Annotated in this window: 96 protein-coding genes and 1 pseudogene; 41 read left to right on the top strand and 56 right to left on the bottom strand. The window is 62.8% G+C overall.

Annotated elements, in window-relative coordinates:
* Positions 1 to 136 precede the first annotated feature (136 nt).
* From C100_RS36055 to C100_RS36020, 8 genes are all read right to left on the bottom strand, one after another.
* On the bottom strand, positions 137 to 1,126 hold the full coding sequence (locus C100_RS36055; RefSeq protein ID WP_235219066.1) for an MBL fold metallo-hydrolase: 990 nt from the start codon (positions 1,124 to 1,126) through the stop codon (positions 137 to 139).
* An 86-nt stretch (positions 1,127 to 1,212) separates the two neighbouring features.
* Entirely contained in the window at positions 1,213 to 3,537 is a 2,325-nt protein-coding gene (locus tag C100_RS36050) for a TonB-dependent receptor (RefSeq protein WP_024019927.1), read from the bottom strand.
* Between the two features lie 37 nt (positions 3,538 to 3,574).
* Complete coding sequence (locus C100_RS36045; protein ID WP_024019926.1) at positions 3,575 to 4,405, bottom strand: fumarylacetoacetate hydrolase family protein; 831 nt, start codon at positions 4,403 to 4,405, stop codon at positions 3,575 to 3,577.
* Positions 4,405 to 5,325: a VOC family protein gene (locus C100_RS36040; RefSeq protein ID WP_024019925.1), complete on the bottom strand. Its 921-nt coding sequence runs from the start codon at positions 5,323 to 5,325 to the stop codon at positions 4,405 to 4,407. The genes C100_RS36045 and C100_RS36040 overlap by 1 nt, the downstream gene beginning before the upstream one ends.
* Entirely contained in the window at positions 5,322 to 5,753 is a 432-nt protein-coding gene (locus tag C100_RS36035; protein WP_024019924.1) for a GlcG/HbpS family heme-binding protein, read from the bottom strand. Before C100_RS36035 ends, C100_RS36040 begins: the two co-directional genes overlap by 4 nt.
* Positions 5,750 to 7,249, bottom strand: coding sequence for a bifunctional 3-(3-hydroxy-phenyl)propionate/3-hydroxycinnamic acid hydroxylase (locus C100_RS36030; RefSeq protein ID WP_024019923.1), 1,500 nt, complete (start codon positions 7,247 to 7,249; stop codon positions 5,750 to 5,752). Before C100_RS36030 ends, C100_RS36035 begins: the two co-directional genes overlap by 4 nt.
* Before the next feature lie 16 nt (positions 7,250 to 7,265).
* On the bottom strand, positions 7,266 to 8,501 hold the full coding sequence (locus C100_RS36025; protein ID WP_031309449.1) for an amidohydrolase family protein: 1,236 nt from the start codon (positions 8,499 to 8,501) through the stop codon (positions 7,266 to 7,268).
* A gap of 82 nt (positions 8,502 to 8,583) precedes the next feature.
* A complete protein-coding gene (locus tag C100_RS36020; RefSeq protein WP_031309447.1) occupies positions 8,584 to 9,480 on the bottom strand; it encodes a LysR family transcriptional regulator in 897 nt (298 codons plus the stop codon).
* Between the two features lie 269 nt (positions 9,481 to 9,749).
* Between C100_RS36020 and C100_RS36015 the strand changes: the two genes are divergently transcribed.
* The 7 genes from C100_RS36015 (at position 9,750) to C100_RS35985 (ending at position 16,034) form a co-directional block, all read left to right on the top strand.
* A complete protein-coding gene (locus C100_RS36015; protein WP_024019920.1) occupies positions 9,750 to 10,409 on the top strand; it encodes a hydrolase in 660 nt (219 codons plus the stop codon).
* 80 nt (positions 10,410 to 10,489) lie between these two features.
* Positions 10,490 to 11,329 carry an alpha/beta fold hydrolase gene (locus tag C100_RS36010; protein ID WP_024019919.1) on the top strand — a complete coding sequence of 280 codons (840 nt, stop codon included), beginning with the start codon at positions 10,490 to 10,492 and terminating at the stop codon, positions 11,327 to 11,329.
* Positions 11,330 to 11,354: 25 nt separating this feature from the next.
* Positions 11,355 to 11,606 carry a DUF1427 family protein gene (locus C100_RS36005; RefSeq protein ID WP_024019918.1) on the top strand — a complete coding sequence of 84 codons (252 nt, stop codon included), beginning with the start codon at positions 11,355 to 11,357 and terminating at the stop codon, positions 11,604 to 11,606.
* On the top strand, positions 11,603 to 13,528 hold the full coding sequence (locus C100_RS36000) for an amidohydrolase (RefSeq protein ID WP_024019917.1): 1,926 nt from the start codon (positions 11,603 to 11,605) through the stop codon (positions 13,526 to 13,528). Before C100_RS36005 ends, C100_RS36000 begins: the two co-directional genes overlap by 4 nt.
* A gap of 24 nt (positions 13,529 to 13,552) precedes the next feature.
* On the top strand, positions 13,553 to 13,978 hold the full coding sequence (locus C100_RS35995; protein WP_024019916.1) for a DoxX family protein: 426 nt from the start codon (positions 13,553 to 13,555) through the stop codon (positions 13,976 to 13,978).
* Positions 13,971 to 15,323, top strand: coding sequence for an alginate export family protein (locus tag C100_RS35990; RefSeq protein ID WP_024019915.1), 1,353 nt, complete (start codon positions 13,971 to 13,973; stop codon positions 15,321 to 15,323). The genes C100_RS35995 and C100_RS35990 overlap by 8 nt, the downstream gene beginning before the upstream one ends.
* Positions 15,324 to 15,332: 9 nt before the next feature.
* Positions 15,333 to 16,034 (top strand): YoaK family protein, encoded by a 702-nt coding sequence (locus tag C100_RS35985; protein ID WP_024019914.1) that lies wholly within the window; start codon positions 15,333 to 15,335, stop codon positions 16,032 to 16,034.
* Positions 16,035 to 16,120: 86 nt separating this feature from the next.
* On the opposite strand, the gene hutH is transcribed toward C100_RS35985, so the two are convergent.
* Positions 16,121 to 17,650, bottom strand: a complete 1,530-nt coding sequence (gene hutH / locus C100_RS35980; protein WP_024019913.1) for a histidine ammonia-lyase — start codon at positions 17,648 to 17,650, stop codon at positions 16,121 to 16,123.
* Between the two features lie 311 nt (positions 17,651 to 17,961).
* On the opposite strand from hutH, the gene C100_RS35975 reads away from it, so the two are divergent.
* The 4 genes from C100_RS35975 (at position 17,962) to C100_RS35960 (ending at position 20,697) form a co-directional block, all read left to right on the top strand.
* Positions 17,962 to 18,462, top strand: a complete 501-nt coding sequence (locus tag C100_RS35975) for a flavin reductase family protein (RefSeq protein WP_024019911.1) — start codon at positions 17,962 to 17,964, stop codon at positions 18,460 to 18,462.
* Between the two features lie 78 nt (positions 18,463 to 18,540).
* Positions 18,541 to 19,227: a 3-oxoacid CoA-transferase subunit A gene (locus tag C100_RS35970; protein ID WP_024019910.1), complete on the top strand. Its 687-nt coding sequence runs from the start codon at positions 18,541 to 18,543 to the stop codon at positions 19,225 to 19,227.
* Between the two features lie 14 nt (positions 19,228 to 19,241).
* Positions 19,242 to 19,892 (top strand): 3-oxoacid CoA-transferase subunit B, encoded by a 651-nt coding sequence (locus C100_RS35965; RefSeq protein ID WP_024019909.1) that lies wholly within the window; start codon positions 19,242 to 19,244, stop codon positions 19,890 to 19,892.
* Positions 19,893 to 19,905: 13 nt separating this feature from the next.
* On the top strand, positions 19,906 to 20,697 hold the full coding sequence (locus C100_RS35960) for an enoyl-CoA hydratase/isomerase family protein (RefSeq protein WP_024019908.1): 792 nt from the start codon (positions 19,906 to 19,908) through the stop codon (positions 20,695 to 20,697).
* 143 nt (positions 20,698 to 20,840) lie between these two features.
* Here C100_RS35960 and C100_RS35955 read toward each other — a convergent pair whose 3' ends face one another.
* The 11 genes from C100_RS35955 to C100_RS35905 all read right to left on the bottom strand — a co-directional run bounded on the left by C100_RS35955 (position 20,841) and on the right by C100_RS35905 (position 32,202).
* Positions 20,841 to 21,824, bottom strand: coding sequence for an NAD(P)H-dependent flavin oxidoreductase (locus C100_RS35955; RefSeq protein ID WP_024019907.1), 984 nt, complete (start codon positions 21,822 to 21,824; stop codon positions 20,841 to 20,843).
* Between the two features lie 6 nt (positions 21,825 to 21,830).
* Positions 21,831 to 22,826: a biotin synthase BioB gene (gene bioB, locus C100_RS35950; RefSeq protein ID WP_235219065.1), complete on the bottom strand. Its 996-nt coding sequence runs from the start codon at positions 22,824 to 22,826 to the stop codon at positions 21,831 to 21,833.
* Complete coding sequence (locus tag C100_RS35945) at positions 22,823 to 23,605, bottom strand: enoyl-CoA hydratase-related protein (protein ID WP_024019905.1); 783 nt, start codon at positions 23,603 to 23,605, stop codon at positions 22,823 to 22,825. Before C100_RS35945 ends, bioB begins: the two co-directional genes overlap by 4 nt.
* Positions 23,602 to 25,023 (bottom strand): 3-hydroxyacyl-CoA dehydrogenase NAD-binding domain-containing protein, encoded by a 1,422-nt coding sequence (locus tag C100_RS35940; RefSeq protein ID WP_031309443.1) that lies wholly within the window; start codon positions 25,021 to 25,023, stop codon positions 23,602 to 23,604. Before C100_RS35940 ends, C100_RS35945 begins: the two co-directional genes overlap by 4 nt.
* Positions 25,023 to 25,451: a biotin/lipoyl-containing protein gene (locus tag C100_RS47515; RefSeq protein WP_024019903.1), complete on the bottom strand. Its 429-nt coding sequence runs from the start codon at positions 25,449 to 25,451 to the stop codon at positions 25,023 to 25,025. Before C100_RS47515 ends, C100_RS35940 begins: the two co-directional genes overlap by 1 nt.
* Entirely contained in the window at positions 25,448 to 26,815 is a 1,368-nt protein-coding gene (locus C100_RS35930; RefSeq protein WP_024019902.1) for an acetyl-CoA carboxylase biotin carboxylase subunit, read from the bottom strand. The genes C100_RS47515 and C100_RS35930 overlap by 4 nt, the downstream gene beginning before the upstream one ends.
* On the bottom strand, positions 26,815 to 27,300 hold the full coding sequence (accB, locus tag C100_RS35925) for an acetyl-CoA carboxylase biotin carboxyl carrier protein (protein ID WP_024019901.1): 486 nt from the start codon (positions 27,298 to 27,300) through the stop codon (positions 26,815 to 26,817). Before accB ends, C100_RS35930 begins: the two co-directional genes overlap by 1 nt.
* A gap of 62 nt (positions 27,301 to 27,362) precedes the next feature.
* A complete protein-coding gene (locus C100_RS35920; protein ID WP_084625384.1) occupies positions 27,363 to 29,828 on the bottom strand; it encodes a TonB-dependent receptor in 2,466 nt (821 codons plus the stop codon).
* Between the two features lie 111 nt (positions 29,829 to 29,939).
* Complete coding sequence (locus C100_RS35915; protein ID WP_024019899.1) at positions 29,940 to 30,686, bottom strand: glucose 1-dehydrogenase; 747 nt, start codon at positions 30,684 to 30,686, stop codon at positions 29,940 to 29,942.
* A gap of 3 nt (positions 30,687 to 30,689) precedes the next feature.
* Positions 30,690 to 31,778: an LLM class flavin-dependent oxidoreductase gene (locus tag C100_RS35910; protein ID WP_024019898.1), complete on the bottom strand. Its 1,089-nt coding sequence runs from the start codon at positions 31,776 to 31,778 to the stop codon at positions 30,690 to 30,692.
* A gap of 46 nt (positions 31,779 to 31,824) precedes the next feature.
* Complete coding sequence (locus C100_RS35905; RefSeq protein WP_024019897.1) at positions 31,825 to 32,202, bottom strand: nuclear transport factor 2 family protein; 378 nt, start codon at positions 32,200 to 32,202, stop codon at positions 31,825 to 31,827.
* 404 nt (positions 32,203 to 32,606) lie between these two features.
* On the opposite strand from C100_RS35905, the gene C100_RS35900 reads away from it, so the two are divergent.
* Positions 32,607 to 33,317, top strand: coding sequence for a TetR/AcrR family transcriptional regulator (locus tag C100_RS35900; RefSeq protein WP_052028281.1), 711 nt, complete (start codon positions 32,607 to 32,609; stop codon positions 33,315 to 33,317).
* 19 nt (positions 33,318 to 33,336) lie between these two features.
* On the opposite strand, the gene C100_RS35895 is transcribed toward C100_RS35900, so the two are convergent.
* Positions 33,337 to 34,146 carry an enoyl-CoA hydratase/isomerase family protein gene (locus tag C100_RS35895; protein WP_024019895.1) on the bottom strand — a complete coding sequence of 270 codons (810 nt, stop codon included), beginning with the start codon at positions 34,144 to 34,146 and terminating at the stop codon, positions 33,337 to 33,339.
* Positions 34,147 to 34,180: 34 nt separating this feature from the next.
* Positions 34,181 to 35,413: a cytochrome P450 gene (locus tag C100_RS35890; RefSeq protein WP_052028277.1), complete on the bottom strand. Its 1,233-nt coding sequence runs from the start codon at positions 35,411 to 35,413 to the stop codon at positions 34,181 to 34,183.
* A 174-nt stretch (positions 35,414 to 35,587) separates the two neighbouring features.
* On the opposite strand from C100_RS35890, the gene C100_RS35885 reads away from it, so the two are divergent.
* The 3 genes from C100_RS35885 (at position 35,588) to C100_RS35875 (ending at position 38,445) form a co-directional block, all read left to right on the top strand.
* Positions 35,588 to 36,337, top strand: coding sequence for an SDR family NAD(P)-dependent oxidoreductase (locus C100_RS35885; protein ID WP_024019893.1), 750 nt, complete (start codon positions 35,588 to 35,590; stop codon positions 36,335 to 36,337).
* On the top strand, positions 36,334 to 37,596 hold the full coding sequence (locus C100_RS35880) for an MFS transporter (RefSeq protein WP_024019892.1): 1,263 nt from the start codon (positions 36,334 to 36,336) through the stop codon (positions 37,594 to 37,596). Before C100_RS35885 ends, C100_RS35880 begins: the two co-directional genes overlap by 4 nt.
* Positions 37,597 to 37,728: 132 nt before the next feature.
* Entirely contained in the window at positions 37,729 to 38,445 is a 717-nt protein-coding gene (locus tag C100_RS35875; protein WP_235219063.1) for a TetR/AcrR family transcriptional regulator, read from the top strand.
* A 53-nt stretch (positions 38,446 to 38,498) separates the two neighbouring features.
* Here the strand turns inward: C100_RS35875 and C100_RS35870 are convergent, their stop codons facing one another.
* The 3 genes from C100_RS35870 to C100_RS35860 form a co-directional block, all read right to left on the bottom strand.
* Entirely contained in the window at positions 38,499 to 39,440 is a 942-nt protein-coding gene (locus C100_RS35870; protein ID WP_024019890.1) for an alpha/beta hydrolase, read from the bottom strand.
* The gene (locus tag C100_RS35865) at positions 39,419 to 40,516 is read right to left on the bottom strand and encodes an LLM class flavin-dependent oxidoreductase (protein WP_024019889.1); all 1,098 of its coding nucleotides are present in this window, start codon (positions 40,514 to 40,516) and stop codon (positions 39,419 to 39,421) included. Before C100_RS35865 ends, C100_RS35870 begins: the two co-directional genes overlap by 22 nt.
* Positions 40,517 to 40,688: 172 nt before the next feature.
* Positions 40,689 to 43,118 carry a TonB-dependent receptor gene (locus tag C100_RS35860; RefSeq protein ID WP_024019888.1) on the bottom strand — a complete coding sequence of 810 codons (2,430 nt, stop codon included), beginning with the start codon at positions 43,116 to 43,118 and terminating at the stop codon, positions 40,689 to 40,691.
* 165 nt (positions 43,119 to 43,283) lie between these two features.
* Between C100_RS35860 and C100_RS48605 the strand changes: the two genes are divergently transcribed.
* Together C100_RS48605 and C100_RS35855 are read left to right on the top strand one after the other, a co-directional pair.
* Entirely contained in the window at positions 43,284 to 43,502 is a 219-nt protein-coding gene (locus tag C100_RS48605) for a hypothetical protein (RefSeq protein ID WP_161633913.1), read from the top strand.
* 142 nt (positions 43,503 to 43,644) lie between these two features.
* Positions 43,645 to 46,047, top strand: coding sequence for a pyrroloquinoline quinone-dependent dehydrogenase (locus tag C100_RS35855; RefSeq protein ID WP_052028276.1), 2,403 nt, complete (start codon positions 43,645 to 43,647; stop codon positions 46,045 to 46,047).
* 18 nt (positions 46,048 to 46,065) lie between these two features.
* Here the strand turns inward: C100_RS35855 and C100_RS35850 are convergent, their stop codons facing one another.
* A complete protein-coding gene (locus tag C100_RS35850) occupies positions 46,066 to 46,827 on the bottom strand; it encodes an SDR family NAD(P)-dependent oxidoreductase (RefSeq protein WP_024019886.1) in 762 nt (253 codons plus the stop codon).
* Between the two features lie 395 nt (positions 46,828 to 47,222).
* On the opposite strand from C100_RS35850, the gene C100_RS35845 reads away from it, so the two are divergent.
* The 4 genes from C100_RS35845 to C100_RS35835 all read left to right on the top strand — a co-directional run bounded on the left by C100_RS35845 (position 47,223) and on the right by C100_RS35835 (position 49,800).
* On the top strand, positions 47,223 to 48,380 hold the full coding sequence (locus C100_RS35845; RefSeq protein ID WP_024019885.1) for an LLM class flavin-dependent oxidoreductase: 1,158 nt from the start codon (positions 47,223 to 47,225) through the stop codon (positions 48,378 to 48,380).
* Positions 48,381 to 48,427: 47 nt separating this feature from the next.
* Positions 48,428 to 48,844: a hypothetical protein gene (locus C100_RS35840; protein WP_024019884.1), complete on the top strand. Its 417-nt coding sequence runs from the start codon at positions 48,428 to 48,430 to the stop codon at positions 48,842 to 48,844.
* 168 nt (positions 48,845 to 49,012) lie between these two features.
* Positions 49,013 to 49,471 carry a nuclear transport factor 2 family protein gene (locus tag C100_RS0124650; RefSeq protein ID WP_024019883.1) on the top strand — a complete coding sequence of 153 codons (459 nt, stop codon included), beginning with the start codon at positions 49,013 to 49,015 and terminating at the stop codon, positions 49,469 to 49,471.
* The gene (locus tag C100_RS35835) at positions 49,468 to 49,800 is read left to right on the top strand and encodes a hypothetical protein (protein ID WP_024019882.1); all 333 of its coding nucleotides are present in this window, start codon (positions 49,468 to 49,470) and stop codon (positions 49,798 to 49,800) included. The genes C100_RS0124650 and C100_RS35835 overlap by 4 nt, the downstream gene beginning before the upstream one ends.
* Here C100_RS35835 and C100_RS35830 read toward each other — a convergent pair.
* Positions 49,797 to 50,783: an alpha/beta hydrolase gene (locus C100_RS35830; protein WP_031309434.1), complete on the bottom strand. Its 987-nt coding sequence runs from the start codon at positions 50,781 to 50,783 to the stop codon at positions 49,797 to 49,799. The genes C100_RS35835 and C100_RS35830 overlap by 4 nt on opposite strands.
* 245 nt (positions 50,784 to 51,028) lie before the next feature.
* Between C100_RS35830 and C100_RS35825 the strand changes: the two genes are divergently transcribed.
* From C100_RS35825 to C100_RS35795, 7 genes are read left to right on the top strand one after another with little or no spacing between them, the layout of a single operon-like run.
* Entirely contained in the window at positions 51,029 to 51,838 is an 810-nt protein-coding gene (locus C100_RS35825) for an SDR family NAD(P)-dependent oxidoreductase (RefSeq protein WP_024019880.1), read from the top strand.
* 31 nt (positions 51,839 to 51,869) lie between these two features.
* The gene (locus tag C100_RS35820; protein WP_024019879.1) at positions 51,870 to 54,215 is read left to right on the top strand and encodes a membrane-bound PQQ-dependent dehydrogenase, glucose/quinate/shikimate family; all 2,346 of its coding nucleotides are present in this window, start codon (positions 51,870 to 51,872) and stop codon (positions 54,213 to 54,215) included.
* Positions 54,212 to 54,700, top strand: coding sequence for a 2,4'-dihydroxyacetophenone dioxygenase family protein (locus tag C100_RS35815; protein WP_024019878.1), 489 nt, complete (start codon positions 54,212 to 54,214; stop codon positions 54,698 to 54,700). The genes C100_RS35820 and C100_RS35815 overlap by 4 nt, the downstream gene beginning before the upstream one ends.
* Positions 54,701 to 54,713: 13 nt before the next feature.
* On the top strand, positions 54,714 to 55,937 hold the full coding sequence (locus C100_RS35810) for an NADH:flavin oxidoreductase/NADH oxidase family protein (protein WP_024019877.1): 1,224 nt from the start codon (positions 54,714 to 54,716) through the stop codon (positions 55,935 to 55,937).
* Positions 55,934 to 56,692, top strand: a complete 759-nt coding sequence (locus C100_RS35805; RefSeq protein WP_024019876.1) for an SDR family NAD(P)-dependent oxidoreductase — start codon at positions 55,934 to 55,936, stop codon at positions 56,690 to 56,692. Before C100_RS35810 ends, C100_RS35805 begins: the two co-directional genes overlap by 4 nt.
* 20 nt (positions 56,693 to 56,712) lie before the next feature.
* Entirely contained in the window at positions 56,713 to 57,528 is an 816-nt protein-coding gene (locus C100_RS35800) for an alpha/beta fold hydrolase (protein ID WP_161633912.1), read from the top strand.
* Positions 57,525 to 58,271 carry an SDR family NAD(P)-dependent oxidoreductase gene (locus C100_RS35795; protein WP_024019874.1) on the top strand — a complete coding sequence of 249 codons (747 nt, stop codon included), beginning with the start codon at positions 57,525 to 57,527 and terminating at the stop codon, positions 58,269 to 58,271. Before C100_RS35800 ends, C100_RS35795 begins: the two co-directional genes overlap by 4 nt.
* 6 nt (positions 58,272 to 58,277) lie before the next feature.
* Here C100_RS35795 and C100_RS35790 read toward each other — a convergent pair whose 3' ends face one another.
* From C100_RS35790 to C100_RS35745, 10 genes are read right to left on the bottom strand one after another with little or no spacing between them, the layout of a single operon-like run.
* A complete protein-coding gene (locus C100_RS35790) occupies positions 58,278 to 59,288 on the bottom strand; it encodes a zinc-dependent alcohol dehydrogenase family protein (RefSeq protein ID WP_024019873.1) in 1,011 nt (336 codons plus the stop codon).
* Complete coding sequence (locus tag C100_RS35785; protein ID WP_024019872.1) at positions 59,288 to 60,748, bottom strand: pyruvate carboxylase; 1,461 nt, start codon at positions 60,746 to 60,748, stop codon at positions 59,288 to 59,290. Before C100_RS35785 ends, C100_RS35790 begins: the two co-directional genes overlap by 1 nt.
* Positions 60,749 to 60,793: 45 nt before the next feature.
* Positions 60,794 to 61,282, bottom strand: a complete 489-nt coding sequence (locus C100_RS35780; protein WP_031309431.1) for an acetyl-CoA carboxylase biotin carboxyl carrier protein — start codon at positions 61,280 to 61,282, stop codon at positions 60,794 to 60,796.
* 33 nt (positions 61,283 to 61,315) lie between these two features.
* On the bottom strand, positions 61,316 to 62,440 hold the full coding sequence (locus C100_RS35775) for an acyl-CoA dehydrogenase family protein (RefSeq protein WP_024019870.1): 1,125 nt from the start codon (positions 62,438 to 62,440) through the stop codon (positions 61,316 to 61,318).
* Between the two features lie 12 nt (positions 62,441 to 62,452).
* Positions 62,453 to 63,643: an acyl-CoA dehydrogenase gene (locus C100_RS35770; RefSeq protein WP_024019869.1), complete on the bottom strand. Its 1,191-nt coding sequence runs from the start codon at positions 63,641 to 63,643 to the stop codon at positions 62,453 to 62,455.
* 3 nt (positions 63,644 to 63,646) lie between these two features.
* Positions 63,647 to 64,444, bottom strand: coding sequence for an enoyl-CoA hydratase/isomerase family protein (locus tag C100_RS35765; protein WP_024019868.1), 798 nt, complete (start codon positions 64,442 to 64,444; stop codon positions 63,647 to 63,649).
* 9 nt (positions 64,445 to 64,453) lie between these two features.
* A complete protein-coding gene (locus C100_RS35760) occupies positions 64,454 to 65,284 on the bottom strand; it encodes an N-acyl homoserine lactonase family protein (protein WP_024019867.1) in 831 nt (276 codons plus the stop codon).
* Complete coding sequence (locus C100_RS35755; RefSeq protein WP_024019866.1) at positions 65,281 to 66,207, bottom strand: OB-fold nucleic acid binding domain-containing protein; 927 nt, start codon at positions 66,205 to 66,207, stop codon at positions 65,281 to 65,283. Before C100_RS35755 ends, C100_RS35760 begins: the two co-directional genes overlap by 4 nt.
* An 11-nt stretch (positions 66,208 to 66,218) precedes the next feature.
* Positions 66,219 to 67,370, bottom strand: a complete 1,152-nt coding sequence (locus tag C100_RS35750) for a thiolase C-terminal domain-containing protein (RefSeq protein ID WP_031309430.1) — start codon at positions 67,368 to 67,370, stop codon at positions 66,219 to 66,221.
* Positions 67,371 to 67,372: 2 nt separating this feature from the next.
* Positions 67,373 to 68,491, bottom strand: a complete 1,119-nt coding sequence (locus tag C100_RS35745; protein WP_024019864.1) for a thiolase C-terminal domain-containing protein — start codon at positions 68,489 to 68,491, stop codon at positions 67,373 to 67,375.
* Positions 68,492 to 68,732: 241 nt separating this feature from the next.
* Here C100_RS35745 and C100_RS35740 point away from each other — a divergent pair, with 241 nt between their 5' ends.
* From C100_RS35740 to C100_RS35720, 5 genes are read left to right on the top strand one after another with little or no spacing between them, the layout of a single operon-like run.
* A complete protein-coding gene (locus C100_RS35740) occupies positions 68,733 to 69,797 on the top strand; it encodes an amidohydrolase family protein (RefSeq protein WP_024019863.1) in 1,065 nt (354 codons plus the stop codon).
* Positions 69,790 to 71,316: a class I adenylate-forming enzyme family protein gene (locus C100_RS35735; protein WP_024019862.1), complete on the top strand. Its 1,527-nt coding sequence runs from the start codon at positions 69,790 to 69,792 to the stop codon at positions 71,314 to 71,316. Before C100_RS35740 ends, C100_RS35735 begins: the two co-directional genes overlap by 8 nt.
* Before the next feature lie 3 nt (positions 71,317 to 71,319).
* The gene (locus C100_RS35730) at positions 71,320 to 72,192 is read left to right on the top strand and encodes an alpha/beta fold hydrolase (protein ID WP_024019861.1); all 873 of its coding nucleotides are present in this window, start codon (positions 71,320 to 71,322) and stop codon (positions 72,190 to 72,192) included.
* Positions 72,193 to 72,203: 11 nt separating this feature from the next.
* Positions 72,204 to 73,406: an acetyl-CoA C-acyltransferase gene (locus C100_RS35725; RefSeq protein WP_024019860.1), complete on the top strand. Its 1,203-nt coding sequence runs from the start codon at positions 72,204 to 72,206 to the stop codon at positions 73,404 to 73,406.
* 8 nt (positions 73,407 to 73,414) lie between these two features.
* Positions 73,415 to 74,371 (top strand): SDR family NAD(P)-dependent oxidoreductase, encoded by a 957-nt coding sequence (locus C100_RS35720; protein ID WP_024019859.1) that lies wholly within the window; start codon positions 73,415 to 73,417, stop codon positions 74,369 to 74,371.
* 65 nt (positions 74,372 to 74,436) lie between these two features.
* Here the strand turns inward: C100_RS35720 and C100_RS35715 are convergent, their stop codons facing one another.
* The 15 genes and pseudogenes from C100_RS35715 to C100_RS35645 form a co-directional block, all read right to left on the bottom strand.
* Positions 74,437 to 75,531 carry a Zn-dependent alcohol dehydrogenase gene (locus C100_RS35715; RefSeq protein ID WP_024019858.1) on the bottom strand — a complete coding sequence of 365 codons (1,095 nt, stop codon included), beginning with the start codon at positions 75,529 to 75,531 and terminating at the stop codon, positions 74,437 to 74,439.
* Positions 75,532 to 75,564: 33 nt separating this feature from the next.
* Positions 75,565 to 76,980 (bottom strand): MmgE/PrpD family protein, encoded by a 1,416-nt coding sequence (locus tag C100_RS35710; RefSeq protein WP_024019857.1) that lies wholly within the window; start codon positions 76,978 to 76,980, stop codon positions 75,565 to 75,567.
* Complete coding sequence (locus tag C100_RS35705; protein WP_024019856.1) at positions 76,977 to 77,483, bottom strand: hypothetical protein; 507 nt, start codon at positions 77,481 to 77,483, stop codon at positions 76,977 to 76,979. The genes C100_RS35710 and C100_RS35705 overlap by 4 nt, the downstream gene beginning before the upstream one ends.
* Positions 77,484 to 77,485: 2 nt before the next feature.
* The gene (locus C100_RS35700) at positions 77,486 to 78,658 is read right to left on the bottom strand and encodes a phosphotransferase family protein (protein WP_052028279.1); all 1,173 of its coding nucleotides are present in this window, start codon (positions 78,656 to 78,658) and stop codon (positions 77,486 to 77,488) included.
* Between the two features lie 14 nt (positions 78,659 to 78,672).
* Positions 78,673 to 79,602 (bottom strand): DUF7064 domain-containing protein, encoded by a 930-nt coding sequence (locus C100_RS35695; RefSeq protein ID WP_024019854.1) that lies wholly within the window; start codon positions 79,600 to 79,602, stop codon positions 78,673 to 78,675.
* Positions 79,603 to 79,643: 41 nt separating this feature from the next.
* A complete protein-coding gene (locus C100_RS49315; RefSeq protein WP_024019853.1) occupies positions 79,644 to 80,156 on the bottom strand; it encodes a hypothetical protein in 513 nt (170 codons plus the stop codon).
* A 3-nt stretch (positions 80,157 to 80,159) separates the two neighbouring features.
* Positions 80,160 to 81,341: a phosphotransferase family protein gene (locus C100_RS35685; RefSeq protein WP_031309425.1), complete on the bottom strand. Its 1,182-nt coding sequence runs from the start codon at positions 81,339 to 81,341 to the stop codon at positions 80,160 to 80,162.
* 1 nt (position 81,342) lies between these two features.
* Positions 81,343 to 82,269: a DUF7065 domain-containing protein gene (locus tag C100_RS35680; protein ID WP_152536459.1), complete on the bottom strand. Its 927-nt coding sequence runs from the start codon at positions 82,267 to 82,269 to the stop codon at positions 81,343 to 81,345.
* Positions 82,270 to 82,310: 41 nt separating this feature from the next.
* Positions 82,311 to 83,744, bottom strand: coding sequence for an aldehyde dehydrogenase family protein (locus C100_RS35675; RefSeq protein WP_031309422.1), 1,434 nt, complete (start codon positions 83,742 to 83,744; stop codon positions 82,311 to 82,313).
* 144 nt (positions 83,745 to 83,888) lie between these two features.
* Positions 83,889 to 86,252 carry a TonB-dependent receptor gene (locus tag C100_RS35670; RefSeq protein WP_031309420.1) on the bottom strand — a complete coding sequence of 788 codons (2,364 nt, stop codon included), beginning with the start codon at positions 86,250 to 86,252 and terminating at the stop codon, positions 83,889 to 83,891.
* Positions 86,253 to 86,338: 86 nt separating this feature from the next.
* Positions 86,339 to 87,640, bottom strand: coding sequence for a cytochrome P450 (locus tag C100_RS35665; RefSeq protein WP_024019848.1), 1,302 nt, complete (start codon positions 87,638 to 87,640; stop codon positions 86,339 to 86,341).
* A gap of 853 nt (positions 87,641 to 88,493) precedes the next feature.
* Positions 88,494 to 88,682 (bottom strand): annotated as a pseudogene (locus C100_RS49535) (MerR family transcriptional regulator); the annotation flags it as partial.
* A 112-nt stretch (positions 88,683 to 88,794) separates the two neighbouring features.
* Positions 88,795 to 89,838 (bottom strand): aromatic ring-hydroxylating dioxygenase subunit alpha, encoded by a 1,044-nt coding sequence (locus C100_RS35655; RefSeq protein ID WP_052028278.1) that lies wholly within the window; start codon positions 89,836 to 89,838, stop codon positions 88,795 to 88,797.
* A 145-nt stretch (positions 89,839 to 89,983) separates the two neighbouring features.
* Positions 89,984 to 90,763, bottom strand: coding sequence for an SDR family NAD(P)-dependent oxidoreductase (locus C100_RS35650; protein WP_024019845.1), 780 nt, complete (start codon positions 90,761 to 90,763; stop codon positions 89,984 to 89,986).
* A gap of 56 nt (positions 90,764 to 90,819) precedes the next feature.
* On the bottom strand, positions 90,820 to 93,027 hold the full coding sequence (locus C100_RS35645) for a TonB-dependent receptor (protein ID WP_235219061.1): 2,208 nt from the start codon (positions 93,025 to 93,027) through the stop codon (positions 90,820 to 90,822).
* 291 nt (positions 93,028 to 93,318) lie between these two features.
* On the opposite strand from C100_RS35645, the gene C100_RS35640 reads away from it, so the two are divergent.
* The 6 genes from C100_RS35640 (at position 93,319) to C100_RS35615 (ending at position 101,449) form a co-directional block, all read left to right on the top strand.
* Entirely contained in the window at positions 93,319 to 94,608 is a 1,290-nt protein-coding gene (locus tag C100_RS35640) for a Rieske 2Fe-2S domain-containing protein (RefSeq protein WP_235219060.1), read from the top strand.
* A 147-nt stretch (positions 94,609 to 94,755) separates the two neighbouring features.
* Positions 94,756 to 95,688, top strand: coding sequence for a PDR/VanB family oxidoreductase (locus C100_RS35635; RefSeq protein ID WP_031309416.1), 933 nt, complete (start codon positions 94,756 to 94,758; stop codon positions 95,686 to 95,688).
* Between the two features lie 80 nt (positions 95,689 to 95,768).
* Complete coding sequence (locus tag C100_RS35630) at positions 95,769 to 97,124, top strand: MFS transporter (protein WP_031309415.1); 1,356 nt, start codon at positions 95,769 to 95,771, stop codon at positions 97,122 to 97,124.
* Positions 97,121 to 98,764: a GMC family oxidoreductase gene (locus C100_RS35625; RefSeq protein WP_024019840.1), complete on the top strand. Its 1,644-nt coding sequence runs from the start codon at positions 97,121 to 97,123 to the stop codon at positions 98,762 to 98,764. The genes C100_RS35630 and C100_RS35625 overlap by 4 nt, the downstream gene beginning before the upstream one ends.
* A 21-nt stretch (positions 98,765 to 98,785) precedes the next feature.
* A complete protein-coding gene (locus C100_RS35620; protein ID WP_024019839.1) occupies positions 98,786 to 100,273 on the top strand; it encodes an aldehyde dehydrogenase family protein in 1,488 nt (495 codons plus the stop codon).
* A 36-nt stretch (positions 100,274 to 100,309) separates the two neighbouring features.
* Positions 100,310 to 101,449, top strand: a complete 1,140-nt coding sequence (locus C100_RS35615) for an epoxide hydrolase family protein (RefSeq protein WP_024019838.1) — start codon at positions 100,310 to 100,312, stop codon at positions 101,447 to 101,449.
* Between the two features lie 29 nt (positions 101,450 to 101,478).
* Here the strand turns inward: C100_RS35615 and C100_RS35610 are convergent, their stop codons facing one another.
* Positions 101,479 to 102,723: a LysR family transcriptional regulator gene (locus tag C100_RS35610; protein WP_024019837.1), complete on the bottom strand. Its 1,245-nt coding sequence runs from the start codon at positions 102,721 to 102,723 to the stop codon at positions 101,479 to 101,481.
* A gap of 189 nt (positions 102,724 to 102,912) precedes the next feature.
* Here C100_RS35610 and C100_RS35605 point away from each other — a divergent pair, with 189 nt between their 5' ends.
* Positions 102,913 to 104,052 (top strand): acyl-CoA dehydrogenase family protein, encoded by a 1,140-nt coding sequence (locus C100_RS35605; RefSeq protein WP_024019836.1) that lies wholly within the window; start codon positions 102,913 to 102,915, stop codon positions 104,050 to 104,052.
* A gap of 182 nt (positions 104,053 to 104,234) precedes the next feature.
* On the opposite strand, the gene C100_RS47510 is transcribed toward C100_RS35605, so the two are convergent.
* Positions 104,235 to 105,275, bottom strand: coding sequence for an aromatic ring-hydroxylating dioxygenase subunit alpha (locus tag C100_RS47510; protein WP_024019835.1), 1,041 nt, complete (start codon positions 105,273 to 105,275; stop codon positions 104,235 to 104,237).
* Between the two features lie 95 nt (positions 105,276 to 105,370).
* Between C100_RS47510 and C100_RS47505 the strand changes: the two genes are divergently transcribed.
* Positions 105,371 to 106,039, top strand: a complete 669-nt coding sequence (locus C100_RS47505) for a TetR/AcrR family transcriptional regulator (protein WP_152536458.1) — start codon at positions 105,371 to 105,373, stop codon at positions 106,037 to 106,039.
* 397 nt (positions 106,040 to 106,436) lie between these two features.
* Here C100_RS47505 and C100_RS35595 read toward each other — a convergent pair whose 3' ends face one another.
* Together C100_RS35595 and C100_RS35590 are read right to left on the bottom strand one after the other, a co-directional pair.
* Positions 106,437 to 107,624 carry a CaiB/BaiF CoA transferase family protein gene (locus tag C100_RS35595; protein ID WP_024019833.1) on the bottom strand — a complete coding sequence of 396 codons (1,188 nt, stop codon included), beginning with the start codon at positions 107,622 to 107,624 and terminating at the stop codon, positions 106,437 to 106,439.
* Positions 107,625 to 107,711: 87 nt separating this feature from the next.
* Positions 107,712 to 108,446 carry a FadR/GntR family transcriptional regulator gene (locus tag C100_RS35590; RefSeq protein WP_037530354.1) on the bottom strand — a complete coding sequence of 245 codons (735 nt, stop codon included), beginning with the start codon at positions 108,444 to 108,446 and terminating at the stop codon, positions 107,712 to 107,714.
* Positions 108,447 to 108,596 lie beyond the last annotated feature (150 nt).

Here is a 108,596-nt window from a genome sequence, read left to right as displayed (position 1 = left end):
GGGCCATAGGCGATGTGGGCGGCGCTGGCGGGCGTAGCCGCTGCGAACGCCGCCTGCTCACCATCGAAGAGGGCGCGGCATTGCGCAAGGATGTCGGGGCCAAGGTCCGTCCCCATGGCGGCGATCGCGGCGCGGGTCATCGGCATCCCACATCGAAGCTCGATAGATCCCGTGCGAGGTCGAGCGGACCGGCATAGTTTTTACCGATGTCCCCGCGCAGCGTCGGCTCGGATTCGCTCAACAAGCCAGGGACCGCGAAATGCGTCAGGACCACGCGACCAACCTTTGCCTGCGACGCCATGAGACCGATGTCGGCGGCAAGCAGGTGATGAGTCGAAAGATGCTGCTTCATCGACGCCAGCATTTCGGGCGAAGCATCGACGCGTCGTTGACGGATTTCTGCCAGCAGGCGATCAAGATCGATCACTTCGCTCACCAGCATGTCGGACCCGCTGGCAAGCTTCGTGACCGCCGCGCTGGGACCGGTATCGCCGGTATAGGTGATTGACCGGTCGCCCAGCGTGAATCGATAGCTGAGCGAGACGGTGTCAGGATCGGGCGCGCCGTCATGGTCGAAATGACTGTTTGCGACAGCGCGAACGGCAACGCCTTCGCCCAGGTCGATCGCCTGCCCATCGCGCAGCTCGATGACGCGCACCGAGCCGGCGGGCGTGGGCGGCAGCGCGCCAAGGCCAAAGCCGATACGGGCGGGCGGCGCCATGGAAGCGACGATCCCGTCCACGACCTGCTGGGTTCCCGGCGGGCCATATATGGTCATTTGCCCCGGAAACTGGTTCATCCAACGCAGCCCGATCACAGCGCCAAGCCCACCGCTATGGTCCAGATGCAAATGGCTGATGAACACCGTGCGGATGCGGCGCATATCCTGGCCGAGGCGTGCGAGCTGGTTCACCGTGCCGTCGCCGGCATCGACCAGGATATGCTGATCGCCCGCCACCAGCAGGTTGGACGGTTCAGCGCGGTCCGCCGTCGGCACAGGCCCGCCCGCCGTACCGAGTGTCGTCCAGCGCAGCGCAGGACAGTTCGGCGCCGCATGGGCCAGGTCCGCGCCCAGAGCCGTCAGGCCCAATATGACCGCCATGGAGATCAATTGTCTTGCCGTCACATCCTTACTCCATCCGTCCCGGCTTATCGCTGCACGCCGGTCACAACATCATGGGAGCAGCCCTGGCGGGCCGCTCCCCACCTTCATCAGAAGCGCATTTCGGCGGAGACGCCAACCGTGCGACGCCCCTCCCGCGTCATCCAGTTCACATAGCCGCCCGGATCACTGAACGGGAGGGTGATGACGGCGGAATGGAAACGCTGGTCAAGCAGGTTGCGGGCGAAGACACCGATCCGCCAGTTCCCGTCGGGATGACCGATGCCCGCGTTGAGGCCGATCGTGCCATATCCCGGCTGCGAGGCATAAGCGGTCGCGGCCGCATATTGCACCCGGCTACGATAATAGAAGTTCGCCGATGTATCGAAGCTCAGGCTGTCATTGATCGGCAGCCGCACGTCGGCACCCGCCGTCGCGCTATATTTGGGCGCGCCCGAAAGAGGCTCGCCGGCCGCCTGCACTAGGCTGGTCGTACCATCCAGGTAGCAGGTATATCCGGTCTTCACGATGCCTGGGCAAGCCGTCACATAATCGGTGAATTTGGTATCCGAATAGGTGAAGGAGGCATTGAGCGAAAATACCGGGGTGACGCGCCAAGAGCCTTCGACCTCAAACCCGTTGGCTTCGAAACCACCGGCATTTTCGGTCAGGAATTCAAGCCCGTTGAACACGGATGTCTGAAGATTATTATATTTGTCGAAGAAAATATTGGCGTTGAGCGTCACGGCACGATCGAACAGTTGGGACTTCACACCCAATGTGATGTCGCGCACCGTCTGCGGCCCGACCTCCACCTTTTGCCCGGTAAGGCCGGAGAAAGTGACCGTCGGCCCGAGATAACCGCGTGCAATGGTGCCATAGACCATCAGGTCGCGGTCAGGTTTGAACTGGAAGCCGAAGCGGCCGGACCAGTCGCCCTTTTTCGTCGATCCTTCCGCAAGAGCGCGCGGCGCGTAGAAGTTGACCTGCCCCGCCACCGGCGGTCCGGGCGGGCTGGGCGGATAGGCGGGGTCGATGATGGAATAGCTGGCGGATTTCACCCAGTCATATTGGTAGCGCAGGCCGCCGATAACCGCGAACTGCTCGCTCACATTGAATTTGCCGTCAAAGAAGGCCGCCAAGGAGTCCGATCGGGTTTGCGTGTTGCTCTGTCCGCCCGAAATATTGACGATGAAGGGGTTGAAGGGCGCGGCGGGACGCAGTTGCGACTTATTGAAGTCATTATCGTCGCCGACCTTCCGGCGGGACGCATAGACGCCAGAGGTGAATTCCAGCGCATTGCCGGCCGGCGACGTGATGCGCAGTTCCTGCGACAGGAAGCTCTGGTCCACACCGGTCTGCTGAGACGTGAACACGGGCACGCTGCTGCCGTCGATGGCGAAACGCTGCGGGCCTTCGTCCAGGCGCCGCCAGGCGGTGATCGACGTCAGGTCATAGTCGCCAAGTCCAAGGTTGATTTCGAGCGAAGCGCCATAATTTTGTTCGCTGGTGTAGCTCTCATAATCTTCCGCCGACTTGGTATTATCGAAGCCGGGAACGATGCCGAGCGCGGCCAGATTACCGAAACGCGCCGCCATCAGCGGATTGGCGAAGCTGGGCAGGCGAGCGATCGACCAGAGCTGGCCGGGGCCGGTCCGGTCGATCTTGGAATAGTCGCCGATCAGGTAGAAGCTCAGATTGTCGCTGGGCTCGAACAGCAGCTTGGCGCGTGCGCCGTAACTTTCCTCACCACCCCAATCCTTGTCGAGGGTGACATTGTGCAGGAAGCCGTCATTGCGGCGATAGAAGCCGAAGACGCCAAGCGCCATGTTCGCGCTGAGCGGCAGGTTGATGTTGCCGTTTACATTGACCTCATTGAGTTCGGCGTAGGACGCGAAGACCTTGCCACCGACCTTGTCGAAGCTCGGCTTTTTCGTGGTGATGTTGACGACGCCCGATGAGGCGTTCTTCCCGAATTGGGTGCCCTGCGGCCCTTTGAGCACCTCGACCCGTTCCAAGTCGCCCAGGCTGTTGATCGGATTGCCGAAGGGGACGACCACATTGTCGACCACCGTGCCGACATTCTGTTCTGACGAGCTTGAAAAGCCGCCTGCGGTGCCGACGCCGCGCAGGCGGAAGCCGCTGTCATTAGGCGAGGTGCCGAACTGAACGCCGGAAAATTGATATTGGATGTCGGTCAGGCGCTGGAACCCGCTTTCGGCCAGCTGGTCGCCACCGATTGCCGACACGGCGATCGGCACGTCCTGCAAGCGTTCGGCGCGACGGGTGGCGGTGACGACAATGTCCGCGCCGGCAGTCGAGGCAGGTGTGTCGACCGCTTCTTGCGGCGCGGCATCCTGGGCATGGGCCGGCGCGGACAGGGCAATGATGCTCGCGCCAGCAAGCGCTGCAACAGTCTGGTTTAACTTGTGCATGGTTACTCCTCCCCTTCTTATATTTGGGTTGCTCGGGTTATTGTTCGTCGATGATGCGATTGGTGAGCGTGCCAATGACGCCGATGGTAATTTCGACCTTATCGCCCGCATTCATATAGAGCGGCGGCGTGCGCTTATCGCCGACGCCGCCGGGCGTGCCGGTGGCGATCACGTCGCCGGGAGCAAGCGGGGTGAAGGCGCTGACATATTCGATGACCGCGGGAATATCCCAGATCATGTCGCTGACCGGCTGATCCTGCACCAGTTGCCCGTTGAGGCGGGTCTGCACGCGCAGGGCGGAGAGGTTCTCAATCTCGTCCGGCGTGACGAGCGCCGGGCCGAAGCCGCCCGTGCCGGGGAAGGTCTTGCCCGGCGTGAACTGGATATTATGCCGCTGCCAATCGCGCGCGCTGCCGTCGTTGAAGGCGGCATAGCCCGCGACATGGCCCCAGGCGTCGGCGGCGGCGACCTTGTGGCAAGGCTTGCCGATCACCAGCGCCAGTTCGCCCTCATAGTCAAAGCGCGTCGTCACGCCGGGCTTCACCATCGGCTGCCCATCGGCGATCAGGCTGTCGGCATAGCGCACGAAAATGGCGGGATGCGCCTTTTGCTCGCGCCCGGTCTCCTTGACATGCTCGGCATAGTTGAGGCCGACGCACAATATCTTGGCGGGGTCGGGGATCACCGGCAGCAATACGACATCGACGGTCGCAAAGGACGCGCCATCGGCCAGGGTCGCGAGGCTGCCGTCGGTCAGGGCCGCCTTCAGGCTGGGTGTCGTGTCGGTGGCCAGTTCGACGATCATCTCGCCATCAAGGCGGCCAAAGCTGGGCGTGCCGTCGGGGCGACGGAAGCTGACATAGCGCATTAGTGATTTTCCTCTGTCAGGACGTCGAGCGACTGACCCAGGGATTGGGCTTCCCAGTCGCGGCGATGGCGGAATTTTTCTTCAGCGGCGCGCAGGCCGGCAAAATCCTTGTCGGACATGCCCCACTGGTCGATCCGGCCTTCGGGCCAGGTCCAGTCTTCCGGCGCGCCGGGCCGATAATCCTCGGGCACCTTGTTCACGGCGGTCGAAAATTCGATCACCGGACCGAAGGGTGCAACGAAATAGGCGAAGACATTGGCGCCGGGCCCATGGCGGCCCGGCCCCCAGGCCGGCGCCATATCCTGATCGCGCAGGCGGCCGATGCCACGCATCACCGCATCCATGTCCGCCATTTCAAAAGCGATATGGTTGAGGCTGGCAAAACCTGCGCGCGCAAAAGCGGTGCTGTGGTGGGAGTCGTTGCAGCGCACGAAGACCATGCCCTTGGTCCGGTCCGACACGCGAAAGCCCAGCGCCTTTTCGACCAGGTCGCCGGTTGCTTCGGCGTCAGCGCTGTTGAAGACCACATGGGTCAGCTTGACCGGCAGGTCCACGCCCTCGATCGGTTCCACTTCCGCGGCATCGACCAAAAAGCGCAGCAGCTCACCCTCGGCCAGTTCGACGATGATGCCCTGGCCGCCGCCCGGATCCTTGGAGATGGTCGGCGTGGCGGGCAAACCCGCCTCGGTGACGCTGCGCTTGAGCTGTTCAAGCCGTTCGGCCGAGCAGGTAAAGGTGGTCGAACGCACATAGGAATCGGCAGATTCCTCGAGCGCCACGAGATAGGGAAAGCTTCCCGATCCGCGCAGATAATGGATATTGTCCTCCACCGCCGCCGGGGCCATGCCCCAGATGTCGGTCAGGAAGGCGGCGGCCTGGGCCGCGCCCGGCAGCGCCAGTTCGATGCTGCGCAGTTTCATGTCACGTCTCCATGGGAAAGTCCGGCGGCGAGGATGCCGGCAATGGCGCAGGCTTCGTCGCAATCACCTGTGTCGCCGCTGATCCCGACGGCGCCGATCACCGCGCCTTCCATTTCGCGGATCAGGACGCCGCCGGGGGACAGAGCGAGTTGGCCGCCGGTGACGGCCACCACGCTTTGGAAGAAGACAGGGTTGGAGGCGGCACGCCCGGCGATGACCCGTGTGTCCGCCCCCATCCCCAGCGCGCCAGAGGCTTTGGCCTTGGCAATGTCGAAACGGAACAGGCTGGCGCCATCTTCGCGCACGCAGGCGACGGGATGGGCGCCGGCGTCGAGCACCACCACGGCGAGCGGCTGCGCGGCGTCGGCGCGGCCTTTGGCCAACGCGGTGTCGATGATGACGCGGGCCTGGGCAAGGGTGAGGCTCATGCGGCGATCTCCTGATGAACGGGGCCGGCGATCAGGGCATTCCTGCGGGCGATGAGGTCGGCAGGCTTGCCGGTGCCGAAGACATAATGGTCGGGTCGGACGAGGACCGCGTCGGCGTCGCGATCGGCGAGCCAGACCGCGATTGCGCCCTGATCGTCGAGTTGGGCGAGATCGATGACGGTCACATCGCCCCCATCCATCGAAGTTCCGGTGAAGAGGCGCCAGCCGCTGCCCGTTATGTCGTCGAGCAGGCGTTCACCGACCCGCGGCTGGATGAAGCGTTCGCCCGCCCCCGGCGTTCCGGCGGCGATGATGCCGACGGCGATTGCCGGTATCAGGTCGGCGGCGGTGCCATGCTGTGCGTCCTTTGCAGCGTCGCGCATCTGCGCGTCACGCTCGGCGGCGGCTTCAGGATCGAGCATACAGATATAGCGGCCCGCTCCGACGGCCGCCGAAATGACAGCACGGACATGGGGATCACGTTCGGGTTGATAGCTGTCGAGCAGCGCGTCGGGCGCGCGACCCTTGAGCACCAGCTCAAGTTTCCAGGCGAGGTTGGCGGCGTCGCGCATACCGTGACACATGCCCTGGCCAAAAAAGGGCGGCGTCTGGTGCGCGGCGTCGCCGGCCAGAAAGACGCCGCCCTGCCGCCACCGCTCGGCGATCAGACCATGAAAGCGATAGGTCGCCGCGCGCACCACCTGATGCGGAACCCCGGAGAGATAGGGTTCGACAAGGGCGGCGACTGCCTCCGGCTCCATCATCGCCTGGTCGTCTTCGCCCGGCAGCAGCATGAATTCCCAGCGACGATGATTGCCGCGTCCCGGCACGATCGTCGCCGGGCGCTTGGGATCGCACATCATCACCGACAATTTTTGCAGGTCGGCATCCTGTGGCACACCCCAAAGGTCGGGGAAGCGCACGGGGCCATCGACCTCGGCATCGACCACAAGCCAGGGCTCCTCGAAATCGAGATCATCCAGCCTGATACCAAGCGCCTTGCGCACCGCGCTGCGGGCGCCGTCGCAGGCGATGACATAGCGCGCCTGCTCGACGCGATCCCCTGACAGGCGCAGGGTGACGCCCTCGCCGTCCTGATCCAGCCCTGTAAACGCGACACCGAGTTGGACAGTAACATTGGGATAGGCGGCCAGCGCGTCACGGAGATGATCCTCCAGTTCGGGCTGGTAGAAGAAATAGTCGTTCGACCAGCTATAGGGACGCGGACGACCCACAGTGCCCATGTAGCGGATGACGCCATGATCCGCCCCGACATGCAGATGCCCTTCGGTATCGCGCATGTCGGACGCGACCTTATCGATGACCCCGGCCGATTGGAAAAGCCGCATCATTTCATGATCGAGATGCACCGCGCGGGGCAGCGGATAGGGGTTCGCTTCCTGCTCGATCACCAGGACCGACAGGCCGGATTTTCCAAGGAGATTGGCCGCAAAGGCCCCCACCGGCCCGCAGCCGATGATCGCAACGTCAAACATGAAAGCGTCTTTCCGGTCAGGCGGTCACGGGCTGGGCCAGCGGCGATTTATGCATTCGGCCGCCCAGCATGATCATCTTGATGGCACTGGCGTCCTGCATGATGCGGACGTCCTGCGTGGGATCACCGTCGATCAGCAGAAGATCGGCAAGATAACCCGGCTTCACCTGGCCCACATCCAGACCCATCAACTGGCCGCCCAACATCGTGGCGGCGCTCAGCGCTTCAGCCGGAGTGAAGCCGTAATAGGTTACGAAATGCTCCAGATCACGCGCGTTGCGGCCATTGGGATTGAAGGGGAAGCCATAGTCGCCACCGGGCAGGATGCGCACGCCCCTCGCCTTGAGCCGGGGCACTAGCCGTTTCTCCAGCTCCAGTCGCTCCGCCGCGCTCGCTTTCATCGACGACATGTCGATATGGGGGGGCGGAGACGCTTCCAGGGCGGCGACCGATACCCCAGGACCAGGCGCGTAGAAAATCTCGTCCTTCTTTGCGACCATCGCGTCGATCGCAGCGTCGTCGGCGAAGGAGCAATGATAGAGGATGCGGGCGCCGGCTTCGAGCGCCAGCTGGATCGCGCGCGGCGAATAGGCATGGGTGGCGATCCAGAGGCCGGCGTCCCTCGCCGCCTCGCCGGCCGCCGCCATTTCATCGTCGGTGTAGAGAATGTCGCCCGACGAACCAGGCTTCAAGGCGTCCTCGCCCGAGATGACCAGTTTGAGGGACTTCACCCCTTCCGCCGCGCAATAGGCGACGAAGGCGCGCATCGCGTCAGGGCCGCGACCGTTGAACACGTCTCCGGTTTCAACGCCTTCCTCGCCTTCGGGGCTGCGTTCCAGCGTTGATGGGACAAGGCGGGGGCCGGGCGTTTCGCCGGCATCGATGGCGCGAGCCAGCTCCGGTTCGATCTGATCGCCCAGCGCGCCGGCCGAATAGAGGCTGGTGAAACCATGGTCGAGCAGAACGCGGGCGTTACGCCAGGCGGCGACCTTCAACTCGTCGGGCGGGAGGATGAATTGATGATAGATTTTCTCGACCGAGCTGCCCCATGTCAGATGGGTATGCGCATCGACCATGCCGGGCATCACAGTGCCGCCCTGACCGTCGATCACGATGTCGGCGTCGACAGCATCAATGGCGGCGTCATCATGCAGGACCGCAGCGATATGGTCGCCTTCGACAAGGACCGCACCCGAGACCGACGCGCCGCCCGTTCCGTCGAAGATCATGATGTTACGGATCAATTGCCGCACGGCCCGTCTCTCCCCGAAAATTCTTGTGGAACAGCTTATGCGCCGTATTGGCACTAAAGAAAAATAATGATTTTTGAGAACATCATAGGCTGGAACTATGGATCAACATATCCAGCAACGCTTCACCCAGGCGAGACAAGCGACCGCCAGCCATGCGGCGAATGCCGATGCTGCGGGGGAAAGTGGATTCCTTGATGTTGATCGCCCGCAGCACACCGATCGACAATTCGGCTGACGCGACCTGCATCGGCAGGATCGTCACCCGGCTGCTGCCGCGCACGATCGCCTTTGTAGTCAGAAGCGAATCGCACCGTATCGCATCCTGCGGCACGGGCACGCCCGCCGCCATGAACAGCGCGTCGATCTGTCGGCGGAACGCGCCCCGCGCTTCCGGCAGCACCCAGCGCATGGCGCTCATGTCGCTCAGCGAGAGTTCGGCCGGCAGATGATCGTTGCGACGACCGACGATCAGCGCGAACGGGTCTTGCGAAAAGGTGATTTCCTCCAGATCATCCGGCGGCGCCTCGATCCCCGTGGTCACGAAGGCCAGTTCGATTTCGCCAGTGCGCAGCAATGTGGCGAGGTCATGATCGGCCCGCTCCACCACATGGAGGGCAAAGCGGCCCATCCGGTCCTCCAACTGTCGCACGGCGGCCGGTAGCAGGCTGACCAGCGCGCCGGGCGTTCCCCCCACCCGTAGCGGTCCGGTGACGCCGTTGCGGGCGAGCCGCATTTCCGCCTCCGCCTCGCGCAGCACGCTGTCGACCGTTTCCGCGCGGCGCAGCAGCATTTCGCCTTCGGCCGTCAGGCTGATGCCTGTCCGCGAGCGTTCGAACAACAGGGCGCCGACGGCCTGCTCCAGCTGCGCGATCGCGCTGGACACGGAGGGTTGGGAGATGTTGAGCAGGCGCGCGCCGCCGCTGATGGAATTGGCGCGGCACACGGCCAGGAACATCCGCAGGGCGCGGGGATCGATCATCGCCATTTCATCGCAGAGAGCCAGACGGCTGACAATGGCGCTTCTTCACCTCCCCGGTCCAACTGTTGCAAGGAAGGAGAGGCAGACGATGCACGGGATTTCGTGGTAAAGTCGCGGACAAGGTCGCGGGATAATAAGCAAGTTTTCTTTTCTATTTTATCGAACAATCTTGATGATTTTATGCGCCTGTTTCGCATAAATGTTTCGGCATAAACCTCTTCTCGGCCCAGACAATTGGGCGATCAAAGTTTCAGGAAGGAGTTTCACCCATGTCCATCACCGCTACCCCAACCCCCGCAAAGGCCCTGCTCGACCCGAACAATCACGCGCTGGTCCTGATCGACTTCCAGTCACAAATGGCCTTCGCGACCAAATCGATCGCGCCCGAATTGCTGCGCAACAACGCCGCGCTGGTGTCCAATGCCGCCGCCGGGTTCAACGTCCCCACCATCCTCACCACCGTCGCCGAAAAGAGCTTTTCCGGTCCGATGTTCGATGAAATCACCGAAGCCTTTGGCGGCCAGGCGATGCTGGACCGCACGTCCATGAATAGCTGGGAAGACGCCGCCGTCATCGACGAAGTGAACCGAATCGGCAAGGAGCGCGTGGTGTTCGCGGGCCTGTGGACCAGCGTTTGCATCGTCGGCCCCGTCCTTTCCGCGATCGAACAGGGCTTTGAGGCCTATGTCATCACCGACGCCAGCGGCGACATTTCCGAAGAAGCGCATGAACGCGCCGTCGAGCGCATGATCCAGGCCGGCGCCCGCCCGATCACGTCGCTGCAATATCTGCTCGAGTTGCAGCGCGACTGGGCGCGGGCCGAAACCTACGACCTGACCACCGGCATCGCCCGCAAATGGGGCGGCGCCTATGGCCTGGGCATCACCTACGCCAAGTCCATGTTCGGCGCGTCCGAAGGCGGCCACTGAGCCTGCCCCTTTCTTCCCGTCATCCCCGCGCAGGCGGGAATGACGGGAACAGCATGTCTCTCTTAAATAAGGACAATCCCATGAGTCACTTCATCACCACCCAGGACGGCGTCGAAATCTTTTACAAGGACTGGGGCGCAAAGGATGCCCAGCCGATCATGTTCCACCATGGCTGGCCGCTCTCCTCCGATGATTGGGACGCGCAGATGCTGTTCTTCCTGTCGAAGGGCTATCGCGTCATCGCCCATGATCGCCGCGGCCATGGCCGCTCCGCCCAGGTCGATTTCGGCCATGACATGGCCCATTATGCCGCCGACGCCGCAGCGGTCGCCGCGCATCTTGATCTGCACAATGCCATCCATATCGGCCATTCGACCGGCGGTGGCGAAGTGGCGGCCTATGTCGCGCGCCATGGCCTGCCTGAAGATCGCGTCGCCAAGGCGGTGCTGGTGAGCGCGGTGCCGCCGATCATGCTGAAGACCGATCGCTATCCGGGCGGCCTGCCGATGGACGTGTTCGACGGTCTGCGCGCCGGCCTTGTCGCCAATCGCGCCCAGTTTTTCCGCGACGTCGCGGCCGGCCCCTTCTACGGCTACAACCGCGAAGGCGCCGATGTGAAGCCCGCCGTGATCGACAATTGGTGGCGCCAGGGCATGATGGGCAGCGCGCTGGCCCATTATGAAGGGATCAAGGCCTTTTCGGAAACCGACCAGACCGACGACCTGAAGGCGATCACCGTGCCGGCGCTTGTCCTGCATGGCGATGACGACCAGATCGTCCCCTATAAAAATGCCGGGGTATTGCAGGCGGACCTGCTGCCCAACGCCACGCTGAAAATCTATGAGGATTATTCGCACGGGATGCTGACGGTGAATGCCGACAGGCTGAACGCCGACATCCTCGCCTTCATTCAGGGCTGAGCCGGGAAAGGGAGGAGCGAACGTCATGAAGCCCTATCTACTTTCGCTGGGCGCCGGGCTGTTGGCCGGCATTGTCTACAGCCTGCTGGGCGTCCGTTCCCCCGCCCCACCCATTATCGCCCTGGTCGGGCTGGCAGGCATATTGCTGGGCGAGCAGATCATCCCGCTCGCCCGGCGCCTGGCCGACCGGGCCGAACTGTCCCGCTTCGTCGCCACCGACTGCGCCAACCATCTGCTGGGTTCGCTGCCAGCCAACAATCGGAGCGATGACGCATGATCACCCGCCGCCAGGCGCTGAGCAGCGCCGCCACCACCGCCCTTCTGACCGCCACGGAGAGCCTTGCCATGAGCCGCCAAGACCTGATCCTCGTCAACGCCAAGATCACGACCCTGGACCGGGAAAATCCGGTCGCCGACGCGGTCGCCATTCGCGGTGGCAAGTTTCTGGCTGTCGGCACCGAAGGCGAAGTCAGGGCCGCGGCAGCCCCCGATGCGCGGGTCATCGACGCCAAGGGCCGCCGCCTGATCCCCGGCCTGATCGACAGCCACATCCATGTCATTCGGGGCGGGCTCAATTATAATATGGAGCTGCGCTGGGAAGGCGTGCCGACCCTGGCCGACGCCATGACGATGCTCAAGCGGCAGGCCGAAAACACCCCGCCGCCGCAATGGGTGCGCGTAGTCGGCGGCTTTACCGAACATCAGTTCGCCGAAAAGCGTCTGCCCACGATCGATGAGATCAACGCCGCCGCGCCCGACACTCCGGTCTTCATCCTCCACCTCTATGATCGCGCCCTGCTCAATGCCGCCGCGCTGAGGGCGGTGGGCTATACCAAGGATACGCCCAACCCGCCCGGCGGCGAGATCATGCGTGACGCGGCCGGCAATCCGACCGGCCTGCTGCTTGCCCAGCCCAATGCGACCATTCTTTATGCGACGCTCGCCAAAGGGCCGAAGCTGCCGCCCGAATATCAGCTCAACAGCACGAAGCATTTCATGCGGGAGCTGAACAGCCTGGGCGTCACCAGCGTCATCGACGCGGGCGGCGGATCGCAAAATTATCCCGACGATTATGAGATTGTGGAGAAGCTGCACAAGGATGGCGAACTCACCCTGCGCATCGCCTATAATCTCTTCACGCAGAAGCCCAAGGAAGAGTTGAAGGATTTCGCCAGCTGGTCGACCCAGATCAAGCCGGGCGATGGCGACGACAGCTACCGCCATAATGGCGCGGGCGAGATGCTGGTCTATTCGGCGGCCGATTTCGAGGATTTCCGTGTCGCCAGGCCGGACATGCCAGCCAATATGGAAGGCGATCTGGAGCCCGTGATCCGCCTGCTCGCCGAGCGGCGCTGGCCCTGGCGGATGCACGCCACCTATGACCAGACGATCGGCCGTGCACTGGACGTGTTCGAGAAGGTCGATCGCGACATTCCGCTCGACGGCCTCAACTGGTTCTTCGACCATGCCGAAACCATCAGCGAGCGCAATATCGACCGGATCGCGGCGCTGGGCGGCGGCATCGCCGTGCAGCATCGCATGGCGTTCCAGGGCGAATATTTCGTCGAGCGCTATGGCGCAAAAGCCGCCGAAGCCACCCCGCCGATCAAGCGGATGATAGCGGCCGGCGTGCCTGTCGGCGCCGGCACCGACGCAACGCGGGTCGCGAGCTATAATCCCTGGGTGTCGCTGTCCTGGCTGGTCACGTCGAAGACGGTCGGCGGGCTGGCGCTCTATCCGGTGCGCAACCGGCTCGACCGCGAAGCCGCTCTGCGCCTCTGGACCGAGCGCAACACATGGTTTTCGAACGAGGTGGGCAAGAAGGGCCAGATCAAGGCCGGCCAGCTCGCTGACCTCGCCCTCCTCTCGGACGATTATTTCTCCGTGCCCGAGGATGAGATCGCCCATCTCCGTTCGGTCCTGACCGTGTTGGGTGGCAGGATCGTCTATGGCGAAGGCGATTATGGCCCGCTTGCGCCCCAGGCGCCCAAGGCCATGCCCGACTGGTCCCCGGTCGCGACCTTCGGCGGCTATTATCGCAGGCAGGACACCGCGCAGAAACTGGCGTCGGCCTGTGGTTGCCACGCGGCCTGCGGCGTCCATGGCCATGACCATGCCGCAGCGCTGGGCGCCGCTGTTCCCGCCGCCGACGTCCAGAGTTTCTGGGGCGCGCTGGGCTGCGGCTGCTGGGCGGTCTGACCCTTAACTGACGGGAACATCCCCATGTCGCTTGATCATCCCCGCCTCATCACCGCCATCCTTGATCACCCCATCATCTGGTTCCTAGCGCGGCTGGCGCTGGTCGGCGCCTATCTTCTGGGCGGCATGGTAAAGCTGAGCGACTGGCCTGGCGCCATCGCCGAACAGGCTCATTTCGGCCTCCAGCCCGCCGCCCTGTTCGCTGCGCTCACCATCGCGGTAGAGCTTGTCGGCCCGCTCCTGATCCTGCTCGACCGGCTCGCTTGGCTGGGCGCTGGCATGTTGGGGGTTTTTACCCTGATCGCCGCCTTCATCGTCAATGATTTCTGGACGATGGCGGGCCAGGACCGCTTCATGGCGATGAATGGCTTTTTCGAACATATCGGCCTGGTTGGCGGCTTCGTCCTCACGGCCCTCCTCTCGCGCTACAAGGCCGGGCTCGGTGCGTAGCCTGCTCCTCTTGCCCGCGCTGATAGCCGCCGGTCCGGCGCTCGCACAGTCGGGTGAGCCATGGCAGCCGCCAACGTTGACCAACAGCCGCTTTGACGAGGATTGGAGCAAGCTGGCCGATCCCGCCAACCGGTCTGGCCGCTGGACCGAAGACCTTAAATATATCCCGATCGACGATAACGCCTGGCTCTCAACGGGTGTGGAAGTGCGGGCGCGGATGGAGAGTTTCGGCGACAATCTCTGGGGCGGGGCGCAGGCGCCGGACGACGCCTATCTGTGGCTGCGCACAACGCCCTATATCGATCTTCATACTGGCGGCCTGCGCGCCTTCGTCCAGCCGATCGCCGCCTATGCGGCTGGCGTCGCGCCATCCGCCAGTCCCGTCGACCAGAGCCGCGTCGACCTGCTCCAGGGCTTTGTCGAGGTCGAGGTCGGGCCGGTTACGCTGCGCGGGGGGCGGCAGATGCTCTCGCTGGGCACCGAACGACTGGTCGGCACGCGCTACGGCCCCAATGTGCCGCTCGCCTTTGACGGCGTCCGCGCCGACATCCGCAGCGGCGGCGTGACGATCAGCGCTTTTGCCGCAAAGCCGGTGCAGGCCCGGCCGGGCAGTTTCGATGACCGCTCCTCCACCACGCGCAGCCTGTGGGGCGCCTATGCCGCGATGCCGGGACTGGACCTTTATTATCTGGGCTATCGCAATGGCGCCGCGCGCTTCGGTAGCGTCGAGGGGGCGGAGAAGCGTCACAGCCTGGGCGCGCGCAGCCATGGCGCATCGGGCGACTGGCGCTGGAATGTCGAGGGCGTGGTGCAGGTCGGCAGCTTTGCCGGGCAGCGCATTCGCGCATGGACGCTGGCGACAGAAATATCGCGTGGCTTCCCCGAATTGCCCCTGTCGCCCCGCGTCACGATGCGGTTCAACATGGTGAGCGGCGACCGCAAACCGGGCGGCCGGCGGCTGGGCACGTTCAACGCCCTCTTCCCTAAGGGAAAATATTTCGGCGAGCTGTCGCCGATCGGCCCGACCAATATCATCAATATCCACCCCGGCGCCACATTCGTCCTGCGCGACACCCTGTCCCTGTCGGTCGCGGCCATGGCCTATTGGCGATATAGCAAGGGCGATGGCGTCTACGACATTCCCGGCAATATGATCCGCGCGCCCGGCAATGCCACGGCCCGCTTCATCGGCGGGGAAGCGGAAGCGGCGGTCGGTTGGCAGGTCAGTCCCGAACTGGAGCTGTCCACATCGCTGTCCGCCTTTGCCCCCGGCGCCTTCATCCGCCAGACCGGTCCAGCCAGGACGATCACGATGGTCGGTCTTGAAGCCAATTATCGCATCTAGGAACCTGCCATGCTTTCACCCCAATCCGAGACGTCGCCCTTGCCCTGGTTGCTCCTGCTGCTGTCGGTCACCACCGGGATGGTCGATGCGATCAGCGTGCTGGGGCTGGGCAAGGTCTTCACCGCAAACATGACTGGCAATATCGTCTTCCTGGGCTTTGCCGCGGTCGGCACGCCCGGATTTGCGCCCCTGTCCTATGTGGTCGCGATCATCGCCTTCATGGGCGGGGCGCTTGCGGCCGGGCGCATCGGCAAGGGTCATGCCGGATTGCCGCTGCGGCGATGGCTGATGATCGCGGCGCTGGTCGAGGCGGGGCTGCTATGGGCTGCGGCGGCCATAGCCCTGGGGTTTGACGTGACGAGCCAGTCGCCGAGCGGCCGCCTCCATGCCATCATCGCCCTTACCGCAATTGCCATGGGTTTCCGCAATGCGACGATCCGGCAGTTAAAGGTGCCCGACCTGACGACCACCGTGCTGACGCTGACGATCACCGGGATCGCCGCCGATTCCCGTCTGGCGGGGGGCGGCAACCCCAATTGGGGCCGGCGCATCGGCAGCGTCGTCGCCATCTGCCTGGGCGCGGCGATCGGCGCCGTCCTGGTGGCGCGCGGCGGGTTGGTGACGCCGCTGATCCTGGCGGGCGGGCTGGTGCTGGCGGGCACGCTCGCCTGTATGACCCACCCCGCCGCCCGGCAGCCGGTCAGTCCGTAGGGCGGGCAGGGCGATCCCCTGTTCCCGCATATGATCGAGCGTTTGCGGGCATGGCGCATCGCCACGGACGATATCGAGTCAGTCGCTCATGCCACCGCCGGAAGCGGCATCGCCGCCGCCGCCATCAGAGCGCCGGAGCGGACCAGGCTGTTCGCCGCTTCCATGTCGGGATGGAAATGGCGATCATCGCCTAACGGCGGCACGTCCGCCCGCAAGCGGGCGCGGACGCGCTCCAGCGGATCGCTGGAGGCCAGCGGGGCGTGAAAGTCGCAGCCCTGCGCGGCGGCGAGCAGTTCAATGCCAACCACCGCCGTCGCGTTGCGCGCCATGTCGAGCAGGCGGCGCGCACCATGGGCGGCCATCGACACATGATCCTCCTGATTGGCCGAAGTGGGGATCGAATCGATGCTGGCGGGGGTCGCGCGCTGCTTGTTTTCCGAAACCAGCGCGGCAGCGGTAACCTGCGGGATCATGAAGCCGGAATTGAGGCCCGGATGGGGTGTGAGAAAAGCCGGCAGACCCGACAAAGCGGGGTCGATCAGCATGGCGATGCGCCGTTCGGTGATAGACCCGATCTCGCAGATGGCGAGCGCCAGCATGTCAGCAGCGAAGGCCACCGGTTCCGCGTGGAAATTGCCGCCAGACAGCGCCTCATCCGTGTCGGCGAAGATCAACGGATTGTCGGAAACGCCATTGGCCTCGCTCTCCAGCGTGGTCGCAGCCTGACGCAGGAGATCCAGCACGGCGCCCATCACCTGCGGCTGGCAACGCAGGCAATAGGGATCCTGCACGCGGCTATCATCCTCCAAATGGCTAGCGCGGATCGCGGACCCGGCCATCAGTGCGCGCAGCGCGTCGGCGGTCTCGATCTGGCCGGGCTGGCGGCGCAGGGCATGGATGCGCGGATCAAAGGGCGTGTCCGATCCTTTCGCTGCCTCCGTCGCGAGCGCGCCGGTGATGAGCGCGGACTGGAACAGAGTTTCCGTCTCGAACAGGCCGGCAAAAGCGTTTGCGGCGGAAAATTGCGTGCCGTTGAGCAGGGCGAGCCCTTCCTTGGGACCAAGCGTCAGCGGCGCCAGGCCGGCGCCTTCCAGGGCCGCGGCCGCTGGAAGAGCCTGTCCATCCCGCACAATCTGCCCAACGCCGATCATAGCGGCCGCCATATGGGCGAGCGGGGCCAGATCGCCGCTGGCGCCCACCGACCCCTGCGATGGCACGACCGGGGTCAACCCCATGCGCAGCATTGCGTCCAGCAACGCGACCGTCTGCGGCTTCACGCCCGAAGCGCCCTGCGCCAGGCTGGCCAGCTTGAGCGCCATCATCAGCCGCACGACCCGGACCGGTGACGGATCGCCAGTGCCAGCGGCATGGCTGAGGACGATATTGCGCTGAAGAGTCGCCAGATCATCGTCGCCGATCCTGACGCTGGCCAATTTGCCAAAGCCAGTATTCAGGCCGTAGACTGGCGCTTGCCGAGCGATGATGCGCTCCACGGCCGCGGCGCTGGCGGCGATCGCCGGGGCGCTGGCGGAGTCGAGGCCAGGTGTGGCGCCGCGATAGATGGCGCGCCATTGGGCAAGGCCAGTGGCACCGGGGGTCAGGATAATCTCGTTCATAGGCCTTTCCAGAAGCCGCCCGTGATCAGCGCGTCGATGCACGGGAGCATAGAAGCATCACAACTTGCGGCTTCCAAACAGCATTCTCCACATAATGCAAACGCTAGGTTGCCTTGAAGAAAGGGATCTTCACATGGCCGGGTTGCGGTTCAAGGTCGCGAAAAGCCTGCCGATCCGGCGCGTCATGCCGATCATCCACCTACGCCCCAGCTGCAACGCGTATATCCGGCAACTCAAGCAACAGAATTGCCGCTTGCCTCGATCGCTTATCGATCCTATTAATATCCGATGTTTAATCGGGTAATATTTTGATGCAGCCTTCGTCTCATCGCGCTGATTTCATCCAGGCCATGCGCCATGTCCCCGGCGCCGTAGCCATCATCACCTGCGCGTTAGGCGAGGAAAGGACCGGGCTGGCCGCCACCGCCTGGAATTCATTGACGGCCGATCCGCCGATGCTGCTCGCCTGCGTCAACCGGACCGCGAGCGCCCATGCGTTGATCGTGCAGGCCGCCGCCTTCAGCGTGAATGTCGTACCGGCCAGCGATGTCGAAGTCGTAGCCATATTCTCTGCCCAACGAGGCTTGTCCGGCAAAGACCGATTTATCGAAGCGGACTGGACAGTAGGCAGACTGGGGCAGCCGCTGATGAAAAATGCCGCCGCCGCATTTGAATGCGCGCTGGAAGCAGAGCATGTCTACGGCACGCACAGCATCTTCATCGGGCGGATCGATGCCGTCCTGCAAAGCGATCCATCGGACGCTTTGCTTTATGTCGATGGGGGCTATGCGACGGCGCGGATATTGTCATAAACGGACGTAACGAGTTGATGCCGCCAATACCCGAAATATAGTCGGTTATATGGATGGCGCAAAAGGAGAGGATTTCGCATGATAGACAAGATCAGTCCGTCCCTGCGACAAGCGGTCGCCGATCTTCATGATGGCGCGTCCATCATGATCAGTGGGTTCGGCGATGCCGGCGCGCCCCATGAACTGATGGACGCGGTCATCGAGCATGGCGCCACCGACCTGACGATCATCAGCAACAATGCGGGCGCGGGCGAGACAGGCATAGCGGCGCTCATCAAAGCCAACAGGGTGCGTAAGGTGATCTGCTCCTTCCCGCGGCAGGCGGCATCGCATCATTTCGACGCCCGCTATCGCGCGGGGCAGGTCGAACTGGAACTGGTGCCGCAGGGCAATCTGGCCGCGCGCATCCAGGCGGCGGGGTCAGGCCTGGGCGCCATCTACACGCCGACCGGCTATGGTACGCTGCTGGCCGAGGGCAAGGAAACCCGCGAAATCGACGGGCGCAATTATGTGCTGGAATATCCCATCCATGCCGATTTCGCGTTGATCAAGGCGCGCGCAGGGGATCGCTGGGGCAACCTCGTCTATCGCAAGGTGGCACGCAATTTCGGCCCCATCATGGCAATGGCGGCCAAGACCACGATCGCACAAGTGGCGGAAGTGGTGGAACTGGGTGCGCTCGATCCCGAAGCGGTCGTGACGCCCGGCATCTTCGTCAACCGGCTGGTGCAGGTCGCGCCGCTATCCGTCGCGGCTGCGGCCTGAAGGAGACAAGCATAATGCAACGGATGAACCGTGAAGACATGGCGGCGCGGGTCGCGCGGGACATTCCCGAAGGCGCCTATGTCAATCTGGGCATCGGCCTGCCGACAAAGGTGGCGAATTTCCTGCCGCAGGAACGGGAGATCTTCCTGCAAAGCGAGAACGGCCTACTGGGCATGGGCCCCGCACCGGCCGAAGACGATATTGACTGGGAACTCATCAATGCGGGCAAGCAACCGGTGACATTGCTCGCGGGCGGCTCCTTCTTCCATCATGGCGATTCCTTTTCGATGATGCGCGGCGGGCATATCGACATCTGCGTGCTCGGCGCATTCCAGGTGTCGGTGAATGGCGATCTTGCCAACTGGCATACCGGTGCGGCCGACGCGATTCCGGCAGTGGGCGGGGCAATGGACCTTGCGGTGGGGGCCAAGCAGGTGTTCGTCATGATGGACCTGCTGACCAAGGGCGGCGAAAGCAAGTTGGTGGCGCAGTGCAGCTATCCGCTGACCGGCCTGTCCTGCGTGTCGCGCGTCTATACCGATGTCGCGATCTTCGACGTCGGCCCGGCGGGCGCGCATGTTATTGAAATGGTGCCGGGCCTGACAATCGATCAGTTGCGCGACATGACCGGCGTGGACCTGCAACTGGCGCTGGAAATCGCGTGAAGGGGCGTGCGGCATGACCGTCAGTCACAGCTTTGGTGCTTTCACGCTGGAGGTGCGGGACAATGGCGTAGGGTTGCTCACCTTCTCGCGCCCGCCCGTCAACGCCGTGTCGCTCTCCGTCTATGAGGAGATCGGCCGCTTTGCCGACCATGTCGCGACCGACCAGACGATCCGCGTCATCGTCATCACTGCGCCGGACGATGCGCGGGCTTGGTGCGGCGGCGCGGACCTGCACGAATTCAAGGGGATGACGGCCGCGAAGCGCAAGGAACGCTATCAGTTCATCAATGCCCAATTACCACGGTTCCACCATATCGACCGCCCGATGATCGCGGCGATTCGCGGCGCAACGGTTGGTGTGGGCGTGATGCTGGCCGGGATGTGTGACCTGCGCATCGCAGCCGAGGATGCGCGCTTCGCCTGCCCCGAGGTAGATTATGGACTGGTCGGCGGCAGCGCGGGCCTGTTTGCGAGCCTGCGCATGCCAGAGGCCAAGGTGCGCGAGATGCTTTACACCGGGCGCACCTTCACCGCGCGTGAACTCGAGTCAACTGGCTTCTTCAACTATGTCGTCCCCGCCCCAGCCGTGCTGCCGATCGCACTCGACCTCGCCAACCAGATGGCGCGCAAGAGCATGGCGACGCTGCGCGCCCGCAAGCTAGCGTCGCTGACCTGGGAAGGGTCCGAATGGATGGATGCCTATCTGGAGGCGCAGGAGATGTCGTCCGCACTGGTCGAAAATCCGGAGAGCGAGGCGGCCATATTAGCGGCGCTCGAACGGCGAAAGACACGGCCGCGCCCATAGCGGCGGAATAGCATGAAAGGAACGGAGAACCCATTTCGGGCCGGAACGACTTGCTCGCCCGGTGGGGCTAGGCGCTATGCTTGCGCACGAACATGTCGGCAAATGCGTGGTGCTGATCGCTCGGGCGCGCTAAGACGCGCTCGTCAGTCGCTGACCATGGCTGCCAGGCGCTCCGCGACGATCGCGCGTGCATCGACGACCATGCGGTCGATCAGGTCGCCGCAACTGGGTATGTCGTGAATCAACCCCTGCGCCATGCTGGCCCAATAAACGCCGCTGTCGATCTCACCCGATTGCAGCAGCGCCTTGCCGCGCTGCCCGCTCACCAGTTCCGCCACCTCGGCAAAGACCGCATTCGGCTGAGAGGTTCGGCGCAGCACTTCGGTCGAGATGGCGTTGCGGCCGACTCGGGCGGAATTGCGGAACGGCCGAAAGAGGATGTCGGTTTCCCGTTCATCCTTGTCGATATAGGCCTGTTTCACATTGTCGTGGATCGGCGCCTCGCGCGTCGCGCAGAAGCGCGTGCCCATGGTCACTCCGTCGGCGCCGAGCGCCAGCGCCGCCGCCAGACCGCGACCATCTGCAATTCCGCCGCTTGCCAGCACCGGCACGGAAAGGCGATCGACAGCGGCGGGGATCAGAACCAGGCCCGGCACATCATCCTCGCCCGGATGCCCTGCGCATTCGAAGCCGTCGATCGACACGGCATGGACGCCATAGCGTTCCGACGACACAGCATGGCGGACTGAGGTGCATTTGTGGATGACCCGTATGCCGCGGGCGAAGAGCAGATCCCACACCGCCCGCACCTCTGGCGTGCCGGCGGTTTCAACGATGCCCACGCCGCCGTCGGCGATCGCGTCCACGATGGCGTCATAGTCCGGCGGACGCATCGTCGGAAATACGGAGATGTTAACGCCGAAGGGCGCGCGCGTCAGCGCCCTACACGCGGCAATCTCCCGCGCCAGAGCGCCCGGATCGGCGAAGGTCAAGGCGGTTATCACCCCTAGACCGCCAGCATTGGAGACGGCCGCTGCCAATTGGGCATAGCCGACATTCTGCATCCCGCCCTGCACGATCGGATAGCGGATGCCAAGCAGATCCGTGACGCGGGTGCGCAATGTCATCTCACCTTAGATTGATGGCCCCAGACCGAGCTTGGCAAATAATGCCGCGTCGGCATCACCTCCATTATTGCCCGTGGTCAGCAGACGGTCGCCGGTGAAGATCGAATTGGCGCCAGCCATGAAGCAGAGCGCCTGCCCTGCCTCGCTCATGCTTTCGCGGCCGGCCGAAAGGCGGACGACGCTGTGCGGCATGGTGATCCGCGCCGCCGCGACGGTGCGTATAAATTCGATCTCGTCGATCCGCGCCAGTGGCGTGTCGGCCAGCATGTCGCCCAGCACGGTGCCGGAAATCGGAACCAGCGCGTTCAGCGGGACGCTGTCGGGCGGTTCGGGCAAGGTGGCGAGGGCATGGAGGAAGCCGATGCGGTCCTCCCGCGTTTCGCCCATCCCAAGGATGCCGCCGCAGCACACCGCCATGCCCGACCGCCGCACATGGTCGAGCGTATCGAGCCGGTCCTGAAAGCTGCGGGTGGTGATGACGTTGGCATAGTGTTCGGGGCTGGTGTCGATATTATGGTTGTAATAATCAAGTCCTGCCTCCGCCAAGGCGTCGGCCTGCTCGCTGCTAAGCATACCCAGTGTCATGCAGGTTTCCAGGCCCAGTTCCTTCACCCGCCGGACCATGTCGAGCAGCGCGGGCATGTCGCGCGCCTTAGGCTCGCGCCAGGCCGCACCCATGCAGAAACGACCGGACCCCGCGGCCTTCGCTTCCTGCGCGGCGGCTACCACCGTGTCAGCATCGATCAGCTTTTCCGCCTTGACCCCGCTCTTGGCGAAGGCGGACTGGCTGCAATAGCCGCAATCCTCCGCGCAGCCGCCGGTCTTGATGGACAGCAAAGTGGACAGTTGCACGGCGTTGCGAGGATGGTGGCGCAGATGCACGGCATGGGCCTGCGCCACAAGGTCCAGGAAGGGCAGCTCGAAGAGGGCGGCGATGCCATCGCGCGAAATGTCGGGCAGCGGTGCGACAGACGCGGAGTCGATCAGGGACAGATGGTTCATGCGCCGGTCCATTGCGGGTTGCGCTTCTCGAAGAAGGCGGTGGTGCCTTCGCGCTTGTCGGCGGTGCCGAACAGCGCGGAAAAGGCCTGGCGCTCCAGCAGCAGATGCGCGGACTGATGCGTTTCGAAGGTCGCGCGGACCATGGCTTTGCCCTGCTGCATCGCCAGCGGCGCGCGGTCGGCTATGCGGGTCGCTAGCTCCAGCGCGACGGGTAGCGCCTGACCATCCTCGACCACCTCGGCAATAAGACCCGCCTGCAACGCTTCAGCGGCGGACAGGGGATCGCCGAGCAGAACCATACGCATCGCCCGGCTGCGGCCTACCAGTCGTGGTAGAACAGCCGTGCCGCCCGCGCCCGGAATGATACCCAGGTTGGTTTCGGGCTGGCCGAATTTCGCGCTCTCGCCAGCCACGACCAGGTCGCAGCACATGACGAGTTCGTTCCCGGCACCCAGCGACCAGCCCTCGACCGCCGCGATCAACGGTTTGGCAAAGCTGCGGATGCGCGCCCAGATTGCCGGGCGGGGATCGGCCAGTGCGCCGCCCGTGTCGCGCGACGCCAATTCCTTGATGTCCGCCCCGGCGGCAAAGAAACGGTCTGCGCCGGTGATGACGGCCGCACGGATGGCTGGATCAGCGGCGGCGGCGTCCAGCGCGTCTGCAACCCGCCCGAGCAGGTCGGTCGCCAGCGCGTTGCGCTTCTCCGGCCTGTTGAGGCGCAACAGCAGCCCGTGGGCGCCGACCTCCTCGACCAGCAAAATATCCTGCATGTCGCTCATGCGCCGTTCCTCAGATAATGGGATGGCCGGTACAGGGTCTCGCCAGTGCCGTCCGCAATGTTGTCGAGCAGGCTGACAAGCGCGCCCCGTCCGTAGCGGTCGGCCCAGGCGAAGGGGCCATAGGGATAGTTGGCGCCGTAACGAAGCGCCGCGTCGATACCCTGCTCGTCCGCCACTTGTTCGAGCACGGCGTCGGCGGCGGCGTTAGCGAGCTGCGCCAGCGTGCGCGCGACGATCATGCCCGGCCGGTCAGCAATTTCAACGCCCGCGCGTGATTGCGCGGCCAGCAGACCAAGTGCGTCTGGATGTGCGCTTTCTTCAGACAGGGTAAAACCGATCGGGCCGGTGGCGTCGGCCGGGGACCAGTCGAACAGGATGACCGGCGCGCCCAATATGCGACTTTCCTGGCGCGCGGTCAGGCCCCGGGTCATGCCCACGAAAAGCGCGCCACAACGCAAGAAGGTGCCAGGCGCTGCATCCGTCAGCACCGCTACCGCTTGCCGCTGCACGTCTGTGACGGGTGCGTCCGCCGCTTGCGGATCGACAGGCTTGATCGCGCCGTCGCGATAGTCATAGACGCCCCTGCCCGTCTTTCGCCCGAACCAGCCAGCATCGACGAGCGCCGCCTGGCGCAGTTGCGGCACGAAGCGGGCGCGGCCGAAATAGGAATCGAAGACCGAGCGGGCGACCGCGAAATTGACGTCCTGGCCGATCAGATCAGTCAGTTCCAGCGGCCCCATGCGAAAGCCCGCTGCGCGGAACAGGGCGTCGATGGCGGACGCATCCGCCGCGCCTTCATTCAACGCGGTGAAGGCCTCGCCATAGAAGGGCCGCGCGACGCGGTTGACGATGAAACCGGGGACGTCCGCGACGGGAATCGCAACCTTGCCCCAGCTTTCCGCCGCCGCCTTGATCCGCTTGGCCACCGCTGGGTCGGTCGCTGCGCCGGAAATCACCTCGACCAGTTTCATCACCGTCGCCGGATTGAAGAAATGCATCCCGACGAACCGCTCCGGCTGCTTCAAGCCCTGCGCCAGGCGGGATATCGGCAGCGACGATGTGTTGGTGGCGATAAGCGCGTCCGGCGATATGATCGCCTCGATCCGCTCGAACAACTCGCCCTTGATGCCCGCATCCTCGATAATCGCCTCGATCACCAGTTCGCGGTCAGCAAGCGCATCGAGCGCCGAAACCCATTGCATCCGCTCGCCGATCGCGCGCGCCTCATCCTCCGACAGCTTGCCGCGTGCGGCGAGCTTGTCGAGATCCGCCAATATGCGGGTTCGGCTCGTTTCCAGCGCCTGGGCGTTGACATCGAAGATCAGGACCGATGCGCCGGCCTGCGCCGCAACCTGTGCGATGCCAGATCCCATCGCCCCAGCGCCACAAACCGCGACTTTTTCAATTGCCGCACCCATCATGCAGCCACCGCGATCGACAGCAATGTCACGCCATATTCCAGCAGCGCACCCGGCTCCGCATCCACGCGGACGATCATACCGGAAACCGGCGCGGCCACGTCCTCCCTCTCGTCCAGCACCCGCACGGTTGCCACGGTCTGCCCGGCAGTTACATGCGTACCGACGGCCAGAGCATGTTCCAGCGTGGCGACATGGGGGGCGGGCACTGCGGTTTCCGGACCGACCTGCGCCGCGGGCGCGGCAATCGCGGGGGCTGGCCGCTGCGCAACGACCCGCATCGGATTGATCCCGCCGTCCTTGCGCGCCAGGAAAATCTCCGTGTCGCCGGACGCGACATGCAGTTGCTGCCAGCCGCTGGTCAGCAATGTGTCGAGCAACGCGCGGGCATCATCGATTGCCGCGATCGCAGCATTGTTTTCCGTCATGCCGCCTTCTTTCCATAGTCTGGGAGGAGAACCTGTTCGAGCCAGCGTGTGTGGATACGGTTCTCGACGAAATCGGGATGGGCGATGATCGCGCGGTGCAGCGGCAGCGTCGTCGGCACGCCTTCCACCACGAAATTGTCGATCGCGTCGGCCAACCGCGCAATCGCATCCGCCCGGTCGCTGCCATGGACGATCAATTTTCCTACCATGCTGTCGTAGAAAGGTGGGATCATGGCGCCAGCCGACATATGGCTGTCCAGCCGGATACCGGGACCCTGGGGCGGCTCCCAGCGGGTGATGCGACCGGGGCTTGGCATGAAGTCGCGCGCTGCATCTTCAGCATTGATGCGGCATTCGATGGCGTGACCGTTAATCTCTACATCCTGCTGGCTGACAGACAGTCCAGCGCCGCCGGCGATACGGATCTGTTCCTGCACTAGATCGAAACCGGTGATCGCTTCGGATACCGGATGTTCGACCTGGATGCGGGCGTTGACCTCGATGAAGTAGAATTCCTGCCGCTGGACGTCGAACAGGAATTCGGCGGTGCCGGCGTTGCGATATTTCACGCTGGCGGCCAGTGCGACGGCGGATTCATGCAGTTGTCGGCGCAGATGGTCGGGCATGGCGGCGCAGGGCGCCTCTTCGATCAGCTTCTGGTAACGACGCTGGACCGAGCAATCACGTTCTCCAAAATGCAGCACCTGGCCATTTCCGTCGCCCATCAACTGGACTTCGACATGGCGCGCCTCCGGCACGAAGCGTTCCATGAACAAGGTGCCGTCACCAAAGGCGGCGACCGCCTCGGCGCTCGCCTTATGGAAGCCGGCCTCCGCCTCGTCGCCATTATTGGCGATCACCATGCCGCGCCCGCCGCCACCCGCAGAGGCCTTGAGCAAGACGGGATAGCCGATCCGGTCACCCTCCCGCCGCGCGTCGGCGGAGGAGGCAACGCACTCGCTGCCCGGCACCAACGGCACACCCGCCGCTCCTGCCATCGCCCGTGCGCGCAATTTATCGCCCAGCGCGTCTATGACATCAGGCTCCGGCCCGACGAAGGCGATGCCATGCTGTGCGCACAGACGCGGCAGGATCGCACGTTCCGACAGGAAGCCATAGCCCGGATGCAGGCCGTCGCAACCGCTTTCCTTGGCCGCATGGACGATCAGGCGCGGATCGAGATAGGATTTGGCCGCTGCGGCAGGCCCCAGCACGATCGAGCGGTCGGCCAGCCGCGCGGCCGCGCTGTCGCGGTCGGCGTCCGATACGGCCACCACCGTCTCGATATTAAGCGCCTGCGCTGCGCGAACGATGCGAAGGGCGATTTCGCCCCGGTTCGCCACGAAAAGTCGTTTGATCGGCATCAGTCCCTCACCAGCGCAAACAGGGGTTGGCCACCTTCGACCATTGCGCCATCCTCGACCAGGACGGCGTGGACCGTGCCCGACGCGCTGGCGCGCACGGCGGTAAAGAGCTTCATCACCTCGATCAGACACAGTTCGTCGCCGACCTGCACTTGCGATCCGACCTCGACATAGTTGGCCGCGCCGGGCTTGGGCGCGCGGTAGAAGGTGCCAAGGTTCGGCGCCTTGATGATGACGGCGTCGGCCGGCAGGGAGGATGCGGGTGTGAGAGGCGCCGATGCCGGCTTGGCAGCGGGCGCAGATTGAGCAGGCGGGGCCGATACCGGCGCGGCGACAGGCGTTGCAGCCTGCGGACGCGCGGCCGACGCCTCAGTCGATAGATAGAGTTCGAAATCCGGCTTGCGGATATGCAATTCTCTTATTCCCGACCGCGAAAACTCGTCGAGCAGCTGTTTCAGCGCATCAGGAAAATCATGTCCGTTCATCGGCACCTTCCGGTAAAGAAGGGCGCGGCGACCGGATCGGCCACCGCGCCCAGCGGGAGAGTTCAATATTTGTACGAAAGGGAAAGACCATAGACAGTCGGCTTGCCCCGGTAGCGAATAAGCGTGTCAAGATAGGTCGAAATGGCGGTCACATAGGATTTGTTCGTGATGTTGCGGCCATAGATACTCGCACGCCACCGCCCATCGCTGCTGCTCACCCCCGCCCGTACGTCGAGCAAGGCATAGCCCTTGATATAGAAATCATCGGCCGGCAGTCCGTCATTGTGGAAGGTCGTGTTCTGCTTGCTCTGATAGGTGAGCCCGCCGCCCAGAAATGCTTCCAGATTGTCCGATACCGGCACGCTATATTGCGCGTCGATATTGGCGCTGAATTTGGGCGTATAGGGCAGTTCCGACCCCTTGAAATTGCCGGTATAGCCAGCCGCGTTATAGACGGCGAAGCCGTCGGCCGTCGCGGAATAGTCAGACTTGACCTTGCTCTTGAGGTAGGTGGCGCCAGCGCTGATGCGCAGGCCTTGCGCCGGCCGTGCAACCAGTTCGCCCTCCAGACCGAAGACATAGGATTTGGGTACGTTCAGCATCTTTTCCAGCAAGCCGAAAACGACGTCCTGCACGCGGCCACGCACCTGCTTGTCGGAATAATCGTAGTAGAAGGCAGCACCGTTGAATTGCAGCGCCCCATTGGCGAACGGCGCCTTGAAACCGCCTTCATAGGCGATGACCTTTTCCTGCGTCGCCGGGCTATATTGGTTCGCGCGCGACGCCCCGATCGCCGAGAAAATGCCCGCCTTATAACCCTGGCTAACGGTCGCGTAGATCAGCGTGCCACCGTCGAACTTGTAGTTGGCGCCGACACGGAAGGAGACGTTATCCTCCGTCAGCTTCTGGTTAACCGGCGTGAGCGTCGATGCCGCGGTGCCCAGCAGAAGATCGCCGGTCGTCGGGAAGCATTGGCCCGCTGCAATCGTGATCGGCACGCTGTTGAGCGCGGAACCGAACAGCACGGCCGCGCCGGTGCCGGTCGGATCGCTGTAGCAGTAGGTCGCCTCCTGCTTGTTCTTCGTATAGCGGATACCGCCCTGCACCGTTAGTTGCGGCGTCACCTTGAACTCTCCGTTCGCGAACAGACCATAGCTGCGCATCCGTGAGTCGAACTCGTTGAACGTGACCGAAATGAGGTCAGCATTCGCGGAATAATCCCCCAGATAAAAGAAATTATTCTGCGACGTCCGCAGATTGTCGTAGCTTGCGCCGATGATGCCGTTGAACCTGTCAGTGTCCAGCGCCAAACGGAGTTCCTGGTTGAACGATCGGACATCGCCGAACAGCGGCACGTCGGCGACTTGGGCGGTCGTGCCGTCGAGATCCTGATTATAATCAAGCTTCTGTTTTGCCAAAGCGGCGAGATAGGTCAGCTTGAGCGTGTCGCTGAGATCGAGGTCCGCGCGCCCGGCTAGCTGGTAATAGCTGTTGCGCGATCGTCCCAGAAGGCCCTCCGTCCATTCGGCATCGCGGGCGTTGCTGCTGATGGGCGTACCCAGGACGGCGTTCGCACCGGCGGCCTTGACAGGGTCGGCACCGTTCAGCCGACCGACAACAACGGATTGGCGGCCGACGAAAGACGCGTCATAGCCCGGCGACGTTGGCGTCGTGAGGTCCGCATAGCGCTGGGCGTCGACCCGCGCATAGGGGTTGCCCGACGCATCGGCGGCGGCCTGGTCCGGATAGAGGTTGAGCGTCGTTCCTGCATATTGCGGAGCCAACGGATCGGACCGGTCGCGCGACCCGGTCGCCATCAGTTCGATCTTCAGGCTCTCGGTCGGCTGGATGTCCAGGGTGAACCGACCCATGAACTTCCGCTGGTCGCCATTTTCATCGTTCGGCCGCGACAGGCTGTGCTGCCACGCGCCACCCGAAACGCCCTTGAGCGCCAGACGGGCGCGCACGCCATCGGCCAGCGGACCGCTGACGAAACCGGACAGCTCGGCTCGGTTGAACCGTTCATAAGAGGCGTCGAACCCGGCCGCGAAGTCATCGGTCGGTTTGCCGACGATATAGTTGATGGCGCCGCCGGTGGAGCTTTGCCCGAACAACGTGCCTTGGGGGCCCTTGAGCACTTCGACCCGCTCGATATCGAGGTCGAGGCCATCCGACATCACCGGCACGTTGCGCGGGATTTGGTCGGTATAGACCGACACGGAGGGCGCCGCGCCGAAGGTTGCATCATAAAGGCCGATGCCGCGCAGGGTGAAGACCGGCGTCGAATAGATCGACTGGGTGAAGGTAAAGCCGGGAACGAGCTTCGCAAGGTCTGCCGGCCCGGATATCCCCCGGTTCAACAATTCCTCAGAGGACGCCGCAGTGATGGTGAGGCCGACGCTGTTCACCGACTGCTCGCGCTTGTTGGCCGTGACGATGATGTCGGCGCTGTTGGCGGCTGGCGCGTCCGCTGCGGCTGAGGCTGTCTGGGCCAAAGCCGGACCGGCGGTGCCCATTAGAGCCAACACGGAAACTCCGGTCGCAAATATTGTTCTGTTCATGATATCCTCACCTCCCGTCTACGCTTATGCGAGATCCGTTGTTCAGGCCGCTTGGCGGGCCTTATGCTTGTTGCGCCGTCAACCGGCGATCATTGCGCCGTCGACCACATGTTCGGCCCCCGACACGAAACTGGCTTCGTCCGATGCCAGGAAAAGAACGACGTTGGACACTTCCGAGGGCTGGGCCAGGCGACCGAGCGGGATAGCGGCCGCAGCGCCGCCGCCGTTCTCGTCGGTCGCGGCGATCATCATCGGCGTCAAAATATAGCCCGGATGCACCGAATTGACCCGGATGCCGGCATGGCCGAACTGGGCCGCGATCAGCTTGCTCATGCCGCGCACTGCAAATTTGCTGGCACAATAGGCGGCGTTCGATGATTCCTTCGTACCCAGCATGCCGGCAATCGAGGAAATGTTGACGATCGACCCGCCCCCTGCCTCGATCATTCCCGGAACCACCGCTTTCATGCCCAGGAAAACGCTCAATTGGTTGACGGCGCAGACCTGTAGAAACTCGGCCTCTTCGAAATCCAGAAGGCCTTTCACCGCGCCGATGATACCCGCATTGTTGACCAGCACCGTGACCGGACCGAAGCGACTTTCCGCAGCGGCAACGACATGGGTCCAGTCCTGCGCACTGGCGACATCGTGGCGTAGGAAGAGCGCCGCATCTCCCAATTCCGTGGCCAGCGCCGTCCCGCCCGCTTCATTCACATCGGTGAGGACGACCTTTGCGCCCTCCCGCACGAACAGCCGCGCATGCGCCTCGCCCATCCCCTGCGCCGCGCCCGTGATGATGGCGACCTTGCCGGCGAGCCTGCCCATGGCTCAGGCCGTTATCGTCTGCTTGGCGTCCGAGAGTTTCGGCGCGACCTCCTTCACGAGCAGTTCCATCGAACGCTCCCAGGGTTCGGGATTATCGATATAATCGTGGCTATAGACCAGCAACGTGCCGAAGGGCCCGCCCAGTTCGCCGAACCAGGCTTCCATCTTCTGCCGCACGGTTTCAACTGATCCCACAATCCAGACATGCTCGGCCAGATAGGCCGCATCTACGTCCGCAGGATCGACCGAGGGGTCGTGCAGTAGGCCCTTTAGAACGCCGAAACGCTCATAGGTCGGCTTGATATATTCCTTCCACGCAAGGCCGATCCCGCCCTCCGTGGCGAGCTTGCGCGCCTCCTCGTCGGTATCGGCGACGATCACATCGCGTACGACACGATGAGCCGACCGGTCGGATTCTCGCCCAGCTTCCTTCATCTTTTCGCGATAGGTTTCGAAATGGCTGCGCAAGAACGGATTGCCGGCATAAACCGATGCAGGCAAAAAGCCGTGCGTGCCGGCAAAGCCGATCGACGGAGATGGCGCGCTGAGGCCGGTCATCGCCATCTGCATCGTGCCCCCCCAGGGGCGCACGTCGCGCAGCGGCTTATTGGGATTGGCTTCCGGGAAGCCGGCATTCCAAAACTGGCCTTCGAAATGGAATGGTTCGCCCTTCCATACCCGCTCCATGATGTCGATCGCTTCGAGCATCATGGCGTGGTTGCCCGACATATCCTTGATGCCGCGCACGGCCGCGTCGGTCGGATAGGCGCCGGTGGCCACGCCCAGCATGTAGCGCCCTTCCAAAATCTGGCTGAGCCATGCGGTCTGGATCGCGAGTGTCGCCGGATGATGATAGGGCAGGAGATGCGCCAGCGGCCCGAACTTGATCTGGCTGGTTTGCAGCGCAGCAGCAGCAATCACCAGTTCGGGGCTGGGAATGCCTTCCCAATTCAGCGTGCCATGCTCCCCGACCCAATATTCGCTGAAGCCGATCTTGTCCGCATGCACCGCCTGACGCAGCGCCCATTCGAACACCTGCCGCGGCGTGCGCTCTGGGCGCACGAACGGCGTCTGGAACATCCCAACCTGCATCACTCACCTCTTCTGCGAAATATTTTCTTATGGATGAGGCACAGCCTCAGCCATGATCTTTCCACTCAACCAATATGCCGTTCGCATCGAACCGCATCACGCTGCAGAATTTCAATCGAAAGGCTTCGCCCGCCGCACCGAAGCCAGGAAGGTCGACGCTTGCCGTGCCGACATACCAGGCCTCGCGAACCACAATGTCGCCTGCGACCGTGACTCGTTCGGGGGCTTCGAAATGGCGGTCCGGCACATAGCTGCCGGCAAAGTCGCGCAGCACGTCGAGTAATGCATCGCGACTATCCATCACGAACGCCCGGTTGAAATGCGCGAAATCGAGATCGGACGCGATCATGCGCTCCATCGCATCGAAATCCTTGGCATTATAGGCCTGGATCAGAGCCTCAGCCGCTGCGGCAACGTCAACCATTCCCATTCTCCCACCGGGCAGAAACAAGTGGCAACTGACCTGTAATCCTGGATAGGCATACGGAAATCGTGGGAAAATGACCCATCTACCTCTCCTTGATCCGGCGCCATCCGGCCCAGCAATCTCTTTTCTTGTGCCAATCTAGCTACATCCAGCTCCGCTTGGCGTCAATTGTAAAATCGACGATTTATCGGATAATTGCAGCGCGCTCGCGAGCAGACATCCGCAAACGCCCGCTTTCCGCCGTTTTTGCGGCACACTTCCTTTGTTCTCCGCCAGCCTTTTCCCGCACATGTCTGGCTTTGGGGTTGCAGAGGAGGACAAGCCGAGGCAGTAGAGTGTTACAGAAGCATGTATTTGGGTGGCGCTCGCAGGCCGGGCGCCACATGGACCTGGAGGCCTTCGTGGCGACAAAAGAGGTGGTGAGCGATTCGGAGCAGATCGCATCGGACACCGCGAGCGCGTGGGACAGTCTGTTGCAGGAAATTTCCCACCGTCCCAAGCGGGCAACGGAGCGCAAGCAGGACCGCGCCAAACGCACTGAGCAACAGATACTGCACGCAGCGCTCCGGGTGTTCGCGCGTGACGGCATTTCCCGCTCGCGGATCGCCGACATCGCAGCGGAGGCCGGCATCTCCACCTCCACCCTCTACGAATATTACAAGAGCAAGGAGGATCTGGCTTATGACGTGCCATTGTCCCACCTTGCCGAATTTTTTGAAAGCTATCATGCCAATGCGGCCAGCCGCACTTCGGCGCGCGAGCGGCTGCTCCTCTATCTGGTGATGTCGGCGGATTATGCCCGCGAACATGCCGAATGGGCGCGACTGCTCTATCTGGAGATCTGGCCCAGCGTCTTCGTAAGTGACACCGAACTGCGCCACAGCATCGACGATTTTACCCGCGTGATCCTGTTCCTGGTGAAAGAGGGCGTCGCGGAAGGCTGGGTCTCGCCGGAACGCAGCCCTTATGAAACGGTGGCGGTGCTGATCGGTGGCGTCAACCAGCTCATCATCACCTGGCTGCTTTATCGCAAGCCCAAAAATCTTACGCGCGCTGGCACCGAGATGGCCGAGCGACTGATCGCGATGCTGGAGAATGAAGTCAGCCGGTAATGCGGCGCGAACAGATGGTCTAGCGATCCTCGTAGCGCGGCGCACGATGGTCCAGGAAGGCGCGCACGCCTTCCGCCCCGTCACTGCCACTGGTCAGTTGCGCGGTCAGGGATTGCGCGTCCAGATAGGCTTCGGTCCAGCTCATACCCTCCAGCCGGGCGGACGCGACTTTGCGCGCGCGGATCGCAGGCAGGCTCTTCCCCGCAATGCCGCGCGCAAGCGCCATAGCGCGGGGCAGCACCTCGGCGGCCGGCAGCACATAGTTGAAAAAGCCGGTCGATTCGAGTTCGCGTGCGGTGAAGCGCGCGCCGCTGAACAGCATTTCACGAATCTTCGCTTCCGGCATGTTCACATGCGCGAACAGGCCCGCCCCGCCCGCGACCAGGCCGTAATCGATCTCCGGGCAGGCAAAGGTGGCATCCTGCGCCGCGATGCGCATGTCGCACAAAGCCGCCAGGATCATGCCGATGCCGATCGCCGCGCCCGTTATGGCGGCGATCACCGGCCGGTCTAGCCGGTAGAAGCGCGGGAGTTGGGCATTGATGAAGGCGTAGCGCGCTTTTCGCCCTTCGACGTCGATGCCGTCAAAATCATGGAGGTCGGCACCCCCACACCAGGCGCGCGCACCCGGCGGCGCGGCGAGCACGATCGCACGGATGTCGTCGCTCGCCGCGACATGGTCGGTGATGGCGCCGATGGCTTCATAGACGTCGATCGACACCGCATTGACAGGGGGCCGATCGAACAGGATGAGCGCGACGCCATCGTCCATGACATCCATGGTAAAGGCGTCGAACGTCGCGCGACGCAGGACAGATGCGATCATCATCGAATTTCCCGTAGCGAAAGGTACGCGGGCGGGATCAGACGTCCCATTCCAGGGTGAAGGGCTTCACGCTGCCTACGATGCCATTGGAAAAGCGCAGCGGTTCATCCTTGGCCAGGCGGAATTCGGGAATGCGGGCGAACCATTCGCGCAGCACCGTCTTCATCTCCATCCGCGCCAGATGCGCGCCGGGGCAGGTGTGCGACCCCTTGCCGAAGGTGGAATGTTTGCGTGCGGTCCGGCCAAGGCGGAATTCCAGCGGATCTTCGTTCATCGCATCGTCGAGAGCAACGACGACGGTTGGCGCCATCACCATCTCGCCAGCCTTCAGTTCCACCCCCTCGAACGTCACATCCTGCTTCACCTCACGCGAGGAGGAGACGACTGGGAAACGGCGGAAGAATTCGAGCAGCGCATCATCGATCCGTGAAGGATCGGCGGCGATCGCCCGGCGCAGGTCATGATCGCGGGCGAGATAGGAGAAGGTGAAGCCCAGCATGTTGACGACCGTGTCCAGGCCACCCACCAACACCTGGATACAGATATTCTGCGCCTCCAGATCGGTGAGCGGCCGACCGCCAACCTGGCCGTTGATCATGCGGCTGATCATGTCCTGCCCGTCTGCGCCGCGCCGTGCCGCGATGACGGGGGTCAGATAGTCGCGGAACAGTTGCGACACCTCGGGGTAGGTCAGCGAGCCATCGGGACGGGTGAACTGATCGGCCAGATGTTTGAGCTTGGGCAAGTCCTTGATCGGCAGATCGACGATCTGCATGAAGATGCGAACAGGCAACTGCTCGGCGAATTCCTCCACGAAATGACATTGGCCCTTCGCCTGAAATCCCTCGATCAGGCTGACCGTCAGATCGACAATGCTGTCCTCCACGGGCTTGAGCGGCTTTGGCCCCAGATTCTCGTTGAGCAGATTACGGAAGGGACGATGTTCGGGCGGGTCGAGCGACAGGGGGATGAGACGATAGGCTTCCCCGGCTGTATCCTTGGGGACCAGCACTGTGCGATTGGAAAAGCGCTCCGAATCGGACATCACTATGTCAGAGATATCCGCCCGAAACGCGACCCAATGTCCGCCATTATGCGGCGTCCACATCAGCGGATAGGGCACCTCGGCCATCAACGCGTGCCAACTCGCATGGAAGTCGCTACCCTCCGGCACATCCCGATAAATATCGAAGTCCAGAACACGGTCGTCCGGCACATTATCCGGTTGTTGCGCCAGCGTAGCGGCGGTGGCGGTCATCTCCGAAGCCATCTCACTCTCCTTGTGCGCAGGCGCTACCGCCCCTGCTTTGGCGGGCACCTTATCCAGACCAACTGCGAATTAAAAGATTTTTCGTCGGTTTTTATGTGTGATTCCACGATTAAATATGGCACGATCGCGCATAACGGCATTTTTTACGATAAATAGTCGGTTTTGGAGAGGGCGATGAACAGATTAAACGATAAGGTGGCGATCATTACGGGTGCTGCGCAAGGCATGGGCGCGGCACATGCCCGCCGCTTCGTAGCCGAAGGCGCCAGGACGGTATTCACCGACATTAATGAAAGCGCCGGGACGGCGCTGGCTGAGGAGTTGGGCGCCAATGCCCTCTTTATCAAGCATGACGTGGCAAGCGACGCCGATTGGCAGATGGTCGTCGAGAAGGCCGAACGGCACTTTGGCCCAGTCAACGCCTTGGTAAACAATGCCGGCATCATCGGCCCGGTCAACAAGGCCGCAGATTTGTCCGAAGCAGATTTTCTGAAAGTGTGCGCAATCAACCAGACCTCGGTCTTCCTGGGCATTAAACATGTGGTCCCGTCGATGATCCGCGCCGGCGGCGGCGCCATCGTCAATATTTCATCCATATCCGGCATCGTCGCCATCTATGGCACGCCCAATGTCGCCTACGCCGCCAGCAAATTCGCCGTGCGCGGCATCACCAAACAGGCCGCCATCGAATATGGCGAACATCATATCCGGGTGAATTCGGTCCATCCCGGCTATATTCGCACACCGATGATGACCGAAGCACTGGACGACGAGCAGATCAAGGTCGCCAGCGGATCGGTGCCGATCCGGCGTGTGGGAGAAGTGGAGGATGTGTCGAACCTCGTCGTCTTCCTCGCGTCAGACGAGGCTGGCTTCATCACCGGCACCGAATATATCATCGACGGGGGATTGACCGCCCTTTGACGCATCGCGCGTCCCTGGCCGAATGGCGGCACGGGTGGCACCTGGTGCTGCTGACCGTCATTGGCGTTACCTGTGTGCCGACCACGCTGCCGGTCTATACGATCGGCCTGTTCGTCGCGCCGCTGCAAGCCGATTTCGGATGGAGTCGCGGCGCGATCCAGGGCGCCATATTGTGCAGCACCGGCCTGGGCCTCGCCGGCGGGCCGATCGCGGGGTGGCTGGTGCAGAGGATCGGTCTCAAGCGCGCGATCCTGTCCGGGCTCGTCGGCATGGGTTGCGCGCTTGCGTCGGCAGCGACGATCCAAGGCGCGCTGTGGCAGCTCTACCTCGCCTATGCGCTGATCGCGCTGATCGGCGCCGGCACCAGCGCGGTGACATGGAGTTGCCTGATCGCGGAGCGGTTTTCGGCGAGCCGAGGACTGGCGCTCGGCCTCGCTCTCTCGGGTAGCGGCCTGGCGGCGGTGCTGATGCCGCGCCTGGTGATGCTGGGCATGGAGCTTGACGGATGGCGCACAGCCTATCTGTTGCTGGCGGGCTTCCCGCTGTTAATCGTCCTGCCGCTCTGCGGGCTGATGCTACCACGCGATGGCGCGCGCTATAGCAAGAGCAAGATCGGAGGCCGCGCCCGCGAAGCCGCGCCTCCTGCCCTGGCGCGGTCCGGTTTGCCGCTCTCCATTGTGCTGCGCGACCGTCGCTTCTGGCTGATGGGAGCGAGTACAGCCGCCATCTATCTGGCGGTTGGCGGCCTTATCCCCAATCTCGTTCCCGCACTCGGCGACCGAGGCCTGCCGCTTGCGCAGGCGGTGACGATTATGGGGATATTGGGCGGCGCGATCATCGCAGGCCGAATTCTCGTGGGCCTAGTGATCGACCACGTCTGGGCGCCGCTGATCGCAACGATCATCCTTCTGCCCGCAGCGGGAGCTTGTCTGCTGATGACGAGCGAGACGAGCTTTGTCGCTTATGCGGTTGCAGCCGCACTGCTGGGTGCAGCGACGGGGATGGAGTTCGACATGCTCGGATTCCTGGTGGCACGCTATTTCGGCCTCGCGGATTTTGCGCGCATCTATGGCAGGCTTTACATGTTCGTCGCGGTGGCGGCGGGTATGGCACCGCTCGCCTATGGCGCCCTTTACGATCATCTACGCAACTACGACATCGCCTTCATCCTCTCCGCGCTCCTGTTGACCAGCGGCGCGGCGGGCCTGCTCGCGCTTGGCCGCTATCCGGCCGACATCAACGACGCAAAACCGGCTTGATCGCAACACTGGGCCACTCAAACCGAAATTTCTTCGAAATATTCCATCGTCATCAATTTGCGCCTTGGAACTTAGGGGGGTGACGGCCTATTCTGCTTCTCCGCCCTGTACGGCATCATAATGGAGATCATAGTGCCAGTAAAAGACGTGATTGCGGCCCAGCCGTCGTTGGCACCGGAATCTGATAATGGCTGGGACAGGCTGCTGGAGGAAATTTCGCACCGGCCCAAGCGCGCTACCGAACGCAAGCAGGACCGGAGCAAGCGGACCGAGCAACAGATACTCACCGGCGCATTGCGTGTTTTTGCGCGCGACGGCATTTCACGTTCGCGCATTGCGGACATAGCGGCAGAAGCGGGCATTTCCGCATCGACCCTTTATGAATATTATAAGAGCAAGGAGGATCTGGCCTATGATCTGCCGCTGGCCCACCTCGCCGAATTTTTTGAAGGCTATCATATCGCAGCCGCGACGAAGGGCACGACCCGCGAAAAACTGCTTCTCTATCTCGTCATGTCCGCTGACTATGCGCGCGAACACGCCGAATGGGCGCGCCTCTTCTACCTCGAAATCTGGCCCAGCGTATTCGTAACCGATACGGATTTGCATCACAGCATCAATGATTTCACGCGCGTCCTGCTGTTCCTCGTCAACGAAGCGATCGAAGAGGGATGGATTTCGCGCGAGCGCAATCCTTACGAAACCGTGGCACTGCTCACCGGGGGCATCAACCAGCTCATCATCACCTGGCTGCTTTATCGCAAGCCCAAGAATCTGACCAAGTCCGGCACCGAAATGGCCGAACGGCTGATCTCAGTGCTGGAGATCGAGGCGCGCGCTGCGGGATGAACGCGGCAAAGGTCGGCCAGCTCCTATCCGCAAAAGCAGATGGTGGGCACCGGTCAGGCCGTGGCGAAATGCCCGCGCACAAACCGGCCGATCTGGTCCAGCGATCGCTCCGCTTCCTCCAAAAAGGGAAATAGCGTCCAGATATGGACCATGCCCTCTGCCAACACGAGTTCCACCGCACCGCCCGCTTCCCGTACGCCCGCCGCCAGGCGCACGGCATCGTCCCGCAGCGCTTCCGCATCGCTGACGGTCAGAAATAGCGGCGGCAGCCCATGATGTTGGCCCCAGACGGGAGACGCCAGAACATGAATGCGCGGATCGCGATCCTCAATATAGACTTTGCCCATTTCGACGATCATCATGCGGTTGATCAACGGGTCGATACCATCCAGTGAAGTCGCCGATTCCCCTTCCCCCGCCAGATCGAGCAACGGGGATATAGCGAAAGCCGCGAGCGGCAGCGGCAGGCCCGTGTCACGCGCCGCCATCAAAACAGCGATCGCCAATCCACCGCCGGCAGAATCGCCGCTCACGATCAGCCGGTCGGCGCCATGACGATCAAGCATAGCGCGATAGGCAGACATCGCGTCCTCCACCGCGGCCGGATAGACATGGTCGGGCGCCAATCGATAATCGGGTACGACCACCGGGGCGCCGCAGACATGCGACAGCCGTACTGCGAAATTGCGATAGGCCCTGGCGCTGCCCATGACATAGCCGCCGCTGTGAAAATGCAGCACCGCATGGCCGTCCGCGTCCCCCACACCGCCCGCCATCACCTTGAGCGCGGCCACGCCGTTCAGGTCGATCGCTTCTATCCGGGCGTCGTCCGGCACGGGGAAGTGCGCGCAAAGCCCCTCGAAGCCGTCCCGCCATGCACCGATCGACGCCGTAGGATCGGGCGTCGCCGCCCGAAACAGGTCGATCGCGCGCTGATGCGCTACGCTGGTGGACACCCGGACCATGGCGCGCGTCAGACCGCTGCCGTCGCGCAATCCCGCGCCATCGCCCTGGCCTCCGGAATGACCTTGTCACCGAACAGTTGCAGCGACACCATTGCCTCGTCACGGCTCATGCCGCCATAGAAGAAGCAGCCGGCCAGGCTGATTTCCGGGCCCAGGACGCGGAGACGCTCCTCGACGCGAGCCAGCACCTGTGCCGGCGTTCCCACGCCCACCTGCGCATCGACATAGGCCCTTGCCGCCGCTTCAGCGCCCATTTCACGCAGCGCAGCAGCGCCCTCGGCATAGGATTGATAGGCGGACGATTTAGCGAAATGGTCGCCGGTCATCTCATAATGGCGGATCACCGTCTGATAATAATTGCCCGCATAGATATAGGCCAGTTCGCGCGCTTCGTCGGCATTTTCCCGGATCAGGTAGAAATCGTCCAGAACGATATGGGGGTGCCGATCGGGATGATGGGCGCGAAAGGCGTTGCGATATTCGTCAAGCAACGGCAACATGCCGTCCAGCGGCTTGGTCACGAAAGTCAGCAAGCGACCGCCAATCTCACCGGCTGTCCGCGAGGATTCGGGCGACATGCCGACGGCGCAGAAATGATCCGCCATCGATGCGCGCGGTGCGGGATGCACCGGGGTCGGGGTTTGCGGGTAATATTTTCCCGTCCCCTCGATCACGCCGCTGCGCAACGCGCCGAGCACCATTTCGAGCGCTTCGTCGAACCGCTCGCGCGATTCGTCCATCGGGATGCCCATATGGCTATATTCCATCTTGGCGAGGCCACGGCCGAAGCCGGCGATGCAGCGGCCACCGCTCAGATGGTCGAGGAACGCGAGTTTCTCGACCACGCGCAGCGGGTCGTTCCACGGCAGGATCACCGCTCCCAGGCAGAGTTTGAGCGTTGTCGTCTTCGCCGCTAGATAGCTGAGCGGCAGGAAATTGTCGGGACAGGCCGAATAGTCGATATCGAAATGATGTTCAGGGGAGCAGCAGATGTCGAAACCCAGTCCCTCCACTTTTTCCATGAGTGACAATTCGTCCTGGACGAACTGGAGCGGGCTACGAATATTACCGGGGTTCTGCCAAACGGGCGTGTAGATGATGTCCATGAACCTCTCCTTGCTTCGCCGGGCGGCTGCACACGCCGTCCACGCCGTTTACTCGTTATCCGAATTAACTTCGGGTTTATAGCTTTTGCACATCATGTTCAAGCGTGGCGAGATGCAACCGAGCGCAAAAAATGGCGCCGTTCCCGACATGGGAACAGCGCCAGTCGCCCCCTTATTTGATCTTGAAGGACATGGTCACACCATAGGTGGCCGGCATACCCGCCAGCCGGCCTGCGGACGCACTCGCCGGGACCACTGCGGCGATATAATATTTGTTGAAGACATTCTTGCCCCAGAGCATGACTTTCCAAGCGCCGCCGGGGGCTTCATAGCCAAGGCGGGCATCGACCGTCGCATAGCCCGGAATTTTGTAGACGAGACCGATCGGCGCCTGCTTGCGGAATTCGGCAGGATTGTCGGGCCACACAATCCGGCTCCCGCCCAGCGCAGCATCCTGCGAGCTACGGAAATTGGTCGATATCCCGACGAAGGGACCACCATCGCCCGGCGCGCGATAATCGATCGACGCCGTGCCTGACCATTCGGGCGTATAGGGCAGCGCGTCACCAAAGGCGCCAAAATCATTGATTTCCCCGATGATATTGTAGTCGCGCGGCGATACCGGCCCTTTCTGCAACTTGGAATTCAGATAGGTGACGCCCCCTGACAGCGTCAGACCAGCGACGGGACGGATCGTGACATCCGCCTCGCCACCGTAGATGCGTGACTTGGGAATGTTGATGAGGATGTCGAGCACGCCGAAAAGCGGATCGAGCAGCTTGCCGCGAATCTGCTTGTTCCGGTAATCATAATAGAAGCCTGCGGCATTGAACTGAACCGCGCGATCGAAGAGTTGCGCCTTCACGCCTGCTTCATAAGCCGTCACGGATTCCTGCACGACCGGTTGCAGACCCACATAGCCCGACGCGGCGAGCGCCGGGAAGCTGCCCGCCTTGTAACCGCGCGATACGTTTGCATAGAGCAGCGTCGTGTCGGTCATCTTATAATCGACACCTACACGCCAGGAGACATTATCTTCCTTCAGCGTCTTGCGGAAGGGTTCACCAGGGACGTTATTGTCGTTGAGCGTATAACAACCCTCCGGGCCGATGGGCGTGAACGGCACTGTCCCCAACAAACCGCCCAGGAAGTTGAATAGATCGTTCACATAACCATTGGCGTCCGTGAAGCCGCAATTATAGGCCTTGTTCTTTGACTGCGTGTAGCGAATACCGCCCTTGAGGGTCAGCTGCGGGCTGATATCAAATTCCAGATTGCCGAACGCGGCATAGTTGGTGATCTTCTGCTTCATCAAGTCGCCGCTGAAATTTATGAACATCAGGCCGGCATTGTTGGTGTCATTGTCGTAATAACGTAGATTTTGCAGTTCGGTCGTCGAACTGCGCTCATAATTGCCACCCACGATGTAGCGCAGCGCTGACGTGCTGGCGTTGGCGATCCGCAATTCCTGGTTAAAGGACGTCAGCTTGCCGTCCGACTTCTGAAGATCGAAACCGACCGCGACCACGCCCTCGCCATCCGTGCGCTGATTTTGCTTGAAATGATCATAGGTCGTGATCGACGTCAGGGTCATGTCGTCGGTCAGGTCATAGTCAGCCCGGACCGACGCCTGAACGAAAGTGCGCTTCGACCTGGGCGAGAAATCGGCCAGTTCATCGGTCGGGCTGCCTGCGGGGCCGCCATAGGGATCGACCGAAAAATGAGTCCAGTCGGCAACGCGCGCATTGCCATAGGCGAAGGGCTGGTTCGCGTAGATCGGCTTCACATTCGTAAAGTCGGTCGGACTCATCGCTACATATTGAATCGCCTGCGGATCAGACGTGTCGCGCGACCCGTTGAGGTTGAATGCCAGCTTCAACCGCTCCGACGCCTGCCAGTCCAGCAGGATGCGGCCGGCGATATAGTCCTGCGATCCGTTGGTATCGGTCGGGCGCGTCAGGCTATATTGCCAGTCATTGAGGTGATGCGCCGTCATGGCGATGCGGCCGTTCAGATTTTCCGTCAATGGCCCGCTGATATAGGCATTGCCGTCAATCTGGTTGAACCGGCCATAGGTGATGTCGCCGCCGGCTTCGAATGTATCGGTCGGCCTGGCTGCGATGTAGTTAATCGCGCCGCCGGTCGCGTTCTGGCCAAACAGCGTGCCTTGCGGGCCCTTCAACACTTCGATCCGCTCCAGATCGAAGGCGGCGTGAGACGCCATGACCGGGAACGGCAAAGGCGCCTGATCGATATAAACCGACACGGCCGGGTATACGCCAAGCGAGCTTTCATTGAAGCCCACGCCGCGCAGCGTGAAGATGGGCGTGTTGGTGACCGAGGGCGTGAATGTCAGGCCCGGAACGGCAGACGCAACGTCGGAAAGGGAAACGATCTTGCGGTCCTGCAACTGCTCCGCGCTAAGAGCGGTGATGGTCAGACCCACCTTGTTGATATTTTCCTGCCGCTTGTTCGCGGTCACGACAATATCCGCATATTGCGAAGTTTGTGCGGTTGAATCCTGTGCTTCCTGAGCCTGCGCAGCGGTACCCAAGACCAGCCCCGCAACACCCGACAACAAAAGCGCCTTTGCAGCGTTCATTTCGGCATCCTCCCATTTTCTTCGCTTTTTACGAAGCCGAATTAGTATCGGGTTTTAGTCATGGCCTGTCAATCGATAAAGGCATATGGTCCTACCAATATAATTCCTCTTTTTGTTCAGCATATTAGACGGCAAAGTTGGAGACCGCTCGCCACGGGCGGCAGCTTGCGGAAGAATCCGATGCCTTATCGATCAATTTCCCGCTTCGTGCAGCATCGACTGGCTGGCCGCATCGGCCTGCGCCCGCAACGCAAGCCCAGCACCACTGCCGCTGGAAACCTGCGTGAAATTGCCTGCTTTCTCGGTAAAACAGCTAGTCGCCTTTCGGCATCAACGCGCCCGACCTTTAAGTCCGCGCAGCTCTTCAACAGCGCCATATCGTGATGCGGACGCGACCACGCCCCAAAAATAGCCCTGCGACGTCCGAGCGTCATTCAAGAAGCAACTTCAATCCGAATTATTTTCGGTTATTATCGAGTCGCACAGAATCTGCCCCAAAAATCGGCACGAAATGGAGAGGACGAACATGCCAGAGCACTTGCCCGGCCCGGCGCCGGCTGGAATCAGCCGGAACCATGACATTCGCCCGTCCCGCATCGCCGTCCGCGTCGTTGCGATCCTGCTGGCGCCGATCGCGCTTGTCTTGATGGTCGGCGGCGGTCAACTCCTTCTGCTGGGCGGTTCGCCCTATTATATGGTTGCGGGCCTGCTGATCGCCGCCGCCGTCCTGCTGTTGTGGCGTGGTGACAGGCGGGGCGCATGGATCTATGGCGCGATGCTCGGCGCAACCCTGATCTGGGCCTTATGGGAAAGCGGGGGCGATCTCTGGGCGCTGGCGCCACGCATAGTCGGCCCCGCCATACTCGGACTCCTACTGCTGCTATCGCCCGTCCGCCGCGGCTATGGCGCGCGTCCGATCCATGGGGGCTGGTTCATAGGCGGCGGCCTGTTGACGCTCCTTCTGTTCGCCGGCGGCGCCTGGTTGTTACAACCAATCGCAACAGACAATGCCGTCGCCTTGCCAGCAGCGGCCCCGCCCACCGAGTGGCGGCAATGGGGCAATGGTGCTGGCGGCGATCGCTTCGCCAGCGCGGCGCAACTCACCCCCGCCAATGTCGCCCGGCTGCAGCCTGCCTGGTCATTCGAGACCGGCGCCAAACCACGTCCCGGCGGTGCCGGCGCACTGGCGTTCGAGGCTACGCCGATCAAGGTCGGCAACCGGTTGTTCCTCTGCTCGCCGCACAATGTCATCTTCGCGCTTGACGCGACCACCGGCCGCCAGCTCTGGCGGTTCGATCCGCACACGAAGGATATGGGTCATGCCTTCGCCAATTGCCGCGGCGTTGCTTATCACGCCTTTGCCGACTCGGCCGCCCCCTGCGGCAAGCGGATCTACAGCGCGACGATCGATGCCCGCCTGATCGCCGTCGATGCTCGCACCGGCGCGCGATGCCGCGATTTCGGACGCGATGGCGAGGTGTCGCTAACCGACGGCATCGGCAACTATTCCTCGGTGCTCTATTATGTGACATCGACGCCGGTCGTGTCCGGCAATGTCGTGGTCACCGGCTCCTACGGGCTGGACGGGCAGAAGATGGACCAGCCCTCGGGCGTCGTGCGCGGCTATGATCTGGCCAGCGGCGAGCCGGTATGGGCGTTCGACCCAGCCGATCCGGAACGCGGAACGCCGCAGGCGCGCTATGCGCCTGGTACCCCCAATATGTGGAGCGTGGCGAGCAGCGATGAGAGACTGGGCCTGGTCTATCTACCCTTCGGCGTCGCCACGCCGGATTTTTTCGGCGGTCGCCGCTCACCTGGGGCGGAGCGCTTCTCCAACGCGATCGTCGCCGTAGACAACCGCACCGGGCGGCCGCGATGGACGTTCCAGACGGTGCATCACGACTTGTGGGATTATGATGTCGCGTCGCAGCCCGTGCTGACCGACGTTCGCGTCGGCGACCGGATGATCCCTGCGCTGGTCAGCATCAGCAAGACCGGCCAAAGCTTCGTGCTGGATCGCGCGACCGGCCGGCCGTTGTCTCCGGTCGTGGAAAAGCCGGTGCCGCAGGGTGCTGCGCCAGGCGACTGGACCGCGCCCACTCAACCCTTTTCCGTGGGCATGCCGGCCTTTGGCGCGCGCGCCCTCACCGAAGCTACGATGTGGGGTCTGACCCCGATCGACCAGCTCTGGTGCCGCATCGCCTTTCGCAAGCTGCGGTATGACGGCGCCTTTACCCCGCCGCGGCAGGACTGGTCGATCCAGTATCCAGGTTCCGCTGGCGGCGTGAACTGGGGCAGCATTTCGATCGACCGGCAGCGGCGCATCATGATCGTCAATAGCACCAACATGCCCACGCTCAATCATCTGATCAGCGCGAAGGAAGTAAGGGCGCTCGGCTTGGCGCCGATGGGTACGCCGGGACAGTCGCCTTCGCTGGAACGCTTCCGCCTGGGCGTGCCGCAGACGGGCGCGCCCTATGGCGCACAGAATCATATGTTCCTTTCACCGCTCGGCGTGCCGTGCATCCAGCCGCCCTTCGGCACGCTGAGCGCGGTCGACCTGGACAGCCGCAAGCTGTTGTGGAGCAAGCCCATCGGCATGGCCGACAGCATGGGACCGATGGGCATCCCGTCGCGCCTGCCCTTCACCATCGGGCTCCCGACGTTGGGCGGATCAATCACGACCGCCAGCGGCCTCACCTTCATCGCCTCGACACCGGACCGGAGGCTCCGCGCGATCGAAACGGCAACAGGACGGCTATTGTGGCAGACCATGTTGCCCGCCAGCGCCAATGCGACGCCTATGACCTATGTTGGCGATGACGGGCGGCAATATGTGGTGATAGCGGCGGGCGGCAGCGCAGCATTGGCCAGCAATGAGCGTAATGTCCTGGTCGCCTATGCCCTGCCGCAGATCAGCCGACGCTGACCCGCGGCGTGAAACCTTTCAACGAGCCAGGAAGCCGCCATCAACGGGCAGGCTGATCCCATTGACGAAGGGACAGAGATCCGAGAGCAGCCAGCGCGCGGCCTCCGCCACATCGTCCGGCTTGCCAAACCGACCGACCGAATGGCGCGCCCGCAGCGGCTCCAGTGTCGCGCCGAAGGACGCATCGTTGAATAGCCGCTCCTCCGTCATCGGGGTCAAAATCAGACCCGGCAGCACCGCGTTGACGCGAACCTGCGTATCCCCATATTCGCACGATGCCGCGCGGGTCAGGCCGGTCACGCCGGCCTTCGACGTGGCATATTCCGCCATGTTGGGTGACGCCGCCACCGCCGCGCCGGATGCGGTGTTGACGATGGCGCCGCCGCCCGACTGGCGCATCTGCGCGATTTCATGCTTCATGCACAGGAACACGCCGTTCAGGTTGATGTCGATCACCCGGCGCCATTCGGCGAAGCTGAGGTCCGGCACAATCTTGCTGGCGAATTCGATGCCGGCATTGTTGAATGCACCGTCCAGGCGGCCGAAGCGCGCCACCGTCGCCGCAACCATCGCGGCGACCGATTCGTCGTCGGCGACGTCGCACGCGACGAACGCGGCCTCGCCCCCTGCGGCACAAATGGCTTCGGCAGCTTCTGCGCCCGCATCCGCGCTGCGGTCCGCGATCATGACCAGGGCGCCGTCGCGCGCGAACAGGTCAGCTGCAGCACGGCCGATCCCGGAAGCGCCGCCGGTCACGATAATAGCCTTATCCTTCAGCATGTCGGTCCTCTCCTTACCTCTCGCCCGCCGTCCCGAATAACGAGGTCGCGAACAAATTATCGAATTTTCTTGGTATATATCAGGCAAAATTCACAATTATCGGCTCTATCTATTCCTGCATCACCCCCATCGTCAATATTTTCCGAATATATGTCGGATTGACAGCATGTGCATTGCGCGCCACAAGATCGCACCCAGAAGCAAGCATCCGGCACAACGGAGCAAGGAGAGGACACTGATATGCCACGACATGACAATGTGTATCTTCCGCGCTCTTGGATGATGCCCTGCGCTGTCCTCGTCCAAAAGCGACGCGCGATCGCTCCCGCCAGTTTCTGATCGCCTGATGCTAGGCCGCCGCCCGCGCGTGCCGGCCCCTAATGCTGGAGAGAAAGATGAAGTTTTTCGAAGACAGGATGCGGTTCGGGATTTTCATGGGGCCTTATCACAAGCCAGCCATGAATCCGCTGGTTTCCTTCCAGCAGGACATGCAGACGATCATCAATCTCGACGAACTGGGCTTTGACGAGGCCTGGATCGGTGAACATCATTCCGGCGGGATCGAGACCATCGGCAGTCCAGAATTGTTCATCGCCGCCGCGGCCGAACGGACCAAGCGGATCAAGCTGGGCACCGGCGCGATCACCCTGCCCTATCACAATCCTCTCTGGGTCGCCGACCGGATCGTGCAACTCGACTATCAGACGCGCGGCCGCATGATGTTCGGCGTGGCGCCAGGCCAATTGGTCCAAGATGCGCAGATGATGGGCCTCCACCCCTCGCAGAACCGACAGCGATTGCAGGAGGCACTGGAAGTCATCATCCCGCTGTTCAAAGGCGAGCGGGTGACCCGAAAGACCGACTGGTTCGACCTGCAGGACGCCCGATTGCAGATGCTGCCCTATTCCAATTTCGATATGGCCACGGTGAGCGTCCTGTCCCCGTCCGGTCCGCTGCTGGCAGGTCGGCACGGCATGGGCATGCTCTCCGTCGCGGCCACCGACCCGGACGGCATCGAGAAGCTGCTCGGCCATTGGGAGATCATGGAGAAGGAAGCGGCTACCCATGGCCAGCCCAAGCCGTCGCGAAAGGATTGGCGCCTGATGGGGCCGATGCACCTTGCCGAAACCATGGAGCAGGCGAAGGAGGACGTTCGCTACGGCCTGTCGCTGCTGGAAGATTATCGCGCACACATCAATCCGGCGCCCGACATCGATTGGTGGGACATCGACAAGATCGTGGACATGCTGAACGAGAGCGGCGCCGCCGTCATCGGCACGCCCGAAATGGCGCGGGCGCAGATCAACCGCCTGATTGAAAAGTCGGGTGGCTTCGGCACCTATCTGCTGATGGGCGTGGATTGGGCGCGTTACCCCGCAACCGTGCGTAGCCACCAACTCTTCGCAGAGGAAGTCATGCCCTATTTCAATGGCCTGGGCGATCCGCTGCGCAAGAGCTTCGAGGAAGTCATGGCGACAGGCTATGCCGGCGCGCAACTGACCGCCGAGGCACAGGCATCCATGCTCGAAAAATATAAGCGCGGATCGGTCTGAGCGGCCACACAACGCAGCGCCTCCAGCGGCGCGAGAAAGGCATCGTCATGACTGCAGCATTCGACATGGAGAGGGTTCGCGAAATCGCCAGGAGCGCTGGCGACGAGCCGGTCACAATGGTCAACATGCTGAGGTTTCGCGATAGGGCGAGCTACGATCCCGGTTGCGACGCAACCCCATGCTCCGGCCGCGATGCCTATTTCGAACGTTATGCTTCGGTTTCGACCCCGCTGGTCATGGCGGCGGGTGCCAGCATCTTCTGGCTTGGATCGGTCGTGGGCCATGTTGTCAGCCCAGCGGAAGAGCGCTGGGACGACATTCTGCTGGTGCAATATCCAAATTTCGGGGCGGTCCAGAGACTCTTTGAAAATCCAGCATATCAGGCTGTTGTTTTCCATCGCAGCGCAGCGCTTCAGGATTCCCGGCTGATAGCTGCCCGATCGATTCCCATACCCGCCTACTGAAACATCGCCGCCTCCCGCAACGTCTAGCAAGGTTCATGAAGTGATCGGGCAATTCCTCGATGTGGGCAAAACCTCGCTGCACGGTGGAAGCGGGACCGACGCGGGGCGTGGCCCCCATCCTATAAAACAAGATGCTGGCGATTTGGCCGGTTCGACACAGAGGAGAGGATGAGCGAGATGCCGATTGCCTATAGCGACGACGAGACCATGGTGCTGGAGTTTCTGGACCATTGGGAAAGCGGCAATGTCGATATCCTGCTCGGCTATTTTGCCGAGGGTGCGAGCTATATCGATATGCCCCTGCCGCCACGGCACGGCCTCGACCAGATCCGTGCCTATCTGGACAGTATTTTTTCCGCCTTTTCGGTGCGGATCGAGACGCTCAGCATCGCCTCGCGCGACGCTATCATCTTCACAGAGCGAGTCGACTATCTGGAGTCCAAGGCTGATCGATCAGTCGTCGTGCCGCTGCCGGTCACCGGCGTCATGGAGGTACGCGACGGCAGGATCGCCGCATGGCGCGATTATCTGGACCTGCGCACGGCGGAGGAAGGGCTGGGCATAACCATCCGGCCAACCGGAGCCGCTTCGACCGGCATTGCCCGAACCGAAGGCGGCGTCGCATGACGGACATGACCGCCGGAACCCTGGCCCTGTTCGTGGCCGCCACCCTGTTCCAGCTTGCCGGGGCGTCGATCCTCCCCGCGACGCGCGGAATGACCGCGCCGTTGCCCAGCTTCGGTGTCTTCGCCTGTTACGCCATCGGCGTGGTCTGCATGGCGCGACTGATATTGTCGGGCGTCGATCTCAGCTTGCTGATTCCCATCATCACGCTGGCCATCATTATAGGCTCGGTGATCGTCGGCATGACAATCTATGGCGATGCCCCTTCGATGGGCAAGCTGGCATGGCTAGGCGGTGCGATCCTGTGCATGGGCATGTCATTTCGCTATTAAGAAGCGCCTTCGCCTGGCCGCCGCGCCACATCGGACAGGAATTCCAGCAAGGCTGTGGTCGTCTCAGTGGGTCGCTCGGACGGCGTCCAATGGCCGCAGCCCGACAGGATGCGTTCCATTCGCAGGTCAGGGCACAGCGTGCGCTGGGTCTCAAGGCCATGGTCGAACATGAGCAGCACGATCTCGCGGTCGCCGCACAGGAAGCCGGTGGGCTGACGGATGGTCTGGTCACCATAGGCGCGCGCTTGCGCCTCGTTCGTGTCCCAGTTCCTGTACCAGCATAGCGAGCCATAAAAGCCATTACGCAGGAAAGGCGCGGCGTGGGCATCCAGTTCTGCATCGCTCATGAATGACAACGGCCCGGCTGGCGGCGAGGCGAGACCGGGGAGGAGGGCGTCGTCCAGCGGCCGGGGCTTGAGCCATTCGCCAAAGGGCACCTCACCCGACAATGCGTGAAATATCCGCTTCAGGCTGTCGCGGGCATCGCGCCCGAGTTCATCCTCCGCCGGACCGACCGGCTCGAAATAGCGCATATAGTAGAAGCGGCCAGGATAAACCGCATCGAACCATTCATGCGCACCGACGGGGCTGGGCAAGCGATGCGGCACGCCAAGAGAGAAGACGGCCCGCACTCGATCCGGAAATCGCTGCGCCGTGCGCCAAGCGACCGGCGACCCCCAGTCATGGCCGACCGAAATCCAGGTCCGATAACCCAGCGCGTCAGCGATGGCGGACATATCATCGGCGGCATGATCGATCGTGTAGGCAGCGGGGTCTTCCGGCGCGGAAGAGTCGCCATATCCGCGCATGTCGGGCGCAGCAACACGATAGCCGGCATCGGCCAGCGGTCCCATCTGATGGCGCCAGGCTCGCCCGAGATCAGGCCAACCGTGCATCATGATGACGAGTGGCCCTTTCCCTGCCACGGCAACGGATAAGCTGACGTCGCCCGAGCGCACGGAAATGACATCTATATCGATCATCACGATCTCCTCTCCCTTTGTCCCAAAGCATAGCAGCAATGGGGATGCCGACGACACAAAATCGATATTCATTCGGCATTTGTCGCTAGTGAATGGATGCACTGCCGGAAAGCTCGTGGAGACGCAATCCCACGGTATCGGCGCGGCGAGCATATTATTGCAGAATCACCTTTAGAAACAGCTTGTCTTTTGAACCATATTTTCCGACAATGATTCGGATATAACAATATGAATTGATGGAGAGGATGTTGACCCAGCTATTCGATGGCAAGGTCGCGCTCGTGACCGGCGGCGCTTCGGGCATTGGCGCGGCCTTCGCCCGCACCATCGTGCGCGACGGCGGCCGCATTGCGATTGCCGACCTCAACGAGGATATGGGGCAGACACTGGTCACTGAACTGGGCGCGGGCAATGCCAGCTTCACGCGCACCGACGTGTCGCAGCAGGACGATGTCATCGCCTTCGTCGATGGGGCGGCGGCGCATTTCGGCCGGATCGACATCCTGTTCAACAATGCCGGCATAGGCGGCATGGGCACGACGCTCGACCTTGACGCGGCGACCTTCCGGCGGGTGATAGAGGTCGACCTCTATTCAGTTTTCTACGGCTGCAAGGCGGCGCTGCCGCACATGGTCCGCAACGGATCAGGCGCTATCGTCAACAACGCCTCCATTTCAGGGATGCTGGGCGATTTCGGCATGACCGCCTACAACACGGCCAAGGGTGGCGTGGTCAACTATACCCGCGCGCTGGCGATGGACATGGCCAAGTCGGGCATCCGCGTCAACGCCATCTGCCCTGGCTGTGTGGACACGCCACTCTTCGCGGGGCTCAAGGCCGCCGAAAGCGTGTTCGATAATTTCATCCGCGCCGTGCCGATGACTCGCATCGGCCAGCCCGAAGAGATTGCGGAAGTCGTCGCCTTCCTGGCGTCCGACAAGGCATCCTACATGACGGGCGCGATCATCCCGGTCGACGGCGGCATCACCGCCACTTCGGGCTTCCCGGACCTCGCCCCCTTCATGGAGATATTGCAAAGGGGCTTTAACGCATGAGGACAATAACGGCCGCGCGATACGCCCGGCCATGATCTGGCTGACCCGCCTCCTCGCCGCGCTGCTGCTCTTTTTCGGCCTCGTTGTAAGCCTAGGCGGCGCTTGGCTGGCGTGGCTTGGCGGGTCACCTTATTATCTGCCCGGTGGTATCGCCGTAGCGCTCAGCGGCTATTGGCTGTGGCACGGCGACCGTCGAGCCGGCTGGCTCTTTGCGCTGTTCCTGGCGGTTACGATCCTGTGGGCGCTGTGGGAAGTCGGGTTCGACGGCTGGCAGCTGACCGCCAGGATCGTCGGCCCCGCCCTGTTCGGCTTATCCTTCCTGCTGCCCTTCGTCCGTCATCGGGTCGGTGATGGAGCAGTCGCGGCGGGGCTGGTGGGGGTCGCGGGCTTGCTGTTGATTCTGGGGTGCGCGCTCCAGTCGCCAATGGAGATCGCGGCGGCGGCCGGTCGCAAGATGACGCCGGTGGCCCTGTCCGGCGATCCTGGTCAATGGCCGGTCTGGGGCCGCGACGACGCCGGCACCCGCTTTTCGCCGCTGACACAGATAACGCCAGCCAATGTCGGAAAGCTGCATCTCGCCTGGACCTTCGACACCGGGCACGACCCGATGAGCGCGCCTGTCCCCAGCCCCATGCAATCCACGCCGCTGATGGTGGACGGCAAGCTGCTGCTCTGTACGCAAACCAATGTCGTCTTTGCGCTTGATCCGGAAACCGGCAAGCCGCTCTGGCGCTTCGACCCGAAGGTTGATCCAAAGGGCGGGTCAGCGGTGCGGACCTGTCGCGGCGTCGCCTATCATGATGGCGGCGAGACCGCGCCCGCCACCTGCCGTCGTCGCGTCATCACCGCGACCTACGGCGCTCAACTGATCGCGCTCGATAACGCCACCGGCCGCCCATGCCCCACCTTCGGCCAGGGTGGCTTCGTCGATCTGAACCAAGGCATGGGCCGCACCGCGCCCGGCCTTTATTATATCAGCTCCGCCCCGGTAATTATCGGCGATGTGATTGTGCTGGGCGGCTGGGTCGCCGACAATGTCAGCACGGACGAGCCGTCGGGCGTGGTGCGCGGCTACGACGTCACCACCGGCGCGCTGCGCTGGGCCTGGGATATGGGAAATCCCGACAATTCGCACAGCCCGCCGGCTGGACAGGCCTATACCCGTTCCACCCCCAACAGCTGGGCGCCAATGAGCGCCGACGCGAAACTGGGCCTGGTGTTCGTGCCCACCGGCAGCGCAACGCCGGATCATTTCGGCGCCTATCGCTCAGCGCAGAGCGAGAAATATGGCAGCTCCGTCGTCGCGTTGGATGCCGCGACCGGCGCGGTTCGCTGGTCCTTTCAAACTACGCATCACGACCTGTGGGACTATGACGTCGCCTCGCAACCGACCCTGATCGACCTGCCCGCGCCGGGCGGCACGATCCCTGCGCTGGTCCAGCCGACCAAGCGGGGCGAACTGTTCCTGCTCGACCGCCGCACCGGCAAGCCGTTGGCGCAGGTACGCGAACAACGGGCGCCACAAGCGGGCAAGGTGCCGGAAGAACGCCTTTCCCCCACCCAGCCTTTCTCCATCGGCATGCCCTCGCTCGCGGGTCACCGGATCACGGAGCGTGACATGTGGGGCATCACCCCGATCGACCAGTTGTGGTGCCGTATCCATTTCCGCAAGCTGCGCTATGACGGCCCCAACACCCCGCCTGGCCTCACCGAATCCCTGCTCTATCCCAGCCTGGGGGGCGGCATGAACTGGAGCGGGGTTTCCTATGATCCCGAACGGCGGCTGCTGCTGGTCAACAGCATCTATTATCCCACGCTGATGCAACTGGTCCCGCGCGCGGCAGCTGGCGACGGCAAGGGACCGGGGGCGAGCCACAATGCAACCGATTTCGCCGCACCCCTGCCGATGGCGGGCACGCCCTATGGCGCGCGCCTGCGCGGCTTCACCAGTCCGCTCGGCACGCTCTGCCTGGCGCCGCCCTATGGCCGCATGACCGCGATCGACATGACGACCCGCAAGATCGCCTGGCAGCGTCCCGTCGGCACCGTGCGCGACAGCGGCCCCTTGGGGCTGAAGGTCGGCCTGCCGATCCGCATGGGGATGCCCGGTTTCGGCGGCACGCTGGTCACGCGCAGCGGCCTGACCTTCTTCGGCGGGCTTAAGGAACGCACCTTTCGCGCCTTTGCGACGGACACGGGCAAGGAATTGTGGTCGGTGCGCATGCCCGCCAGCGGCAACGCCAATCCCATGACCTATGTCGGGCCACGCAGCGGGCGGCAGTTCGTGGTGATTGCCGCCACCGGCCATGTCACGTCGCAATCCTTCCCGCTCGGCCGCACCTTCCATGCCTATGCACTGCCACAGGAGGCGAAATGACGCATGACCATCCCGCCGGATCGTTCCGGCACAGCGAATTGTTGCTGGAAACCAGCAGCCAGGACGACCGCGAATGGGTGCCCGCCGCCATGGACGGGGTGTGGATGCGCCCGCTGATGTTCGATACCGTATCGGGAGCATGGGCCAATGTCACCCGCATCCGGGCGGAGGGCAAGATCAGCCGCCATGCCCATGCCTGCCCGGTCCAGGCCTATGTCCTGTCGGGACAGTGGCGCTACCGCGAGCGCGACTGGATCGCGACCGCAGGCCAGTATCTGCTGGAGCCGGCCGGCGACACCCACACGCTGATAGGACTGCCCGGCGGGTCGGAAACCCTGTTCTGGATCGCGGGATCGCTGATCGAACTGGACGATGATGACCGGCCTGTCGGTCAGTCCAACGTCTTCACCCGCATCGAACAGAGCGCCGCCCATTTCGAGAAGGTCGGCCTGGGCCGCGATTATGTCCGCCGCTACATCCGCTAGAGAAGAACCGATCATGCCACCCACCCTGACCGACCCGTTGACGCTGCCCTGCGGCGCCGTGCTCAAGAACCGCGTAGTTAAAGGCGCGATGACCGAAGGCATCGGCACGCCGGACAATCGCGCGACCGCTGATCATGCCGCGCTTTACGGACGCTGGGCGCGGGGCGGCGCGGGCCTGCTTCTGACCGGAAATGTCCAGGTCGATCGGCGTTTCGTCGAGCGGCCGGGCAATGTCGCGATCGACGGCAATGGCGGGCTGGAACAGCTCAGGGCATGTGCCGCTGCAGGACGGGAGAACGGCACCCATATCTGGATGCAGATCAATCATCCTGGCCGACAGGCAGGTGCATCGCCCGACACATTCGTCGCCCCATCCGCCATGCCGCTGGTCGGCGGCGCTGGCATGTGCCGAGCGCTGACCGTCGCGGAAATTGACGACATCCAGCACCGTTTCGTCCATGTCGCGCTGACCGCCCGTGACACCGGCTTTACCGGCGTGCAAGTCCATGCCGCGCACGGCTATCTTCTGTCCCAGTTCCTCAGCCCCCTCACCAATAGGCGCGACGATGATTGGGGCGGCAACCTGAAGAATCGCGCGCGGCTGCTGCTCGACATCGTCACCGCCATCCGCGCGGCGACGGGCGCCGATTTCCCGATATCCGTCAAGCTCAACAGCGCCGATTTCCAGAAAGGCGGCCTGACCGAAGAGGAATCGATCCAGATCGTCCACTGGCTCTGCGCAGCCGGCATCGACCTGCTCGAAATTTCCGGCGGCAGTTACGAATCGCAAGTCATGGTGGGTCGCGAACAGGATGGCACGCTGCTCAAGAAAGCGTCCACCCTGGCGCGCGAAGCCTATTTCCTTGACTTCGCTGCGCGCCTGCGTCCGCATGTGTCAGTGCCGCTCGCCGTCACCGGTGGATTTCGCAGCCGCGCCGCCATGGCACAAGCGCTCGAGACGGGCGCGCTCGACGCTGTTGGCATCGCCCGCCCGCTCTGCCTCGACGCTGGGCTGGTCGATGCCTTGCTCGATGGCCGAATCGACCGTCTCCCCTCGCCCGACGATCAGCCGGGAACGGAGGCGCAGGCTACTATCGCCTATTATTTCAATCAGATCCGTCACTTGGCGACGGGCAACCCAATCGAAACCGACATCGACTGGCAGACGCAACTGGCGCAGCACAGCGCCTATGACGCTGCGCTGACGGAACGCTATCTCGCGACCTTCGCGTCATGACAGGCCGCCCCCTCATCGACCTGGACGGCCGCCACATCGCCGTCGTGGGCGCAGCAGGCGAGCTGGGTGCGGCCATGACCACGCTGCTGCTGGAGCTTGGCGCCCATGTCATCGCGATCGACCGCGACGCGGCCGCGCTCCACGCCATGACCGGCTCACCTCGCCTGCGCACGATCGTCGTCGATGTCGCGGACGAAGCCTCGGTGGCTCGCGCCTTCGCGACGCTGGAGACACCGCTCGGCGGCCTCGTCAACGGGGCGGGCATCGAAAATGCAGCAACGCCGCTCGATGCGCTTGATACTGCCCTGTTCCGCCGGGTGATGGACGTCAACGTAACCGGCGTGTTCCTGGGGATGAAGCATGGCATACCCCGGATGCGGACGCCGGGCGGGTCGATCGTCAACATCGCCAGCACCGGCGGGATCAAGGGCGCCGCTGGCATGAGCGCCTATGTCGCCAGCAAGCACGCGGTGATCGGTCTGACGCGCTGTGCCGCAATCGACTATGGCCCAGCAGGGCTGCGCGTCAACGCGCTCTGCCCCGGCCCGCTCGACGGACGGATGATCGACGCGATCATGGGCAGCAAGCCGGGCGAACCGTCTGAACGCGCGCGGGCGCGGATGGCGGTGATCCCCAGCCGCCGCTTCGGTCGTATGGCGGAGGTCGCGCAGGCCGCCGCCTATTTGCTGTCCGACGCCTCCACCTATGTAAATGGCGCCTGCCATATGGTTGACGGCGGCATATCGGCAATCTGATGCAAGCGGGAGAGAGCGGCGTGCAGACATTATCCTTACCCACAGGCGCGACCGTCGCACTCGACGATAGCGGCGGCGGCGGCACCGCCATATTGTTCAGTCATGGTTATATGATGAACCGATCAATGTTCGCGCCGCAACTCGACTATTTTCACGACCGCTGGCGCTGCATCGCATGGGACGCGCGGGCGCATGGCGATACGGTCTGGGACGGGCCGTTCGACTATTGGGATTCGGCGCGCGACATGCTGGCGATGATGGACGCGCTCGGCCTCGACAAGGTGATCCATGTCGGCATGAGCCAGGGGGGCCTGGTCGGGATGCGCGCCGCGTTGCTCGCGCCGGAGCGGTTTCACGGACTGGTGCAACTTTCGACCCAGGCGGGCGAAGCACCCAAGAGCGACGACGACAGCTTTGCCCGCCATATCGGCGACTGGATCGAGAACGGCCCGGACATCGAAAAGCTCACCTTCCTGGGTGATTTCATTCTGGGGCCAGGGATCGACCATGCCCACTGGCATGACGCCTGGTCGCGCATGTCGAAGGCGCAGGTGCGCGACGCGACCGGCGCGCTCGCATCGATCGATCCGCTGTTCCACCGGCTGGCGGAGGTCACCATGCCGGTCGCGGTGATCCACGGCCTCGCCGACCTTGCCACCTCGCACGAACTGGGACTGCTGACAGCCCAGGCTGTTCCCGATCCGCGCGTGGTGACGCTGGTGCCAGGCGGACCTCATGCGGTGAACCTCAGCAACCCGCGCCGGGTAAACCGGCCGATCGAGGACTTCATCCTCGAACTGGCAAGCGAAGATCCAACGATAAGGCAGAAGACATGACCCCCATTGATCTGACGGACAAGGTCGCCCTGGTCACGGGCGGCGCATCGGGCATCGGCAAATCCTGCGTGGAGGCGCTGCTCGCCGCCGGGGCGAAGGTGGTGATCGCGGACCTCAACGGTGACGCAGCGCGGGCGCTGGCCGCCACGCTCGGCCCGAATGTGGCCGGCACGGCGGCTGACACGGCGGATGAGGCGTCCTGCTTCGCCATGGTGGACTTTGCCCGTCAGCAATTCGGCGCGCTCCACATCGCCGTCAACAACGCCGGCGTCACCAGCACGCATACGCCGATCAGCGAACTGCCCTTCGCGGAATGGCGGCGCGTGGCGTCCGTCAACATGGACGGCGTGTTCCTCAGCCTCAAAGCCGAAATCCCGGCAATGCGCGATGCTGGCGGCGGCGCCGTCGTCAATATCGGGTCAGTCATGTCCGCCGTGGCGGCGGCCGGCGCATCGGCTTATACCACGTGCAAGCACGCTATCGTAGGCCTGACCAAGGCAGCAGCGCTGGAGGGTGCGCCAATGGGCATTCGCGTCAACGCCGTCGGTCCGGGCTATGTCGAAACCCCGCTGCTCCAGGCGGCGACGCGGGACAGGATGCAGGAAATTGCAGCCATGCACGCGCTCGGACGCATCGCCCAGCCCGAGGAGATTGCCGCCGCCGTCTGCTTCCTCGTCTCGCCGCTCGCCAGCTTCATGACCGGCACCTATTATCCCGTCGATGGCGGCTATCTGGCGCGCTAAGGCGCGTTAGTCGGCGATGCGAATGACCACCTTTCCGAAATGCCCGGCGGACTGGATATGGGCATAGGCCGCCGCCGCGTCTTCGAATGGGAAGACGCGGTCGATCACCGGCACGATTTTGTGCTGGCTGATCGCACGGTTCATCGCCTCGAACATCTCGCGCGGTCCCACCATGAAGCCGCGCACCGTGATACCGCTCGTCAGGATCGGCAGCGGGTCGATCTGCGCAAAGGACAGCACGCCGATCAATTGCACGATGCCGTCGCGCGCCGTTGCCTCTATCGACTTGGCGAGCGTGCCGGGGCCGCCGACTTCGACCACTGTATCGACGCCGCGGCCCCCGGTCAGCCGCCGGGTTTCCGCGCCCCATTCGGGCGTGGCGCTATAATTGATCGTGTCCGCCACGCCCATGTCGCGAACACGCGCCAGTTTCGCGTCGCTCGAGGAGGTGGCGATGACGCGTGCGCCCGCCGCCAGCGCGAATTGTATGGCGAACATCGAAACGCCGCCGGTCCCCAGTGTCAGCACCGTCTGCCCCGCGATTAGCGAACGCGCGCCGAACAGCGCGTTCCACGCGGTCACGCCAGCACAAGGTAGCGTCGCGGCCTGCTCATAGGTCAGATGGTCGGGAATCGCGACAAGCCCCTGTTCGCTGAACAGGCATTGTTCCGCGAGCACGCCGTCGATTCCACCGCCCAGCGCCGAGCCGATATCAGCATCCGTGATCGTGCCGCCCGCCCAGCTTTGCAGGAATATGCCAGCAACCCGGTCGCCGACCGCGAACCGGGACACGCCTTCGCCGATCGCGATCACCTCCCCAGTGCCATCGGACAACGGGACCACAGGGGTGGCATCCATGCCAGGATATTGGCCGCCCAGGATCATGAGATCGCGATAGTTGAGCGACGCGGCCTTCATCGCCACCAGCACTTGACCGCGCGCCGGTTGAGGCGGCGCGGCCGTCTCGATCCTCAGCCCCCCGATCCCCTCGCCCGGCGTCACGACATAGCGGCGCATCAGCTATCGCGCCGCAGGCTGAGGTTGAGGCCGGCCGACTTCAACTCGACCACCGGCATGGTGGCGACCTGCATCAGCTTGCGCATCTGTTCCAGTTCGGGCGACGACAGCAGCGGATAATCACGCCGGACCGGCCCGGACGCGCGCATCTTGTCGATGTCCGCCTGCGGCACGGTAGCGCGCAGGATCAATTCATCCTCGTCCTGCGTGCCATATTGCTTCATCAGCTCGGCCAGGTCCGGATCGGGCGGCGGGTTGTCGAGCACTTCCTTGGCTCGTGCGCTGCCCATGATGCGGTCCAGCACATTGGCGTCGATCGGCGCGACCGTTTCGCCATAGAAGCCGGCGGCATATTGCACGACCTCGTCCGGTACGGTGCCATAACGCTCGCCAGTGACGATATTCAGCACCGCCTGGATGCCGACAAGCTGGCTGAACGGCGTCGCCATGCCCGGATAGCCCAGATCCTTGCGCACAGCCGCGACCTCCGCCAGCACATCGCCGATCCTATCGGTCATATTGTGCATGGCAAGCTGCGCCTTGAATGTCCCCATCATCCCGCCGGGAATCTGATGCTCGATCGAGAAGACGTCATATTCGGCATATTGGTCGACCAGGAAGCCGGCCGCCTTGCCGACGGCGCGAAAATGATCGGCCACCGGCTGGAACAGGCTGCTGTCCAGATTATGGGTATGGCCCTTCAGTTCGATATTGCGCACCATCGTCTCGGTTGCGGGAACGGACGGGCCGTTCGCCATCGGCTTGCTGGCGGTGTGGAGGACGGACACACCCAGGTCCACTGCGTCCAGATAGGCCTTCGCCGTCATGCCCAGCAGGTTGTTGGCGTGGAACTCGATGGGCTTGCCATTGGCCGCCGCCACGATGCCGGGCATCAGCGTCTGAAGCCGCTCCTTCTCCAGCACCCCGGCCGTATCGTAGAGCAGGATGCTGTCCACGTCCGGGCTGGCGGCCAGCACGCGCACCTTCTGTGCATAATATTCGTCGGTATGGACAGGCGAGAGCGCGAACATGACGGCGGCCGCCACCCAGGCGTCGCTTTCCTTCGCGACCTTGGCCAGGCGCAACATATTGTCGAAGCCGAACAGCACATCGTAGATCCAGAAAGACCGCACGCCATGCGCGCACAGCCGACGAACCCACAGGTCCATCAGCGCGCGCGGGCTGACGCTGAACGTGACGTTGGCGTTGGCGCGCAGGCCCGCGCGCAGCGGCGTGTTGGGCATGGAGGCGACCAGCAGGTCCAGCCCCTCCCAGTAATTTTCCTGACAATAGCGCGTGAGCACGTCCAGCATCCCGCCGCCGGTCAGGTCGATCGTCTTGAACCCGGTCTTGTCGATCAGCGGCGACACCGGCAGCGCCATGCCGGCGCGCATACGCAGGCCCCACAGGCTCTGCTGCCCGTCGCGCATCGTTTCGTCGAGAAATTCGATATGAGCCATTCGCTTATACTCTCCCGCGGCCGTCCGGCGCGTCTTTCAGAATTTTCAATCGCACGCGATGTAGAAGAGCGGTTGTCCGCCCTCGACCAGATCGGCGTCGGCCACGGCAACATGCCGGACGGTTCCGGCGACTCCTGCCTTTACCGAGGTGAAAAGCTTCATCACCTCGATCAGACAGAGTTCGCTTTGTGCCTCGACCCGTTGGCCCACTTCGACAAAGGGGGGCGATCCGGGCTTTGGCGATCGATAGAAGGTGCCTAGATTGGGCGCTTTCACCGCCGTCCAGGCCGGGTCAATCGGCCCGGCGCTGGCGCCTATGCCGTCTGATGCCGATTGCACCGGCATATCTTCCACGACGGGAGGTGCAGCGGCAACCGACACTGCCGCCTGGTGCCCCCCATCCAGCGACAGCGTCGCCTTGTCCTTTGACAGAAGCAGGCTGATCGCGCCGCTTTCGACCCGCAACTCGGTCCAGCCGCCGGCCTTGAACAAGTCCGCCAGAATCTCGATGTCACGCAGCAATTGTTCGCTCATCTGGTCCACACCATCCGATGAAAGGCCCATCCGTCAGGCCGCACGTGCGGCCTCGACCGCAGATTGCACCGCCAGCGTTTCCACCATGATCCGCTCATAATGCCAGACATGATTGCCAAAGCCATGCTCCAGCACCTTTGTCCGGCGCAAAAAGCGATGCAGCCCCAATTCCCAGGTGAAACCCATGCCACCATGAATCTGCACGGTTTCGTTGCAGACGTCGCGAGCGACCTCGCCGCAATAGGCCTTGGCCATGGACGCGGCGCGACTGCGATCGGGCACATTTTCCGCCGCCGTCCAAAAGGCATAATAGGCCGCTGACCGCCCCGCCTCGACCGCCACGGCCATGTCGGCGCAGCGATGCTTGATCGACTGAAACGCACCGATTGGCTGGCCGAACTGAACGCGCGTCTTGGCATAATCGACCGCCGTGTCCAGCATCCTTCCGGCCATGCCCATCGCCATGCCGGCATAGACGATCGCCCCGGCATCCATCAGGCGGGTGACGGCATCGCCCGATCCCGCATGACCAATCACCGCCCCGTCCATCAGCGCTGCCCCGTCGAGCGTCACTTCGCAAAGGCCGCTCGACGGATCGATATCGGCATGATGCCGGATCGACACGCCCCGCGCATCATGCGCAACCAGGACAAGGCCCACGCGGCCATCGACACGCGCTACAACCAGCAGCAGGTCGGCGACATCCGCGTCCGGCACCAATATCTTCGATCCAGTGATGCCATTGCCCCCCATGACGGTTTGCACCGCCCCAGGATCATAACCCTGACCATTCTCCATCACCGCCAGTGCAATGCGCAAATCACCCGTCGCGATGCGCGGAAGCAGCGACGCCTGCTGCTGGGCCGTGCCTTCGCGCACGATGATGTCGGTTGCGATCAGGGTGGAGGCGGCGATCGGCGGCGCCAGGCCCGCACCCAGCGCCTCGATCGCCAGCGCGACATCGACCAGCGTCAGTCCGACCCCGCCATGCGCCTCAGGCACCAACAGCGCAAAAAGCCCAAGATCGGCCAACGCGCGCCAGACCGCAGGATCGCGCGCCTCGGCCGGATCCGGCGTGGTCAGCGCGGGAAAATCCGCCAGCAAGGCGGCAACCGTCTCGCCCAGGCTTTTCTGTTCTTCATTGAACCCGAAATTCATGGCGCCGTCCCCCTAACGCGGCAGGCCGAGCATACGCTCGCCGATGATGTTACGCTGGATTTCCGAGGAACCGGAATAAATGGTGAAGGCCTTGGATTGCAGGTAACTTAACTGGAATCGCCCACCGCCGGTACTCAGCGGATCTGGCGCGGCGATCGGCGCCGTCGGCCCCAATATGTCCATCGCCGCCTCATACATATTCTGCGCCGCATGGCTCCAATAGAGCTTGATGATGGATGCGTCCGGCCCCCTATCGTCGCCGTTCAGATATTTGCTGAAGGTCCGCACCGCGTTCAGGCGCATGACCTCTACCTCCGTCACCGCGCGCGCCAGCTTCTGCCGCACGATCGGATCGTCGATCAGCATGGCATCGCCACGCCGCGTCGCGGCTGTCGTGCCGATCAGCTTTTCCAGTTCCTGGCTGAAGCGGATCTGGCGGCCGAGCGCGTCCTCCGGCCCCCGCTCATAGGCGAGCGTGGTCATGGCAATCCGCCACCCGTCGTTGATGTCGCCGACGATATTCTCCACCGGCACCTCGACGTCATCGAAGAACGTCTCGTTAAACTCGCACTCGCCTGAAATCTGCCTTAACGGGCGGATCGATATGCCGGGACTTTTCATGTCGATCAGCAAAAAGCTCAGGCCCTTATGCTTGGGCGCATCCGGGTCGGTCCGCACCAGCGCGAAGCACCATTGCGAATATTGCGCGAAGCTCGTCCAGATTTTCTGGCCATTGACGATGAACTTGTCGCCGCGCCGCTCGGCCCGCGTGCGCACCGACGCCAGATCGGACCCGGCATTGGGTTCGGAAAAGCCCTGGCACCAAACATCTTCAGACGACAGGATGCGGGGCAGGAAATATTTTTTCTGTTCTTCCGTGCCGAACAGCAAGATCGTCGGCCCAGCCAGGTTATGGCCGATGATGTTAAGTCCTTCCGGCGCCCCGACCCGCGCCATTTCCTCGGCGAAGATCGCGCGCTCGACCAGAGTGGCGCCGCGCCCGCCATATTCCACCGGCCAGTTGATTCCGCTCCAGCCGCCCGAATGGAGCTTGCGTTCCCACTCCAGGCGGAACATCGCCCGTTCGTCCTCGTCCTCCGGTTCGAACACGGTTTCGCCCCAGCCTCGCGGCAAGGCGTCGGCCAGCCAAGCGCGAAGCTCCGCGCGAAACCTCTCCTCCTGCGGGCTGTAGCTGAAGTCCATGATTCAGCCCCTTGCTGCCGCTGCGGCAAAATCGGGTGCGCGCTTCTCGCGGAACGCCTGCACCCCTTCTTTATATTCCGGCGTCAGATAGGCGACGGTTTGGGCGTAGCTTTCATATTCCAGCATCTGGTCGAGCGTGGAATTGCTGGCCTTGTTCAGCAACGTCTTGGTCATGGCCAGCGCCGTGGGCGACCCAGCGACGATCCTGGCTGCGGTAGCCCGCGCCTCGCCCATGAGTTGGTCGTGCGGCACGACATGGTTGACGATACCCAGCGCCTTGGCTTCATCGGCCAGCACCTTGCGCGCGGTGAAGCACAGTTCCTTCGCCTTGTTAATGCCGATCACCCGACCAAGCAGATACATGCCACCCAGATCGGGGACCAGGCCCACTTTGGCAAAAGCCTGGATGAAGCTGGCCTGCTCGCTCGCGATGATGAAATCGCAAGCCAGCGCGATGTTGAAGCCCGCCCCGGCCGCTGCGCCGTTGACGGCGGCAATCACAGGCTTTTCCAGTCGGAACAGCGGCTCCAATATGTCCTTCAATATCCAGCGATGCCGGGCGCGCAACTGGATCGGCGTCATATGATCGCGTCGCGCCTTGAGATCGGCCCCAGCGCAGAACCCCTTGCCCGCCCCCGTCAGAATGACGCAGCCCACCGATGTGTCTGCGGCGATCTCACCCAGCAACTGTTGCAATTCCTGATACAGCTCGTCCGTCGTAGCGTTCATCGCATCGGGCCGGTTGAGCGTGACGGTGGCGATCCGATCGCTGACGTCATAAAGGATATTTTCGTAGGCCATGGGCACCTCTCAAGGCGTTTCTGTTTCGACGGGATGATGGGCGAGGTCGCCCTCTGTGGAATCGGGAATGGCGAACCATTCGTCCGGAATATTGCGCGGTATGCGAAAATCATGAGCGGGCACGACGATGTCGCTATTGTCCTGCACACGGCGCATGGCCCGCTGCCAGTCGCGCTCACTCTCGCTGCGGATATTGCCGGTCAGATAGGCGCCGGTCAGCGAGCGCTGCGGTTGGCTGGTGGCGCGTGCGTCCGCCGGGAACCAGTAGCGATAATGGTCGCCCAGGTCCGACACGATCGCCGCCTTGCCCTTGGCCGTATCGACGATGACGACCTGCATTCCTTCCGTATGGCTGGGGACGGACAACAGGCGAATGCCAGGGAACAATTGATGATCGCCATCCAGCAGCATCAATTGCGCCGGGCGCTTGCGCGCCATCAGATTGTCGAGCGTCGATCGCCAGTAAAAGACCCGCTGCGAAGGCACTGGATCGACCGCCGCCATCAGTTCCGCCCGCTGCACGACCACGCAGGCGTCGGGAAACAGGTCCAGATTATCGGCATGGTCGAAATGCAGATGGGTCAGGACGACGTGGCTGACATCGGCCGGCGTCAGTCCCTGTTCGGCGAGCGCGGCGACCAATGCAGGATGGCCGCCGCCCGTGCCCTGCACGCGCAACCGCTTGTGGATGGTGGGGATGTCGGCCATCCCGCTATCCACCAGGATCGTGCGGCCCTCCCCGCGGATCAGCCAGCAATGCACCGGATCGCGCATCACCGCCCCGCCATGCGGCAGGTAAAGCTCCCCCAGCCGAAGGGAGGTGATGCGATAGTGGCTCACCCCTCGATCACCTCGAAACGTTCGATGTCGGACACGCGCCCCTTGCGCTCGCCATCGGTCCACACTGCGCGGACGCGGGTGCCCGGCTTGATCTTCTCTTTCGCTTCTTCCAGGCTGTCGATCTCGATGACGTGGATCATGCGGGTCGAAGCGCCGTCCAGCACGATCTCGGCATAGACATAGGGCACCTTGCGGGTCTGCCCATAGACTTCCATATTGATGATGGAACAGCCCCGGATGGTGCCGGTGTCGGCACACGCCTTCCAGGTGCCGGTGCGGTTATGGGTGACATCGTCTATCTCGCGCGGTGGCAACAGCGCGACGTCGCTGCCAGGCGATCGCACGCCCATGAACCGGCCATTCTCGCGAATCTCGTCGAACATGCGCCCATAATAAGGGCCATAAGCATGTTCATAATCGAGTTTCATCGCATAGGGGATGACGCCCAGCGGCTCTTCCGTCGTCGCCAGCGGCTGGACGGTGCCGACTGGCGCATCGGGTGCGGGTTTGAATCCCTTGATCGCCAGCACAGACTGTTCGACGCTGTCGTCCCATTCCGCCTCGACCCGCTGGCCGATCGAAAGGTCGCCGAGGTCGGCCAGGATGCGGTGCGGGAAATCATTGTCGCAACCGTCGAGGCGGATGAAACCGATGACGTTGCCGTCCACGCGGGTAAAGGCGGTCAACACGCCGGTATGCGGCGCTTCGACAAAGGCTTCGGGTTCCTCGCCGCCGGTTGATGAAAAATCCTGCGCGGGGGCGACAACCTGACCCGACGCGAAACGCGACGCTACGATCCGGCGGTTCTTGACCTCCGCCAGGAAAGTGCCCGCTGCGCGGCCGGGCGTTAGCGTGTAGGGCAGGTTGATCTCGCTGTGAAAGGTCGGCAGGTCGATCGGATAGCTGTCCGGTGCGGAAAACATCGTGTCTCTCCTTATGCGCTCAGAACGGCGCAACCGCGCAGATTGGCCCAGCCGCCGCCCGATTGGACGAGTGCGGTCTTGGCGTCCTTGATCTGATGGGTTTCATTCTTGCCCATGACCTGCGTCGCCGCCTCGATCAGGCGGATGACGCCGACCGCGCCGATGGGGTTGGCGCCCATGCAGCCGCCCGAGGGATTGACCGGTATGTCGCCATCCAGCTGCGTCGCCCCGGACGCGACGAGCTCAGCCGCCTGTCCAGGCGGACATAGGCCCAGGCTCTCATAATAGTTCAGCTCAAAGCAGCTATAGGGCTCCTGCACCTCCACCACGTCGAACTGACGGCGCGGGTTGGTGATGCCGGCGGCGCGATAGACCTGGCGGCTGGCGATCGCCAGCGGTTCGGACAGCATCAACGACCGTTCGGGCGCATTGTCCGCCTCGCAGCAATAGGCGATGCCCCGGATCCAGGCCGGGCGGCTGGTCGAATGATGCGCCATCTTTTCCGACGACAGCACGATCGCGGCGGCCCCGTCCGAAATGGGTGGCACATCGAGCAGCTTGATCGGCCAGCAGAGCGGCTTGGAATTGAGGACGTCGTCGACCGAGACTTCCTTCTTCACATGCGCATAAGGGTTGGCGATCGCATTCTTGCGGTTCTTTGCCGCAACCATCGCCGCCGCTTCCTCCGTATGGCCCAGCACATCCATGCGCGCGCGCCAATAAGCGGCGGAAAAGCCCATGATGCCGACCGCGAACTCCCGTCCCCAAAAAGGATCGTAGAGGGTGGAGATCGAATATTGCAGCTGCCCTTCGGACAGCTTGTCATAGGCGACCACCAGCGTGCGCTCGGAAAATCCGCCCGCGACCTGATAATAGCCAGCCAGCGCACCGGCAAAGCCCGCGCCGCCGCCGCTGGTCAACCGGACCACCGACTTGCCTTGCGCCCCGATCGCATCGACCACCCATTTTTCGGGCTGGTTCACCGCGGCGAACAGAACCGGACCGGTGGCGACGACGACAGTGTCGATGTCGTCCATGCTCAGCTTGGCGTCCGCGAGCGCACGGTCCACTGCCTCGCGCACCAGGCCCGCCTGGCTGACATCGGTCCGGCGGCGTGCATGATGGGTCTGACCGACCCCTACAATTCCAACGTGACGGCCCATGATCAAACCTCGAGAGTGAAGACGCAGTTATTCTGCATGCCGACGCCGCCGGCGCCGTGGACGATGGCGCGGCTGGGAGTGCCGCCGCCGAACAATTCAGGCTGGCTCAGCTGCCTGCTGGCTTCCGCCAGCCGGACAAGGCCCGTCGCCATGATCGGATCGGCCGGCAGCGCGCCGCCCGAACGGTTGATCGCGACCTTGCCATCACGCGCGGCCGACAGGCCCTTGCCCGTTTCGGCCAGACCCAGCGCTTCGATCGCCAGCAACTCGCCAATGACCGACGATCCGCTAATTTCGGCAAGGTCCGCCTCTGCCGACGTCCAGCCGGCATTACGATAGGCCATGTCAGCGGCTTTCACGGCGGACGACAGCCGACCAGCGTCCCGCGCAGCCACGCTGTGGGTGTCCATTGAAGTGCCCATGCCGGTGATGAAGGCCGGATTGCGACTGACCCGGCGGGCAATATCTTCCCGCGCGACCAGCACCGCGACGGCGCCATCGACCGGCCGGGTGAACATCAGTTCCGTGAGCGGGGCAGCGCCTTCCTTGGCGGCCAGAATGGCATCGGCATCGGGCAGATCGTCGATGGACACCTTGCCCGAAGCTGCGGCAGCGGCCCAGCGGTCGGCTACCAGATCAGCCAGGTCGCGCGTCGAAAGGCCGCTTTCGGCCAGATAACGCTGCGCCTGGATGCCGTTGGCCGCACGCTGACCAAAACCGACCGGGCGCTGGTAGAAAGGCTCCACCTGCGCGTTCCAGTAAAGATCGACGTTGGATTCCGACGGTTTGGAATAGGCGACGATCAGGCCGACCGAGGAAGAGCCAGAGCGGATCTTGTTCACGCCATAGAGCGCTGCCCACAAGCCATCCTCCTCGACCCGCGCCTCTTCCTTGTGGTGCGCGCCGAGCGCGCCCAGAAAGCCGCAGTTGGAAATGGACCGGCCGTCGAGCACGTCGCTGCCGGAATCGATGATGAAGTCCACATCATCGATTGTCAGGCCTGAACCCTTGAATACCGACGTGACCACCGAAGAGATCAGATCGATATGCTGGGCGTTGTTCCAGGCAGGTCGAAATTCTGTCTGGGCGGTCGCAACGACCCCCACCTTGCTTAGTGCCATCAGTGCATTCCTCATCCCAGCACCATTCCCCTGCTTGAAGCGGTGAACGGCGTTGCAGCCTTGGTTATGCTGCCCTCACCCCCCTAGTCAAGATAAATCGACGATTAGTCGGATTTTCATGATCAATGCGAAAATGGCATACCGCGCGGCCTAATTGACGATTATGAGGATTGAATAAGGTGATTGCATTTTGCTTTTATCCGAAACATTATCGGGCAAAGCATGAATGGAGAGGCAGGATATGGGTTTGGACGTGACGGGCCGCTATCGCTATCCAGCCCCGAATCCGGCTTGGCTGGCCCGCGCCCGGGAAGAGGCGATCGCCCCCAATCTGCCGATCGTCGATCCGCATCATCACCTTTGGGTGGAAGCGGGCAATCCCTATCTGCTGGACGAACTATTGGACGATCTGGACGAAGGCCATCGGATCGACGCGACCGTTTTCGTCCAGGCACATTATGCCTATCGCACGAACGGACCGGCCCATCTCGCACCGGTGGGCGAAACCGAAGCGGTCGCCGCCATCGCTGCGCAGGCGCATCGGCGCGGCGCGCGCACCGCGATCGCAGCGGGCATCGTTGCCCATGCCGACCTGATGCTGGGCGATGCGGTGGAGGAGGTGCTGGCCGCCCACGCAGAAGCGGCAGACGGGCGCCTGCGCGGCATCCGTCATTCCGTTTCGCGCGACGAACTTTTCCCCAACGGCATCGTGCTGCGCCCCTCGCCCGCCGGGATGCTGGCCGATCCTGTTTATCGCGCCGGACTCGCGCAGGTGCAGGCTATGGGCCTCGTCTACGACGCGATGCTCTATCACCAGCAAATCCCCGAACTGACGGGCCTCGCCCGCGCCATGCCTGACCTGCCCATCATCCTCGATCATATCGGCTGCATCATCGGCGTCGGCCCCTATGAAGGGCGCACCGATGAGAATTTCCGGCGCTGGTCACAGGATATGGCCGACCTCGCCAGTTGCCCCGATGTGCGGGTCAAGATCGGCGGCTTTGGCATGATCATCTGCGGCGCGCGCTGGCACGAGCGTGACCAGCCGCCTTCTTCGACCGAACTGGCCGACGCATGGCGCCCCTATATCGACCGTTGCATCGACCTGTTCGGAGCCGACCGCTGCATGTTCGAAAGCAATTTTCCGGTCGACAAGGCGATGTATTCCTACTGCACGCTCTGGAACGCCTTCAAGCGCGTAACTGCTGGCGCCAGCGACATGGAGAGACATGCCCTGTTCGCCGGCACGGCCACCGCAACTTACGGCCTGTCCCTTCCTGTATTGACCGAGGCGCCCCATGGTTAATCGCGCTGCCCGGCTCTTTGAACTCGCCTCCGAGTCGCCTGACCGGACGGCGCTGGTATTCGAAGGCGCGACGCACAGTTTCTTCCGGCTGGCGCAAGGCGCGCGAGATATGGCCGGCGGCTTCGCTGCGCTCGGCATCGGCCATGGCGACCATGTCGGACTGTTGCTGCGCGCCTCGCCCGATTTCATCCTTGCCCAGCAAGCGTTGTTCGCGCTCGGCGCGGTCGTCACGCCCATCAACATCCTCTACCGCACAGGCGAGATCCGCCACGCCGTCGCCTGCTGCGCGCTTGCCCACATCGTGACCACCAGCGATCTGGCCGACGCGCTGGACGCGGACCTGGGCTGCACCCTGATCCTGCTCGACACGCCGCTGGACGGCGTGAACGCCCGCTCGTTGATATCGGCGATGAACAATGCGCCTCCCCTGTCCGAACCCGTCCCGATGCGGCCGGAGGATATGGCCATGCTCCTTCTCACCAGCGCCACCACGGGCAAGGCGAAGGGCGTCATGCTGTCCGCTGGCAATCTGGCCGCCAATTATGACAGCACGCCAGGCTGGCTGGGACTGGACGGCGACAGCGTCATCCTGTGCGCGTTGCCCCTCTACAACACGTTCGGGCTCAACCAGTGCATCAATGCGATGCTGGTGACCGGCTGCACGATGGTCCTGCACGCCCGGTTCGACGCCGCTGCCTGCATTGAAGCGATTGCGGCCCATCGCTGCACCTTCCTGCCCGCTGTGCCGACGATGTTGCAGAAGATCCTCGATCATCCGTCCGCCAGCCGCGACTCGCTCGGCTCGCTGCGCACCGTCATGACCGGCGGCGCGCCGGTGCCCTCCGCCCTGCTTCAGCGCCTTCTGGCCGTCGCGCCGGACGTCCGGCTGCTCACTGGCTATGGCCTGACCGAAGCGACGGCGCTCGTCACACTGACGCAGGTCAGGCTCAGCGCCAACGGTGTGATGGAGCGGGAACGCACCATCGGCCGCGTACTTGACGGCATGGACCTCGCCATCGTTGACGATGCCGGCGCGTCCTGTCCCGTCGGCATCAGTGGAGAAATCCTCGTGCGCGGTCCGAACGTCATGTCCGGCTATTTCCGCGCACCGTTGGACAGCGCGATGGCGCTGCGCGACGGCTGGCTGCGAACCGGCGATATCGGGCATCTCGATGCGGACGGCTATGCCTATATCGTCGATCGCAAGAAGGACGTCATCATCCGCGGCGGGCAGAATATCTACCCCGCCGATATAGAGGAAGTCCTCTATCAGGTTCCGGGCGTTGCGGAAGCGGCGGTGATCGCGCGCGAGGATGCGATATTGGGCGAGATTCCTGTCGCCTTCGTCGCTTTGCAACCGGGCCGTTGCCCGACGCCCGACCAGATTCTGGCCCATTGCCGGACCCATCTTGCTTCCTACAAGGTGCCCGCCGCCATCACCATTTTGGACGAGTTGCCCAAGGGACCGACCGGCAAGATCCTGCGTCGCGCCTTGCGGCCCCAGCCGGTGGCGGGCTGACCCATGATCGCACCGCGTTCCGCGTTCATCGACATTTGTGGATCGCGCCGACACTTGCTGGCCTGGGGCGATGCGGCGGCCCCGCCGGTGCTGATGGTGCATGGTCTGCTGGACCACGCCCATAATTGGGACTGGATCGCTGCCGGTCTGTCCGACCGCTACCATGTCGTCGCCATCGACCTGCGTGGCCATGGTGACAGCGACTGGACCGGGCCGGGTTCCTATGCCCTGTCCAACCATGTGCTCGACCTTGGCGATTGCGTCCATGCGCTCGACCTCCCTGCGCTCCATCTGGTCGGGCATTCGCTGGGCGGCCACATCGCCCTGCGTTTTGCTGCCGCCTTTCCTGAACAGGTGCGGTCGTTCTGCAGCATCGAGGGCATCGAGCTGCCGATCGTCCGCGATCAGGCGAAGGCGCCCAAATCCTATCCCGTCCGCCTTCGCCAATGGATAGACGGCCAACGCCGGAACCGCCAGCGCACGCCACGCACCTACGTGAGCTTCGCAGAGGCGAGCGCGCGCATGGCAGAGCATAATCCGGGCGTAGATGCGGAGACCATCGCCCACCTTGCCTTTCATGGCATCATCCAGACCGCGGATGGTGGCTGGCGCTGGAAATATGACCATGCCTGCCGCAACCGCGCGCCGGAGGATGCTCATGGCGTCGATCTGGACGAGATATTGGCGGCCATCGCCTGCCCCACCCTGCTCGCCTATGGCGCAGAGAGCTGGATTCCCGAACCGTCTGCCGACCGGCTCGCCCGCATCGCCGACCACCGCCTGGTCCGTTTTCCCGGCGCCAGCCACTGGCTGCATCACCAATCGCGCGCGGCCTTTCTGACCGCCCTCACTGAATTTCTCGACACCATCAACTGAAAGACAACGTCATGCGTGAAGCTGCCATCATTTCCACCGCTCGCACCCCCGTCGCCAAGGCGACGCGCGGCGCCTTCAACGATACCGACGCCCCGGCGCTGGCCGGCCATGCGGTCAACGCCGCGATCGCCCGCGCCGGCATCGATCCCGCACGGATCGAGGACGTCATCTTCGGCGCGGGATCGCAATGGGGCGACCAGGGCTTCAACATCGGCCGCACCACGGTCTTCGCCGCGGGTCTGTCCGATTCGATCCCCGGCGCCTCGGTCGATCGCAAATGCGCCGGTGGCCTCACTGCGCTCGCCTTTGCCGCACGCGGCATCATTGTGGGCGACATGGATGTCGCTGTTGCGGGGGGCGTCGAATCGATCACCCACACGCGCGACTATGCGCCCACCCATCGCGCCCGCCCGGCCGCCGTGCTCGACCTCAAGCCCCACGCCTATATGGCGATGATCGAGACGGCGGAAATCGTCGCAGAGCGCTACGGCATCAGCCGCGAGGCGCAGGACGAGATCGCCGCCATCAGCCACCAGCGCGCCGCCGCTGCCGTGGTGGCGGGCCGTTTCGCCGACGAGATCGCGCCGATCACCGTGACCAAGAACATCGTCGAGAAGGACGGCAGCGTATCGGGCACCGAAACCCTCACGCTCTCGGTCGATGAAGGCATCCGCGCGGACACCACGGCCGAAGGACTTGCCCGGCTGAAGCCGGTCTGGCGCGACGGCCAGATCGTGAAGGAAGGCAAGTTCGTGACCGCCGGCAATGCCAGCCAGTTGTCAGACGGTGCCTCTGCCCAGATAGTGATGGACCATGCGACGGCCAAGGCGGAGGGACGCGAGATATTGGGCATTTATCGCGGCTTCCAGTCGGCAGGCTGCCCGCCCGAGGAAATGGGCATTGGCCCGATCTTCGCCATCCCCAAGCTGCTCGACCGCGCGGGCCTGAAGGTCGAGGATATCGGCCTATGGGAGATCAACGAGGCCTTCGCCAGCCAGTATCTTTATTGCCGTGATTTCCTCGGCATCGATCCAGAAAAGATCAACGTCAATGGTGGCGGCATCGCGCTCGGCCACCCCTTCGGCATGACCGGCAGCCGCATTGCGGGCCATGCCCTGATCGAGGCGCGCCGGCGCGGGGTGCGATGGGCGGTCGTCTCGATGTGCGTGGCGGGCGGCATGGGATCCGCCGGCCTGTTCGAAATTCCAGACTGAGGCAGCATATGAGCCAGATGCGCTTCGATGACGATGTCGTCATCATCACCGGTGCCGGTCGTGGCCTCGGCCGCGAACATGCGCTGGCCTTCGCGACTCGCGGTGCGGCGGTCGTGGTCAACGATATCGGCGTCGAACCTGACGGCCTGGGCGGATCAACCCAGGTCGCGCAGGCGGTCGTGGATGAGATCGTCGCCGCCGGTGGCCGGGCCGTCGCGGACGGCCATAGCGTGACGACGGCGGAGGGCGCCGCCGCCGTCGTTCAGACCGCACTCGATACATTCGGCACGGTCAGCATATTGGTCAATAATGCCGGCATCATCGATTTCGCGACGCTGGAGCATATCAGCGAGGAAAGCTGGCGGCGGATGATCGCCGTGACCCTGGACGGCACCTTCCAGATGTCGAAGGCGGTCTGGCCGCATTTCGTCTCCCGGCGCCATGGCCGAATCGTCAACACGACGTCGAATGCGGGTTTCGCGGGTAACGAGCAACTGGTCCATTATGGCGCGGCGAAGCTGGGCGTTGCAGGTTTCACCAAAGCGCTGGCGAACGAGGTGGGCGATAGCGGCATCACCGTCAACGCGATTGCACCGATGGCGGTCACTCGCATGAACCGCGACGCCTTTTTTGGCGGGGCCGATGCCGGTGGCGATGACTGGCAGGCGGACATTCGCGCGGGCAAGGTGCCGATGGGACCACCCGCTATCGTCTCGCCCACAGTGCTGTGGCTCGCCCATCGTTCGACCATGCTGAATGGCGACATCTTCAGCGTCTCGTCCGGCAAGGTCGCACGTGTCGGTTTCGTTGTCGGCGAAGGCTATTTTAATCCCGACCATGGACCGGAGGATCTGCGCGACAATCTCGATACGCTCCGGTCGCTCGACGGAGCGCTCGACCCACGCAGCACGCTGGACGAGTTGCTCCTGATCCCAAAACTGTTCGGCGCCCCAGCCGCGGAATGATAGCCCTTGGCCCTTCTTCCCCGGCTGGGCGCGCCCACCATGGCGTCACCGTGATCTAAACGCTCCTAGAAGGACGTGATGACGCTGCGCGCGATCGCTCCGCCCTTCAATTCCTTATAGGCGTCGTTGATGTCGGCCAGATTGATCTCGCGGGAAATCAGATCGTCCAGATTGAGCTTACCCTCCAGATACAGCCGGGCATACATCGGGATGTCATGTTTGATGTTGGACGATCCCATATAGACGCCGCGCAGGTCGACCTGATTGGTCAGCAGGTCGATCGTAACATTGACGTCGATCGTCTCGGCCGGTGAATGGACCCCGATCAGATAGGCGCCGCCACCCTTGCGCACCATCTTGATCGCCTGTTCCGACGTCGCCTTGATACCCACTACCTCGAATGCGTGATCGACGCCCCCTTCGATCAGCGCCTGAACCGCGGCCACGCTGTCGCCTGCAGATGCATCGATGAAGTCGGTTGCGCCGAACTTGCGCGCCAACTCTTCTTTCTTCGGCTGCATGTCGATCGCGACGATCCGCGCCGCGCCCGCCAGTTGTGCGCCGGAAATCACGTTCAGCCCGACCCCGCCGATGCCGATCACCGCAACCGTGTCGCCCGGCCGCACCAACGCCGTGTTGATCGCCGCGCCGGCGCCCGTGATCGTTCCGCACCCCAGCAGCGATGCCTGAGCGAAGGGCAATTCCTTGGGCACTTTGGCAAGCTGGTTTTCATGCACCAGCGCGCGTTCCGCAAAGGCTCCGGTCCCGAAAACCTGGGCGACTCCTTCGCCATTGCGGGTCAGACGATGCTCATGCTGGGGATCGTCGCGCAGCGTTTCTTCGGGATGGGTGCATTGATAGGTCCGGCCGCCGATGCAGGCGCGGCAATGGCCGCAAAACTGGATCAGCGAACCCACGACATGGTCGCCCACGACGAACTCGCGCACTTCCGGGCCGATCGCCAGGACGACACCCGCCAGTTCATGCCCCAGAACGGCGGGTAGCGGCACGCCGAAATCCTGTTCGGCGAAATGAAGATCGGAATGGCACAGGCCCGATGCCTTCACCTCGACCAACACCTCGCGGCCGCGCGGCGCGTCAATGTCGATCTCCTCGATCTGGAACGTGCCGTCGAGGCTGTTGAGAATGGCGGCCTTCATGATGTTCTCCAATGTTGCGAAAGAAGTGGATTGTCAGGCGGTCATGAGGTCGAGGACGTCGCGCATATCCTCCACCTCTTCCATGTCGCGGCATAGCGCGACCAGCCGGTCGAGCTTCGCCTGCGACAGCGCGACTGCGGCGAACGGGGCGCATCGGCGCAGCTTGTCGGCCAAATCGCTCCAGTCCATGGGATTGCGGCTATGGCCCTTCACATAAGGAGTGACATGGGTGAAGCGGCGCCCGTCCATCATCGTGATGGCAACGGGAAAGCCCTCAAACTGGTCGATATGGTCGGGATCGGCCGAGATGTGGACGCGCTGCATCAATGCGCGCCGCTCCTCATCCATGATCCGGTCGACATGCAGATCCTGCAGGAAAAAACCGCCCGTGATCGCCGCTGTCGCGATCGTATAGGGCGCGCTGAACATCGCTTCGGGAACGCTGCGTGGATTCCATTTCGCCGCCGCTGGTTCGAATGTCATCCGCGCGCTGTTGCTGCCGATGCAGTCGATCCGGTCGATGGCGCGCCAGTCCAGCCCTTCGCCCTGCATGATGGCGATGGTGCTGGCGATGAAGCTGTGGGTGAATTTACACGCCGAATAGGGCTTCATTGACAGCCCTTCCGCCAGTTGCCAGCGAGTGCCCAGATCGTCGGTCAGCAATTCGGGTCGCACGTCGTTCCACGCGATATGCCGCAATATGCCACTGGGTATGCCCTGGAATATGCCGCGCGGCGCCGTTACGCCGCGCCGCGTCAGCAGCGCCGCCTTGACCGCCGTATCCCCGGCAAAACTGTGCTGCACGCGGGCCATCTGCGTGCCTTCGGAATATTTATTATATTCCGACATGCCATGGACGGTGTAGGCCATGCCCATCGCATTCCATATCTCGTCGGCGTCGAGGCCCAATATGCGCGCCACCGATGCGGTGGCGCAGAGCGGCCCGTTCCATTCACCCGGCATCCCCCAGGTCGTGTGATAGCGCACCAGGTTTAGCGCCGCGCTGGCGCGCACGCCCACTTCCCCGCCAGTGACATAAGCGGTCAGGAAATCCCGGCCGCTGACCGGGCCGTCGGCGATGCCCAGCACGGACAACATGGCTGGCACATTCCATTCGGTGATGTGACCGCCCGTCTCATGCACATCGCCCATGTCGATCGCGCGGGCCATCACCCCGTTGGCGAAGGCGGCCATGGGTGCGGGCACCTTGTGTCCATGGACCAGTACGCTCGCCTGCGGCGCCCCGCCCCACTCCGCCACCTGATCGGCGATGGCGGGGCTGACTTCCCACCCCGAACCAGCGATCGTCACGACCAGCGTGTCCATAATTGCCCGTTTGGCAAGGTCGATTACGCCGGCGGGCAGATCTTCGTATCGCGTGCCCGCGACCATGCGTGCCAGCGCACCGGCGGGATCATGCTCGGGCAGGACGGGATTGTCGTGCTTCACCCGGCCATCACCTCCGCGATGCTGGGCAATTCCTTGCGATCGGGGTCGAGGCCCGTGGCCGCAAACCAGGTTCGTTCGCGCAGTGACTGTTTTTCGCCATAGCTCAGCACCGCCTCCCATATGGCAGGCGCCAGCGCCACCTGCCCGTCCTCGCCCAGGATGATGCGGTCGATCAGGCCGCCCAGCGCGACGATGGCATGTTCCACCGCCGCCAGATCATGCCCTTCCACGGCCTTTGCCGTTGCGATCGCCTGGCCCAGTTCCTCGGCATAGCTGGCATCGACCGAGGGCTGCATCTCTTCGGCCAGCGCGATCATGGCATGAAAGGAACCCGCCTCGAACGCCGCCGCCCATCGCCACTGTTGCGCGATCATCTGCAAATGGCCAATGCACAGATTGACCTGATCCTTGGCGAGCCGCTCGCGCGCGGTCAGTGCGGGCAGCACCACCTGTTCCAGCGCCTTGACGATGTTCGCGATGCGCAGATCGATACTCGGCAGCATGGTCAGCCCTTCCGGATAAGTTGGACGATATAGTTCAGGAAAACGGCACCCGCCGAACCGAGCCAGGTCAGCACCACTTCCTGATGATTGTTGCTGGCCGTCGCAGCGCGCATGGCCTGCCCCAAATCCATCACCGCACATTTATAGGCGTTGAGCACCTCATAATAATGCAGCCTGACAGGATCGATCCTGTTGCCCGAAGCCGCCTCATATTGGGTAATGAAGTCGTCGCGCGGCAAAAGTCCGCTGACCAGGAAAATGCCGTCGTCGCCCCATGCCCCGAACAGTTTCTGCATGGTCCAGGCGATATCCTCATGAAAATCGCCGATATGGGCGAGTTCCCAGTCGAGGACGGCGGTGAATTTCCCGCTCGGTTCTTCGAACATGAAATTGCCCATGCGCAAGTCGCCATGCACCAGCATCGGCCGGTCACAGACAGGTGCATTCTCGCGCAGCCAGCGTTCGGCCAGCGCCACGACCGGTACGGGTTCGACCAGGCAATCCCACCAGACCTGCGACCACCAGTTGACCTGCCAGATCGCAGCCTGATTGCTCTGCGCGCGGGGGGCATCGAAAAAGCGCAGATGCGCGCGCGACCAGTCGAACCGATGGGTGACGGCTAGCGCGTCGATATATTGCGGCGCCAGCCGGTCGATCAGGCTGCCAAGCCGCCCGCCCATGCCCGAAACGCCGGCGCTTCCGCCCTCGCTCGGCTGCGTCACACCCCGCACGAAGCCCAATATGACCGCCGGCTGGCCCAACAAATCGCCATCGGCATCGAACCATCGCACCGGCGCGACCGGCATGTGGTTTCCCATGATGGACTGGATTTCCCCTTCCCGCCCGCGGCAAGTCTGGGCGATGGCCTCCAACGGGTCCATCCGCAAGACCAGCCGTTCGCCCTGCTGGTCTTCCCGATGGTTCAGCGTGAAGGCGAACTGCTCCTTCGATGCGCCGCCCGACATGCGCTCGACGTCGGAAATCGAAAACTCTTCCAACCCCTTGGCCGCGAAGAATGTGGAGAGCATCGCCATAACCTCGGCGTCGGATTTGGGCCGATAGGGTCCGGTATCGCGTAACCGGACGGTCCGTTCCAATATATGACGGATGCGCGGTTCCATCTCGGACCGGTCCCAGACGTCCACATCTCCGCGGCTGGCAGGCGCCATCGGCATGGCGACATCCTCCATCACCAGGCGAAGCGCCGGACATAAGGCTTGGCGAATGCGAGATAGTCGCGGTTCCAACAAAATTCGCACCAGCCGGTGCCCTGCTCACCGTCGATCATCGCCGTGACCACGGCTTCGTTCAGCAGGACGATCGGGTCCAGGTCGAGCTGATATTTTGCAAATGCCCGGCAATCGACAAACACCGATCGCCCGTCTGTATCGGTGACGGTGACGCGGAAGCGTTCCTGCATCATGTCCTCGTCATAATCGATGTCATAGTCGATGCTCTGAACGTGCTGCATGACACCGTCCTTGAACAGATATCCGCGCATTTCGACCTTGCCGAACGACATCATTTCGAAAAAATGCACCGACACGCTCGCGGTGGTCGCGTGAAACCATTTATAATGTTGGTTGAGCCCCCAGACGCGCGGCCCCCAGCTATGATCCCGAATCATGAAGTCGTTGAGCGCGAAATCCTTTCCGTCGATGCGCAGATTGCCCTTGATGACGCCATGCTGCTCGGTGCGATCGTCGCCATAATAGGGCGGATTGCCCTTGGGATGCATGCTGAAGGCATAGGGCGGATGGATCGCGCTCCATTGCCCTTCGAACTGGATGCGATCGCCGACCCAGCCTAGGTCGATGGTCTTGAACGGTTCGCGCACGGCCATCAGCAGAGGGCCGAAGCGCCAATCGTCAAAATCCATGTCCTCCGACACCATCTGCTCGACTTCTTCCTCGATCGGCGCGCTCAGCCCCGGACCAAAGAGGTGGAGGCGGCCCTTGGCATGACCGTTGGCGCGCACGGTGGGATAATAGAAGCCGGCAATGCCATATTGCGGCAGGACGAACTGGTGGGTCGCGGATTCCCGGCCATCTTCCGCCAACTTATGGCGATAGGCATTTGCTACAGGATAGTCGGCGAACTGATCGTTGGTCTCAGGCATCTTCGGCTTCTCCTTCTCTTATATTTTCGTTGACGGGCGCGTCAGTTCGTTTCCGCCAGCATCGTCACCAGGTCAGGCAAGTCATTTTGGTCTGGATCGAGCCTATTGGCTTTGAACCAGCTTCGTTCCCGCCGGGCATGGCGCAACGCATAGTCGAGCAGCCTGTCGACCGCTGCCGACGGCATCGGCGCATGATCGCTGCCGCCCAGGATAACCGCGTCGACGGCATGGCCAATGGCGATGTTGGCCTGCTCGATCGCGGTCACGCTGGCACGATCGCATGCCTCTGCCATCGCCAGCGCCGCCGCCAGATCGTCCGCCAGAAAAGCCGGCGCGCCCGGCAGCAGATCCCGCGCCAACCCTTGAAGGTCGTCCAGCGCCACCTGTTCATATCGGAGCGCGGACTTCCATTGCTCGCCGATCATGCGCAAATGGCCCGCCACCAGCATCGCTTGATCGCGGGCAAGGCGCTGGTCGCGCGGCAAGGCCGGGAGGATCACCTGCTCCAGCGCCTTGATCATGTTCGCGATGCGCAAATCGATATCAGGCAGCATGGATCAGGCCTTCCGAATGAGCATGACGAGTTGCTCCAGGAACACGGCGCCGGCGGAGCCGAGCCAGGTGAGGATGATATCCTGGTGATTATTGCTTTCGGTCGCGGCGCGCATTGCCTGCCCCAGGTCGATGACCGCGCATTTATAGGCGTTGAGCACCTCATAATAATGCAGCTTGACCGGATCGATTTGGTTGCCCGACGCGACCTCATAGGCGCTCAGAAATTCATCCCGTGCTATCAGCCCGCACACTAGGAAGGTGCCATCGTCCGTCCAAGTACCGAACAGGCGCTGGATGGCCCATGCAATATCTTCGTGAAAGTCGCCGATATGCGCCAATTCCCAATCCAGAACGGCGGTGAATTTACCGCTCGGCTCCTCGAACATGAAATTACCCAGTCGCAAATCGCTGTGGCACATCACCGGCGCATCGCAGACCGGCGCATTCTCCCGCAGCCAGCGTTCGGCATAGGTGACCATCGCGACCGGCTGGACGACGCCATCCCACCAGACCTGCGACCACCAGTTGACCTGCCATATCGGGGCTTGGCGCGTTCCCGCTTCGGGCGCCGCAAAATAGGACAGGTCGGCGGAGCGCCAGTCGAACCGATGCACTTGAGCCAGCGTATCGACAAATTGCGGCGCCAGCTTGGCCGCCCAATCATCATAGCGGGTGCCGATGCCCGATACGCCATGCCCCTTGCCTTCGCTGGGTTCGGTAACCCCGTTGACGAAACCCAGGATGATGGCCGGCTGGCCCAATATCTCGCCGTCAGCGTCGATGCTGCGGACCGGAGCGACCGGCAATATGTCGGCAAAAGCGATATGCACTTGCGCCTCGCGACCGCGGCAGGTCTGCGAAATCGCCTCCAGCGGGTCCATGCGCAGTACCAGCCGCTCGCCCGCCGGATCGCCTTCATGCTGCAAGGTGAAGGCGAATTGTTCCTTCGAAGCGCCGCCGGCCATCCGCGATACGCCGGAAATCCTGATCGATTCCAACCCTTCGGTCCTGGCGAAATAACGTTCCAGCATGGCGACGACCTCCATATCGGTCTTCGCCGCATAGGGGCCCTTCACCCGGTCCCGCACGGTCCGGTCGAGTATCTCCCGGATGCGCGGCTCCATGTCTTCCCGGTTCCAGATATCGACCCTGTCGACCGGCGGCGCCTCCCCGATCTCGCTCATGTCAATTGCCATTGCCTTCCCAGGGAAAGCGGAATCCTGCTTCCCCCATGCCATAGCCAATCGTTCCGTCACTCAGACGATATTCCATCATCTGTTCGACCATCACGAAACTGTCGAAGGGGAATTGCCAGCGGAACAAGGGCTTGCCGGTAAACTCCCACAGCCGATCATCCTCGTCCCAGACCTTCCAATGGACATGGCGAAAGCCCATCTCGTCTGCTTCATAGTCGATGACTTCCTCGACCCGACCAATATGATGCCACCGCTTCCCGTCGTGCAGAATCTTCTGATAGCCCTCGCCCTGTTCGGTGATCGCGTGGACCGCGACGCAGGACATCCCGTTGTCGAAGATCGGCCATGCCAGCCGATAATGCTGCACTCCCGCCCAGTTGCGCGGCCCGCAGCTCACATCGCGAAAGCCTGCGTCGTCGATGGTGATGGTCTGCCCGGTACGCAGGCGCACGGTGCCGGTGACATCGCAGGCGCCCTCCAGATGGATGTAGGCCAGCTCGCGAGCGATCGCATCGTCCTTGTTGCCCGGAACGATGCTGTCGCCCATTGGAAAGCGTTGATCCCAGCTCAGGTCGACCCCGAAATCCTCGGTATCGATCGTGATCCGGCATGTCTGCAAAGGTCGCACAGCCTCAAGATGCACCCCCGCCACGGTCACCCCGCCATCGGGACGATCAGAAGTGTAGGGAAGGTGCATGTTGACGCGGGTGAACAGCGGCCTGCCGTCCATGAAGAAGATAGCGAAGCCATTGGTTTCGCCAACATTCTCCATCAACCCGAACCGGATGAACCCACCCAGCTTAGCCTTCCGGTCATAGAAGTTGAAATAGTAGCTTTGATTCCACTTCGGAATGGTCGGATTGGAAATATGGCGCTCACAATTTTCGGTCATGTAAGCGGTTGTGAGTGCTGTCATATTATCCTCTCCATTGTCATCCCCGCTCATTTTTTAGGATCTTAATCGTCCAAAAGCGCCGTCACCGTCTTTGTTTCAGTATAGTGCAGCACGCCTTCTTCACCGACTTCGCGACCCCAACCCGATTCCTTGACACCGCCAAAGGGCGCGGATGGGTCGTTCATGCCATGGGTGTTGATCCACACCGTCCCCGCCTGCAACTTACGCGCAGTGAGGTGGGCGCGCGACAGATCGCGGGTCCAGATATTGGCGGCCAGGCCGTAGCGGGTGTCGTTGGCTTGCCGCACCACCTCGTCCACATCATCGAACGGGGTGGCGACCAGCACCGGACCGAAAATCTCCTCTCGCACGACGCTGGCACTGGCATCGGGATTGGCGAAGATGGTCGGCTCCACGAAATAGCCGTCCCGGCCACCCGTGCCACCGCCGGTGACCAATTCCGCGCCGCTATCCCTGCCCTGAGCGATATAGTCGAGCACCCGGCTCTGCTGGACCTTGGAGACCAGCGGCCCCAACATCGTGTCGGGATCGCGCCCATGGCCCAGCTTGAACGTCTTTGCGACCTGCGCCACGCCATCGACCACCTTGTCGAACACTGAGCGTTCGACATAAAGGCGCGAAGCGGCGAGGCAGACCTGTCCCGAATTGAAGAAGATGGCGAGCGCCGCACCGACCGCTGCCTTATCGAGATCGGCATCGGCGAAGATCAACGAAGGCGACTTCCCGCCCAGTTCCAGCGTGACGCGCTTGAGATCCTTCGCGCAGGTCTGGACGATCTGCTTACCAACGCGGGTCGATCCGGTGAAGGCGATCTTGTCGATACCTGGATGCTCGACCAGTGCCTGGCCCGCTTCATGGCCATAGCCGGTGACGATGTTGAGCACGCCTTCGGGCAGCCCCGCCTCCAGCGCCAGTTCGGCAAGGCGCAGCGCGGTCAGCGGCGTGACTTCTGAGGGTTTGAGGACAATGGTGCAGCCCGCCGCCAATGCGGAAGCGATCTTCCACGCCGCCATGGCGAGCGGATAATTCCACGGCACGATCTGGCCGACGACGCCAATCGGCTCGCGCACGGAATAGCTGTGATATTGGCGGCCGTCGCCGGAAATCGGATTTACCTGGCCGTAGATTTTCGACGCCCAGCCCGCCATATAGCGGAAGATGTCGACTGCGGCGGGCACGTCCACCGCCAGCGCATGATGCACCGCCTTGCCGTTATCATAGCTTTCGAGCAGCGCGAGTTCCTGCGCATTATCCTCGATCTTGCGGGCGATGGCCTCAATGATCCTGCCACGATCGAGCGGCCGCATCCGCGACCATGCTGCGGACTCGAACGCGGCGCGCGCCTGCGTCACGGCACGGTCCACATCCGCCTCGCCGCCCGCCGGGACGCTGGCAAACACCTGCCCTGTTGCGGGATCTTCCACGTCGATGGTCCGCCCGTCCCCCGCCGCTTCCCATGCGCCGCCGATCAGCATCTTTTGCTGTGGAAGGCGGACTTCATGTCCCGCTTCGCCATGGAGGCCGGGGGCGATGGAAGTGGAAGCGTTCATGGGATCATGTCTCCAGGTATAAGAAAGAGCCGCGCCCGCCTTTCAAGGCGCGGCCCAGGGGGAGCTTGTTCAGAAGCGCGCTGACAGGCTGGCGCCGAAGGTGCGCGGCCGACCGGCAAAGCGCACCGTCGTGTCGGTAATCCGCGTCGCGTTGGACCAGTAATAGGTGTTGCCCAAGTTCCGCACGAAGGCGCTGATCTTGTAGCGCTTGTCACCGAAGGACAGGCCGGCGCGCAGATCGATCAGCGCATAATCCTCGATCGTCAGTCCGCCCTGCGCCGACAGGTCGGCGGACGGCGTGGCGCGGGCATCGCCCAGCACTGCCTTGGTGTCGCTCTGGAAATTCAGGTTTGCTCCGATGAACGCCTCCACATCGTCGCTGAGCGCCCAGTCATATTGCGCATCGGTCACGATCTGAAATTGGGGTGTGTAGGGAAAAGCCGATCCGCCAAAATCGAGCTGATTGCCATAGCTATCATAGTTGACGAAACTGCCCTTGATCTTGGTATCGAGATAGGTCGCGCCGATGCTGACGCGCAGACCGTCGGTGGGGGCCAGGTCGAGTTGCATTTCCGCGCCCTGCACCCGCGACTTGGGCACATTGACCAGCGCTTCGAGCGGACCGAAGATGTCGGGATTGGCGACGACGCGGCCCTTCAACTGTTTGTCGCTATAGTCATAGTAGAATAGGGCGCTGTTGATCTGCGCCCTATTTTCCAGCAACGTCAGTTTCGCGCCCACTTCATAGGCGGTCACCGACTCCTGGCTGACCGGATTGAACTGGTTGGCATCACTCGCCGACAGCAGCGGGAAGCTGCCAGACTTGTAGCCCTTGCTCACCGAAGCGTAGAGCAGCACGTCCCTGTTGGGCTTGAAGTCGACGCCCGCCCGCCAGGACACATTATCCTCGTCGAGCGACTTGCGCACCTCGCCCACGGTCAGGGTCGACGCATCGATCGTGACGCACGCGCCATCGGCGATGGATATCGGTTCCAGTCCCGCGCCCCCGCGAATGAAGTTCACCAGATTCTGAATGCCTTGTCCCAACGCGAAACCACGGTCGGCGGTGCACCCGGCAAAGTCGATATTCGTCTTCGTATAACGAACCCCGCCATGCAGGGTCAGATGATCGCCGATGTCATAGTCCAGATTGGCGAACACCGCCTTGTTGACGAATTTCTGCCGTGCATATTGGCTGTATACAAAGAAGGGAACGCCGACGCCGGCATCGACTAGCTGATAAGCCGATGTCGACTGGTCGTAGGGACCGGCATCATCCTGCTGATAGGTCTTCTCCCGGGCATAATTGGCGCCCAGGATATAGGTCAGCCCGCCCGTGCGCCCCTGCAATCGCAATTCCTGCGACAGCGCGGTGATCTTGCCGGTGGTGTTATAGAAATAGTCCCGCAGCGCCACACCGTCCGGGTCGATATCCTGGTCATTATGATATTCCGACCAACTGCTGATCGACGTCAACGTGATATCGTCGGTCAGGTCAATGTCGCCCCGGAAGGCCGCCTGATAGAACCAGTCGTCGCGCTCGGGCTTCTGCTCGGGCGTCCAGTCCGCGTCGCGATTGTTGCGCGGAGCAATGGGGTAAGTCGCGAGCGGTCCGAGCCGTGCCGGATTGCCCAGTGGCACCACCCCGATCAACTGCGCCGCCTGCCCGTCGCTCTTGTCGATAAAGCCGTTGAGGTTCAGCGAAAAACGCGCGCGGTCCGACGGTTCGAAATCGATCAGGATGCGACCCGTCGTGAAGTTGCGGTCGCCCAGTTTCTCGTCACGGGTGTAGCTGCGCTGCCATGCGCCGCCCTGCTCGGTCCGCACCGCGACCCGCGCTGACAGCGTGTCGCTGATCGGTCCGCTGATAAAGCCGCCGCCCGACACTTGGCCGAAACTGTCCAGCCCCGCGTCGATCCCGGCTTTGAAGGTCGATGTCGGCTTGGCTGCGATATAGTTGATCGCGCCGCCGGTCGCATTCGAGCCGAACAAAGTGCCCTGCGGTCCTTTCAGCACTTCAACCCGCTCCAGGTCGAGCGTCGCGCCGCGCGTCATGATCGAAAAGGGGATCGGCACCTGATCCTGATAAATGCTGACCGTCGGCTTGGCGGCAAGACTGGTGTCGTAGAAACCGATGCCGCGTAGCGTATAGACCGGCGTCGCAAAGGCGCTTTCGGTATAGTTAAACCCCGGCACGATCTTCACCAGATCGGCGACATTGGTGACGCCTTGATTAGCGAGCTTCTCACCCGAAGCAGCCGTGATTGACAGGGGCACGTCGTTGATCGCCTGCTCACGCTTCTGTGCGGTGACGACAATGTCACCCAGTCCACCCGGCTGAGCCGGAGGAGCGCTCTCCGTCTGCGCAACGGCCGGCGACTGCAGCGCCACGGCCGACACGCTGGCGACCAGCAAGACTATTCTCTTATGCAATTCTGACTCCTCCCATTGGCGCCCGGACATTCTGTCCTCGGGCATGTGTGCCGGACCCGCTTGTGCGATGTCCCGGTCTTGAAATTTCAAGCTTTTTTGAAGCGGATCGGCAGCGCCTTGTAGCCGCCGACAAAATTGGTCTCGACCAGCCGTGGATCGCCCGCCATTTCGACCGATTCGAGATGTGGCAGCAGTTCCTCGAACAGGATACGCATCTCCAGCTTGGCCAGATGCTGGCCCAGACACATATGCGGGCCAAAGCCAAAGGCGATGTGCGGATTGGGCGAACGCGTGATGTCGAACCGATCGGCGTCGGCAAAAACTGCCTCATCGCGATTGCCTGACGGGTAGCAGATCATCAGACGCTCCATCGCCCGGATATCCATGCCGCGCACTTGGGTATCGGCTGTCGCGTTGCGCATGAAATGCTTGACCGGGCTGGTCCAGCGGATCGCTTCGTCGACCAGGCCAGGGATCAGGCTTGGGTCAGCCTTCACCTTCGCCCAATTCTCCGGATAGACCATCATGCCGTGCAGGCCACCGGCGGTGGACGACGAGGTCGTGTCATGCCCCGCCGTCGCGATCGCGACATAATAGCCGTTCGCCTCGTCGCGCGGGATCGGCGCGCCGTTGATCCGCGAATTGGCGATCAGCGACAGCAGGTCGTCGGTCGGCTTTTCCCGACGGTCGGCGCTCAATTTGTCAAAATAGGTGTAGAAATCCTCGATCGAGGCCGCCCATTGTTTTGCCGCCACGACCGGGTCCGCGGCCATTTCGGGACGCTGCTCCTCAGGATCATGAACGCCGAAAAACTCCTGCGTCAGCTTCAGCATCCGAGGCTCATCCTCGGGCGGCACTCCGAACAACGTCATGATGACCCGCAGCGGATAGTGCAGCGCGAAGTCACGGACGAAGTCGCATTCCCCCTCGAAGCTCAGCAAATTGTCCACGGATTGGCGCGCCAGCACCCGGATCTGTTCTTCCAGCTTGCCGATCTTGCCCGGCAGGAACCAGTTGGACGTCAGCGTGCGGTAGGAGGCATGTTCGGGCGGGTCCATATAGGTCAGCGACGACAATATGCGCAACGACCCGCCATTGATCTCCCGCGTGAAAGCGTCCGACGCCTGGTCGACGAGGATCGGGTTGTGATCGGCATTATGGAACAGCTTGGCGTTGCGCTCCACTTCCTTGATGTCGGCATGTTTGGTGACGACCCAGATCGGGTCATAGCCGGGCACCTGCGCAATCCCCAGCGGCATATGATCGCGCAGCCATTTGAACGCTCCATAGATGGTCGCGTCATCGGTATAGCTTTTGGGTGCGATGACGATGCGGGCTATGTCGTCAGGAATGATCGGACGCACGTCGGCATCCAGCGAAGTCGCCATGAAAATACCCTCTCCTGCTACGCCGCCTTACGGCTATTCGCGTATTGCGTATAGTCATTACGTAACTACGGAAGGGGAGATTCGTCAATCGCTAAAGTTGGTCGGACCATTCATAGTTTTAAGCGCATAAATAGTTGTTTTTTAGGATATTTTTTGCGATGAGGAGCGTGTTGCGTCCTTGAAACTGAATGACGGCCTAATGTTTGAATAGCGGAGGCAATCCGCAATTTTCACGAAAGTGACAGGCAGCGACAGGCCTTAGCTGTCTGCCACAACAATGCTGATCGGCCATAGGGTGGCGAATTCAGGGTCGTGGCGTAGATGGTATGATCACGTCTTCGGGACGATCCGGCTCGGCGCCGGCGCGGATCGCATCGACATGGCGGAAAAAGGCGCGCTGGCGCAGCAGACCGAAAAAATCGAGCATCAGCGGCAGCGCATGTTCGACCATGGTCACGGCGTCGTCTACGGCGACATGTCCGCCCACCCGCTCTAGGAAGGTGGTCGCTTCCCACCGCCCGACGAAATCCGCCGCCTGACTGTAGAAGCCGAGAATTTCCGGGGTATAGTCGAGCCGCTGGTCGAACCCGGCCTTGCGCATGTCGCCCCAGATCCGGACCAGCTGCGCACAGGTAATGCTCAGCGCCTCACCCTGCTCCGTGTCGATAATGTCCAGGATGCCGATCCGCGCCAGCGTACGCGCATCCTCCGCCGCGTGCGGGTAACGCTCCAGCAGCGACCCGATCGTTACGGGAGGACCGTCCACACCAACGCGATGCGCAACCAGCTGCTCCAGCTGGTCGAAGGCGCTGGCTTCGACCCGTCTTTCGGTCCCCTGCCCCGCGATAATCGTCTTGATCTGCGTCAGCGTCAGCCGGTTTTCGCGCTGGAGTCGGCGTACCGCCAGGATGGCCTGCACATGCTCCTCACCATAGTCGGCGACGGTCTTGCGCGGCCGCGCAGGTTCCGGGATCAATCCCTCGCGCAGATAGACGCGTATCGTTTCCCTATGGACTCCGGTCCGATCCTCCAGTTCGCGCATCTTCATGGCGCCGCTACAGCATGACGCTCCGAGCGAGGCAAGTCGCTATGTAACGGCTATACGCAATATCCCGTGCGTTTCGATCGGTCACAACACGGGATAGCGAAAATCGTCAGGCGGCGACCTTGCCGCCCTCGTCCGCTTCCTGCATCGCGCTCAACAGCCGCCGCGCCTGATTCACCGCACCGTCGCTGGCGATGCCGATGAAGGGCCGCTCCGGTTCATCGTCAATCCGGCGCTGTTGTGCTTCGAGCGTCACCTCATCCTCGGTGATGGTGTCGAAAAACTGGTCGAACAGCACGTCGGGCACGCCGCTTTCCTTGGGGGCGGTGGTGCAGATGGTCCACAGATAATGGCTGGTCGTTTCCGTTTCCGGCGTGATGAAGTGATTATTCGCCAGCATGAAGCCATTATCGCGCTTGCCTTCATAGGCCCCGGTGCCGACGTCGCAGCCCCCCGCATTGACGCGGCATGTCATACCGATGCTTGGCTCGAAGCGCACTTCCTGCCAGCGATCGACCCGCCCTTTGAAGCCGCCCGCGTCGATATAGGATTTGGGCGGGACCGAATTGGGCATCTTGCGCAGCAGCGTCACGCGGCGGCCGTCAAACTCGACCTTGGTATCCGCATTATAATGTTGTTCCGGGTTCCCGCCGATCGTCCGTGCATGGATGTAGGGGACGTGGGTCAGGTCCATGATATTGTCGATGATCAACTGCCAGTTGGCCTTGACCGGGAAATTATAGGGCCGCCAGGTCCATGCCGGATCATTATGCTCCGGGCTGTCGACGATGATGGAAGGGTCGGCCAGGGCCGGTTCGCCCATCCAGATCCAGATCAGATGATCCTTCTCGACCACCGGATAATGGCGAACATTGGCGGCGGTTGGAATGCGCGCCTGGTTGGGTATGCGCGTGCATATGCCCTTCCCGTCAAACTCCACGCCATGATAACAACAGCGGATGACATCGCCATCGACATGGCCGGCAGACAATGGCATGGCGCGATGGCTGCACCGATCCTCCAGCGCGGCGATCTCGCCGCTTTCGGTGCGGAACAGCACGACCGCCTTGTTCAGATATTTGCGCCCCAGCGTCTTGCCCGGTTCGATATCGGCGGCAAAGGCGGCCACATACCATGCGTTATAAATGAACATGTTGCTCTCCATTGTCCGGCCGGGCGGTCTACGGATCCGGCACTACCCTATTGTTGGCGCCAATTATGGATGCCGCTCGCGCCAACGCCAATCGCAATCCCGCAACGCCATAAGAAAAGCGGGAAATGGTTGCGGCAAAGCGGGATCACCGCAAATACAGCCCCCCATTCATGTCCAGCGTTGCCCCCACGAAAAACCCGCCCCGGTCCGACGCCAACAGCGCCGTTGCCGCCGCGATCTCGCCCACTGCCATGAAGCGGCCGACCGGCACTTCGCCTTCCACACGCGCGATCTGTTCCGCCGATAACCGTGCCTTGGCTGTGTCGATCGGCCCTGGCGCGATAGCGTTCACGGTCACGCCCGTCCCGGCAAGATAGCGCGCAAAATATTTGGTCAGCATGATCGCCCCGGCCTTGGACGCGGCATAATGGGGGGACGCCACCGTTCCGCCATTCTGCCCGGCGAGCGAGGTGATGTTGACGATTCGGCCATAGCCATGCTCACGCATATGTTCGGAGAATATCTGGCAGCTCAGGAACACGCTGCGCATGTTGATCTGGACGATCGCGTCAAATTCTTCCGGACTGATATCCTGCGTCGGCGTGCGCTTGGCGAAGCCGGCATTGTTGACCACGATATCGACCTTGCCCCACAGCCCCGCGATCCTGTCGCGCGCCGCGAGGAAATGATCCTTTTCCCGCACGTCCAGCGTCAATGCGATAGCCGTCTCGCCCGAGGGATCGAGCGAGACCGCCACCGCCTGCGCCACGTCTATGTCCACGTCGCTTACGGCCACGCGCCCGCCACCGGCATGAATTTCGCGCGCCACCGCCTCGCCCACGCCGCGTCCGCCGCCGGTTACCAGCGCGGTCCGTCCCGCAAAGGAAAAGCTGCCATTGGCAGGCAGCGTGAATTGGTCGGTCATCGAGTCATCCTGCAATAGTTGGGCGGAAAGGATCGCTCCTCCCCGCCCCGAAGCGTTCAGCGGCGGATCGACAGCGTGAGGCCATAGGTCCGCGGCGTATTGGTAAAGATTTTCCAATAGGTCGTGCCGTTGCCCGGCACAGCCAGGAAGGCCGTGATGTCGTCCGCATTCACGATCTGATAATTATTGGTGAGATTCTTGCCCCACAGGCCGATCTGGAAACGGCCATCGGCAGTCTCATAGTTCAGCCGCGCGTTCAGCGTCCGGCCGCGCGTATCGCGATGCAGATTATCGTATAGCCGCAGCGTATTGGCGTCGTCGGTCGAAATGCGCGTGGAGAAGTTGAAGTCCGCCTGCGGCGTCAGCGTCGCGCCATTGCCCAGCCGGCCGGTATAGGCGGCGCCAACGGTGAAGCTGTCGCGCGGCGCGAACTTGGCCGGATTACCCGAATAGTCCAGGTTCACCAGCGGATCACGCAGCTCCGTATATTTGCCCACCAGATGCGTATAATTTGCAGTCAGCCGTAAATCCTCGACCGGTCGGATAACAGATTCGACCTCCAGCCCCTTCATCTTGAGCGTGCCGTTATAGGTGTGTGCAATACCGCCAGCACCGGAGAAATTCTGGAGATTCTTGGTCGTCTGGTGGAACAGCGCGAGGTTCAGGTCCAGCTTGTTGTTAAACAGGCGGGATTTTGCGCCGATTTCATAATTTTCAGCCTTTTCCGGTTCCAGCGGAATGGTCGGATTGAGATAGGCATTGTCGACGAAGCCGCCCGACTTGAAGCCCTTGGCATAGGTCGCATACATGTTGACCTTGTCCATCGGCTCGAACTTGATCGTGAAGCGCGGCGTGAAGGCGTTCCAGGTCTTGCCGCCCGACGCGAACACTTCGCCGGGGAAACCGAAGCCGGGGATGGCGCCTGCGTCCGTGGTCGAGAAGGCGTGATAGTCGATCTTCTTGCGGTCCGACGTGTAACGTCCGCCAGCCACCACGGCCAGCTTGTCGGTAATCTCGAAGGTTGCTTCGCCGAACACAGCCAGACTACGGACATTGCCCGATTGCTCGCGGGTGATGTTGGTCACGTCCGGATTGCGCCGCACGCTCGCATTGACGGCCGATCCAGGCAGCGGGCTGTAAAAGAAGATATTGGTGGTCGATACATCGGCCGACAGGAAATAGGCGCCGACGACATAGGAGAAGCGACCCGGCGCCGAGGCGAAGCGAACTTCCTGCGTGAAGCTGCGGTTCTTCACGACCTGACGACGGTCGAACACCGGCACGACCGTTCCGACCGGCACGTCGTCGTTGATCGCGCGGCTGTCGTTCATGCGATAGCCGGTGATCGACGTCAGCGTGCCGCCCAGCAGGTCGAGGTCGCCGCGCAGATAGCCGCCGCGCAACCGCTGTTGATAGGGCGACGACACGAAGTCGTTATTGGTCCATTCGTCGTCGCTATAGGCGCCGAATGTATCTGGAATGACCTGATTGCCGCCAATGCCAAGCTGGATGGCGCCGCCATTGCCCTTGGTATAGCTATAGTCGCCCGACAGGACGATCTTAAGCGTATCGGACGGCTGAAACAACAATTTGCCGCGCGCCGAATAGCTGTCCGACTTGCCATAGCTGCCCGACTGGTTAGGCGTATCGATCAGCCCGTCACTATGTTCGGTGCTGAACGCGAAGCGCCCGGCGATCTTGTCCTCGACCAGCGTGCCGTTCAGCATCCCTTCGGTCCGTACAAAGCCACCATTGCCGCCGGTGATCTGAGCGAAATAATCGTCACCGAATTCGGGATTGTTTGTGATGACCGCGATTGCACCGCCTACGACATTGCGCCCGAACAAGGTGCCCTGCGGCCCGCGCAACACTTCGACCCGGTCCGTGTCGTAGAAATTGGCGTTCAGGTCATTATTGAACACATAATAGACGTCGTCCATGAAATAGGCGACCGGCGTGTCCAGCGTCGCGGTGCGGAAGGTCGATACATTGCCGCGGATCGCAACGATCGACAGCGATTTGTCGGCGGTGTTGACGGTGATGCCCGGCATCTGCTGCGTCAAAGCGGCGGGGCTATAGACTTGCGCCTCACGTAGCAGTTCACCGCCAAAGGCGGCGATGGAAAAAGGCACCTCGCGCACAGTTGATTCGCGGCGTTCGGCGGTGACGACAATATCTTCGGGGAAGATCGCCTGCTGCGGCGCTGCGTCCTGCGCCGGAGCGGCCTGATCGGCCTGCGCCATGGCGGGGGATATGGCCATCATCGCCGCAATCGTGCTCAGCGCGGAGGATGTTTTGAAACTGAAAGGCATTACCGGACTCTCCCTCAACAACACGGCTTGATGCCGCCTGAACCCCGTGAAGCAGTAAAAGATGGCGGGGTGCAATAGCATCGTCCCGGTTATTGAATGGTCCGACCACATTCCGATTGGGGCGTATAGGCTTGAACCTCTAGTCAGCAATAGGGAATGGTGTCGGCGTCGATTCAAGCCGGTGCCGATAACGAGAAGCAAGGAAGAGGCTGAAAAACCATGCAGTCCACTGATAGCGCCGACATGACCAGGGTAGGCCCGGGCACGGTCATGGGCACGATGATGCGCCAATATTGGCTGCCCGCCTGCCTGTCATCGGAAGTGAAGGCCGATGGCGATCCGGTGCGCCTGATGATCCTGTGCGAAAAGCTGATCGCCTTTCGCGACAGCAGCGGCCGGGTCGGCATCATGGACCATCGCTGTCCACATCGCTGCGCATCGTTGTTCATCGGCCGTAACGAGGAGAACGGCATACGCTGCGTCTATCATGGCTGGAAATTCGACGTCGACGGCAAGTGCGTCGATATGCCTTCGGTCCCCGCCCGCATGGACTTCAAGGAAAAGGTCCATGCCAAGGCGTACAAGACGCACGAAGCCAATGGCCTGATCTGGGTTTACATGGGCGAGAACCAGTCCGCCCCGCCGCCGCTGCCTGAAATCGAGGCGACGATGCACCCCGACGCGGAAATCTGGTGCCTGCAACGTGATTGCAACTGGCTCCAGGCGCTCGAAGGCGACATCGACACCAGCCATGTCGGCTTCCTCCATGTCGGCTCGATCGAGGCGGACGATCTGGATGAGGATCATCCGATGCGCCCGACCGTCCTCAACCGCGCACCCGACTATGAAGTCGCGCAGGCCGACTGGGGCGTCATGTATGGCGGCTATCGCCCGAACGACGATGGCCAGATGAGCTGGCGCGTCGCGCATTATATGTTCCCGTTCTGGACGCAGACGCCCAACAACCGCTTCGCCACCCGCGCCATTGCGCGCGCCTGGGTGCCGATGGACGACGAACATTCGATGCTGTTCGACATCACCTGCGGCGTGGATGCGGGCAACCCGGCCTATACCTCGACGCTCAGGGACGGCACGCCTTTGTTCGCGCCGCTCGAATATGCGCCCAACACGACCGACTGGTATGGCCGCTGGCGTTCGCCCGACAGCGAAAAGAACGACTGGGCGATCGACCGCGAATCCCAGCGCAACGGCACCCAGTTCACAGGCATCCCCAACATCACGATGCAGGACCAGGCCGTGACCGAAAGCATGGGGCCGATCACCGACCATAGCTTCGAAAATCTGGCGCCGACCGACCAGATGATCGCCCGCGTCCGCCGGCGCGTTCTGCTGGCCGCCCGCGCGCTTGCGAACAAGGGCACGCTGCCGCCGGGGATCGAAGATCCCAGTATCTTCTACCGGGCGCGTGCCGGGTCGTTCCTGCACGACCCCAACGATACGCTCGCCAACGCCTATGAATCGGCGCTGGCCAAGGCGGTGCGCTGGCCCGACAAGGTCGAAGCGGCTGAATGAGATGCAAATAAGGGCCGGGGCGATCCATGCCCCGGTTCCTCGGACAAGGATGATAGAGGTGACGAAACGCATTGCGGTTTGTCCGGTCCGCCGATCCATGGCGCCCCGGCCCTGCCAAGAGACGCATCGCACCGGACGGAGAGGGTGATGCGCGCACGACTAAAGAATATCCGCTGGGAAGCCGAAGGCATCAACAGCTACATCCTCGAACCCGTCGACGGTGGGCTGATGCCGCCCTTCGATCCGGGCGCGCATGTCGATGTCCAGTTGTCGCCGGGCCTCGCGCGCAGCTACTCGCTCGTCAATGATCCCGCGATCCGCGGCTATTATGAGATCGCCGTTCATCACGCCATCGACGGTCGGGGCGGATCGCGCCACATCCATGAAAAATGGCAGGTTGGTCAGATCCTCGAAATTTCCGAGCCAAAGAATAATTTCCCGATGGTGGAGGATGCCAGCCACACCGTGATGATCGGCGGCGGGATCGGCATCACGCCGATGCTGCCGATGATCGCGCGCCTGGAAAAACTGGGGCGGAGCTGGGAACTCCATTATGTCGCCGCCTCCCCGGAGCGCGCCGCCTATGTCGATCGCCTGTCGGACTATGACCAGGTCGAGATCGCCTATGACGGCATCCCCGGTGGCCGCCGTCTCGACCTCAAGGCCATCTGCGCCGCCGCGCCCGCAGACGCGCATCTCTATTGTTGCGGTCCAACCGGTATGCTCGACGCTTTCCTCGCCACCAATTGTGACCGGCCCAAGGGCCACGCCCATATCGAATATTTTTCCGCCGAAACCGAAATGGCGACCGAGGGCGGTTATACGCTGGAACTGGCCAAAAGCGGCAAGACCATCACCGTCGAGGAAGGCGAGACGATGCTCGACGCCTTGCTGAGCGCTGGCGTCAATATCGGCTTTGCCTGTTCGGAGGGAATTTGCGGCACCTGCGAGGTCAAGGTGCTGGACGGCATCCCCGACCATCGCGACCATTTCCTGACCGATGAGGACAAGGCCGCCAACACGTCGATCATGGTTTGCTGTTCGGGATCGAAGACGGCGAACCTCGTGCTCGACATCTGATTGCTATATTCCGGTTTTTCAATTGCACGTCGCGAAACGAATGCAGCGGCCGCTAACGGCCCGAAGATGAGGAGAATGTCTTGGCGGTCGTCCCACTAGAAGGCAGCAGCCCACGGGGTATGCTGGACGACCTGCCCCTGTCGTCATACCAGATCTGGTCGGTCCTCATGATCGCCGCGACTGTCATTCTCGACGGGCTGGACAATCAGATGCTCGGCCTAGCAGCGCCGTCGCTGCTCCAGGAATGGGGCATCGGCCGCGAAGCGCTCGGCTCCGTTTTTGCGTTGGGCTTTGTCGGCATGGGCATTGGCACGCTGACGTCGGGCTGGGTCGGCGACCGTTTCGGACGGCGCGGGGCGCTCATCATCGGGGTTGCGATTTTTGGCGTTGCGACGCTACTCACCGGCTTTTCCGCCGCTTTGTGGCAGGTCGCCGCGCTCAAGACCCTGGCGGGCGTCGGGCTGGGCGGCGTCCCAGGCACCGCCAGCGCCATGATCGCGGAATTCACGCCCATTCGCTGGCGCAGCGTCGCCGTCACTTTCGGCGTGGTCTGCGTGTCCATCGGCGGAATATTGGGAGGGATCGCCGCCGCATTGATCCTGCCCGACCTGGGCTGGCGCTGGCTGTTCTACATTGGCGGCACGGTGACGATGGTCTTCGTCACCTGGCTCTGGTTCGTGCTGCCCGAATCCCCCCGCTATCTCGCCGAACGGCCCGGCCGCGCCGCCGAACTGGACCGCATCCTCCGTCGCATCGGTCATCCAGATCCCGCATCCGCCGCCTATGTCCCGGTCGCCGCTGGGGAAGCACCGCGCTACGAACCGATGCGCAATCTGTTCGGCGCGACGCTGCTGCGCGATACGCTGGCGCTGTCGGTCGCGATGTTCTCCGGCATGTTCATGATCTATCTCATGTTCAACTGGGCGCCGACCATGCTGACCAGCGCCGGCTTCGGCCTTCAGACCGCCAGCCTTGGCCTCACCAGCTTCAACATCGGCGGCACGATCGGCGCGATGATCGCCAGCCTGGCGATCATCCGCTTCGGATCGCGCCCGGTGCTGATCCTGATGGCGGTCGTCGGCGCGGGCGTCTGCGCTACCCTGGCTCTCCTCCCCATCAGTGGCGCACGCAATGAGGTTGCTGTCCTCGCCTGTCTCGGCGCGCTCGGCCTGTTCGCCAGCGCGGCACAATCGGCCATGTTCGCGGTGGGCGCCCACGCCTTCCCGACCGGCCTGCGCGCCCGGGGCCTTGGCCTCATGGGCGCGGCCGGCCGCGTCGGCGCAATCGTCAGCGCAGTGGCCGGGGCGATTCTGATCAACGGCGGCAATCTCGGCTTCTTCGGCGCGCTGGCCGCCTTGATGCTGGTGAACGCCCTGGGTTTCATAGCTGTGCGGGGCCATGTGCCCGCGCTCGGCCGTAAGGATGCACATATATGAGCGCCAATAACGCGATGGACAGCTTCGACTATATCGTCATCGGTTCCGGCTCGGCCGGCAGCCTGATGGCCAACCGCCTTTCCGCCGATCCAGCCAACCGCGTCGCGCTGATAGAGGCGGGACCATCGGACAGGAAATGGCCGGTCAACATCAAGACCGCCATGCCGGTGGGCAACATCTTCCTGTTGCCGCACGCCAAATATAATTGGAAACAGGCGCTCACCGGGAACGCCGCCGTCAACAACCGCACCATCAACTTTCCACGCGGCAAGCTGTTTGGCGGGTGCAGCGCCATCAATGGCGGCGTCTATATTCGCGGGCAAAAGGCCGATTATGACGCCTGGGCCAATGCGGGCAATGAAGGCTGGGCCTACAACGATGTCCTGCCCGCCTTCAAGGCAATCGAAAACTATGCCGGTCCCGACAAGCCATGGCATGGCAAGGGCGGCGAACTGGATGTGCAGAAGCCGAAAAGCTGGAACCCGGTTTCCAGCGCCATCGTCGATGCGGCGGTGGAAGCCGGGCATCATCGCAACGATGATTTTGCCGGGGAGCGCCAGGACGGCTTTGGCCGCTACGACCTCAACCAGCGCAATGGCACCCGCCTGTCGAGCGCGCGCGCCTTCCTGCACCCGGCGCTGGATCGCGCCAACCTGACCGTCATGTCCGAAACCATGGTCCGCCGCATCCTGTTCGACCGGGGGCGCGCCGTTGGGCTTGAGATAGAAAAGGACGGGGCACGCAGCACGGTCAGCGCGCGGCGGGAAATCATCCTGTGCGCCGGTGCGATCAACTCGCCGCAATTGCTGATGCTGTCGGGCATCGGACCGCAGGACCATCTGCGCGACATGGGGATCAAACTCGTTCATCATCTACCCGGCGTCGGCGCGCATTTGCAGGATCACCCCACCGTCCATGTCGCCATGGAAAATCCATCGGCGGAATCCTATGCCGTATCGGCCAAGGTTCTGCCGCGCCTGCTCGCCAGCCCGTTCAAATATCTGATGAAGCGCGAAGGGATGCTGGCGTCCAATGTCGCGGAAGCTGGCGGTTTCCTGTGCACCGATGGTTCCGGCCGCCCCGACATTCAAATCACGTTCCTTGCCGGGCTGAAGCTAGATGCGCGGTCGGTCCCTCGCCGCCATGGCTATATGGGCCTCATCCAGTTGCTACGCCCCAAAAGCATGGGGTCGGTGCGTCTGGCCAGCAACCGGCCGGAGGACAAGCCGGTCATCGACCCTAATTTCTTCGCCGATCCTCATGACATGCAGACGTTGATCGCCGGTTTCCGCGCGTGCCGCACCATCTTCGCTCAACCCGCGCTGGCCGCCATGACGGGCGCGGAAATCGAACCGGGCGCCCAATATCAAAGCGACAGCGAAATTGACACTGCCCTGCGCAAGATCGTCAATACCGCCTATCACCCGACCGGCACCTGCAAGATGGGGCCGGACAGCGACCCCATGGCGGTAGTGGACGGACGCCTGCGCGTGCGCGGCGTATCGGGCCTGCGCGTCGTCGATGCGTCGGTCATGCCCGACATCATCAGCGGCAACACATCCGCCCCGACCATGATGATCGCACAGCGCGCCGCGCGCTTCATCCTGGAAGACGCCGTCACATCGAACATCGCCGCCTGACCGCGGCCTGGGAGACTATCCATGACCATGATGACCATTCCGCCCCGCCCCGCCCTGCTCGACCGGCCGCATCAGGACATGCTGATCGGCGGGCAGCGCGTCCCCGCCCTGTCGGGCAAGCGCTTCGAAACCCGCAACCCGGCGACCGGCGAATTGCTCGCCACCGTGGCGCAGGGCGGCGCGGAAGATGTCGATCGCGCAGTCAAGACCGCCCGCGCCGCTCTCGAAGGGCCATGGCGAGCGATGAAGCCGGTGGAGCGCCAGCGCATCATGCTGCGCCTCGCCGATCTGGTGGAACAGCATTTCGAGGAACTGGCGATGCTCGACACGCTGGACCTTGGCGCGCCCTATAGCCGCACCTTCATGGGCAAGGCGCGCGCGGTGGCGCTGCTGCGCTATTATGCCGGACAGGCAACGCTCATCGCGGGCGACACGATCGACAACAGCGCCATGGGCGACGTCCTCTCCCACACGCTCAAGGAACCGATCGGCGTGGTCGCGGCGATCAACCCGTGGAACGGGCCGATCGGCATGTCGGTGTGGAAGGCCGGGCCGATTCTCGCCACCGGCTGCACGCTCGTCATGAAGCCCGCCGAACAGACGCCTTTGTCCGCATTGCGCTTTGGCGAACTCTGCCTTGAAGCCGGTGTCCCCGAAGGCGTCATCAACATCCTCACTGGCCTTGGCGATGCAGGCGCGGCGCTCTCCAGCCACCCGGGCGTCGACAAGATCGCCTTTACCGGCTCTACCGGCGTCGGCGAAAAAATCCTTCATGCCGCCGCCGCGTCGATGAAGCGGGTAACGGTGGAACTGGGCGGCAAGTCGCCCAACATCGTGTTCGCCGACGCCGATCTCGACAAGGCCGTGCCCGCTGCCGCCATGGCCGTCTTCGCCAATGCCGGCCAGATATGCTCGGCCGGCACGCGCCTGTTCGTCCAGTCCTCGATCCGCGAGGAGTTCATGGAACGCCTTGCCGCCTTCACCAGGACGATCAAGGTCGGCGATCCGCTGGACCCCGAAACCCAGATGGGACCGGTCGTCTCTCTCGTCCAGATGGACAAAATATTGGGCTTCATCGACGGAGCGGTCACCGAAGGCGCGAACGCGCTGGTGGGCGGCGCGCGGATGACCGGGACCGGCTATGACGGCGGCTTCTTCATCCAGCCGACCATCTTCGACAACGTGAACGATGGCATGACCATCGCGCGCGAGGAAATTTTCGGCCCCGTCCTGTCCAGCTTCGCCTTCGACACGATCGAAGAGGTGCTCCAGCGCGCCAACGCGACCGAATTCGGCCTGGGAAGCGGCGTGTGGACCCGCGATCTGGCGACCGCCCACCGCATGGCGCGCGGCATCCGCGCGGGTTCGGTGTGGGTCAATTGCTACCAGATGCTCGACCCCGGCGTCCCCTTCGGCGGCTATGGCATGAGTGGCTTCGGCCGGGAATCCGGTCCCCACCATATCGAGGATTATCTGGAAACCAAGGCGGTCTGGATCAATCTGGACTGACCGGAAAAGAAGCGAAGCCTGAACTGGAGAGCGCCCATGGACGAAAGCATCAGACCGTTCACGATCGACATCCATGAAGGGCAACTGGACGATTTGCGCGCCCGGCTCGACCTGGTTCGCTGGCCGGATGCGCAAACCGTCGGCGACTGGTCGCAAGGGGTTCCGCTGGAGGAAGCCCAGCGGCTCGTCGATCATTGGCGCAACCATTATGACTGGCGCCGCTGTGAAGCGGCGCTCAACGCCTATCCGCAATTCCTGACGAACATCGATGGGCTGGACATCCATTTCCTGCACATCCGTTCGCCCCATGCCCACGCCATGCCGATGATCCTGACGCATGGCTGGCCAGGCTCGATCATCGAATTTCTGGCGACCATCGATCCCTTGCACGATCCGGTCGCCCATGGCGGCACGGCGGCGGACGCCTTCCATCTGGTGATCCCCTGCCTGCCCGGATACGGTTTTTCCGCCAAGCCCACGCAGCCGGGGTGGACCGTCCAGCGCATCGCCCGCGCCTGGCATCAGCTCATGACCCGGCTGGGATATGATCGCTATGTCGCACAGGGCGGCGACTGGGGTGCGGCGGTGACGACGGCGATGGGCGTGCAGCAGCCAGAAGGCCTCGCCGCTATCCATCTCAATCTGCCGCTCGTGCTGCCCGATGGACCCTATGACGATGCCAGTCCCGCCGAGCAGGCGATGCTCGACGCGCTTGCCGATTATGCGCGCTGGGACGGTGGCTATTCCGATCAACAGGCCTCCCGCCCGCAGACGCTGGGCTATGGACTGGCCGATTCCCCCGTGGGTCAGGCAATCTGGATCTACGAGAAATTCTGGAGCTGGATGGATTGCGACGGCCAGCCGCTCCGCGTGCTGACCTATGACCAGATGCTCGACAACATCATGCTCTACTGGCTGAACAATGCGGCCACCTCGTCGGCCAGGCTCTATTGGGAGAGCTTCCACGGCGGGTTCGGCGCCACGCAGTTGCACCTTCCCACCGCCTGCAGCATCTTTCCCAGGGACATTTATGCCGCCCCGCGCAGTTGGGCGGAGCGCTGCATGCACAATCTCTATTATTGGAACGATGTCGACCGGGGCGGCCATTTTGCCGCCTTCGAACAACCCGCCCTGTTCGTGGACGAACTGCGCCGCGCATTTCGACCGATCCGCTAGAGCATCGTGCGGAAGCACATGACGAGGGCTTACACCCAGCCCGACTCGCGCAAGTCCTGCTGCCCGGCCTCCGGTCGCTCGCCCGCCGCCGCCTGGGCCAGCATGTCGAGAAAGCGCCGCTGCGTCGCGGTCGGCCGCCAGCTGCGCCGCGTCGTGATCCCGACCACGCGCTTCGTGCCCTCCAGCGGTGGCCCGACCTGCGCCAACAACCCGCTGCGGATCTGCAACGCCACCTGGTCGGGCGACAATAATGTCAGGAAATCGCCATCGGTCAGCAGCCGCCCGATAATCATCACCGACCCGCACTCGATCGGCGTTGCGGGAGGCGTAACGGATGGCGGCCCTTCCCCGAACAACTTCTCCCATTGTTCGCGCAGCGGCGAATTGGCCGGCGCCACGATCCAGGGATAGGATGCCAGCTGTTCCATGGTCGGCTTGTCCAGCCCCGCCAGCGGATGCTGGCTGCCCGCCGCGATCACCAGCCGATCCTCCGACAGCGGCAACTGGTAGAGGTCGGCAATCTCATAGGGGCGCAGCGCGCCGACGATCATGTCGATCACCCCGTCGCGCAGCGGCTCGACCAGTTCGCGCCAACTGCCCTCCAGCACCTTGAACGCCGCGCGCGGCTGATCGCGCGTCATCCGCGCCATGGCGGCCGGCACCAGATAGGGACGCGCCAGCGGCAGCGCGCCGAACGCGATCAACTCGCTCCCGCTGCCGCTGTCCCGCCCGATGTCGGCCAGCGCCGCGACGATTTCCGCCACCGCCAGTCGTGTGCCGCGCGCCAGCCGCTTGCCCGCCGGATTGAGCCACACCGCCCGCCCGCGCCGCTCGACCAGCTTGCCGCCGATCATCTGCTCCAGGTCGCCGACCGCGCGATGCACCGCCGTCTGCGACAGCGTGCCGCCATGCGCAGCCGCGGCAAAACTGCCCGCTTCCGCCAGCGCCAGGAACGCGCGCAGCTGCGTCATCGTCATCAGCCGTTCGGGATATTGAAACACGCCCGACAGCCCCTTGGCCGCCTGCGACAAATGGTCCAGCGCCGCGCGCGCGCGCTCTATAACGATCTCGCCCATCGGCGTTGGCACCATCCCGCCCGACCGCCGTTCGAAAAATGTATAGCCGAACTGCCGCTCCAGCTTCGCCAGCCCCTGCGTCAGCGCGGGCTGCGACAGGCTGACTATGTCGGCGGCGGCGGTAATGCTGCCATGTTCGCGGATCGCCAGCAGCGCGCGCAGGTGCCGCAGATTGAGGTCGAACGGATCGGTCGCCATGCCGCTTACTCTTGTTACCCTGCGCCTGCGACCTGTGGGTGCGTCCCGCGCATCCTGCTTCTAGAGGATCATGTCCGCCGCGCCAATATGCCTGAAAATTTAATGGACTGACCATTATGCTAATGGTAGGACCATTGCCAAGAGGCGCGCTCCGCGTCGCCAGGGATTCGGATGAGAAGGAGGCACAACGTGGATTTTGAACTGCCCGACGACATCAAGGAATTTTGCGATGTCACCCGCGCCATCGTGCGCGACCTGTTACCCCATGAAACGGAATTTCAGGCGACCGGCAAAGTCCCGCCCATCGTGCGCAAGACATTGGTGGACAATGGCTATTTCGGGATGGCGCTGCCCGAACAATATGGCGGCCTGGGCCTTGGCGCGCTTGCGCAGGCAGCGGTGCAGATCGAACTTGCCCGCCTCCCCCCCCAATTCTGGACCGAATTGCGCCCGCTGATGGGGCCGGGCGCCAAGAATATCATGTACCACGCGTCCGAAGCCCAGCGCGAAGCGCTGCTGCCCGGCATGTGTACCGGGGAAATCCCCATCGCCTTTGCCTTGACGGAGCCGAACAGCGGGTCCGATCCGGGTTCGATGCGCACCACCGCGACCCGCAATGCCGACGGCTGGGTCATCAACGGCAGCAAAACCTATATTTCCAACGGCAAGAACGCCAAATATGTGATCGTCTACGCCTATACGGACAAGGCAGCGGGGCCGCGCGGCGGCATTTCCGCCTTCCTCATGGCCGCCGACACGCCGGGGTTCAGCGTCACCGGCACGATCGAACTGATGGGCACGGCGACGCCCGGCGTCTATGAACTGACGTTCGACGAATGTCAGCTGCCGCCCGACGCGCTGCTGGGTGAAGAAGGTCGCGGCTTCCACTATGCGCTCGAAGGATTGAACGAGGGCCGCATGAATGTCGGCGCCACTGCCGTTGGCATGGGCGAATATGCGCTGGAACTGGCGATCGAGGAATCGAAGGTCCGCCCCGCTTTCGGCGGCGTCATCTCCGACTTCCAGGCGATCCGCCACTATATCGCCACCATGGCGACCGACATGCGCGCCGCCCGCCTGATCCTGCTCGACGCCTGCTGGCGCTACGATCAGGGCGAAAAGAAGCGCGAACTCGCTTCCATGGCCAAGCTGTTCGCCACCGAAGCGGGGAGCCGCACGGTCGATACGGCGGTCCAGATCTTCGGCGGATCGGGCTATTGCCGCGGCTTCGCAGTCGAGCGGCTCTATCGCGACATCCGCATCACGCGGATCTACGAAGGGTCGTCGGAAATCCAGAAGAACACCATCGCGCGGGAATTGCTGCGATAATGCATGAGGGCGGGAGGCGTGAGAGCGCATCCCGCCCGAGTGACCGGGTTGCGCCAACTTATCGCCACTCGATCGCATTTAAGGCGCATGTGGAAGCGGACGTCCCTGAACATCAGGGATGATCTCAACTAATCAGCGTTAACGATCACATGATTCTGTGACCCCAGGCAATCCAATCAACCTCAGGTCATCTCGGCCAAAATCTGGGTTTCCAACCGGCGGCGAACTTTCAGCGCTCCGTTGTCGATCCGTGCGCTGATCTCCGTCGGCAACATCGCGCCCGATTGCAGCACGGCTTCGATGGTTTCGATTGCGTCGATGTCTTCAGGCTGGATGCGCATGCCCATTCCCAGGTTGATCGCAGTCAGGGCTGGATTATCGAGTCCGAAATTGCGTGCGGTATTCACGAAATAGTGCAGCCGGGTCGGCGATGCAGGCGTGATCATGTGCAGAAAATTCTGGGTGCCCAGCACTACGCCACTGGCTGCGTCGCTGATAGCACCACCGGTGCGGATCACGCAGGGGCCGATATATTCAGCGTCGAACTGCTGATGGACCGGCCCTTGCTGATCGGGGAATTGCATCTGGATCAACGGATTGAGCGGGAGATCCCGACCGTGGCGCTCAACTATAAGGCTGCGCTCGGTCTCGGCCAGCGTGACCGGAATTTCTACTACCTTGCCACCGCCCGGAATGGTGTTGGCATGAATGAAGGTCACATGGCTGAGATCGAGCAGATTTTCGATCAAAAGCGTGTAACGGGCATTGACGGTGGCAAGCGGATGCTGTTCGACGACCCAGTCGGGATTGCCAGGCCCGATGGCTTCCATATCGGGAATCAGACTGGGATCGGAAAGATTTTCTTGTCCGGTCCATATCCACACCAAATTGCCTCGTTCCACAAGCGGGTAGCGGCGCAGGGCTGATTTTTGCGGCGCATTCTTCTGGCTGGGCACGAACTGGCAGTGCCCGTCAGCACCAAAAGTAAAGCCGTGATACCCACATTGCACGGCATCCCCAATCAGCCGCCCGCGCTCCAAAGGGAAAGAGCGATGGGGACAGATCCCCGCCAAGGCAACCGGATCACCGTTTTCGGTGCGATAGAACAGCACCGGCTCCCCCAGAATGTCCCGAGCCAGCAACGCCCGCCCCAGTTCCGACGCGTAGGCGGCGACCCACCATTGGTTGCGCGGATAGGGTTGATCAACGGCAAGCGGGTACATCGCCTTCTCCCAAAAATGTCAGATTTTGTCGGTCCCATTGTTTGTCACATGACCAAGATATTTGTCAATCGACAAACTTGACCCTTGCACTGGACTTGCGGGACCGGCAGACGGGACGCATGAGCAAAGGGAAGACGCAGCCAAAGGACGTCAGTCCCGCCCGATATGATGGTCGGGAAAATCGACGACTCCTACTGGACGCGGCGCTGCGTGTTTTTTCCGATCAGGGCTTTGAAGGGGCCAGTACGCGCGCGATAGCGGCGGCAGCGGGGATCGAGCAAGGCCACCTTGCCTATTACTTCCCCTCCAAAATGGCGCTTTGGCAACAGGTTATCGAAACATTCGCACGCCAGGGCGAGACATATCTCATGGCGCATCTGACGCCTGATGCGCTGGCTGACCCCGTCGCTACCGCACATGGGGTTTTGCCCGGTTTCCTGCGGACCTTCGCGTCCAATCCGCGCCTTACGCGCCTGATGCTTCAGGAATTTTCTGTTCTGTCAGCCCGCCACGAATGGGTGGTCGCCAATTTCGGCCAACCAGTTTGGCGACTCCTTGAACCTCTGTTCAACGGGTTGCAGGCGCAACGCCGACTTGCGGGTGCGCCGCCCGTCATGGCCTATTTCACACTTATCGGTGCCGCGCTGATAACATTCGGCAACCCGGAACTGATCGCTCGACTCTCAGGGGTTGAGGTGAACGAAACCGAATGGGCGGATAAAGCTATCGAACATATGCTGGTGCCCATTTTCGCTCCTGCCTGACCGCATTTTCCTTCTCCCGGATAAAATAAAATTTTGGCAATGGACATTCTCGCTGAGCAGAATGACCGCTAAAAGAAAGCCAGATTTGAAAGACAAGCAGCCCATCACTTGTCCATGGGCGAACGAAAGCTTTCATCAGATCGAGGCAGGCCTACGCGCAAAAGCGGATTGGCAGCGCTGGTAGCCGGACTCACTCACCCCCTGTCCTACACCCCCAAATTCATGCCATACGCCCCTTGGCTCTTTCCAACCGTCCGCCTTCACCCTGCCCGTCCGCACATGGGCGCGGCTGACTTTGCAAAAAATCGCCTATAGCGAAATCCACGCCACGGATCCGCGTCCACGCAAATGCGTTGCCAGTAACGGTGTGAACTTCGCAATTTTCACAAACGGGCGTTCACCCCAGATCGCCGCTGGCCCGCAACGCCGCGACGGCATCCGCGTTGACGCCGATCCCCGCCAGCACGTCTCCCGCGTCCTGCCCCAGGCGCGCGACATAATCGCGTGCCTCGACCCGCGATCCGCTCATGTGAAAGGGCGGGTTGGGCACCTTGAATGTCCCGGCCCCATCGCTCACCTGCGCAAAGGCGCCGCGCGCCGCCAGTTGCGGGTCGTCCAGCACCTCGTCAATGTCACGATAGCGGGCGCATGGCACGCCATGGCGCGACAGGATCGCCTCGGCCTCCTCCGCGTCGCGCTCCATCGTCCACTCCTCGGTCAGCGCCAGCAAGGTCGCCCAATTGGCATTGCGATCCGCATTGGTCCGAAACCGCGGATCGTCGCGCCATTCGGGATGGCCAACCGCCTCGGCCAGCTGCTCGAAATTGCGCGGCGAGGTCGGCGCCACCATGATGAAGCCGTCGCTGGTCTTGAGCGGCGTATAGAGCGGCCGCCGCGCGTCGCCGGGAAACTGTGCTTCCTGCGTTTCGAACACCAGCATCCCGACCATCGCTTCCAGCATAGACAGGTCGATATGCTGCCCCTGCCCGGTCCGCTCCCGCTGGTAGAGCGCGGCCTGGATCGCGCCGAACGCATGGGTGCCGCCCAGCACGTCGGCAATGAAGATGCCGCTGGTCGCGGGCCGATCCGCCCCGTCCTGATAGCGTAGATTGACCATGTCGAACCCGCTGGCGGCATGAATCACCGGCGCATAGGCCGGGTGCAGCGCCTTCGGCCCGGTCTGGCCATAGCCGGAGATGGAACAGTAGATGAGCCGCGGATTGATCGCCGCCAGGGCCGCGAAATCCAGCCCGAAGCGCTGCATCACGCCGGGCCGGAAATTTTCCACCAGCACGTCGCAAGTGGCCACAAGTTGCTTGATGATCGCAACGATCTCCGGCGATTTGAGATTGCAGGCGATGGACTGCTTGCCCGCGTTCAGATTGCCGAAATAGGCGCTGAAACCGTCCCGCTTTGGCGGCCGCGCACGCACCTGATCGCCCTCCAGCGACTCCACCTTGATGACCTGCGCGCCCAGATCGGCCAGCATCCGGGTGGCGAACGGTCCCGCCATGACGCTGGTGAAATCCAGCACCCGCACGCCGTCCAGCGCGCCCGTCATCGCTGCCGTGGAATTTTCCGCCATATCCTCAACCTACCTGTCGACCAAATATTCAATGGTCCTACCTATTGCATGACGATGGCCGGGCGGTCAATCGAGTCTGGCAGGCAATCAGCCCTTGGCTGCCGCTTTGCTGTTCTTGCGGACATGGCGATGCACCCGCTCCAGATGCTTGCGCATTTCCGCGACGGCGGCCTCCTCATTCCTGGCCCGCAAATGCCGCACCAGCTTGAAACGGGATTCGATCAGCGACTGCTGCAACGTCTCATAATCCGGCCCGCGAACAAATTCATGCAGGATCGCCGACAAGGAATCCACGAAGATGCCAAATATGCGATTCTTGGTCGCACGGGCCAGCACCGCATAATATTCAACGGCGCAGGCATAGCGCGCCTCTACGCTCGTCTCTCGCTTCGTCCGCTCGGCAATCAACTCCAGTTCGGCCAGGTCGATCTCCGTCGCGCGCGCACATGCCAGCCGCACGATGATATCCTGCAACGCCAACCGTGCCTCGGTCAGTTCGCCCAGCGAAATATCGCCTAGATGGACATAGTCCTGCATCGCCTGCACGATCCGGTCAGGCTCGGCCGTCTGCACGAACGCTCCGCCCTTAGCTCCCTTCACGTTGCGGATGATCCCCGCGACCTCCAGACTGCGCAGCGCCTCGCGCAATGCGCTGCGGCTGACCTGAAACTCCACCGCCAGTTCGCGTTCAGCTGGCAGTTTGTCCCCGGCCTTGAGCGTGCCCGCCGCCAATTGCGCGCGGATCTGCTCGCAAATTACCTCGAACGCGCGTCGCGTCCTGATGGGGGCGAAATTGGGCTTGGTGGACGGGGACGATGCCATGGGGTGCGCTCCAGAAGGGACGACCAAGCTATAACCGCCCCCGCGAAAGGCGCAATGGCAGGACCGAAGGGGATTGACAAAGCAGCCCCATGACATAATGGTCGGACCATTAGTTATACGGAGCGAGCAATGAAGATCCTTGTGCCCGTG

This window comes from Sphingobium sp. C100, from assembly GCF_000508185.1.
GTDB lineage: Bacteria > Pseudomonadota > Alphaproteobacteria > Sphingomonadales > Sphingomonadaceae > Sphingobium.
The sequence above is the reverse complement of the archived record's forward strand: the minus strand, read 5'-3'. Positions and strand labels throughout refer to the sequence as shown.

What these genes read in the sequence shown, in the direction of transcription:
- C100_RS36050 (WP_024019927.1), bottom strand. Translation starts at nt 3,537, where the DNA reads ATGCACAAGTTAAACCAGACTGTTGCAGCGCTTGCTGGCGCGAGCATC.
- C100_RS36045 (WP_024019926.1), bottom strand. Translation starts at nt 4,405, where the DNA reads ATGCGCTATGTCAGCTTCCGTCGCCCCGACGGCACGCCCAGCTTTGGC.
- C100_RS36040 (WP_024019925.1), bottom strand. Translation starts at nt 5,325, where the DNA reads ATGAAACTGCGCAGCATCGAACTGGCGCTGCCGGGCGCGGCCCAGGCC.
- C100_RS36035 (WP_024019924.1), bottom strand. Translation starts at nt 5,753, where the DNA reads ATGAGCCTCACCCTTGCCCAGGCCCGCGTCATCATCGACACCGCGTTG.
- C100_RS36030 (WP_024019923.1), bottom strand. Translation starts at nt 7,249, where the DNA reads ATGTTTGACGTTGCGATCATCGGCTGCGGGCCGGTGGGGGCCTTTGCG.
- C100_RS36020 (WP_031309447.1), bottom strand. Translation starts at nt 9,480, where the DNA reads ATGATCGATCCCCGCGCCCTGCGGATGTTCCTGGCCGTGTGCCGCGCC.
- C100_RS36015 (WP_024019920.1), top strand. Translation starts at nt 9,750, where the DNA reads ATGTCCATCACCGCTACCCCAACCCCCGCAAAGGCCCTGCTCGACCCG.
- C100_RS36010 (WP_024019919.1), top strand. Translation starts at nt 10,490, where the DNA reads ATGAGTCACTTCATCACCACCCAGGACGGCGTCGAAATCTTTTACAAG.
- C100_RS36005 (WP_024019918.1), top strand. Translation starts at nt 11,355, where the DNA reads ATGAAGCCCTATCTACTTTCGCTGGGCGCCGGGCTGTTGGCCGGCATT.
- C100_RS36000 (WP_024019917.1), top strand. Translation starts at nt 11,603, where the DNA reads ATGATCACCCGCCGCCAGGCGCTGAGCAGCGCCGCCACCACCGCCCTT.
- C100_RS35995 (WP_024019916.1), top strand. Translation starts at nt 13,553, where the DNA reads ATGTCGCTTGATCATCCCCGCCTCATCACCGCCATCCTTGATCACCCC.
- C100_RS35985 (WP_024019914.1), top strand. Translation starts at nt 15,333, where the DNA reads ATGCTTTCACCCCAATCCGAGACGTCGCCCTTGCCCTGGTTGCTCCTG.
- hutH (WP_024019913.1), bottom strand. Translation starts at nt 17,650, where the DNA reads ATGAACGAGATTATCCTGACCCCCGGTGCCACTGGCCTTGCCCAATGG.
- C100_RS35975 (WP_024019911.1), top strand. Translation starts at nt 17,962, where the DNA reads ATGCAGCCTTCGTCTCATCGCGCTGATTTCATCCAGGCCATGCGCCAT.
- C100_RS35970 (WP_024019910.1), top strand. Translation starts at nt 18,541, where the DNA reads ATGATAGACAAGATCAGTCCGTCCCTGCGACAAGCGGTCGCCGATCTT.
- C100_RS35965 (WP_024019909.1), top strand. Translation starts at nt 19,242, where the DNA reads ATGCAACGGATGAACCGTGAAGACATGGCGGCGCGGGTCGCGCGGGAC.
- C100_RS35960 (WP_024019908.1), top strand. Translation starts at nt 19,906, where the DNA reads ATGACCGTCAGTCACAGCTTTGGTGCTTTCACGCTGGAGGTGCGGGAC.
- C100_RS35955 (WP_024019907.1), bottom strand. Translation starts at nt 21,824, where the DNA reads ATGACATTGCGCACCCGCGTCACGGATCTGCTTGGCATCCGCTATCCG.
- bioB (WP_235219065.1), bottom strand. Translation starts at nt 22,826, where the DNA reads ATGAACCATCTGTCCCTGATCGACTCCGCGTCTGTCGCACCGCTGCCC.
- C100_RS35945 (WP_024019905.1), bottom strand. Translation starts at nt 23,605, where the DNA reads ATGAGCGACATGCAGGATATTTTGCTGGTCGAGGAGGTCGGCGCCCAC.
- C100_RS35940 (WP_031309443.1), bottom strand. Translation starts at nt 25,023, where the DNA reads ATGGGTGCGGCAATTGAAAAAGTCGCGGTTTGTGGCGCTGGGGCGATG.
- C100_RS47515 (WP_024019903.1), bottom strand. Translation starts at nt 25,451, where the DNA reads ATGACGGAAAACAATGCTGCGATCGCGGCAATCGATGATGCCCGCGCG.
- C100_RS35930 (WP_024019902.1), bottom strand. Translation starts at nt 26,815, where the DNA reads ATGCCGATCAAACGACTTTTCGTGGCGAACCGGGGCGAAATCGCCCTT.
- accB (WP_024019901.1), bottom strand. Translation starts at nt 27,300, where the DNA reads ATGAACGGACATGATTTTCCTGATGCGCTGAAACAGCTGCTCGACGAG.
- C100_RS35915 (WP_024019899.1), bottom strand. Translation starts at nt 30,686, where the DNA reads ATGGGCAGGCTCGCCGGCAAGGTCGCCATCATCACGGGCGCGGCGCAG.
- C100_RS35910 (WP_024019898.1), bottom strand. Translation starts at nt 31,778, where the DNA reads ATGCAGGTTGGGATGTTCCAGACGCCGTTCGTGCGCCCAGAGCGCACG.
- C100_RS35905 (WP_024019897.1), bottom strand. Translation starts at nt 32,202, where the DNA reads ATGGTTGACGTTGCCGCAGCGGCTGAGGCTCTGATCCAGGCCTATAAT.
- C100_RS35895 (WP_024019895.1), bottom strand. Translation starts at nt 34,146, where the DNA reads ATGATGATCGCATCTGTCCTGCGTCGCGCGACGTTCGACGCCTTTACC.
- C100_RS35890 (WP_052028277.1), bottom strand. Translation starts at nt 35,413, where the DNA reads ATGGCTTCGGAGATGACCGCCACCGCCGCTACGCTGGCGCAACAACCG.
- C100_RS35885 (WP_024019893.1), top strand. Translation starts at nt 35,588, where the DNA reads ATGAACAGATTAAACGATAAGGTGGCGATCATTACGGGTGCTGCGCAA.
- C100_RS35865 (WP_024019889.1), bottom strand. Translation starts at nt 40,516, where the DNA reads ATGGACATCATCTACACGCCCGTTTGGCAGAACCCCGGTAATATTCGT.
- C100_RS35860 (WP_024019888.1), bottom strand. Translation starts at nt 43,118, where the DNA reads ATGAACGCTGCAAAGGCGCTTTTGTTGTCGGGTGTTGCGGGGCTGGTC.
- C100_RS35855 (WP_052028276.1), top strand. Translation starts at nt 43,645, where the DNA reads ATGCCAGAGCACTTGCCCGGCCCGGCGCCGGCTGGAATCAGCCGGAAC.
- C100_RS35850 (WP_024019886.1), bottom strand. Translation starts at nt 46,827, where the DNA reads ATGCTGAAGGATAAGGCTATTATCGTGACCGGCGGCGCTTCCGGGATC.
- C100_RS35845 (WP_024019885.1), top strand. Translation starts at nt 47,223, where the DNA reads ATGAAGTTTTTCGAAGACAGGATGCGGTTCGGGATTTTCATGGGGCCT.
- C100_RS35840 (WP_024019884.1), top strand. Translation starts at nt 48,428, where the DNA reads ATGACTGCAGCATTCGACATGGAGAGGGTTCGCGAAATCGCCAGGAGC.
- C100_RS0124650 (WP_024019883.1), top strand. Translation starts at nt 49,013, where the DNA reads ATGAGCGAGATGCCGATTGCCTATAGCGACGACGAGACCATGGTGCTG.
- C100_RS35835 (WP_024019882.1), top strand. Translation starts at nt 49,468, where the DNA reads ATGACGGACATGACCGCCGGAACCCTGGCCCTGTTCGTGGCCGCCACC.
- C100_RS35830 (WP_031309434.1), bottom strand. Translation starts at nt 50,783, where the DNA reads ATGATCGATATAGATGTCATTTCCGTGCGCTCGGGCGACGTCAGCTTA.
- C100_RS35825 (WP_024019880.1), top strand. Translation starts at nt 51,029, where the DNA reads ATGTTGACCCAGCTATTCGATGGCAAGGTCGCGCTCGTGACCGGCGGC.
- C100_RS35820 (WP_024019879.1), top strand. Translation starts at nt 51,870, where the DNA reads ATGATCTGGCTGACCCGCCTCCTCGCCGCGCTGCTGCTCTTTTTCGGC.
- C100_RS35815 (WP_024019878.1), top strand. Translation starts at nt 54,212, where the DNA reads ATGACGCATGACCATCCCGCCGGATCGTTCCGGCACAGCGAATTGTTG.
- C100_RS35810 (WP_024019877.1), top strand. Translation starts at nt 54,714, where the DNA reads ATGCCACCCACCCTGACCGACCCGTTGACGCTGCCCTGCGGCGCCGTG.
- C100_RS35805 (WP_024019876.1), top strand. Translation starts at nt 55,934, where the DNA reads ATGACAGGCCGCCCCCTCATCGACCTGGACGGCCGCCACATCGCCGTC.
- C100_RS35795 (WP_024019874.1), top strand. Translation starts at nt 57,525, where the DNA reads ATGACCCCCATTGATCTGACGGACAAGGTCGCCCTGGTCACGGGCGGC.
- C100_RS35790 (WP_024019873.1), bottom strand. Translation starts at nt 59,288, where the DNA reads ATGCGCCGCTATGTCGTGACGCCGGGCGAGGGGATCGGGGGGCTGAGG.
- C100_RS35785 (WP_024019872.1), bottom strand. Translation starts at nt 60,748, where the DNA reads ATGGCTCATATCGAATTTCTCGACGAAACGATGCGCGACGGGCAGCAG.
- C100_RS35780 (WP_031309431.1), bottom strand. Translation starts at nt 61,282, where the DNA reads ATGAGCGAACAATTGCTGCGTGACATCGAGATTCTGGCGGACTTGTTC.
- C100_RS35775 (WP_024019870.1), bottom strand. Translation starts at nt 62,440, where the DNA reads ATGAATTTCGGGTTCAATGAAGAACAGAAAAGCCTGGGCGAGACGGTT.
- C100_RS35770 (WP_024019869.1), bottom strand. Translation starts at nt 63,643, where the DNA reads ATGGACTTCAGCTACAGCCCGCAGGAGGAGAGGTTTCGCGCGGAGCTT.
- C100_RS35765 (WP_024019868.1), bottom strand. Translation starts at nt 64,444, where the DNA reads ATGGCCTACGAAAATATCCTTTATGACGTCAGCGATCGGATCGCCACC.
- C100_RS35755 (WP_024019866.1), bottom strand. Translation starts at nt 66,207, where the DNA reads ATGTTTTCCGCACCGGACAGCTATCCGATCGACCTGCCGACCTTTCAC.
- C100_RS35750 (WP_031309430.1), bottom strand. Translation starts at nt 67,370, where the DNA reads ATGGGCCGTCACGTTGGAATTGTAGGGGTCGGTCAGACCCATCATGCA.
- C100_RS35745 (WP_024019864.1), bottom strand. Translation starts at nt 68,491, where the DNA reads ATGGCACTAAGCAAGGTGGGGGTCGTTGCGACCGCCCAGACAGAATTT.
- C100_RS35740 (WP_024019863.1), top strand. Translation starts at nt 68,733, where the DNA reads ATGGGTTTGGACGTGACGGGCCGCTATCGCTATCCAGCCCCGAATCCG.
- C100_RS35735 (WP_024019862.1), top strand. Translation starts at nt 69,790, where the DNA reads ATGGTTAATCGCGCTGCCCGGCTCTTTGAACTCGCCTCCGAGTCGCCT.
- C100_RS35730 (WP_024019861.1), top strand. Translation starts at nt 71,320, where the DNA reads ATGATCGCACCGCGTTCCGCGTTCATCGACATTTGTGGATCGCGCCGA.
- C100_RS35725 (WP_024019860.1), top strand. Translation starts at nt 72,204, where the DNA reads ATGCGTGAAGCTGCCATCATTTCCACCGCTCGCACCCCCGTCGCCAAG.
- C100_RS35720 (WP_024019859.1), top strand. Translation starts at nt 73,415, where the DNA reads ATGAGCCAGATGCGCTTCGATGACGATGTCGTCATCATCACCGGTGCC.
- C100_RS35715 (WP_024019858.1), bottom strand. Translation starts at nt 75,531, where the DNA reads ATGAAGGCCGCCATTCTCAACAGCCTCGACGGCACGTTCCAGATCGAG.
- C100_RS35705 (WP_024019856.1), bottom strand. Translation starts at nt 77,483, where the DNA reads ATGCTGCCGAGTATCGATCTGCGCATCGCGAACATCGTCAAGGCGCTG.
- C100_RS35700 (WP_052028279.1), bottom strand. Translation starts at nt 78,658, where the DNA reads ATGCCGATGGCGCCTGCCAGCCGCGGAGATGTGGACGTCTGGGACCGG.
- C100_RS35695 (WP_024019854.1), bottom strand. Translation starts at nt 79,602, where the DNA reads ATGCCTGAGACCAACGATCAGTTCGCCGACTATCCTGTAGCAAATGCC.
- C100_RS49315 (WP_024019853.1), bottom strand. Translation starts at nt 80,156, where the DNA reads ATGCTGCCTGATATCGATTTGCGCATCGCGAACATGATCAAGGCGCTG.
- C100_RS35685 (WP_031309425.1), bottom strand. Translation starts at nt 81,341, where the DNA reads ATGAGCGAGATCGGGGAGGCGCCGCCGGTCGACAGGGTCGATATCTGG.
- C100_RS35680 (WP_152536459.1), bottom strand. Translation starts at nt 82,269, where the DNA reads ATGACAGCACTCACAACCGCTTACATGACCGAAAATTGTGAGCGCCAT.
- C100_RS35675 (WP_031309422.1), bottom strand. Translation starts at nt 83,744, where the DNA reads ATGCTGATCGGCGGCGCATGGGAAGCGGCGGGGGACGGGCGGACCATC.
- C100_RS35665 (WP_024019848.1), bottom strand. Translation starts at nt 87,640, where the DNA reads ATGGCGACTTCGCTGGATGCCGACGTGCGTCCGATCATTCCTGACGAC.
- C100_RS35655 (WP_052028278.1), bottom strand. Translation starts at nt 89,838, where the DNA reads ATGTTCATTTATAACGCATGGTATGTGGCCGCCTTTGCCGCCGATATC.
- C100_RS35650 (WP_024019845.1), bottom strand. Translation starts at nt 90,763, where the DNA reads ATGACCGACCAATTCACGCTGCCTGCCAATGGCAGCTTTTCCTTTGCG.
- C100_RS35645 (WP_235219061.1), bottom strand. Translation starts at nt 93,027, where the DNA reads ATGATGGCCATATCCCCCGCCATGGCGCAGGCCGATCAGGCCGCTCCG.
- C100_RS35640 (WP_235219060.1), top strand. Translation starts at nt 93,319, where the DNA reads ATGACCAGGGTAGGCCCGGGCACGGTCATGGGCACGATGATGCGCCAA.
- C100_RS35635 (WP_031309416.1), top strand. Translation starts at nt 94,756, where the DNA reads ATGCGCGCACGACTAAAGAATATCCGCTGGGAAGCCGAAGGCATCAAC.
- C100_RS35625 (WP_024019840.1), top strand. Translation starts at nt 97,121, where the DNA reads ATGAGCGCCAATAACGCGATGGACAGCTTCGACTATATCGTCATCGGT.
- C100_RS35620 (WP_024019839.1), top strand. Translation starts at nt 98,786, where the DNA reads ATGACCATGATGACCATTCCGCCCCGCCCCGCCCTGCTCGACCGGCCG.
- C100_RS35615 (WP_024019838.1), top strand. Translation starts at nt 100,310, where the DNA reads ATGGACGAAAGCATCAGACCGTTCACGATCGACATCCATGAAGGGCAA.
- C100_RS35610 (WP_024019837.1), bottom strand. Translation starts at nt 102,723, where the DNA reads ATGGCGACCGATCCGTTCGACCTCAATCTGCGGCACCTGCGCGCGCTG.
- C100_RS47510 (WP_024019835.1), bottom strand. Translation starts at nt 105,275, where the DNA reads ATGTACCCGCTTGCCGTTGATCAACCCTATCCGCGCAACCAATGGTGG.
- C100_RS35595 (WP_024019833.1), bottom strand. Translation starts at nt 107,624, where the DNA reads ATGGCGGAAAATTCCACGGCAGCGATGACGGGCGCGCTGGACGGCGTG.
- C100_RS35590 (WP_037530354.1), bottom strand. Translation starts at nt 108,446, where the DNA reads ATGGCATCGTCCCCGTCCACCAAGCCCAATTTCGCCCCCATCAGGACG.